The sequence below is a fragment of the Enterococcus montenegrensis genome, from assembly GCF_029983095.1.
GTDB classification, from domain to species: Bacteria; Bacillota; Bacilli; order Lactobacillales; family Enterococcaceae; genus Enterococcus_C; species Enterococcus_C montenegrensis.
Map to the genome: position 1 here is coordinate 173,015 of NZ_CP120467.1, position 115,343 is coordinate 288,357.

General features: G+C 38.2%; 109 protein-coding genes and 1 other annotated feature (2 of these 110 running past the window's edge). Of the genes, 82 read left to right on the plus strand and 27 right to left on the minus strand.

Translation table 11 applies throughout. The features are described 5' to 3' along the window. Together recQ and P3T75_RS00780 are read left to right on the plus strand one after the other, a co-directional pair. Positions 1–86, plus strand: partial view of a DNA helicase RecQ gene (recQ, locus tag P3T75_RS00775; RefSeq protein WP_282461968.1) — the final stretch only. Its footprint begins 1,660 nt before the window's first position; the window shows 86 of its 1,746 coding nt (coding positions 1,661–1,746); its start codon lies beyond the left edge, outside the window; the stop codon is at positions 84–86. Positions 87–466: 380 nt separating this feature from the next. Beyond that, positions 467–2,596 (plus strand): HelD family protein, encoded by a 2,130-nt coding sequence (locus P3T75_RS00780; RefSeq protein WP_282461969.1) that lies wholly within the window; start codon positions 467–469, stop codon positions 2,594–2,596. Between the two features lie 478 nt (positions 2,597–3,074). Here P3T75_RS00780 and P3T75_RS00785 read toward each other — a convergent pair whose 3' ends face one another. Then, complete coding sequence (locus tag P3T75_RS00785) at positions 3,075–3,485, minus strand: Ohr family peroxiredoxin (protein ID WP_206903261.1); 411 nt, start codon at positions 3,483–3,485, stop codon at positions 3,075–3,077. A 184-nt stretch (positions 3,486–3,669) separates the two neighbouring features. Here P3T75_RS00785 and P3T75_RS00790 point away from each other — a divergent pair, with 184 nt between their 5' ends. From P3T75_RS00790 to P3T75_RS00845, 12 genes are all read left to right on the plus strand, one after another. Further along, positions 3,670–4,134, plus strand: a complete 465-nt coding sequence (locus P3T75_RS00790; RefSeq protein ID WP_282461970.1) for a MarR family winged helix-turn-helix transcriptional regulator — start codon at positions 3,670–3,672, stop codon at positions 4,132–4,134. Continuing rightward, positions 4,118–4,636 carry a GNAT family N-acetyltransferase gene (locus P3T75_RS00795; RefSeq protein ID WP_282461971.1) on the plus strand — a complete coding sequence of 173 codons (519 nt, stop codon included), beginning with the start codon at positions 4,118–4,120 and terminating at the stop codon, positions 4,634–4,636. Before P3T75_RS00790 ends, P3T75_RS00795 begins: the two co-directional genes overlap by 17 nt. Before the next feature lie 20 nt (positions 4,637–4,656). Beyond that, positions 4,657–5,367, plus strand: a complete 711-nt coding sequence (locus P3T75_RS00800; RefSeq protein WP_282461972.1) for a B3/B4 domain-containing protein — start codon at positions 4,657–4,659, stop codon at positions 5,365–5,367. 221 nt (positions 5,368–5,588) lie between these two features. Beyond that, positions 5,589–5,898: a binding site (T-box leader), on the plus strand. A 65-nt stretch (positions 5,899–5,963) separates the two neighbouring features. After that, entirely contained in the window at positions 5,964–7,520 is a 1,557-nt protein-coding gene (gene hisG, locus P3T75_RS00805) for an ATP phosphoribosyltransferase (protein ID WP_206903265.1), read from the plus strand. Beyond that, on the plus strand, positions 7,513–8,790 hold the full coding sequence (hisD, locus tag P3T75_RS00810) for a histidinol dehydrogenase (RefSeq protein ID WP_282461973.1): 1,278 nt from the start codon (positions 7,513–7,515) through the stop codon (positions 8,788–8,790). Before hisG ends, hisD begins: the two co-directional genes overlap by 8 nt. Beyond that, a complete protein-coding gene (hisC, locus tag P3T75_RS00815; protein WP_282461974.1) occupies positions 8,787–9,839 on the plus strand; it encodes a histidinol-phosphate transaminase in 1,053 nt (350 codons plus the stop codon). The genes hisD and hisC overlap by 4 nt, the downstream gene beginning before the upstream one ends. A 40-nt stretch (positions 9,840–9,879) precedes the next feature. Further along, positions 9,880–10,470: an imidazoleglycerol-phosphate dehydratase HisB gene (gene hisB / locus P3T75_RS00820; RefSeq protein ID WP_282461975.1), complete on the plus strand. Its 591-nt coding sequence runs from the start codon at positions 9,880–9,882 to the stop codon at positions 10,468–10,470. Between the two features lie 271 nt (positions 10,471–10,741). Further along, the gene (gene hisH, locus P3T75_RS00825) at positions 10,742–11,365 is read left to right on the plus strand and encodes an imidazole glycerol phosphate synthase subunit HisH (protein WP_282461976.1); all 624 of its coding nucleotides are present in this window, start codon (positions 10,742–10,744) and stop codon (positions 11,363–11,365) included. Next, entirely contained in the window at positions 11,362–12,081 is a 720-nt protein-coding gene (hisA, locus tag P3T75_RS00830) for a 1-(5-phosphoribosyl)-5-[(5-phosphoribosylamino)methylideneamino]imidazole-4-carboxamide isomerase (RefSeq protein WP_206903270.1), read from the plus strand. Before hisH ends, hisA begins: the two co-directional genes overlap by 4 nt. Further along, positions 12,078–12,833 carry an imidazole glycerol phosphate synthase subunit HisF gene (hisF, locus tag P3T75_RS00835; RefSeq protein ID WP_206903271.1) on the plus strand — a complete coding sequence of 252 codons (756 nt, stop codon included), beginning with the start codon at positions 12,078–12,080 and terminating at the stop codon, positions 12,831–12,833. The genes hisA and hisF overlap by 4 nt, the downstream gene beginning before the upstream one ends. 14 nt (positions 12,834–12,847) lie before the next feature. Further along, complete coding sequence (gene hisIE, locus P3T75_RS00840) at positions 12,848–13,492, plus strand: bifunctional phosphoribosyl-AMP cyclohydrolase/phosphoribosyl-ATP diphosphatase HisIE (RefSeq protein ID WP_206903272.1); 645 nt, start codon at positions 12,848–12,850, stop codon at positions 13,490–13,492. A gap of 12 nt (positions 13,493–13,504) precedes the next feature. Next, positions 13,505–14,326, plus strand: coding sequence for a histidinol-phosphatase HisJ family protein (locus tag P3T75_RS00845; protein ID WP_206903273.1), 822 nt, complete (start codon positions 13,505–13,507; stop codon positions 14,324–14,326). A 77-nt stretch (positions 14,327–14,403) separates the two neighbouring features. Here P3T75_RS00845 and P3T75_RS00850 read toward each other — a convergent pair whose 3' ends face one another. From P3T75_RS00850 to P3T75_RS00860, 3 genes are all read right to left on the minus strand, one after another. After that, positions 14,404–15,207, minus strand: coding sequence for an ABC transporter ATP-binding protein (locus tag P3T75_RS00850; protein WP_206903274.1), 804 nt, complete (start codon positions 15,205–15,207; stop codon positions 14,404–14,406). Beyond that, positions 15,204–16,115 carry an ABC transporter permease gene (locus tag P3T75_RS00855; protein WP_206903275.1) on the minus strand — a complete coding sequence of 304 codons (912 nt, stop codon included), beginning with the start codon at positions 16,113–16,115 and terminating at the stop codon, positions 15,204–15,206. Before P3T75_RS00855 ends, P3T75_RS00850 begins: the two co-directional genes overlap by 4 nt. A 118-nt stretch (positions 16,116–16,233) precedes the next feature. Continuing rightward, positions 16,234–17,202, minus strand: a complete 969-nt coding sequence (locus tag P3T75_RS00860; protein ID WP_206903276.1) for an ABC transporter substrate-binding protein — start codon at positions 17,200–17,202, stop codon at positions 16,234–16,236. A gap of 657 nt (positions 17,203–17,859) precedes the next feature. Here P3T75_RS00860 and P3T75_RS00865 point away from each other — a divergent pair. From P3T75_RS00865 to P3T75_RS00935, 15 genes are all read left to right on the plus strand, one after another. Continuing rightward, positions 17,860–18,933, plus strand: a complete 1,074-nt coding sequence (locus P3T75_RS00865; RefSeq protein ID WP_230711124.1) for an ABC transporter ATP-binding protein — start codon at positions 17,860–17,862, stop codon at positions 18,931–18,933. After that, entirely contained in the window at positions 18,933–19,817 is an 885-nt protein-coding gene (locus P3T75_RS00870; RefSeq protein WP_206903278.1) for a carbohydrate ABC transporter permease, read from the plus strand. Before P3T75_RS00865 ends, P3T75_RS00870 begins: the two co-directional genes overlap by 1 nt. A 1-nt stretch (position 19,818) precedes the next feature. Further along, positions 19,819–20,637, plus strand: a complete 819-nt coding sequence (locus tag P3T75_RS00875) for a carbohydrate ABC transporter permease (protein WP_206903279.1) — start codon at positions 19,819–19,821, stop codon at positions 20,635–20,637. Beyond that, positions 20,621–21,922 (plus strand): MBL fold metallo-hydrolase, encoded by a 1,302-nt coding sequence (locus P3T75_RS00880; protein WP_282461977.1) that lies wholly within the window; start codon positions 20,621–20,623, stop codon positions 21,920–21,922. The genes P3T75_RS00875 and P3T75_RS00880 overlap by 17 nt, the downstream gene beginning before the upstream one ends. A 3-nt stretch (positions 21,923–21,925) precedes the next feature. Beyond that, a complete protein-coding gene (locus tag P3T75_RS00885) occupies positions 21,926–23,212 on the plus strand; it encodes an extracellular solute-binding protein (protein ID WP_282461978.1) in 1,287 nt (428 codons plus the stop codon). 400 nt (positions 23,213–23,612) lie between these two features. Beyond that, positions 23,613–25,160, plus strand: coding sequence for a bifunctional metallophosphatase/5'-nucleotidase (locus tag P3T75_RS00890; protein ID WP_282461979.1), 1,548 nt, complete (start codon positions 23,613–23,615; stop codon positions 25,158–25,160). 453 nt (positions 25,161–25,613) lie between these two features. Then, positions 25,614–26,711: a lactate oxidase gene (locus tag P3T75_RS00895; protein WP_206903283.1), complete on the plus strand. Its 1,098-nt coding sequence runs from the start codon at positions 25,614–25,616 to the stop codon at positions 26,709–26,711. Between the two features lie 426 nt (positions 26,712–27,137). Then, positions 27,138–28,988, plus strand: coding sequence for a C40 family peptidase (locus P3T75_RS00900; RefSeq protein ID WP_282461980.1), 1,851 nt, complete (start codon positions 27,138–27,140; stop codon positions 28,986–28,988). Between the two features lie 697 nt (positions 28,989–29,685). Continuing rightward, positions 29,686–36,111 carry a Cna B-type domain-containing protein gene (locus P3T75_RS00905; protein ID WP_282461981.1) on the plus strand — a complete coding sequence of 2,142 codons (6,426 nt, stop codon included), beginning with the start codon at positions 29,686–29,688 and terminating at the stop codon, positions 36,109–36,111. A gap of 235 nt (positions 36,112–36,346) precedes the next feature. Next, positions 36,347–36,967, plus strand: coding sequence for a PepSY domain-containing protein (locus tag P3T75_RS00910; RefSeq protein ID WP_206903286.1), 621 nt, complete (start codon positions 36,347–36,349; stop codon positions 36,965–36,967). A gap of 276 nt (positions 36,968–37,243) precedes the next feature. Continuing rightward, complete coding sequence (locus P3T75_RS00915; protein WP_230711204.1) at positions 37,244–37,468, plus strand: hypothetical protein; 225 nt, start codon at positions 37,244–37,246, stop codon at positions 37,466–37,468. Next, positions 37,455–37,973: a GNAT family N-acetyltransferase gene (locus tag P3T75_RS00920; RefSeq protein ID WP_282461982.1), complete on the plus strand. Its 519-nt coding sequence runs from the start codon at positions 37,455–37,457 to the stop codon at positions 37,971–37,973. Before P3T75_RS00915 ends, P3T75_RS00920 begins: the two co-directional genes overlap by 14 nt. Positions 37,974–37,985: 12 nt before the next feature. After that, positions 37,986–38,576 carry a TMEM175 family protein gene (locus P3T75_RS00925; RefSeq protein WP_206903288.1) on the plus strand — a complete coding sequence of 197 codons (591 nt, stop codon included), beginning with the start codon at positions 37,986–37,988 and terminating at the stop codon, positions 38,574–38,576. 4 nt (positions 38,577–38,580) lie between these two features. Further along, positions 38,581–38,877, plus strand: coding sequence for a hypothetical protein (locus tag P3T75_RS00930; RefSeq protein ID WP_206903289.1), 297 nt, complete (start codon positions 38,581–38,583; stop codon positions 38,875–38,877). 320 nt (positions 38,878–39,197) lie between these two features. Further along, positions 39,198–40,562, plus strand: a complete 1,365-nt coding sequence (locus P3T75_RS00935) for an MFS transporter (RefSeq protein WP_282461983.1) — start codon at positions 39,198–39,200, stop codon at positions 40,560–40,562. Positions 40,563–40,970: 408 nt separating this feature from the next. On the opposite strand, the gene P3T75_RS00940 is transcribed toward P3T75_RS00935, so the two are convergent. Further along, positions 40,971–41,960 (minus strand): acyltransferase family protein, encoded by a 990-nt coding sequence (locus P3T75_RS00940; protein ID WP_282461984.1) that lies wholly within the window; start codon positions 41,958–41,960, stop codon positions 40,971–40,973. Between the two features lie 63 nt (positions 41,961–42,023). On the opposite strand from P3T75_RS00940, the gene P3T75_RS00945 reads away from it, so the two are divergent. Then, positions 42,024–42,905 (plus strand): alpha/beta hydrolase fold domain-containing protein, encoded by an 882-nt coding sequence (locus tag P3T75_RS00945; RefSeq protein ID WP_282461985.1) that lies wholly within the window; start codon positions 42,024–42,026, stop codon positions 42,903–42,905. 173 nt (positions 42,906–43,078) lie between these two features. On the opposite strand, the gene P3T75_RS00950 is transcribed toward P3T75_RS00945, so the two are convergent. After that, entirely contained in the window at positions 43,079–43,681 is a 603-nt protein-coding gene (locus P3T75_RS00950; RefSeq protein ID WP_282461986.1) for a TetR/AcrR family transcriptional regulator, read from the minus strand. A 97-nt stretch (positions 43,682–43,778) separates the two neighbouring features. Here P3T75_RS00950 and P3T75_RS00955 point away from each other — a divergent pair, with 97 nt between their 5' ends. Together P3T75_RS00955 and P3T75_RS00960 are read left to right on the plus strand one after the other, a co-directional pair. Continuing rightward, positions 43,779–44,384, plus strand: coding sequence for an ECF transporter S component (locus tag P3T75_RS00955; protein ID WP_206903294.1), 606 nt, complete (start codon positions 43,779–43,781; stop codon positions 44,382–44,384). Between the two features lie 230 nt (positions 44,385–44,614). Beyond that, a complete protein-coding gene (locus P3T75_RS00960; protein ID WP_206903295.1) occupies positions 44,615–45,250 on the plus strand; it encodes a LemA family protein in 636 nt (211 codons plus the stop codon). Between the two features lie 130 nt (positions 45,251–45,380). Here P3T75_RS00960 and P3T75_RS00965 read toward each other — a convergent pair whose 3' ends face one another. The 3 genes from P3T75_RS00965 to P3T75_RS00975 form a co-directional block, all read right to left on the minus strand. After that, the gene (locus P3T75_RS00965; protein ID WP_206903296.1) at positions 45,381–46,997 is read right to left on the minus strand and encodes an FAD-dependent oxidoreductase; all 1,617 of its coding nucleotides are present in this window, start codon (positions 46,995–46,997) and stop codon (positions 45,381–45,383) included. Positions 46,998–47,208: 211 nt separating this feature from the next. After that, complete coding sequence (locus P3T75_RS00970; RefSeq protein ID WP_282461987.1) at positions 47,209–47,703, minus strand: GNAT family N-acetyltransferase; 495 nt, start codon at positions 47,701–47,703, stop codon at positions 47,209–47,211. Positions 47,704–47,882: 179 nt separating this feature from the next. After that, a complete protein-coding gene (locus tag P3T75_RS00975; protein ID WP_230711112.1) occupies positions 47,883–48,347 on the minus strand; it encodes a YhcH/YjgK/YiaL family protein in 465 nt (154 codons plus the stop codon). A gap of 250 nt (positions 48,348–48,597) precedes the next feature. On the opposite strand from P3T75_RS00975, the gene P3T75_RS00980 reads away from it, so the two are divergent. From P3T75_RS00980 to P3T75_RS01010, 7 genes are all read left to right on the plus strand, one after another. Then, a complete protein-coding gene (locus P3T75_RS00980; protein WP_230711111.1) occupies positions 48,598–49,467 on the plus strand; it encodes an N-acetylneuraminate lyase in 870 nt (289 codons plus the stop codon). 21 nt (positions 49,468–49,488) lie between these two features. Next, entirely contained in the window at positions 49,489–50,181 is a 693-nt protein-coding gene (locus P3T75_RS00985; RefSeq protein WP_230711110.1) for an N-acetylmannosamine-6-phosphate 2-epimerase, read from the plus strand. Positions 50,182–50,297: 116 nt separating this feature from the next. Further along, the gene (locus P3T75_RS00990) at positions 50,298–51,155 is read left to right on the plus strand and encodes a carbohydrate ABC transporter permease (protein ID WP_230711203.1); all 858 of its coding nucleotides are present in this window, start codon (positions 50,298–50,300) and stop codon (positions 51,153–51,155) included. A 12-nt stretch (positions 51,156–51,167) separates the two neighbouring features. Then, positions 51,168–52,004, plus strand: a complete 837-nt coding sequence (locus P3T75_RS00995; protein ID WP_230711109.1) for a carbohydrate ABC transporter permease — start codon at positions 51,168–51,170, stop codon at positions 52,002–52,004. A gap of 29 nt (positions 52,005–52,033) precedes the next feature. After that, on the plus strand, positions 52,034–53,374 hold the full coding sequence (locus P3T75_RS01000; protein WP_282461988.1) for an ABC transporter substrate-binding protein: 1,341 nt from the start codon (positions 52,034–52,036) through the stop codon (positions 53,372–53,374). A 66-nt stretch (positions 53,375–53,440) separates the two neighbouring features. Continuing rightward, on the plus strand, positions 53,441–54,322 hold the full coding sequence (locus P3T75_RS01005) for an ROK family protein (protein ID WP_230711107.1): 882 nt from the start codon (positions 53,441–53,443) through the stop codon (positions 54,320–54,322). Positions 54,323–54,358: 36 nt separating this feature from the next. Next, positions 54,359–55,207: a MurR/RpiR family transcriptional regulator gene (locus P3T75_RS01010; RefSeq protein ID WP_230711106.1), complete on the plus strand. Its 849-nt coding sequence runs from the start codon at positions 54,359–54,361 to the stop codon at positions 55,205–55,207. A gap of 50 nt (positions 55,208–55,257) precedes the next feature. Here P3T75_RS01010 and P3T75_RS01015 read toward each other — a convergent pair whose 3' ends face one another. Continuing rightward, positions 55,258–56,088, minus strand: coding sequence for a LysR family transcriptional regulator (locus P3T75_RS01015; protein ID WP_282461989.1), 831 nt, complete (start codon positions 56,086–56,088; stop codon positions 55,258–55,260). 164 nt (positions 56,089–56,252) lie between these two features. On the opposite strand from P3T75_RS01015, the gene P3T75_RS01020 reads away from it, so the two are divergent. Then, positions 56,253–56,807 carry a chromate transporter gene (locus P3T75_RS01020; RefSeq protein WP_206903300.1) on the plus strand — a complete coding sequence of 185 codons (555 nt, stop codon included), beginning with the start codon at positions 56,253–56,255 and terminating at the stop codon, positions 56,805–56,807. Further along, entirely contained in the window at positions 56,808–57,362 is a 555-nt protein-coding gene (locus P3T75_RS01025; RefSeq protein ID WP_230711104.1) for a chromate transporter, read from the plus strand. A gap of 146 nt (positions 57,363–57,508) precedes the next feature. Here the strand turns inward: P3T75_RS01025 and P3T75_RS01030 are convergent, their stop codons facing one another. The 3 genes from P3T75_RS01030 to rsxC are packed head-to-tail and all read right to left on the minus strand — an operon-like array spanning position 57,509 to position 60,413. Then, positions 57,509–58,084: a hypothetical protein gene (locus P3T75_RS01030; protein ID WP_282461990.1), complete on the minus strand. Its 576-nt coding sequence runs from the start codon at positions 58,082–58,084 to the stop codon at positions 57,509–57,511. A 12-nt stretch (positions 58,085–58,096) separates the two neighbouring features. Next, positions 58,097–59,098: an RnfABCDGE type electron transport complex subunit D gene (locus P3T75_RS01035; RefSeq protein ID WP_282461991.1), complete on the minus strand. Its 1,002-nt coding sequence runs from the start codon at positions 59,096–59,098 to the stop codon at positions 58,097–58,099. Next, positions 59,085–60,413, minus strand: coding sequence for an electron transport complex subunit RsxC (gene rsxC, locus P3T75_RS01040; protein ID WP_282461992.1), 1,329 nt, complete (start codon positions 60,411–60,413; stop codon positions 59,085–59,087). Before rsxC ends, P3T75_RS01035 begins: the two co-directional genes overlap by 14 nt. 316 nt (positions 60,414–60,729) lie before the next feature. Between rsxC and P3T75_RS01045 the strand changes: the two genes are divergently transcribed. Further along, entirely contained in the window at positions 60,730–62,193 is a 1,464-nt protein-coding gene (locus P3T75_RS01045) for an aldehyde dehydrogenase family protein (protein WP_282461993.1), read from the plus strand. Between the two features lie 99 nt (positions 62,194–62,292). Here P3T75_RS01045 and P3T75_RS01050 read toward each other — a convergent pair whose 3' ends face one another. Then, complete coding sequence (locus P3T75_RS01050; RefSeq protein ID WP_282461994.1) at positions 62,293–63,186, minus strand: diacylglycerol/lipid kinase family protein; 894 nt, start codon at positions 63,184–63,186, stop codon at positions 62,293–62,295. Between the two features lie 515 nt (positions 63,187–63,701). Here P3T75_RS01050 and P3T75_RS01055 point away from each other — a divergent pair. The 5 genes from P3T75_RS01055 (at position 63,702) to P3T75_RS01075 (ending at position 66,865) form a co-directional block, all read left to right on the plus strand. Continuing rightward, positions 63,702–64,169 (plus strand): TspO/MBR family protein, encoded by a 468-nt coding sequence (locus P3T75_RS01055; RefSeq protein ID WP_282461995.1) that lies wholly within the window; start codon positions 63,702–63,704, stop codon positions 64,167–64,169. Between the two features lie 187 nt (positions 64,170–64,356). Continuing rightward, positions 64,357–64,671, plus strand: a complete 315-nt coding sequence (locus P3T75_RS01060) for a rhodanese-like domain-containing protein (protein WP_282461996.1) — start codon at positions 64,357–64,359, stop codon at positions 64,669–64,671. Continuing rightward, a complete protein-coding gene (locus P3T75_RS01065; protein WP_282461997.1) occupies positions 64,671–66,323 on the plus strand; it encodes an FAD-dependent oxidoreductase in 1,653 nt (550 codons plus the stop codon). The genes P3T75_RS01060 and P3T75_RS01065 overlap by 1 nt, the downstream gene beginning before the upstream one ends. Continuing rightward, positions 66,316–66,618 (plus strand): rhodanese-like domain-containing protein, encoded by a 303-nt coding sequence (locus P3T75_RS01070; RefSeq protein WP_282461998.1) that lies wholly within the window; start codon positions 66,316–66,318, stop codon positions 66,616–66,618. The genes P3T75_RS01065 and P3T75_RS01070 overlap by 8 nt, the downstream gene beginning before the upstream one ends. Next, the gene (locus tag P3T75_RS01075) at positions 66,605–66,865 is read left to right on the plus strand and encodes a metal-sensitive transcriptional regulator (RefSeq protein ID WP_206903312.1); all 261 of its coding nucleotides are present in this window, start codon (positions 66,605–66,607) and stop codon (positions 66,863–66,865) included. Before P3T75_RS01070 ends, P3T75_RS01075 begins: the two co-directional genes overlap by 14 nt. Before the next feature lie 188 nt (positions 66,866–67,053). On the opposite strand, the gene P3T75_RS01080 is transcribed toward P3T75_RS01075, so the two are convergent. Next, positions 67,054–68,076 (minus strand): LLM class flavin-dependent oxidoreductase, encoded by a 1,023-nt coding sequence (locus P3T75_RS01080; protein ID WP_206903313.1) that lies wholly within the window; start codon positions 68,074–68,076, stop codon positions 67,054–67,056. Between the two features lie 534 nt (positions 68,077–68,610). Here P3T75_RS01080 and P3T75_RS01085 point away from each other — a divergent pair. The 13 genes from P3T75_RS01085 (at position 68,611) to P3T75_RS01145 (ending at position 78,961) form a co-directional block, all read left to right on the plus strand. Then, complete coding sequence (locus tag P3T75_RS01085; RefSeq protein ID WP_282461999.1) at positions 68,611–68,871, plus strand: hypothetical protein; 261 nt, start codon at positions 68,611–68,613, stop codon at positions 68,869–68,871. A 348-nt stretch (positions 68,872–69,219) separates the two neighbouring features. After that, positions 69,220–69,822 carry a WxL domain-containing protein gene (locus tag P3T75_RS01090; protein WP_282462549.1) on the plus strand — a complete coding sequence of 201 codons (603 nt, stop codon included), beginning with the start codon at positions 69,220–69,222 and terminating at the stop codon, positions 69,820–69,822. Positions 69,823–69,841: 19 nt separating this feature from the next. Further along, positions 69,842–70,591: a WxL domain-containing protein gene (locus tag P3T75_RS01095; protein ID WP_282462000.1), complete on the plus strand. Its 750-nt coding sequence runs from the start codon at positions 69,842–69,844 to the stop codon at positions 70,589–70,591. Between the two features lie 90 nt (positions 70,592–70,681). Next, positions 70,682–71,773, plus strand: coding sequence for a DUF916 and DUF3324 domain-containing protein (locus tag P3T75_RS01100; protein WP_230711093.1), 1,092 nt, complete (start codon positions 70,682–70,684; stop codon positions 71,771–71,773). Positions 71,774–71,785: 12 nt separating this feature from the next. Then, positions 71,786–72,445, plus strand: coding sequence for a hypothetical protein (locus P3T75_RS01105; protein WP_206903321.1), 660 nt, complete (start codon positions 71,786–71,788; stop codon positions 72,443–72,445). A gap of 10 nt (positions 72,446–72,455) precedes the next feature. Then, positions 72,456–73,061, plus strand: a complete 606-nt coding sequence (lepB, locus tag P3T75_RS01110; protein WP_282462001.1) for a signal peptidase I — start codon at positions 72,456–72,458, stop codon at positions 73,059–73,061. A 12-nt stretch (positions 73,062–73,073) separates the two neighbouring features. Next, complete coding sequence (gene lepB, locus P3T75_RS01115) at positions 73,074–73,745, plus strand: signal peptidase I (RefSeq protein ID WP_282462002.1); 672 nt, start codon at positions 73,074–73,076, stop codon at positions 73,743–73,745. A gap of 163 nt (positions 73,746–73,908) precedes the next feature. Further along, positions 73,909–74,340 carry a MarR family transcriptional regulator gene (locus P3T75_RS01120; protein WP_282462003.1) on the plus strand — a complete coding sequence of 144 codons (432 nt, stop codon included), beginning with the start codon at positions 73,909–73,911 and terminating at the stop codon, positions 74,338–74,340. Next, positions 74,333–75,199 carry an NmrA family NAD(P)-binding protein gene (locus tag P3T75_RS01125; protein ID WP_282462004.1) on the plus strand — a complete coding sequence of 289 codons (867 nt, stop codon included), beginning with the start codon at positions 74,333–74,335 and terminating at the stop codon, positions 75,197–75,199. Before P3T75_RS01120 ends, P3T75_RS01125 begins: the two co-directional genes overlap by 8 nt. Before the next feature lie 505 nt (positions 75,200–75,704). Next, complete coding sequence (abc-f, locus tag P3T75_RS01130; RefSeq protein ID WP_282462005.1) at positions 75,705–77,174, plus strand: ribosomal protection-like ABC-F family protein; 1,470 nt, start codon at positions 75,705–75,707, stop codon at positions 77,172–77,174. A gap of 287 nt (positions 77,175–77,461) precedes the next feature. Next, the gene (locus tag P3T75_RS01135; protein ID WP_282462006.1) at positions 77,462–77,704 is read left to right on the plus strand and encodes a hypothetical protein; all 243 of its coding nucleotides are present in this window, start codon (positions 77,462–77,464) and stop codon (positions 77,702–77,704) included. Between the two features lie 210 nt (positions 77,705–77,914). Next, positions 77,915–78,355, plus strand: a complete 441-nt coding sequence (locus tag P3T75_RS01140; protein ID WP_282462007.1) for a hypothetical protein — start codon at positions 77,915–77,917, stop codon at positions 78,353–78,355. A gap of 213 nt (positions 78,356–78,568) precedes the next feature. Beyond that, positions 78,569–78,961, plus strand: coding sequence for a hypothetical protein (locus P3T75_RS01145; protein WP_282462008.1), 393 nt, complete (start codon positions 78,569–78,571; stop codon positions 78,959–78,961). Between the two features lie 706 nt (positions 78,962–79,667). Here P3T75_RS01145 and P3T75_RS01150 read toward each other — a convergent pair. From P3T75_RS01150 to P3T75_RS01165, 4 genes are read right to left on the minus strand one after another with little or no spacing between them, the layout of a single operon-like run. Beyond that, positions 79,668–80,885 (minus strand): tyrosine-type recombinase/integrase, encoded by a 1,218-nt coding sequence (locus P3T75_RS01150; protein WP_010745208.1) that lies wholly within the window; start codon positions 80,883–80,885, stop codon positions 79,668–79,670. Further along, on the minus strand, positions 80,878–81,084 hold the full coding sequence (locus P3T75_RS01155; protein ID WP_010745209.1) for a DUF3173 domain-containing protein: 207 nt from the start codon (positions 81,082–81,084) through the stop codon (positions 80,878–80,880). The genes P3T75_RS01150 and P3T75_RS01155 overlap by 8 nt, the downstream gene beginning before the upstream one ends. A gap of 14 nt (positions 81,085–81,098) precedes the next feature. Further along, complete coding sequence (locus tag P3T75_RS01160) at positions 81,099–82,130, minus strand: replication initiation factor domain-containing protein (protein ID WP_010745210.1); 1,032 nt, start codon at positions 82,128–82,130, stop codon at positions 81,099–81,101. Beyond that, the gene (locus tag P3T75_RS01165) at positions 82,105–82,617 is read right to left on the minus strand and encodes a hypothetical protein (RefSeq protein WP_010745211.1); all 513 of its coding nucleotides are present in this window, start codon (positions 82,615–82,617) and stop codon (positions 82,105–82,107) included. The genes P3T75_RS01160 and P3T75_RS01165 overlap by 26 nt, the downstream gene beginning before the upstream one ends. A gap of 1,552 nt (positions 82,618–84,169) precedes the next feature. Between P3T75_RS01165 and P3T75_RS13580 the strand changes: the two genes are divergently transcribed. After that, positions 84,170–85,654 carry an LPXTG cell wall anchor domain-containing protein gene (locus P3T75_RS13580; protein WP_282462009.1) on the plus strand — a complete coding sequence of 495 codons (1,485 nt, stop codon included), beginning with the start codon at positions 84,170–84,172 and terminating at the stop codon, positions 85,652–85,654. A 236-nt stretch (positions 85,655–85,890) separates the two neighbouring features. Here P3T75_RS13580 and P3T75_RS01175 read toward each other — a convergent pair whose 3' ends face one another. The 3 genes from P3T75_RS01175 to coaA all read right to left on the minus strand — a co-directional run bounded on the left by P3T75_RS01175 (position 85,891) and on the right by coaA (position 89,385). Beyond that, the gene (locus tag P3T75_RS01175; RefSeq protein ID WP_328517241.1) at positions 85,891–86,211 is read right to left on the minus strand and encodes a transposase; all 321 of its coding nucleotides are present in this window, start codon (positions 86,209–86,211) and stop codon (positions 85,891–85,893) included. Between the two features lie 602 nt (positions 86,212–86,813). After that, a complete protein-coding gene (gene guaA / locus P3T75_RS01180; RefSeq protein WP_282462010.1) occupies positions 86,814–88,379 on the minus strand; it encodes a glutamine-hydrolyzing GMP synthase in 1,566 nt (521 codons plus the stop codon). Positions 88,380–88,461: 82 nt separating this feature from the next. Beyond that, on the minus strand, positions 88,462–89,385 hold the full coding sequence (gene coaA / locus P3T75_RS01185) for a type I pantothenate kinase (protein WP_230711082.1): 924 nt from the start codon (positions 89,383–89,385) through the stop codon (positions 88,462–88,464). A 237-nt stretch (positions 89,386–89,622) separates the two neighbouring features. Here coaA and P3T75_RS01190 point away from each other — a divergent pair, with 237 nt between their 5' ends. From P3T75_RS01190 to P3T75_RS01270, 17 genes are all read left to right on the plus strand, one after another. Further along, positions 89,623–90,195, plus strand: a complete 573-nt coding sequence (locus P3T75_RS01190) for an SGNH/GDSL hydrolase family protein (protein ID WP_282462011.1) — start codon at positions 89,623–89,625, stop codon at positions 90,193–90,195. A 4-nt stretch (positions 90,196–90,199) separates the two neighbouring features. Next, entirely contained in the window at positions 90,200–90,805 is a 606-nt protein-coding gene (locus P3T75_RS01195; RefSeq protein ID WP_282462012.1) for a class I SAM-dependent methyltransferase, read from the plus strand. A 190-nt stretch (positions 90,806–90,995) separates the two neighbouring features. Further along, positions 90,996–91,274, plus strand: coding sequence for a hypothetical protein (locus P3T75_RS01200; protein WP_282462013.1), 279 nt, complete (start codon positions 90,996–90,998; stop codon positions 91,272–91,274). 24 nt (positions 91,275–91,298) lie between these two features. Then, positions 91,299–92,222, plus strand: a complete 924-nt coding sequence (locus P3T75_RS01205) for a LacI family DNA-binding transcriptional regulator (protein WP_282462014.1) — start codon at positions 91,299–91,301, stop codon at positions 92,220–92,222. A gap of 180 nt (positions 92,223–92,402) precedes the next feature. Then, positions 92,403–93,422: a LacI family DNA-binding transcriptional regulator gene (locus P3T75_RS01210; protein ID WP_230711079.1), complete on the plus strand. Its 1,020-nt coding sequence runs from the start codon at positions 92,403–92,405 to the stop codon at positions 93,420–93,422. Positions 93,423–93,546: 124 nt separating this feature from the next. Then, entirely contained in the window at positions 93,547–94,848 is a 1,302-nt protein-coding gene (locus tag P3T75_RS01215) for a pyrimidine-nucleoside phosphorylase (protein WP_282462015.1), read from the plus strand. A 140-nt stretch (positions 94,849–94,988) separates the two neighbouring features. Beyond that, complete coding sequence (deoC, locus tag P3T75_RS01220; RefSeq protein WP_230711077.1) at positions 94,989–95,651, plus strand: deoxyribose-phosphate aldolase; 663 nt, start codon at positions 94,989–94,991, stop codon at positions 95,649–95,651. An 89-nt stretch (positions 95,652–95,740) separates the two neighbouring features. Further along, positions 95,741–96,139, plus strand: a complete 399-nt coding sequence (locus P3T75_RS01225) for a cytidine deaminase (RefSeq protein WP_206903357.1) — start codon at positions 95,741–95,743, stop codon at positions 96,137–96,139. A 78-nt stretch (positions 96,140–96,217) separates the two neighbouring features. After that, on the plus strand, positions 96,218–97,336 hold the full coding sequence (locus P3T75_RS01230; RefSeq protein WP_282462016.1) for a BMP family lipoprotein: 1,119 nt from the start codon (positions 96,218–96,220) through the stop codon (positions 97,334–97,336). Between the two features lie 252 nt (positions 97,337–97,588). Next, positions 97,589–99,151, plus strand: coding sequence for an ABC transporter ATP-binding protein (locus P3T75_RS01235; protein ID WP_206903648.1), 1,563 nt, complete (start codon positions 97,589–97,591; stop codon positions 99,149–99,151). Beyond that, complete coding sequence (locus P3T75_RS01240; protein WP_282462550.1) at positions 99,144–100,295, plus strand: ABC transporter permease; 1,152 nt, start codon at positions 99,144–99,146, stop codon at positions 100,293–100,295. Before P3T75_RS01235 ends, P3T75_RS01240 begins: the two co-directional genes overlap by 8 nt. Continuing rightward, entirely contained in the window at positions 100,295–101,248 is a 954-nt protein-coding gene (locus P3T75_RS01245; RefSeq protein WP_230711076.1) for an ABC transporter permease, read from the plus strand. The genes P3T75_RS01240 and P3T75_RS01245 overlap by 1 nt, the downstream gene beginning before the upstream one ends. Positions 101,249–101,390: 142 nt before the next feature. After that, entirely contained in the window at positions 101,391–102,557 is a 1,167-nt protein-coding gene (deoB, locus tag P3T75_RS01250; RefSeq protein WP_282462017.1) for a phosphopentomutase, read from the plus strand. A 116-nt stretch (positions 102,558–102,673) separates the two neighbouring features. Next, positions 102,674–103,492: a purine-nucleoside phosphorylase gene (locus P3T75_RS01255; protein WP_282462018.1), complete on the plus strand. Its 819-nt coding sequence runs from the start codon at positions 102,674–102,676 to the stop codon at positions 103,490–103,492. A gap of 66 nt (positions 103,493–103,558) precedes the next feature. Further along, positions 103,559–104,266, plus strand: coding sequence for a purine-nucleoside phosphorylase (deoD, locus tag P3T75_RS01260; RefSeq protein ID WP_282462019.1), 708 nt, complete (start codon positions 103,559–103,561; stop codon positions 104,264–104,266). A 204-nt stretch (positions 104,267–104,470) separates the two neighbouring features. Then, positions 104,471–105,655, plus strand: coding sequence for an iron-containing alcohol dehydrogenase (locus P3T75_RS01265; RefSeq protein WP_282462020.1), 1,185 nt, complete (start codon positions 104,471–104,473; stop codon positions 105,653–105,655). 16 nt (positions 105,656–105,671) lie between these two features. After that, positions 105,672–105,902 carry a hypothetical protein gene (locus P3T75_RS01270; RefSeq protein ID WP_206903365.1) on the plus strand — a complete coding sequence of 77 codons (231 nt, stop codon included), beginning with the start codon at positions 105,672–105,674 and terminating at the stop codon, positions 105,900–105,902. Between the two features lie 225 nt (positions 105,903–106,127). Here P3T75_RS01270 and P3T75_RS01275 read toward each other — a convergent pair whose 3' ends face one another. From P3T75_RS01275 to rpiA, 3 genes are all read right to left on the minus strand, one after another. Then, positions 106,128–106,814, minus strand: coding sequence for a 2,3-diphosphoglycerate-dependent phosphoglycerate mutase (locus P3T75_RS01275; protein ID WP_173103883.1), 687 nt, complete (start codon positions 106,812–106,814; stop codon positions 106,128–106,130). 136 nt (positions 106,815–106,950) lie between these two features. Beyond that, entirely contained in the window at positions 106,951–107,535 is a 585-nt protein-coding gene (locus P3T75_RS01280) for a recombinase family protein (RefSeq protein WP_206903366.1), read from the minus strand. Positions 107,536–107,765: 230 nt separating this feature from the next. After that, on the minus strand, positions 107,766–108,449 hold the full coding sequence (gene rpiA, locus P3T75_RS01285) for a ribose-5-phosphate isomerase RpiA (RefSeq protein WP_230711072.1): 684 nt from the start codon (positions 108,447–108,449) through the stop codon (positions 107,766–107,768). Between the two features lie 431 nt (positions 108,450–108,880). Here rpiA and rpsL point away from each other — a divergent pair, with 431 nt between their 5' ends. From rpsL to tuf, 4 genes are all read left to right on the plus strand, one after another. Continuing rightward, on the plus strand, positions 108,881–109,294 hold the full coding sequence (rpsL, locus tag P3T75_RS01290) for a 30S ribosomal protein S12 (RefSeq protein ID WP_003127956.1): 414 nt from the start codon (positions 108,881–108,883) through the stop codon (positions 109,292–109,294). Between the two features lie 63 nt (positions 109,295–109,357). Further along, positions 109,358–109,828 carry a 30S ribosomal protein S7 gene (gene rpsG / locus P3T75_RS01295; protein ID WP_071864205.1) on the plus strand — a complete coding sequence of 157 codons (471 nt, stop codon included), beginning with the start codon at positions 109,358–109,360 and terminating at the stop codon, positions 109,826–109,828. Between the two features lie 103 nt (positions 109,829–109,931). Then, positions 109,932–112,016: an elongation factor G gene (gene fusA, locus P3T75_RS01300; RefSeq protein WP_206903368.1), complete on the plus strand. Its 2,085-nt coding sequence runs from the start codon at positions 109,932–109,934 to the stop codon at positions 112,014–112,016. Positions 112,017–112,168: 152 nt separating this feature from the next. After that, positions 112,169–113,356, plus strand: coding sequence for an elongation factor Tu (gene tuf / locus P3T75_RS01305; protein ID WP_206903369.1), 1,188 nt, complete (start codon positions 112,169–112,171; stop codon positions 113,354–113,356). Positions 113,357–113,738: 382 nt separating this feature from the next. Here the strand turns inward: tuf and P3T75_RS01310 are convergent, their stop codons facing one another. Further along, positions 113,739–114,461, minus strand: a complete 723-nt coding sequence (locus P3T75_RS01310; RefSeq protein ID WP_282462021.1) for an NADPH-dependent oxidoreductase — start codon at positions 114,459–114,461, stop codon at positions 113,739–113,741. A 32-nt stretch (positions 114,462–114,493) separates the two neighbouring features. Then, positions 114,494–115,343 carry the 3' portion of an aminotransferase-like domain-containing protein gene (locus P3T75_RS01315; RefSeq protein WP_282462022.1) on the minus strand. 584 nt of this gene lie beyond the right edge of the window, so the window shows 850 of its 1,434 coding nt (coding positions 585–1,434); the start codon falls outside the window, past its right edge; it ends in the stop codon at positions 114,494–114,496.

The following is a 115,343-nucleotide window of genomic DNA, read 5'->3' on the forward strand; positions in this document are numbered from 1 at the left end:
CATTAGAGATGTTGCAAATTAAAGGGGTGGGAGAAAATAAATTGGCGAAATATGGCGAAGCCTTTTTGGAAGTATTACAAAAATAAGCTCTGTTTATAACGAAGTAACCAAATTTGATTTAAAACTCTGGTAGCAACATTTTGAAAGTAAACAAAAAAGTTCCCATTTTGACTTTTTAGTTCCTATCTTTAAAAATGTCACCTACAGGAGTTTTTTTGTTCAAAAATCTTAATTTGTGTAGTAATGAAGGAATATAGAAATATTTTGTGCTTATTTTTGAGAGCGGATCATTGATAGGAATTTTTTTTAACGAAGTTTAGCTGTAAAAAATTTAGTACTTTATGAAAAGTAACAGCATAAAGATTGCGATAATAGAAGTAGGGGTGTAGAATAGTTTTCCGCTTACAAATAGCGACACAAATGCAAATTTAGGAGTGGTGTTCGCATCGACACACAAGCAGAAGAAATGTATTTGAAAAAAGTTTATCACGCTTTGCAACAAGAACAAGAAAAATTGACTGAAACTTTAGCACAAGGGCAAAGTGCTGGGATTGCTGCTTTACAAGAGATGGCCCAGGATGTGCGGTTAAATTTTGATAATTTTGCTGATAATCTGGATACCTATGCCCAATTGGAAATGAAAAATCGCGAAATTGACCAACTGAACTTAAAGCAAGAAACCGCAGCAAATCGCCTCGCGCAAGTGGAGCGTTTATTGCCCCAAGCCTATTTTGGTAAAGTTGTGGTGGATTATTTCGACAATGAAAAAAGCCAGCCTTTTTATATTGGCATCAATGGTTTTAGTTCGGAGAATGAAAATTTAGTTTATGATTGGCGTTCTCCAATTGCTGAGTTATTTTATAATAACGTTTTGGGAAAATCCCACTATTTGGCTAATGGCGCAGAAATTTTTGTTTCCATCGATTTGCGGCGGCAGTTTGTCATTGCCTATGATCAGTTAAAGCATTATTTTGATACCAATATCGCTATTGAAGACGACGTTTTACTTGCGGCACTAGAAAATAGTGCCACTGAGCAGATGCAAGCTATTACAGCCACGATTCAGCAAGAACAAAATGTTATTATTCGTGATCTGGCTGCTGAAATTATTTTGGTGAACGGTGTTGCAGGAAGTGGAAAAACTTCTGCGATTATGCAGCGGATCGCCTATTTACTTTATTCTTTCCGCCAACAAATTAGCGCCGATGACGTGTTGATTTTATCCCCCAATGATAAATTTATTCAATATTTAGCTAACGTCTTGCCGGCCTTAGGTGAGAAAAATCCTCGGAATTTGACGTGGCGTAAGTTACTGGTGTGGCAGTTAGATAAAGAGTTGGAAACAGAAAGTGATTACTTTGAGCGGATTACGAAAAATGACGTTTCTGACCAAACAGAAATTCTCCGTAGTCGAAAATTTGCTGAATTTGTTGCCAGTGGCAGTTCTATTTTGCAACAGGGGAATTATTTTCAAGCAATCACACTAAAGAAAAAAGTGATTATTAAAGCAGAGTTATTAGCCGAAATGTTTGCTACGACGCCACCAGAGGCAAGTTTTGGTGAGCGACTTCAAGGGGTAGCAGCCAAATTAAATAGTTATTGGCAGCGACGTTTGTTAAAGCAAGCGCAGAAAAAAGCGTGGCAAGATCGTCTCTTAGCCTTATCGGAAACGCAACAACAAAAATATTTTGGACACCTATTGCAAGATGAGTCACCTAAAACACTACAAAAATATACACATAAGCTGTTGCAACAAAAATTTGCTGCTGTCACGGCACAAATTGCCGACTTTTCGTGGCTCCAACCAGAAAAAATGTTGGCAGATTTATATCAAGCCTACACCAATGAAACCTATTTGGCCGCAAAAGTAATGACTGTCGATGAAGCGACGATTGCGTTATTCATCCAACACCGTTTTATCCAAGCCAGCTCGCTTAGCCGGATGCAATATGTTTTAGTAGATGAAGTGCAAGATTATACACCGGCGCAAATTTTTCTACTAAGCCAATTGTTTAAAGCCAGCCGTTTTACTTTAGTGGGAGATAGCAACCAAGCAATTTTTAATACAAATACGGACTTTGCGACGATTGCGGCGATCTTTGAAACTTCTAAAAGACAAGTTACCCGCTATGATTTATTAAATAGCTATCGGTCCAGTGGTGCAATTACAGCCGTCTTCCAGCAATTAGCAGCCCAAGAAAACTTTACTATTGTGCCTGTGCGTCCCAAGGGTAAAGCAGTGACAGTAAAACACCTCGTCGAACTTTCAGATTTAAGAAACATAATAAATGAAATGAAGCCTGTGACGATTATTACGAAAACACAAAAAGAGGCCGATGATTTAACTAAATGGTGGCAAGGTCAAAATGCTGCTTTAAAAAAAGAAGCTAAGGCAAGAGCAGAAGTCACCATTTTACCAATCAGTTTGGCTAAAGGCTTGGAATTTGATCGCGTAATTTTGTACAATACCACAAAAGAAAATTATGCTAACGATCGCGAACGTAAAATGCTATATACGGCAGCCTCCAGAGGAATGCAGGAGCTTACGATTACGTATTTTGACGGATTAACACCATACCTTAAATTTCTAGCCTAAAAAAATCCGCTGTAAAAACACGTTTAAGTGCTTTGACAGCGGATTTTAAATTTTTTTGAAATTCTATCCTGTCTTGTTACTTGCGAGCTTTCCGGTTCATTCAGCTTTTCTTAGATCTAGCTTCACAAACTAGCCCGCCAATAAATAAGCCGAAATTTTTAAAAATTTGAGTAGCAATTTTCAAAAATCCCGTACTTATTTTTTGCGGACTGCCCAAGTTTGTTCAGCTTTTCTATGTGTCCAACTTCATGCACCAACTCTCTGCGGTAACAAGCCAAAATCTTGAGAAATTTGAGGAACAATTTCTCAAAATTTCGTCTTATTGCAAGAGAGTTGAACGAGTTCATTCAGCTTTTCTATGATCTAGCTTCATGCACCAGCTCTCTGCGGTAACAAGCCAAAATCTTGAGAAATTTGGAAAACAATTTATCAAGATCCTGTCTTGTTACTTGCGAGCTTTCCGGTGCATTCAGCTTTTCTATGCTTCGGCGTCAAATTTTACTGTGACGTTGCCGTTGATGGCTTTTGTATAGGGGCAAATATTTTCGGTTTCTGCCATATATTTTATGGTGTCTTCTTTACTTAAGCCTTCAATTTTGCCAATTAGAAGGACTTCTAAATGCAAGGTGGTAAAATCTGGCAAGTCGCCAAGCAAGCTGACTTCGGCACGGATCTCACGTTTTTTATCACCTAAACCATCACGTTCTAGTGGAAATTGCATTGCGCCGTTAAAACATGCGGAAAGACCAGCGGCAAATAATTCTTCAGGGTTGGTATAACCTTCTTTTTTTACACCTGTTGTTAAGACATCCAAAGACCCTGTGACAGATTTACTTTCTCCTTCGCGACCACCTGTGTTAATCACTGTTGAAGTTGACATTTTTTTCATCTGTTTTCCTTCCTTTCAAAAAATAATGCTTTAAACATTTGCAACGATAAGGCGTTTTCACCTTCAAATTAACCGTATCACGATTGTAAATAAAAACAAAATGAAGTGCTTGTGCTTTTTTTGTTGCAAATACAATAAAAATATTTTATGATAAATTTATCATTAAACTGAAATGAGGAAAAATATGACGGATATTTTACGTGATTTAGGTAAAATTGCGCGAGCACTAGATTCTATCGCGAATATTGAGTTTAAAGAATTTGCTTTAACCCGCGGGCAATATCTTTATTTGGTTCGGATTTATGAAAATCCCGGAATCATTCAAGAAAAACTAGCCGAGATGATTAAAGTCGATCGTACCACAGCAGCCCGGGCCATTGGGAAATTGGAAAAAAATGGTCTAATTGAAAAGCAGCCGCAATCTGACAATAAAAAAAATAAATCACTTTTTGTGACCAATAAAGGAGCAAAATTGGCACCAGTTATTCAGGCGGAAAACCAATATTCCAATAAAGTTGCACTAAAAGGATTTAGTGAACCAGAAATGCAGCAATTGGCGGCCTATTTGTCACGGGTAGAAGAAAATATCGCTTCAGAGTGGGAATTAGTGAAAAAAGGTGTGACACGACAGTATGACAGTAAAAATTAAAGCAGTAAAACAGGCAGAGCTTGAAACGTTAAAAGAAATCAGCGAGACAACGTTTAAAGAAACCTTTGCAAAAGACAATACGCCAGCAGATCTCGCTATTTTTTTGCAGCAAAATTATAATTTGAAACAACTCCAACAAGAGCTGGACAATGGCGATTCCTTTTTTTATTTTATTTATCAAGACGCGCAATTAGCTGGTTATTTAAAGCTAAATATCGGCGAGGCGCAAAGTGAAAAAAGTAGCAGCGAAAGCCTAGAAATTGCGCGTATTTATATTTTGGCGGCTTTTAAACGGCAAGGTTTAGGCCATGAGCTAATGCAATTTGCAGAAAAGGTAGCAAAAGAAAAACAGAAAAAAGAAATCTGGTTAGGTGTCTGGGAATACAATCCAGTGGCAATTGCTTTTTATAAGAAAATGGGGTTTGTCAAAAAAGGAGAACACGTTTTTACGATTGGCACAGATGATCAAACAGACTGGGTCATGACAAAATATTTGATTTAAAAAATTTTGGAGGGAAATAGATGAAAAAAATTATTGTAGATGAAAACTTTTGGGAGCTCTTTCCTGAAGCTGAAATTTTTATCGTAACGGCAAAAGAAATTAATAATCAGGTTAATGAAGAAGATGATCCGTATTTTTCTGATTTATTAGCAAGAGGCAAACACGATGCGCAAAAATTTTTGACGGCAGACTCTTTTAGTCAAAATGAAGTCATTCAAGAATGGCGCCAGGCGTTTAGCCAATTTAAAACTAAAAAAGGTGCCCGTTCGTCAATTGAAGCTTTATTAAAACGGGCGAGCCAAGATCGTACATTTAATCCCATTAATCCTTTAGTGGACTTGTATAACAGCGTCTCATTGAAATACGCCGTTCCTTGTGGAGGAGAAGATATCGCCTCACTTTCAGGGGATTTGCATTTGGGTAAAGCCAAAGGGGGCGAAAGTTTCAAACCGCTGGGAGCTAACGAAGATGCCCCGGCGCTCCCTGAAGAAATCATTTATTATGATGAAGTTGGTGCTGTTTGTCGCTGTTTTAACTGGCGAGAAGCCCAACGCACGATGCTACAGGAAAATACAACGGACGCAATTTTGGTCATTGAAGCGATCAATGCGCAACAAGCTATGCGGGCTAAGATGGCGGCGGCCGAATTAAGCCAGCTGATAGAGGGCTATTTTAAAGTTAAAACAACCACCGCAACGTTAACTAAAAAAACACCGGAACAACAAATTTAATAAAAAAACTGTAAAGAATGAAAGTGGCAGGTAATTGTATTGCCAGCAAGTAATTTCTTTGCAGTTTTTTCTTTTTTTAAAAATAAAAAGGATAACTATCGTATTATTTGCAAATTTTTATCAAGCTAGCTAAAATTTTTAGTGAGAAGTGATAATATTCACAAAAAAGTGTTTGACTTTTCTGACAATTCAACTTAGAATATAACACAACCAATTTTATATTTTTGACGGTGAAAAGAAGAGTAGTAAAAAAATACTGTAAAGAGAGCCTTTGGTTGGTGAAAAAAGGACAGTTACTTTTTGCGAAACACATCTTGGAGTTGCATGTTTGAAAAAAGTAAAAGATGCCGGGTTAGCCCGTTACAGCTGCGGTCATTGTTGGATGACTAGACAAAAAGGCTGACGACTAAAAGTGCCAAGATACGCACATTTATGAAAGCAATAAAATGCACCGTTTGTTAGCTTGATCGCTTGAGGTCTATCTTTGGATAGATAAATTGAGGTGGAACCACGCATTTTAGCGTCCTCTGACTTTGTCAGGGGGCGCTTTTTTTCAACTATTAAAGTATAAAATTTTTGCCAGGGGAGGGAATTTAATGGAGATTCCAGTAAATATTTTGCGCCAAGAAGAATTAGCAGCTTTAAAGTTGCGGGCTTTATATGAAAAAGCAAACTTTAACTTGTTTTGCTTAAATAGTTTTGAAGAATACAACTTTTATTTGGAGAAGAAAGATTTTTTAGCAGATGACGATGTGATTAAATTTAATGCTGCTGACGGGAGATTGTTGGCTTTAAACCCCGATGTCACGCTATCGATTGTCAAAAATACACCAGCAAATGAAAGCAGGCGCCTATATTACAATGAAAATATTTATCGCCATAATCGCCACACGAATGAATATCAACAAATGAATCAAGCCGGCATCGAGATTATTGGCGACGTGTGCCGTAAAGCCGAATTAGAAGTGATTCAACTGGCGATTGCATCTTTAGAAGTAATTGGTCAAGCAAAATTGGAATTTTCCCACAGTGGTTTAGTAGCTGCAATTTTGGCTTTATTTCCTGATAACCTTCAAGGGGATGTTTTCAGCAGTATTAAAAGTAAAAATGGCGAAGATTTGAAAGTATTGGCGCAAACGGCCAATTTAAAAAAAGATATGACGCAAAATTTATTAGCACTTTTGCGTTTGAGTGGTGAAATCAATGAGTGTTTGAAAATAGCTTTGGAACTAACTAAAGGCTTGCCGCAAGCGCACCAAGCGTTATTAGAGCTAGAGGAGTTAGCGGCAGCATTACTAAAAGAAGAAGTTACGCCCCGTTTGTTATTTGATTTATCGACAGTCAACGATACCAATTATTATAGCGGGATTATTTTTCAAGGCTTTGTCCCGCAAGTGCCACAGGCGATTTTATTTGGCGGGCGTTATGATGGCTTGCTGCAATCTTTAGGTAAAACACAAGCTGCGATAGGTTTTGGCATTCATTTAAATGCCATTGGCAATAAACAAGATAGTCTAAAAAGTGAACAAGACGTCATCAATATTGCGCTGCCAAAAGGGCGAATGGGAGAAAAGATCTATCAAATGTTCCACGATGCCGGTTTGTGTCAGGAAAATTTGTTAGATGAAAGTCGGAAGCTGATTTTTACCGATGAAAAAAAACAGCTTCGCTTTTTCTTAGTGAAGCCCAGTGATGTGGCTAGTTATGTTGAACACGGTGCTGCGGATATCGGGATTGTTGGTCGGGATATTTTATTGGAAACAAAGGCGAATGTTTTAGACGTTTTGCGTTTTGCGATTGGGCAATGTGATATCGCCATTGCCGGCCCTAAAAATTTTCAAAAAGATACGAGTCGTCCGCTAAAAGTGGCGACCAAATATTCCAATATCGCGCGAACTTATTTTAGTAGCTTAAGCCAGCCAGTGGAATTGATCTATTTAAATGGTTCGATCGAGTTAGCACCTTTAGTGGGATTAGCAGATGTGATTGTGGACATTGTCGAAACCGGCACCACCTTAAAAGAAAACGGCTTGGCTGTTTTGGAGAAGATTACGGATTCATCGGCCCATTTAGTTGTAAATAAAACATCTTGGCGCTTTAAACAAAGGCAGATTAAAGAAATCATTCAGAAAGTGGGGGCAAAAAATGATTAAAATTTTACCAGAGTCAGAAGTAGATTTAGCGCAAATTACCACGAGCACATCTGGAAATACCGCTGAATATACGCAAGTGGTACAAACAATTATTGAAGACATACAAGAAAATGGAGATGCGGCATTAACGGAATATACTAAAAAATTTGATGGCGCAGTCATTTCTGATTTTAAAGTAACCAAAGCAGAAATAAAAGCGGCTATGACAGCGTGTGACCCCGCCTTTTTAACTGTTTTAAAAAAAGCACAACAAAATATTGCCGCCTTTCACGAAAAACAAATAGAAAATGGGTTTATGCTCGAAAAAGAAGGTGCTGTGATGGGGCAGCGGGTGATTCCCTTAGCTAAAGTGGGTGTCTACGTGCCAGGGGGGACGGCTGCTTATCCCAGCACCGTTTTGATGAATGTCATCCCGGCTAAAATCGCCGGTGTCAAAAAAATTGTGCTGGTGACGCCACCGCAAAAAGACGGAACGATTGCTCCGGCAATTTTAGCCGCTGCTAAAATTTGTGGCGTTGATGAAATTTATAAAGTCGGCGGTGCCCAAGCTGTTGCAGCTCTAGCCTACGGGACCAAGACCATCCCGGCAGTAGATAAAATTACAGGGCCGGGGAATATTTATGTCGCAACTGCTAAACGCCTCGTATACGGCCAAGTCGACATTGATATGATTGCCGGTCCGAGCGATGTTTTAATTGTGGCAGATGAAAGCGCGAAGCCGAATTTTCTAGCGGCTGATTTATTAGCCCAAGCCGAACATGACGTAAATGCGCAAGCCATTTTAGTCACTACCAGTAATGAAATTGCCCACGCCACAGCAAAAGAGATCAAAAAACAAACGGCAACTGCACCGCGTAAAGAAATTATTACCGCGTCTTTGGCAAATAAAGGTTGCATTATCGTAGTGTCAGATTTAGCGGCTGCTTTAGCGATTGCCAATGAAGTGGCACCAGAACACTTAGAATTGTGCATTAAAGAACCTTTTGCAGCTTTAGGTGCTATCACGAATGCGGGGAGTGTTTTTTTGGGCAACAATACACCCGAAGTTTTAGGTGATTACTTAGCAGGCCCCAATCACACGCTACCAACTGAAGGAACCGCGCGTTTTTATTCTCCGTTATCGGTAGCAGATTTTCAAAAGCGTTCCAGTTATTTATATTACGGAGAATCTGCCTTACAAGCAGTCTGTGACGATGTGATTTTATTTGCTGAAACGGAAATGTTATTTGCCCACGCAAATTCTATGAAAGTACGAGGGGGTAGTCGATGAATTATTTTGCAGCAAAACTTGCAACACTTGCGCCTTATGTTCCCGGTGAACAGCCACAAGTTGAAGTGATTAAGCTAAACACGAATGAGAGTCCGTATCCGCCGGCCCCAGCTGTTAGTGAGGCAATCGCAGATGCGGCAAAAACTTTAGCCCGCTATCCCGATCCTGATTGCCAAAAACTGCGGCAAGTCCTAGCGCAGCATTTTGCCGTTACACCAGCAGAAATTTTTGTCGGCAATGGCAGTGATGAAGTTTTGGCCTTTTGTTTTCAAGGATTAATGAATGCAGGCGTGGCTTATCCTAATTTGACTTACGGTTTTTATCCAGTTTTTAGCCAACTGTATGATATTGCGGCAAAAGAAATTCCTTTAGCACCGGATTTCAAATTGAATTTAGCGGATTACAAAGATGAAACAGGAACCGTAATTTTTGCAAATCCCAATGCACCCACAAGTCTGGGTTTACCAGCAAAAGAAATTGCCGCTTTTGTGGCAGAAAAGCCAGAACGGCTCGTGATTGTCGATGAGGCTTACGTGGAATTTGGTGGTGAATCTATGATTTCTTATGTGAAAGAATACGAAAATCTTTTAGTTGTCGGCACTTTTTCCAAGTCGTGGCAATTAGCAGGAGCCAGATTAGGCTATGCTGTGGGGCAACCAGCCCTGATTGCCGCCTTGAATAAATTGAAGTTTAGTTTTAATCCATACAGTATTAATACCATGACCGCCGCCGCTGGCATTGCCGCGTTAGCTGATAGTGCATACCACGCTAACTGTTTAACGCAAATTATCAGCGAACGAAAAAAAACGGCCGCCGCATTAAAAAAACTAGGCTTTACCGTATTGGCTAGTCAAACCAACTTTTTATTTGTCACCCATCCTAAAATTAGTGGTGAAGTGATTTATGAAAAATTAAAAGCACAGCAGATTTTTGTCCGCTGGTTTAATCAGCCCCAAATTAAAGACTATATCCGCATCACGATCGGCACACCACAGCAGATGCAGCAATGCCAAGTGGCAATTGCCCAAATTATAAAAGCAGAAGTTTAAGTTCAAATAAAAATGCAGGATACAAAAGGAGGCCAAAAAAATGCGTCGTGCAGAAATTATCCGCAATACGAGTGAAACAAAAATTAAGTTGAAGCTAAATATCGATGGCACCGGTCAGCAAGTAATTAAAACAAAAATTGGTTTTTTAGATCATATGTTGGAATTATTTACCCGTCATGGTCGCTTTGATATTGAACTGGAATGTGATGGCGACATAGAAGTTGACGGGCATCACACAACAGAGGATATCGCCATTGTTTTAGGACGAGCTTTTTCAGAAGCTTTGGGCGATCGACGAGGAATCAAACGCTATGGCAGTATGATTTTGCCTATGGATGAGACGCTGGTGATGGCCGCACTAGATATTTCCGGACGAGGCATTGCTTGTTTGAACGTGCATATTCCCGCTAGCCAAATTGGGGGCTTTGATACGGAATTAGTGGAGGAATTTTTTATCGCCTTTGCTAGAGAGCTGGGAGGTGCCATTCACTTGCAACAATTAGCAGGAAAAAATAGTCACCATATTGTGGAAGCTTGCTTCAAAGGTTTTGGGCGCGCATTAGCAGAGGCCTGTGGGATCAATGAAGTAGCACCAGATGAGATTCCTTCAACAAAAGGTACAATTTTGTAGGCAATAAAGCGAGTTGTCGTAAGTTCAAACAGTTCGGCATTAAAAAAGTCAATTCAGGTGACCAAAACCGTCACATAAATTGCCTATGTATAATGCTCACTGTTACCCCGAACTTGAGACAACATCTAATAAAGCGAGTTGTCGTAAGTTCAAACAGTTCGGCATTAAAAAAGTCAATTCAGGTGACTAAAACCGTCACATAAATTGCCTATGTATAATGCTCACTGTTACCCCGAACTTGAGACAACATCTAAAGGGGGGAGAAGTTTTCGTGATTGCGATTATTGATTATGGTGTGGGGAATTTGTTTAGTTTGCAGAGCTCGTTGCATTTTATTGGCGCGGATGTGATCGTCACACGTGATGTGGCAAAAATTCAACAGGCAGATAAAATTTTATTGCCGGGAGTGGGGGCTTTTGGCGATGCAATGGGGAAATTACAGAACAGTGGTTTGGCAGACGTAGTGAAAACTGAGACACAAAATGGAAAGCCATTGTTAGGAATCTGCTTAGGGATGCAGCTGCTTTTTTCTGAAAGTCATGAGTTTGGTGTTCACAAGGGTCTGGATTTAATTTCTGGCAGGGTGGTCTCTTTGAAGTCGGCCTTTGACAAGCAGCAAATTGAATTAAAAGTACCACAAATTGGTTGGAATAAATTAGTTCTAAAGCAAGATTCACCGCTATTAAAATATGTAGCACAAGGGGATTTCGTTTATTACGTCCATAGTTATTATGCCAGTCAGTGTGACAAAAGTGTGGCGGCTTTTAGCGATTATGGGGTGAAAATCCCAGGGTTGGTACAAAAGGGGAATGTTTTTGGTACCCAATTTCATCCTGAAAAAAGTGGTGAAGTGGGCTTGAATATTTTACGGGCATTTACGGAGGTGAAGGGATGATTATTTTACCGGCAATTGATTTATACGACCGCAAAGTTGTACGACTTTATCAAGGAGATTACGACCAGCAGGAAGTTTTTGGCGATGATCCCCTTGAATTTGCCAAAAGTTTTGCCACAGCGGGTGCAAAATATTTACATTTGGTCGATTTAAATGGGGCCAAAGAAGGCACGAAAAAGCAATTTGATTTAGTAGCAGAAATTGTACAGCAAACGGATTTATTTGTTGAATTAGGCGGCGGTATCCGTAGCGAAGCAGATATTGAAGATTGTTTGACAGTCGGCGTAAAGCGGGTTATCTTAGGAACGATTGCACAAAAAAAACCAGAATTTGCAAAAGCCATGATCGCCAAATACGGTGAAAAAATTGCGGTTGGTGTCGATGCCAGAGAGGGAATGGTGGCTGTTAACGGTTGGCTTGAAACCACCCAAACAGACGCTTACACGTTTTGCCAAGAATTAGTGGCGGCAGGTTGTCAGACGATTATTTATACAGACATTGCTAAAGACGGTACTGGCGCGGGGATGGATATTGCTGCCTATCAGAAATTAAATCAGTTGGGCTGTAATATCGTAGCTTCTGGTGGTGTGGCAACAATAGAAGATATCAAAGGACTTGTTCAAGTAGACACATATGGCACGATTGTCGGAAAAGCTTTGTACAGTGGACAACTGGATTTAGCGGCGTGTCTTTTTGCCGCGGAGGTGAAAAAATGATTGCCAAACGAATTATTCCTTGCCTTGACGTGCGAGATGGACGCGTAGTAAAGGGTGTTAATTTTGCAGGAATTAAAGATGTGGCGTCGCCGGTAGAGCTGGCAAAAAAATACGATCAAGCAGGCGCAGATGAGCTAGTTTTTTATGACATTACTGCTTCAGCGGAAAATCGCGGCTTGTTTACTGATATTTTGCAAGCGGTGGCCAAACAAGTTTTTATTCCTCTAACGGTTGGCGGGGGCATTAATACAGTTGATGATTTTGATCGGGTATTAAAATGCGGCGCCGATAAAGTTAGCGTTAATTCAGGGGCAATCAAAAATCCGCAACTGATTGCTGACGGGGCACAACGTTACGGTTCCCAATGCGTCGTTTTATCAGTGGATGTAAAAAAAGTTGCGGACAAGTGGCACGTTTTTACCAAAGGCGGCAGAGAAGATACCGGGATTAATGCTTTGACGTGGATTAAACAAGGAGAAAAATTAGGCGCTGGCGAATTGGTCATTAATTCGATGGATACCGATGGCGTGAAAACAGGCTTTGATTTGAACTTGTTGCAGGCAGTGGCCGATATTTCCCAATTGCCGATTGTAGCTTCTGGTGGTGCAGGTAGTAAGGTTGATTTTTATCAACTATTTCAAAATCCGCGAATTGATGCGGGACTAGCAGCTTCTATTTTTCATTATGATGAGATTCCAATTCCAGTGTTAAAGCAATATTTACTAGAGAAAAATATTCCAATCCGCAACTGAGAGGGGACAACCAAATGGAAGTAAAAAACTTGAACTTTGACGAAAATGGCTTGATTCCTTGTGTGGTACAAGACTTTTATACAAAAGAGATACTGACGCTAGCGTATATGAATGAAGAAAGTTTACAAGCCACATTGAAAGATCGGCAAATGACTTTTTTCTCCCGCAGTCGGCAAGAATTATGGCGCAAAGGAGAAACAAGTGGTAATAGACAAACATTGATTTGTTTAAAAGCAGACTGTGACCAAGATGCGTTAATAGCAGAAGTAATTAAGGCAGGACCGGCTTGCCATACGGGGGCAGAAAGTTGTTTTAATGAACTTTTGTTTAAAGACAGTACCCAAATAAATATTTCGATTCCAGAGCTTTACGAATTGGTTTTAGGGCGTAAAGAGGCACCGCAGGAAAAAAGTTATACCAGCTATTTATTTGCCAAAGGAAATGAAAAGATTTTGAAAAAAATCGGTGAGGAAGCGACAGAGGTGGTTATTGGCGCGATGAAAGAAAGCAAGGAAGAGACAACGTATGAAATTTCTGACTTGATTTATCATTTACTCGTTTTAATGGCCAATAACAACATTACGCCAGCTGAAATTATGGCCGAACTTTCCCGTCGTCAAGTGGTGGATCAAAAGACCAAGCAAGAGACGATGAAATAAGGGGGTGCGGCAATGTTTTATTCAAACGCCCATACTCACAGCGATTGGTGTGACGGAGAAAATACCTTAGCGGAAATGGCGCAAGCAGCTGAAAAGCTAGGCTTTACCGATTTAGGTTTCACCAGTCATTCACCAGCTCCTTTTGATCTTACCTGCTTAGGTGTGAAAGACGAAAGTGCCTATCAAAAAGCCGTACGCAGTTTAGCTGAAAAAAGTTTGCTACAGATTAGTTGCGGATTGGAGTGGGATTATTTTAGTAAGACACCGATTAGTGGCTATGATTATTTTGTCGGTTCTGTCCACTATTTGCCCCCGCGAGCAGGTGTGTATCGCAGTGTGGATGATACGCCGAAAAATTTTGCTAAAACTTTACAGGAGTGGTATGACGGTGATTTTTTAGCTTTGGCGCAAGATTATTACGATTTAGTTGTAACACATATTACACAAAACCAGCCCAAAATCGTTGGTCATTTTGATTTGGTTACAAAATTTAATAATACGTTACAGTATCTAACCGCTAAAAATCAAGATGCCTATGAACAACTTGCTTTAACTGCTTTAAAAAAAGTTGTTGCAGTCATTCAAAAATATGATGGTTTGGTGGAAGTCAATACTGGCGGCATGAGTCGAGGGTGGACAAAGCAGGCGTATCCGGCCAAATTTTTGTTGAATTATTTAGCCAGTGAAGAAGTGCCAATCATAATCACCAGTGATACACATCAAGTAGACACTTTAGCATATGCCTTTGAGGAAACGAAAAAGATTCTACAGTCAGTTGGCTTTAGCAGCAGTTGGCAGTTAAAGGAGCGAAAATTTGTCCCTGTAGCCTTTTAATAAAAAGCAAAAAACCCTCCAGCAAAGTTAGTATTTTTTGCTGGAGGTTTTTTTTGACAGAAAATCTCGTATCTTTTTTAAACTAGTAATAACTGATCGTCTTTTAAATTTTCACCGCTATTTTGATGAAACAGCGTCATCAAATCAGGTACTGTCAATTGACTTTTCTTTTTGCCGGCAATATCCACGACAATTTTGCCTTGATGGAGCATGATTAAACGATTGCCGTAACGAATGGCGTCTTTCATGTCATGGGTCACCATGAAAGCCGTCAGTTTTTCTTCCTTAATTAAACGCTCTGTCAGATCCATAACTGTCGCTGAAGTTTTCGGATCAAGGGCAGCCGTGTGTTCATCTAACAAAATTAATTCGGGACGTTGTAAGGTCGCCATGAGCAGCGTAATCGCTTGGCGCTGACCGCCAGATAATAAACCAATTTCTGCATTTAAACGTGCTTCTAAACCTAAATGTAGCGTAGCTAATTTTTCTTTGAAAAATTCTTTTTGCTTTTGTTTGACGCCCATTGAAAAGCCGCGGGAATGGCCACGTTTCATGGCTAAAGCCAAATTTTCCTCCACTGTTAAACGAACGGCAGTCCCCATTTTTGGATCTTGAAAAACCCGACTAATATCTTTGGCCCGTTTCGTAACAGACTGGCGGGTAATATCAGTCCCATTTAACATAATTTTTCCAGTTTCAGTTGGAATTGTGCCTGCAATGCTATTTAAAAGCGTGGACTTACCTGCGCCGTTTCCGCCGATAATGGTAATAAAGTCGCCTTTGTTCATGGTTAAGTTGATGCCTTTTAAAACGTGATTTTCATTAATTGTGCCTCGTTCAAAAGTTTGCTGTAAATTTTGGATTGCTAAGACTTCACTCATGCTTTTTGGCCTCCTTTACCAGCTTTTGGCAGGAATTTTTGGCGGAATTGTGGCATTGCCAGACAAATAACTAAAACGATAGCCGAGGCAATTTTTGCATCCCCTGGTTCGACGTTAAATTCAAAAACAACCCCTAAAATTAACCGGTAAATAATCGCGCCTAAAACAATTGTTAGCATGCGCACCAATAAGGTTTTATTGTGGAATAAAACTTCTGCGATGATAATGGAAGCCAAACCGATAACGATCGTTCCCACGCCAGAATTCAAGTCGGCAAAGCCATTATTTTGCGCTAACAAAGCGCCAGAAAGTGCAACACAGCCGTTTGAAAGCATGTATCCAATCATTTTCATATTGTCGGTATTGATTCCGTTTGCCTCACTCATGGCCAAATTATCACCGGTCGCACGAATAGCCAACCCGATTTCGGTGCGGAAAAATAAAAATAAAATGAAGACAACTAGCAACGTAAAAGCAGCACCGGCAATAATGACGGCATTAACTTTTTCAATGCCTAAAGCTTGCAACCCAGAAAAAACGGTTTTTTCCCCTAACAATGAGATATTGGGTGCACCCATTACGCGATTGGTAACGGAATAAAGCCCCGTCATGGTAATAATCCCCGCTAAAAGAGCAGGAATTTTTAATTTGGTGTGTAAAATCCCTGAAACTAAGCCTGCTAAAACACCGCCTAAAAATCCTAATAGACTAGCTGCAAAAGGATGGATACCATTGGTGATGCTAATTGCTGTAATACCCGCGCCTAAGGGAAAACTTCCCTCGGCTGTTAAATCGGCAATATCTAAAATGCGGTACGTTAAAAAGACGCCGATACCTAACAGTGCCCACAATACTCCTTGAGATGTGGCAGACTGTACTAAGATAAAAATCGTGTCTAAAATATTCATACACTTTCCTCAAATCCTAATTATTTTTATCCAAAAATTTAGATTCTGATAAAGGGCATCAGAATGCAAATTTCTGATATTTTTCCAAAGAGCTAACCGGCCCTTTCAGCTTTTCTAGTTACTCTGGGGTTTTGATGGATGCTGGGTCGATGCCGATGGCTTTGGCCATATCGTCGTTGATTACAAGTTCTAATTTTTTTGCTGTTTCAACTGGCGTAGTGCTTGGCTTTTCATCGCCTTTGAGAATTTTTGCTGCCATTTGCCCGGCTTGTTTGCCTAGTGATTTATAATCAATGCCAAAAGTTGCCAATGCGCCGCCGTCTACTTGTTCTACGGAACCTGCGATAATTGGTGTTTTCGTTTGTTTTGCGACTTCGCCGACAACTGCTGCAGCAGAGGCAAAGGTGTTATCAGTTGGAACGTAAATGGCATCGACGTCTTTTGCCAAGCTAGTTGTGACTTGCTGTACGTCATTTGTAGTGTTGGCGGTCATAACTTTTACTTTCACGCCGGCATCTTTTAAAGCCGCGCTTGCCAGATCTGCTTGGATTTTTGAGTTGGTTTCGCCGGCGTTGTACATTAAGCCAACAGTTTTCGCTTCTGGGACGATACTTAAGAGTAATTGAATTTGTTTTTTGATTGGCACCATGTCAGAAGTACCGGTAACATTTCCTCCTGGTTTTTTATCACTGGCTACTAACTTTGCCTCTTTTAAATCGGTCACAGCTGTTACGACGATGGGGATATCACTGGTCTCGTTAGCCAGAGATTGTGCCGCTGGGGTAGCGATTCCTAACAGAAGATCAGGTTTATCTTTGAGTAATTTTTCACTCATACTTTTTAAGTTGTCCTGATTATTTTGGGCATTTTGATAAGCTAAGGTCAAATTATCGCCTTCTTTGTATCCACCGGCAGCCAGGCCTTCTTTAAACCCATCATAAGCCGCATCCAGCGAACCGTGTTCCACCAATTGTAAAACACCGACAGTTACGCCATCTTTTTCGCTAGCCTTCTTTTCTGTTCCACATGCCGCTAAAGTTAAGGTTGCAATGGTTAACAAACACAAGCCTAATTTTTTCATTTTCATATTTTTTCCTCCTATAATATCTGATTTTTGCTAAAAGATCGGTCACTGTAAAAAAGTTGTGAGTAAAAAAAAGCCATCTAGACACGTGGGTCTAAATGGGCGGGAAAACTTCTTCATAATTTTTCGCGACCATTTAGTTAAAATGGCCTGCTAAAAAGCTCTAGCCATCATAGATAAAAGCAAGTTGTGCCTGCTGTCTCTATGATGTTCACAGTGACAGCACTATCTAAAATAGCTAAAGTAGAAAGTATTTACATGATTTAATTTGCTGTTCATAAAAATCCCTCCACTTTTTGAATTAGTATCAGTATAAGGGAACATAATTAGCAAAGTCAATAATATTTTTGAAATTTTCTGAATATTTTTGCGAAATAAATTTCGCAGATTTTTTTAAACCAACATCAAAATAAAATTTTTTTGTTTTTTGAAGAGTATGAAATAATAACTAAAATTTTCCGATTTTTTTCAAATTGCTGAAAACAAAATAAGGACGGAAATCCTTGTGAAAAACGTGCTTAGCGCTACTTAACTCATTTTCCAGGAAAAAGAAAAATGAGAAAAAAATAAAAGAATCTCTCATCGAACTCTATAAACTTACTGTTATGAAAAATGCTAGAATTAGCATTGCAGGTAAAAATAAAAAAGGGAGGATTTCCCATGATTGAAGTTATCGATCTTAAAAAAGTATTCGATAATGGTTTTGAAGCGTTAAAGTCTGTAAATTTCACCATTGAAAAAGGTGATCTGGTTTGTTTGTTAGGTCCAAGTGGCTGTGGCAAATCGACAATTTTAAATTTGATCGCAGGTTTATTAAGTCCTACTGACGGTGATATCCGCTTTGCGGGTAGCTCTGTAGTAAAAACAGAACCTAAAGATCGTAATATCGGTTTTGTTTTCCAAAACTATGCCCTCTATCCCCATATGACTGTCTTTGAAAATGTGATGTTTCCATTAACGGTTGGGGATAAAAAAATGCCTAAAAATGAAGCGATGAAGATTGCGGAAAAATACATGGCGTTAACCAACATTGAAGAGTTGAAGGATAAAAAACCTGGTACACTTTCTGGAGGACAACAACAACGGGTAGCCATTACCCGGGCTTTAGTACAAAATCCAGAAGTTCTATTATTAGATGAGCCATTGTCTAACTTAGATGCCCGCTTACGTTTGAAAATTCGCGAAGAAATTCGTCGCTTGGTTAAAGAAGTCGGGATTACAACGATTTTTGTTACCCACGACCAAGAAGAAGCACTATCGATTTCTGACAAGATTATTTTGTTAAATGAAGGTGTCATTCAGCAAAATGATGACCCCCAAAATCTTTACCTAGAACCAAATAATTTGTTTGTAGCTAAATTTATTGGTAATCCAATTATCAATATTTTGCCCGTCGAAGTAAAAAATGGCATGATGCACCACGATGCTTTTAGTGTGCCAGTTGATCGTTTTATGGCGGCCCGTTTTAAAGAAGAAATGCCAGATGGCGACTACTTTATCGGAATTCGTCCAGAAGATGTATTGCCAGTAGATGGCGCCGGTGCTTTTCAAACAGTTATTGCCGGTGTTGAATTAATTGGCCGGGAACGTATTTTAAACTTTGATATTGATTCCCATCACTTAAAATCGATTGTCAGCATCGAAGAAGATATTCAAGAAGGAGCGCAGCTGACCTTTGATTTTGCTTATCAAAAAGCCTTTATCTTTAAAGCAGATGGGACGCGGATCTACTAATGTTTAAAAAAAATCATTATAATCCTGAAAATCAGCCGAAAGCATGGCTCTTCCTTCTGCCTTCGCTAATCGTCATTATGATTTTCAGCATTTATCCATTGTTCCGTTCGCTCTTTATGAGTTTTCAAAAAGGGACGCTAATTAATCAAGAATATGCTGGGATTGAAAATTATCAAAAAGTTTTATCTGATCCGGTATTTTTTAAAGCTTTAAAAAATACCGCATTATATGCCTTTACCGTTGTTCCAATCGCATTAATTATCGGTCTTGCGATTGCCTGGATTATTTTTGAAAAAGTGAAACACAAAAGTTTCTTTGAAACGCTGTTTTTCATGCCTTATGTCACCAGTACGATTGCGATCGGGATTGTTTTTCGTTACTTTTTTAACGGCTCCTATGGGATTATCAATTTTCTTTTGAGTAAAGTTGGTATTCCAGCTATTAATTGGTTAGATGATGTGGACATGAGTATGACCACATTGATTATCTTTGGTATTTGGACTAGCTTGGCGTTTAACATCATTATTTTATTAGCTGGATTACGGAATATTGATCCAGAACATTATAAAATTGCGAAGATGTTTGGGGCCAAAGATGGTGAAATTTTCCGTCGGATTACATTGCCGCAATTGGTTCCAACTATTGCCTTTTTGCTAACGGTTAATATTATTGGCGCTTTTAAAGTGTATACCCAAGTTTATGCATTGTTTGCCGGGCAGCCCGGGATTGCCAAAAGCGCGACGACCGCCGTTTATTATATTTACGATAAGTTCCACATTGCCGGTCGACCTGGCATTGCCATGGCAGCGACTGTCATTTTATTCTTAGTTATTTTGTTCTGTACGTTTATCCAACGTCAAATCATGAAGAAAGTGGGGGAGTAGCGTGAAAAAAGTCGTAACCATTGTGGCGTTAGTCTTTTTAGTAGTGCTAGGCATTATCACTTTGTTCCCATTTGTTTACATGGTTTTAGCAGGGCTTATGACCTATAGCGAGGCTACGAGTATTCCGCCGACCATTATCCCAGAAAAATTTCAGTGGGCTAACTATGCAGCGGTCTTTTCAAAAGCACCTTTTTTACAATATTTTATTAACACAGTTTTTGTCTCTTTGGTGACAACCATTGCGACCTTGATTACTTCGGTTTTGGCTTCCTTTGCATTAACTAGTTTGGAATTTAAGTTTAAAGGTTTAGTTGTGGGGATTATGGTGTCCTTACTGATGGTACCTTATGAATCGATCATCTTTACCAACTACAATACGATTGCCAAAATGGGGCTATTAAACAGTTATGCCGCTTTAATTATTCCTTTTTTAACAAGTATTTTTTACATTTATTATTTGAATAGTTACTTAAAAGGAATTTCAAGCACCTTTTATAAAGCAGCAAAAATTGATGGTGCTTCTGATTTAGAATATATTTGGCGTATTTTAGTTCCAATGTCTCGTCCAGCGTTAGTGACTGTCGGGATTTTAACATTTATTTCCAGCTGGAATTCTTTTTTATGGCCATTACTTGTGACCAACGAGAAAAAATATCGCTTGTTAAATAATGGACTTGCAGCCTTTACGACCGAAAGTGGGAGCGATGTGCATTTGCAAATGGCAGCTGCAACATTGACCGTAATTCCCATCTTAATTATTTATTTGATTTTTAGAAAAGAAATTATTCGAGGAGTGGCAAAAAATGGTATCAAAGGGTAAAACCACCATCACTTTTCATAGTGGTATTTTAACCATCGGCGGTACTATTATTGAGGTCAGCTATGAAGATGCGCATATTTTCTTTGATTTTGGTACGGAATACCGACCCGAATTGGGCTTAAAAGACGATAGTCTGGCAACACTTTTGAAAAATCGTTTAGTACCAGAATTAAAAGGTGTCTATGATCCGCGGTTAAATTATACGTACCACGGCGAAGATGAGCAAAAATATAATGAGACGGCAGTCTTTTTATCCCATGCTCATTTGGATCATTCTAAAATGATTAATTATTTAGACCCTGCAATTCCCTTATACACCTTAAAAGAAACAGCAAAGATTTTACAAAGTTTAAATCGTAATGGGGACTTTTTAATCCCGTCACCTTTTGAAAAAGCTAACTTTACCCGTGAAATGACTGGTCTTATGGCCCATGATGTGGTGGAAGTAGGCCAAATTAAAGTAGAATTGGTGCCAGTGGATCACGATGCCTATGGCGCTTGCGCATTATTAATTCATACGCCCGATGCTTTTATTACTTATACTGGTGATTTACGGTTACATGGCTATGATCGTCAATTTACGCTGGACTTTTGTCAAAAAGCTCGGCATACCGATTTACTAATGATGGAAGGCGTCAGCATTAGTTTTGATGAAAGAGACAATGAAGATATCAAAGTTTTCAGCGAAGAAGATTTAATCGCGCAACTTGTGACACAAATTGCAGCAAATAAAAAGCGCCAATTGACCTTTAATGGTTATCCTGCCAATGTGAAACGCTTTGAACAAATTATTAAACAGTCTCCGCGCACAGTTGTTTTAGAAGCCAATATGGCAGCTTTGATGCAGGATGTTTTTGATATGAACGTCCCATATTATTATCCGTTAAATTCTGATACTACTATTTCTAGCCTAGATTCAAAACTAGAAATTTCTTATGAAGAACTACTAGCAGATGACCACAAATATTTGTGGCAAGCCGTAGCTAACTTCGAAAAATTACAAAGCGGCGGTCTGTATTTCCACATGGACGCGCAGCCTTTGGGGGATTTTGATCCCAAATATCAAGTCTTCTTGGATTTACTCGCCTTGAAGAAAGTGGAATTTGTCCGACTGGCTTGTTCAGGACATGCGTTTCCACAAGACCTCGATGCCATTGTTTCAATGATCGAGCCTAAAATTTTGGTTCCAATCCATACGTTAAAACCAGAAAAACTGGAAAATCCGTATGGCAAAAGAATACTTCCCACCCGTGGGGAAAAAATCACTGAGTTCAAAGGAGAGTAAGAAATGAAGTTCAAAAAATTGGGTACAGCAGTATTGGCAACTGCCGCAGTTTTTGCATTAGCAGCCTGTGGCAACGGTTCAAAAGAAAGTTCTAAAGGCGACAGCGACAAAATCGTAACGTCAATCGACAAAGACACAACGGTTACATTTTGGCATGCAATGAATGGCGCACAAGAAGAAGCTTTAACAAAAATTACCAAGGATTTCATGAAAGAAAATCCAAAAATCAAAATTGAATTGCAAAACCAATCACAATACTCAGACTTACAAGCAAAAATCAACTCAACACTACCTTCACCAGATGATTTACCAACAATCAGCCAAGCGTATCCAGGCTGGTTATGGAACGCTGCACAAGATGATATGTTAGTGGATTTGAAACCTTACATGGATGACAAAACCATCGGCTGGGGCGACCAAGAAGCAATTCGCAAACCTTTATTAGAAGGTGCGCAAATCGAAGGCAAACAATACGGTATTCCATTTAACAAATCAACAGAAGCTTTGGTTTACAATGCTGACTTGTTGAAAAAATATGATGTTGCAGTTCCCAAAACTTTAGCTGAATTAAAAGAAGCATCTAAAACAATTTACGAAAAATCAAATCATGAAGTAGTTGGTGCTGGTTTTGACTCATTAAACAACTACTATGTTATCGGGATGGAAAACAAAGGGGAAGACTTCACCAAAGACTTAAAATTTGATTCTAAAAAATCAAAAGAAGTGATTGATTATTATTTAGATGGCGTGAAAGATGGTTACTTCCGTATCGCAGGTTCAGACAAATATTTATCTGGCCCATTTGCAAACGGTAAAGTTGCAATGTTTATCGGTTCAATCGCCGGTGAAGGTTATGTGAAAAAAGATACTGAAGGTAAATTTGAATATGGCGTTGCACCACGTCCAGAAAAAATTAACTTGCAACAAGGTACGGATGTTTACATGTTCAACAGTGCAACTGCGGAACAAAAATCGGCTGCTTTCATGTATTTGAAATACTTGTCTTCACCAGAAGTACAATTATACTGGGCTGAACAAACCGGCTACATGCCAATCTTGCAATCTGTCTTGGAAAGTGATGAATACAAAAAATCACCAAACACGAAAGTACCTGCAATCTTAGAGGATGCAACCAAAGACTTGTTCTCGATTCCAGTGAAAGAAAATGCTGACCCTGCTTACAATGAAGTTCGGGCAATCATGGAAAATATCTTGTCTAACCCAGACAAAGATACCAACAAATTAATCAAAGATTCTGTGCCACAATTACAAGATGCGTGGAATCAATAATTTATAGTAAAAAGCTCCGCTGACTTGTTTGGTTAGCGGAGTTTTTTTGTCTTATATCCTAGAGTTGGAGGGTTCCTTTAGCTTTTTTTCGCTAAAATCTAGTGTTTTAATTTCTAAGAGAACAATTGGTCTTCAAGTAAAAATTTTTGTATTTTATGGTATGATGACAAAGGAAAAACTTTAAAAATTTCAGTGATTGTATAGGCTACAAAGGTTTGATAAAGAAGCAAATTTACTGATTTACTGATGCTCGCTAAGGATCAATTTTTTTGTGAATGTCTGAATACTAAACAAACTCTTCGTGCTAATTACTGACAATAAGGCGTAATTTAGCTGAATTGTAGCTTATTGTGAGAAAGTTTGTAAATCTTTTATAAAAAATGTGGGAAAGGAAGAAAAAATGAAATTAACTATTTTAGCCACAAGCGATATGCACGGCTACATTCAACCAACCAACTATGCGGAAAAAGGAGCAGACTTACCTTTTGGTACGGCCAAAGTTGCGACTAAAATGCAAGAACTAACAGCAAAAGCAGATGGACCGGTCGTTAAAATTGAAAATGGTGACTTTATTCAAGGTTCACCGTTAAGTTATTACGCAGCCAAACAAAAGCAAGACCCAGCAGAAATTACGAAAGTCATTAATCATATGGGCTATGATGTGGGGTTGTTGGGAAATCATGAGTTTAACTATGGACTACCTTATTTAGAAAAAGCAATTAAAAGCTATAATCACCCAATTTTAGCGGCAAATGTTTTAGACAAAGATGGCAAACCTTATTTTGGCGATCCCTATGTTATTTTAGAAAAAGCAGGCATCAAAATTGCGATTTTGGGTGTGGTGACACAATATATTCCCCATTGGGAGCAACCAGCAACTGTTAAGGATTTAACTTTTAAAAGTTTAGTGGCAACCGCTAAAGAATACGTGCCCAAATTGCGCGAGCTAGCTGATGTTGTTATTGTTTCTTATCATGGTGGTTTTGAAAAAGATTTAGTGACAGGTGAAGCGACCGAAATGTTGACTGGAGAAAATGAAGGATACGAATTGTTGCAAACTGTCAGTGGCATTGACGCTTTTGTAACAGGCCACCAACACAGAGAAATTGCTACGGTGGTTAACGGTGTGCCGGTCATTCAACCAGGATTTCGGGGAAATTACATTGGTAAAATTACGTTAGATTTAAATAAAACCGGTGACAAGTGGCAAGTAAGCAATCCTGCTGCTGAAATTGTGGCGACAAAAGATGCAAAGGCGGATGGAGAAGTTGTTGGCTTAATTCAAGAATTGGATCACGAGTTGGAAAATTGGTTGGATCAGCCTGTGGGTAAAGTTCAAGGGGATATGCACATCACTGATCCAATGGGAGCGCGAATTAGTGAACATCCGTATATTGAATTTATTAATCGCGTTCAAATGTGGGCCAGTGGGGCTAAAATTTCGGGTACAGCCTTGTTTAACAATGAAGGAAAAGGCTTTGGTGAAGTTATCACGATGCGAGATGTCATCACCAATTATATTTATCCGAATACATTAGCTGTTCTAAAAATTACCGGTGCAGATTTAAAAGCAGCTTTAGAACAAACGGCAAATTATTTAGTGTTAGAAGATGGCCAAATCGTCTTTAACCCGAAATTTATTGATCCAAAGCCACAATATTATAACTACGATATGTATGAAGGTATTGATTATGCTATTGATTTGAGTAAACCTTATGGTGAAAAAATCACGAAATTACAATTAGCCGGTGCAGATATTTTACCTGATGACAAATTGGAAGTTGTCATGAACCAATACCGCGCAGTTGGCGGGGGCAACTATGCTATGTTTAGCGCAGATAAAATCGTTAAAGAAATTCCGCGGGATATGACAGAAGTAATTGCCGAATACTTGCAAGCCCATCCTGTTTTAAAAGCAGAAGTAAACCATAACTTTAGTGTGAAATGATCACAGCATAAAAGTCTCACGTTTTTGTTTTTCCCACCTGTTTAACAGGTGGGAAAATATTAAATGTGGGGCTTTTTGTGTAAAGAAAGTATATTTTTTACACAAAAAGTATTGCGTGACTGCTTAGTGCTTAGTATTACGAACTAACTTGTGGCGACAATAAGTCAAAATTTTAAGAAATTTGAGAAACAATTTATTAAAATTCCGTCTTAATAATTGGAAGTTAAACGAGTTCGCAAAGCTTTTCCTAGCTGTCAAGCTTTACGAACTAACTCTCGGCGACAATAAGCCAAACGCTTGAGAAATTTGAAGAGCAATTTATCAAGCGTTCATCTTATTGCTTGAGAGCTGTGCAAGTTCGCAAAGCTTTTCCTTTCCAAGTATAAATAGTTGCTTACTTTTAATAAGAGAGTTAAGATAAACACGTAATTTACAAGAGAGAAGGAAAGTCTTATGTATCATACAAGTAATGAAGAACATCCTATTGATATCGTGAATATTGCCTCATTGGAAGGCCGCGTGAAAGAACGCATGGAAGTTGGCGCTTTTGGTTACATTCGTGGCGGTTCTGAAGACGAATGGACGATGAAAGAAAACACTGCTTCTTTTATGAATAAAAAAATTATGCCGCGTATTTTACAAGGTATTGATCATGCAGACTTATCAACAAAATTGTGGGATATCGACTTGAAGACACCAATTATTCAAGCGCCTTCTGCAGCCCAAGGTTTGGCTCATGAAAAAGGTGAAGCGGATACCGCAAAAGGGGTTGCTGCTGCGGGTTCTATTTTTTCAATTAGTACGTACGCGAACACAACCATTGAAGATGCAGCTGCTGCAGCTCCTGATGCACCACAATTTTTCCAATTGTATATGAGTAAAGATGACGGCTTCAATGAATTTATTTTAGACAAAGCTGTTAAAGCCGGTGCTAAAGCAATTATTTTAACTGCCGACTCAACGTTGGGTGGTTATCGTGAAGAAGATATTATCAACCAATTCCAATTTCCACTACCAATGCCTAATCTAGCTGCTTATTCTGAACAAAGTGCAAGTGGTAACGGTGAAGGTAAAGGGATTGCCGAAATTTATGCGGCTGCAAAACAAGGTTTAGTTCCAGAAGATATCAAAAAAATTAAAGATTTAACACACTTACCTGTTTTTGTTAAAGGAATTCAATCACCTGAAGATGCAGATTTAGCGATTAAAGCCGGTGCAGATGGTATCTGGGTCTCCAATCATGGTGGTCGTCAATTAGACGGCGGTCCTGCTTCTTTTGAAGTTTTACCTGCTATAGCAGAAGTTGTCGACAAACGTGTGCCAATTGTATTTGACTCTGGTGTACGTCGTGGGGAACATATCTTTAAAGCTTTAGCTAGTGGTGCTGATCTAGTGGCTATCGGTCGTCCCGTTATTTATGGTTTGAATTTAGGTGGGGCTGAAGGCGTGAAATCTGTCTTTGATCACTTAAATAAAGAATTATCAATCACGATGCAATTGGCTGGTACGAAAACAATTGCAGATGTAAAGAAAACAAAATTAATTGATTAATTTTGATACGTGGCTGTAATGAAAATATTTAACTTTAAGAAATAAGTGCATTCTCAAAAAAGGTTCTTATATTTTGTTTTGATCGCAATTACTTTAAGCAATTACAAGTAAGCCAAATTTTATCGCTTAAAAAGCTAGGACAAGTTATTTGTTCTAGCTTTTTTTGTTGCAGTAATGGGCAGCAAAATGAGAAAATGGAAAGCTAAAAAAATAGTCAAAGAGGTAAGTAGCTGTTTTAAAATAACTGTTGCTATATAACGAGCTTGTTGTATTAAATTGATTTATTCAGATACGGTAGGCGTTGTTTTCTGCTAATTTTTATTACGAGTGTCATTTTTCGAACAAAAAAAGAAAATCGCATTGTTTGAAGTCTCTTGAAAGAACATGCTAAAATAAAAGGGAGTAAAATGAGAAAGGGATGAGAAAATGAAGTGGAGTATGGGATTGCTTTTAACTTTACTAGGTTTTCAAATGGCAATTGTACCGCCGGAAACTGTCGATTCATCACAGGTTGAAACAAAAAAAGAGACGGTTACAACGAATGTTTCAGCCAGTACTACTGAAAGTTCAGCCTCAAAGGAAAGTGAAGAGATAAGTGATGCAACTGCAAGTAGTAATGTGATTGAACCAGATGGAACAGAAACAACAGATGCCAATAATTTGCCCCGTGCCCAACGGAAATTACCAGAAATTAAAAGCTCTGCTCCTCTGCAATCACCTTTAATTGCTGCACAAAAGGCACAAATTAACGCGTTACCAGCAGTAAATGAAGCACAGCTCAATCGCAATCTTTATGCGCGGAGTAGCACGACAATGACGACAGAGCAGCAAAAAATTGTGACCGAAGTCAAGCGTCACTTAAATAAACCCTATCGTTGGGGAGCAGCCGGTCCCAATGATTTTGATTGCTCTGGGTTAGTTCAATACGCTTATTTGAAAAGTTTAAATATCCCCTTACAGCGGGTGACTTACCAACAAGAAAAGCAAGGTACAGAAGTTGCGCGAAGTAGTGCAAAAGGGCAAAATTTAAATTTGAAAGCAGGGGATTTACTATTTTATGGTCCCCGGAATGCCACGACCCATGTGGCGTTATACATTGGAGACGGACTTGCGATTCATGCCCCTTATCCGGGTCAGCGTGTCTCTGCTTTTGCCATTCAATATTTTTATCCAGATTTTGCTCGTCGCATAATCAAAGATGAACTGCCCGTTATTAAAAACGGAACGAGTATTACGATAAAAAGTGGTGCGTTGAGTTATTCAGATGGCAGTTGGATTCAAAGTGCTGATCGCAATCGGGCCTATACAATTACCGGGTATAAAAAAATTACTGAAAAATGGGGCAGCCGCAAAATATATGCCGTTAAAGAATCCAAAAAATGGCTGTATGAGTTAGATGTTCAACCGCAAACGAGTAGCTATGGATTACTAGGCAACGGCACCATTTTTAGTCTAAAAAGTACGGCGGGTTCGTATCAAAGTGGCGGTAAAATTACAGCAAATGACAAAAAGAGTGCTTTTGTGATCGACAGTGTTCGCTATATCCCCAAAAAATTTGGTAGCATTCGCGCCTATCGTGCCAAAGGGAGTAATCGTTGGTATTACGAATGTGACGTGACACGTCAGGTTAGCAGCTATTCACAACTTGGAATAGGCACAGTGTTTAGCTTGAAAAAGACGGCGGGTTCGTATCAAAGTGGCGGCAAAATTACGGCAAATGACAAAAAGAGTGCTTTTGTGATCGACAGCGTCCGCTATATCCCCAAAAAATTTGGTAGCATTCGTGCCTATCGTGCCAAAGGGAGTAATCGTTGGTATTACGAATGTGACGTGACACGTCAGACCAGCAGCTTTAAAGAGTTAAAAGTCGGGACTAAAGTTGTGACGACTAGCCGCGCTACGCATTATCAAACAGGTGGCAAAATTACAAGTGGGGATAAGAATAAAGTCCACCAAATTGAAAGAATGCGTTTGATTCCCAAAAGAGGCATTCATATGCGGATTTATAAGATGAAAGGCTCAAACCGCTGGTATTACGAAGGGGATGTGGCTTTACAAACGAGTAGTTTTAAAGCGCTAAAAAAAGGACAACGGTTAAATGTTAAAACCTCAGCGCGCTCTTATCAAAGCGGCGGTTGGATCTTGAAAAGCGACTATAAAAAAACTTTTACCATCAAAAATGTACGAGATATTCGCAAAAAATATGGCAGCATTCGCGCCTATCAAGTTAACGGTAGTAACAAATGGTATTACGAAGCAGATGTTAAAGGGAAGTAAATCTGGTGAAAATTAAAGAAAGACAGAAACAAAAGTAGGATGACTTTTGCTTCTGTCTTTTTTTGCTCTAGTGGTAATGCTAACCAATAAAACAGGAATTTTGCTAGCTTTTAAAGTCGATCAGCTAGTTGACGAGCTTTAGTTTTATTTGTGAAATTTTTATTTATTGTTGTTCTTTTTAATGGAAAAAGTCAGTCAAAGTTAATAAAAATATTTCTTTATTTTGATTGGGATAACAAACGCTATTCATAGCGGAGAAAATTATTTTTGTTGATAAATTGCAATATTCTAGATGATAATAATTTTTTAACGATAATAATTATCGTTATTTTGTATAGAAATGATTATTTTTGAAAAATAAAGAATTGCTAAAAAACAAACTTTTTATTAAAAAAATGGGAGTGATTTTATTCACAATTAAATAAAAATATGGTAGATTTTTATATAACAACCATTATATAAGATTTGTTTTTTATAAAATGAGTAAAATAAGCAGTTCTTATTATGATGGATAAGCAAGGGAGACGGGAGGCGAGGATTCCAACAAATTTAAAAACAAGCAAGACAATTATATTTTGACCGCAAATCAAAAAGTGATTTGCGTTATTTTCGTTTTTACTGAATTTTTAGCAGCAGAAGAAAACGAAATATTGTGGGGGAATAACATTTTTTTGGGAAAATAAGGGAGGATGCAATTATGGAAAGAAAACAAAAAAGATTTAACTGGATAACATTTTTGACAATCTTGTTGACGCTTTTTCCGTTTGGGGAGGCACTTTTTAGTGGCGGAGCAGTTTTAGCGGCAACAGCAACAGATAAAACTACGCATACTGTTTTTCAAAATGAAGCAGGTAATGCCCGAATCACCTATAGTGTGGATGAAAAAAATAAGGAAATACAGTGGTTGATAGATTACAACAAGGCTGCTAGTGAATTACCCCGCGCTATTGGTTTTTCGCTTAAAAGTGGCAACGAAGAAGTGACACCAACGGCAATTCAAAGTAATGCAGGTGACATCTTTACTTATGCCGCTGGTTTTTTACAGACCGCCGCTGAAAAAACAGCACAATTAGGCCATCAAGTTGCTTTTACTACGCCATATCGACATCAACTGACGATTACACCGCAAATTTTGGCTTATGATTTAAAAGGTGGAAAAACAGATTTATTAGCACAAACCACACCGCTAACGGTAACACTGCCAGCTCTATCTGCCAAAAAAGAAACGCAGTCAACCAGTAAACCTGCAGAAAAAGGCAATGAAAACAATAGCCCAAGGAGTAACGCCAAAAATCAGGTGCTACAACGCGCTACAGCGCGTACAAAAGAAAAAGGCAATGAAGCCAATCTGGTGGACTTAGATACAGGAAATTTTTTAGGGGATAATCAAACAATTTTATTGAATGCTACTTTAAAAGACGATCAAAATCAGGAAATTAAAGATGGCGATAGCATTGTGATTGGTCAGAATATTCTTTTGGAATATAACTGGCAATTACCTGAAGGTCTGCGTAAAGAAATGCTGGGTTATACAGCTAATGCAGGGGACAATGACTTTCAAGGGGATTATTTTACTTTTAAATTACCAGAAAATTTCCACATTCATCCTACAACAGCTGATCAAACAATTTCAGGCGAGTTAAAAGATGGGCAGGGGATTTGTTTTGGTCGTTTTAATATTCAAGCAGATGGAACGGTAACTCTTCATTTTTCCGATAATATTGAAGGACGCAACGATATTTCCGGTACTTTTTATGTCGCTGGTACTGTCAGTGACGTAAAAGGAAATACAACGGGAAATGTAGAGGTAAAAGTTCCCTTTGTCCAAGAAGATAGCGATACGACAGTTCATATTGAAGAACCTGACTACAAAGCTTTGGAAAAAACTGTTGGTAAAGTAAGCTATGGCAGTAGTGAAAAGGCCAATGTAACGTGGACAATTATCGGCAATAAATATGGCACAGAAATGACAGCCGGTAAAATTACAGATACATTACCTGAACATCTGACGTGGACTAAAATTACGGTTTATGAATACGACGTAGCCGATGTGAAGCCTGATGGAACATTAAATGGTACCGGCAAAGATGTTACCAAGTCGGTTGTCATTGGCAGTGACAAAACCAAAGTCGCTGTGGACTTACCAACGCCGACAAGTAAAGTTTATAAAGTTGTGGTAGCAACAGAAATTGATTTAACAAAACTTTCTTTGGATAAAGTAGTGAGCACTGATGGAAAAAAAGTGACTTATACTAGCCCAGATATTAAAAATGAAGCACACTTAACTGCAAAAGAAGGTTTAGATTTGACGGCAGTGGCCTCTACTACTGTCGTGGGCAGTGCTACTGTGACGAAAAGTTATGTGGAACAATATGGCGAGATTATTAACTGGAATATTGTTTACAAGCAAAAAGATGCCAGTTTGCCAGCAGTCGATATTTATGAATTACCGGATGGAAATCAAGATTTTTGTACCAAAGATGGAACACCAATTACAACGGCAAAGCAACTGCAAGATTATTTGCAAGAAATAACAGTACCCAAAACACAAGTTACCGTCAGACAAGATGCCGGCAAATATGTTATTACGATTCCAAAAGGAACAAAAGGACAAGTGAGCATTCCGATTTACACCAAATTAAAAACAGGTACTACGGCAACTTCAGTAGCCAATACTGCTTCTTTTACTGATAATAGCGGCAGTAAAGGCACACATCATTTAACCAGTGGGGTGGTAAAAGAAGTCAATGGTAAGGCTGTTGACTTTACAAATAAAACCATTCCTTGGGCAATTACGATTAATAAAAAACGCAGTGGTAAAAATGATGCAATCAAATTGGATAAATGGTCAATCACCGATACATTGCAAAATGACATGTATATTCCAGCTAGCACTGCGGCAGATTTAAAAGGAAAAATTACCGTTACCCGTTATGACAAGAATAATAAGTTAGTAGGGTCATTTACTAATTTTACCGTTACCATCGATGAAAAAAATGCCAATGGTGTTACTAAATTTACCGTTAGTTCTACGCTAGAAAAAGCTTCTGACGATTACTTTATAATTCGATTTAAATCAAATTATGAAACATTAGCCGATACGATGGTGAATCAGGTTGTTTATAACTATTCAAGTAACGGCGTAGAAGACCAACAAAATGGAGAAGGTAAATATGAACATAAAAGCTACTACAATATTGATTTAGATAAAGCCGGCACGTACCGCTATGATAAGAATACTAAAAAACACTATGTAAATTGGGGCGTGACGATTAACGCACAAGGGCACTATTATGGTGAAGATGCACAGGTCGTCGATGTCTTAAACCCCGGGCAAACATATGTGGAAAATAGTTTTAAAGTCTATATTAAAAAAGGGGATAACTTTGAAGAAGTTACAGAAAATCCACCTTTGAAGCTGCAAAATGATAATGGAAAGTTAACGATTACCGGTTTTAAAGCTGGCGAGCAGACAATTTATAAAGTTACGTTTGATGTAGTAGTAAAAGATTTAGAAAATGAAAGCAATATCCCCTCTGGAATCGTGAAAAACACAGTGCAATATAGCGATCGTAATAATGCAGAAATTAAAAAAGACGCACAGCTTAGTCTAGACAATAACAAAGCCTACGTTACCAAAGAAAAAAATGCGGCAGGGGTCGTGACAAATGATCCGGATTACCCGGGTAAAAAGATTACAGCCTATCAGGTCACAGTAAATCCAGCGGGCTTCATCTTGTACAACGTGAATGTTGCGGATGAACCAAATGAATTTTTAAATCTTATTCCAGCAAGTTTTAAAATTATGGACGATAACTACGAGTTGAAATTAAATCAAGACTACACGGGGAGCGTTACACCGCGAGGTTATATTATTACACTGACAGGTCCATATGAAAAATTGGAAAAAACATTACAAATCACCTATAAGGCAGAGGTCAATCCAATTGGACAACCGGGAAAAGAAATCCAATTGAAAAATACTGTCAAAGTAACAGGTGATAATATTACGCAAAAAGAAATCACAGATACAACAGAAGATAAATTCAAAATTTCAGATGCTGGTGGGACCGCACAAGGTGTTACCCATAAAATCACGTTGCACAAAGAAGATCAGCATAGCCAAGTAGCGCTGGAAAATGTTCGTTTTGATTTGTATCGCAAAGGATCTGACGAAGCAATTGATACCAAGCAGACAGATACTTCAGGAAATTTAACATTTGAAGGACTAACTTATGGAGAATATATCATAAAAGAAGGCCAAGCATTAAGTGGTTATTATATCAGTCCAGAATTAAAAGCAGGAATAAGCGTAGTAATCAAAGAAAATGGTAATTCTCAAGCGCAAACCATTTCTTTGAGCTACACAAATGAGCAAGTCGGAAATTTAAAACTGATAAAAAGTGATGCTGGAACAAAAGATAAGAAATTAGCAGGTGCCGTTTTTGCCTTGTATCATGCAGATGAAAAAGGCAATGCCACAACCCAAGTTACAGAAGATGCGCATGGTAAAAAACTAGGTGCAACGGATACCCATTATTTCACCACGCAAAATGACGGTACTATTTTGGTCGAAAATCTACTTCCGGGTAAGTATATTTTTAAAGAAATTACAGCGCCAACAGGCTATGAATTACCGCAAGATTTGTATAGCACAGTGGTGCAAGTAAAAGCTGACGCAACGCAAACAGCAACTGTAACCAAGACAAATGAAGTTTTAAAAGGTACGATTCAGTTGAAAAAAGTTGCTGAAAAAACGTTAACAGCATTGCAAGGAGCGGAATTCACCTTAACGAGTGAGCCCCTTCAGGCACCTGTGGTTAAAACGAGTGAAGCAGATGGTAGCTTTAGTTTTGATTTAGCGTATGGCTACACTTATACAATTACGGAGACAAAAAATCCCAATGGTTATAAAGGCGATTTTGTCTTAACGCAGATCGCTTTAAATGAACAAGGAAAAGTGACAGTGGCAGGTAAAGAATTAACAGAGGCAGTTTACTCTGTGACCAATAAATTAATCACGACTGAAATTGCCGGTACTAAAACATGGAATTTAAAAGGCAATGATGAAGCGGGCGTCATGCCAAATGAAATTACAATTCAATTGGAACGAAAACAAGCAAACACACCGGATGCAAATTATCAAATTGTTGATGAAGTTAAGACAAATGCGACAAAAGGGTGGCACTATCAATTTAGTAATTTACCAGTTTATGATGTTGATGCCGCTGCTGGTGTGAAATTTAGCTATCGGATAAAAGAAGCTCCCTTAGCTGGTTTTGACAGCCAAGTTACAGGAACTTCACTTACCAATACTTTAAAGACTCAAAATATCAGTGGTGAGAAAACTTGGGATGATTTGGCTAAAAAATATGCGGTCATACCAACTTCTATTACGGTGAATTTAGAGGTCAGTTGCGATAATGGAAAGAACTGGCAAGCTTTCAGACGCAACCAAGCTCCTGTTAAGGCAGTCGTGACAGCGCCGAAGTGGGCCTATAGTTTTACCGATTTACCGTTGTATGATGAACAAGAAAATCGCCTAACTTATCGGGTGAAAGAAGATGTTCCTACTGGTTTTGTAAGTCATGCCAATGAATACAATTTGCACAATGAAATGGAAACGACAGAAGTTAGCGTTGATAAAATTTGGCTTGATCAAAGTGATCACTATGGCATGCGCCCAGATGGACTAGACTTTACGTTAAAAGTCAAAGTTGAAAAACAGTGGGTAGATTTTGAAGATGTTTTTAAAGTTGACAAAAAAATCACCTTGCATAGCAGTGATAGCGATAATATTTGGCGTGGCACATTTACCGATCTGCCAAAATACGATGCCACTGGAAGTTTGATACAATACGGCGTAGCCGAAAATTTAGTGGGGATTAAAGAAGCCTATACCCCGCAAGATGAAGAAGCTGGAGCCGACCATTACGTAAAAGAAGTTGCCGAAAATGGAAGGGTAACGTTTACCAATTGTCTGCGGGAAATCTCAGTGAGTGTGACCAAGCAATGGCAAGATTTTGACAATCAATTTGAAAGTAGACCCGAAATTGTAACCTTTGAATTGCAGTCTTGGCCAGAAGGAACACCAGAAGCATTAGCCCAAGTTGTAAAAACGCCGACAAACAAGACAGGTCGTTATCAATTAAGCGGTCCAGATTATGGGACGGTGACAGTCAGTGGGTTGCCAAAAGCCGATCATACGCAAAAAACGTTGCATTATAAATTTGTGGAAGTAAAGACTACCGCTAACTATGAAGCTGTAACGAATTTTTCTGCCGATGGCAGTCAAGTGATTACAAATCAGCTAATTACCACCAGCGTTGCAGGAAAGAAAACGTGGCAAGATGCCAATGATGCGGCAAAAGCTCGTCCAACCCAAATTAAAGTCCAACTTTTGCAAAATGGTCAAGCTCTGAGTGGTGCAGCTTACAGGAAAATTGTGACCGCTGCTAATGATTGGCGTTATGAATTTAGCGATCTGCCGAAATTTGATCCAAATGGCAAAGCTTATGTTTATTCCGTCAAAGAATTGGATATCCCGACCGGTTATGAAGCCATTGTCAAAGACATGGACATTACAAATTACTTGCAGAAGGTGACCTACAATGTCCAAAAAGTTTGGGTCGATAATAACGCAAGTAGTCGACCAGATAAAATTTCTGTCGCGTTAACTGCCAATGACCAAGTAGTGGCGACTGCTGTTTTGTCTGCTGATAATTCGTGGCAGTATACGTGGAAACAAATGCCGCAAATTGACGAAAATAATCAGGTGATCAACTATCAAGTTGTGGAAGTTGAGGTGCCAAATGGCTATGGTGTAACCTATGCACAACAAGGAAATGATTTTGTGGTAACCAACACGTTGTTGACTACGCCGGTTGTACCTACTACACCAGTAATACCAACAACGCCTACGACACCAACTAATACACCAACTACTTCACTGCGGGCAAGATTGCCGCAAACAGCGGGCACACTATCTGATACAACAAGCACAACGACGCGCCGCCGTTTACCAAATACCGGAAGCAAAAATACTGCTTTACCATTTTATGGTTTACTAGTATTGCTTAGTGTTGCTGCTTGTGGCTGGTTTGTTTACCGTAGAAAAATATGATCATGTAGTTAAAAAACAGTACCTACTAGGATGTAAACAGTAATTTTACTGCTTACTTGGTAGGGCTGTTTTTTTTTATAAGCTGCTAGTTGTCAGCTAGTCTGACTGCAAGGGAGCCTAAAATATTTTTTTAAATATTAAAAATAACGCACAATAGCTCCTGGCAGTAGCATTTCTTGTCAAAAACAGGTAACATGAATTTAATGAGAGTATACTTTGACAAGGGGGAAGGGATATGAAAAAACTTATTTTAACCACAGTTGTATTGAGCGGGTTAATTTTAGCTGGCTGTCAAAACAATAATGACAAAAATAATAACAATGCAAGTAGCGAAAGTACGACGGTAACCTCAAGTGTAGCAACAAGTGAAAATCAAACTTCAAGTAGCAAAGTAGAATCAACGGTTACTGATAAAAATGGAATTATCATGCCGAAAAATGAATTGTTTGAAGAAACGTTAACTAAATTTAAATCTGCCCATACAGAAGCGATTATTACCAACTTTAAATGGGAGGCGCAAGGGCCAACCGGTCAAGTTGAGATTGAAGGCGAAGACAGTAGCCAAGAATACAACATGATTTTTGATCATAGTGGCAAACTAATCGGCGATACCAGCAAAGTTAACGATGATAAAAACTGGCAAGAAGATGAAGTGAAAACCGATGCGGTGCTGACTTTGACAGATGCAATCAAAAAAGCACAAGAGCAAGCGGATGGATCAATTACTTCTGCTGAATTGGAAAAAGATGATGGTGTGACCAAATGGGAACTAAAGATATTACACACCAATCAAGAAATTGAAATTACACTGGATGCACAAGGTGGCAAGGTTTTAAGTAAAGAAATAGATGATTAAAACCTAAGACTGTGACTATTTGTTGCAGTCTTTTTTTTATTTTGAGAAAAGTACAAAATTTTTTACAGTAAGAATAACGGGACCTAATCAAAAATACGAAAAAATTCGCGCGATTTTTCCAAAGAATAAGCTGTGGCATAATTTTTTTGTGCCAGAGACCTTTCGTCAATTTTTTCTAGGTGTAAAATCTTTGGAAAACAGCATTTAGACTAAATTGTCATGATTTTTGCAAATATTTGTTATAATACGTAAAAAAGGGGGAGTCCGTTGGCAGAAATGCGAAAAAAACGCCTGATGCAAGTAGAAAATCAAGTAGTATTGCCTTTAAGTCAGGAGTTTTTAACCAAAAATAATTTACAGGCTGACAGTATTGTGAATGTCGATGAAGCACTATTAGCACAAGCTTTGACGGAACTTTCCAAAGAAGATATTTTAGAAGATGTCTTAGCAAAAGTGATGAACCAATATGCAGATGAAGAGGAAAAAAATGATGGAAATTAGACAAGCGCAACCAGGAGACTATCCGGCTATTTACCAGCATGTACAACAAGCTTTTAAAACAGCGCAAGTATCCGATGGGACAGAGCAAGATTTTGTTGAAGCTCTGCGTAAAAAGACAACATTCATTCCTGAATTGGAATTTGTAGCAGTTGAAGAAGGTAAAATCATTGGGCATGTTATGTTAAGTGAACAAGAGGTAAAGACTGAAGATACCCATACGCGCAACTTTTTACTGTTAGCACCATTAAGCGTCGACTTTAATTACCGCAATCAAAAAATTGGGGGAGCTTTGATGGAAACGGCATTTAAAAAAGCTGTTGCGCTAGAACGTCATGCTGTTTTTTTAGTGGGAAATCCAGATTACTACAGTCGCTATGGTTTTTCTCAAATTCAAACTTTTGGCTTGAAAAACAAAAGCACGATACCTGATCAATTCATTTTAGGACAAGAATTGGTTCATGGTGTTTTGGCTGATATCAATGGAGAATTGGAAATTAAAGAATAAGGAGTGGTTACAATGCCCAAAACACGAATTGAGGCATTTACCGATGCGGTTATTGCGATTGTAATGACCATTTTGGTTTTAGAATTACATGAACCAAACGGCAGTACCTGGCGTGCTTTTGCTGGGGTGGAACATCAATTTGCGATTTATTTAATTAGCTTTGTTTCTTTAGCAGTTTATTGGAATAATCATCATCATTTATTTAATATCGTCAAAAAAGTTGATGGCTGGGTCTTGTGGGCGAATAATTTATTTATCCTCATGATGACGCTATTCCCATTTGCGACAGCTTGGATTGGGGACTATCCGACTGAGTTAGCGCCGCAATTGTTGTATGGCTTGGTTATTTTCGGCACGGATCTGGCGTATTGCCTGCTAGGCTTTGCCTTAGTGCGGGTGAATGGTAAAAATTCAGAAGTCGGAAAACTTTTTGCCCATTATCCAAAGATCAAAATCACATTGGTCATGAACATCATCGCCTTATTAGCGGGCTGGTTAATTCATCCTGTCAGCGTTTTAGTGGTAAATGCGTTGATGTTGGTGATGTGGTTTATTCCTGAAAAGAAAATTGAAGAGTTGAGTCATTTAAACGAAAGAAAGTGATGAGATGTTTGAAACCTTTGCACAGTTAAATTTGCATGTCACGGAGATGCCAGTGGAGCTGGAAGATAATTCTCCTGTTTATCGGGGGTTTCTAAGAGAACTGCCCCAAATTGTCGGTGAAGGACATTCACGGCAAGAATTGTACCGGCAATTGGCTGAAGGGTATGCAGCATATCGGCAAAGTTTGGTTGAAGAAAGTCGCGAAGAAGCGCAAACCACGTCATTATTAAGCGCCGAACAACTGTTAAAATATTATGACGGGGAAACTTTTGACGGTTTTTCTATCGATACGAAGGCGTAACGCTAGTAAAAATTTAAAATATACGCACTAGCTTTATCCAGCAGCTTTTTTACCCTAAAAAGTAAGCTGTCCTCTTGACCCGGCTAGAAAAAGTCAGTACAATGACTTTTGTGAATATTTTCAAATCGTACAGATAACACGTTTTTGACGTGTCGAGAGAGAGGCGGTTTCTATTTCGGTAGAAACTGCTTCTCTTTTTTTGGGCTTAAGGGTGACTTTTTGTAAAGCTAGCAGCGCATAAATGCTCTGCGTGTAAATTTGAAAGCCAACCTTCCTCAGACAGCTCAAGTTTTTGTACTTATTGGAGAATTAGGAGGAATTTGATGGAGAAAAAAATTCACTTATTATTAGCTGTTTTGGCAACTGGGATGATGTCTTTTGCCGGCGTTTTAATTGAAACGGCGATGAATGTCACCTTTCCAACTTTAATTAGCGAGTTTGGGATTACGACGGGTCAAGTACAATGGGTAACGACGATTTATTTGTTGATTATTGCAATTATTGTGCCCTTTTCAACTTATTTATTGAAAAACTTTCAAATCCGCACGTTATTTTTGGCGTCCAATCTTTTATTTATTGCAGGACTTTTGATTGATTTTTGGTCGCCAAGTTTTCTAGTATTACTGGCTGGGCGCCTATTACAAGGTATTAGTACGGGGATTGCGTTACCGCTAATGTTTCATATTATTTTAACCTATACGCCAATTGAGAAGCGCGGTGCAATGATTGGCATTGGAAATTTAACTACGTCCATTGCACCTGCAATTGGGCCGACTTATGGCGGTGTCTTAACTTCAGCTTTAAGCTGGCATTATATTTTCTTATTTTTAGTGCCGGTCTTATTGCTTTCTCTAATTTTAGGATTGTATGCGATTCCGGCAATGGCAATCAAAAAAGGCGGCAAGTTGGATCTTTTCAGCATGGCAGGAATTATTTTGATGTTCACGGGCTTTTTATTGTTCTTAAATCAACTGGGCTCATTATTCAGTATCATTCCGCTTATCGTGGGATTTTTAGGCTTAGCTTTGTTTTATAACCGAGCTACAACGGTTAAAGAGCCGTTAATTCGTTTAACTGTTTTAAAAAATAAAGGCTTTCGTTTATTTTTATTAGGCTTTTTGGTTTGTCAATTTCTACTGTTGGGAATTTCTTTTGTCTTACCCAATTTTGTACAAATTGTAATGGGCAAAGATGCTTTTGTAGCTGGACTTGTGATGTTGCCAGGAGCTGCTGTGGGGGCTGTTTTAGCACCTATTTCTGGACGAGTATTGGATAATTATGGGGCTAAAAAGCCAATTCTATTTGGTTTAACCTTGGTGACAATTGGCTGGTTGGCCTTGACGCTTTTGTTATGCACACCAATTTTACTGGGCTTTGTGGCAGCTCATGTATTTTATATGATTGGCATTGGTTTTTCTTATAGCAATATGATGACAACTGGCATGAGCCAAATTGAAACAGAAATGTTTGCAGATGGGAATGCGATTTTCAACACACTGCAACAATTTTCCGGTGCTGTTGCCACCGCAATTGTGGCAACGATTATTAATTTAGCGCAAAAAAGTCAATCAGATTACCAAGCTGGGACTATTTTAGGTTCGCAGCTATCATTGATTTTTCTATTTGTTTTAGTTGTTTTCGTCTTTATCGGCTGTCTACGCTACTTTAAAGCTACGGCGAAATAAAAAAACTGGGCACAAACTCGTCGACCAAAATTTTGGTGCAGCTTGTGTCCAGTTTTTATTTTTTTAAGACGATAAGTCAAAATTTCAAGAAATTTGAAAAGCAATTTATTGCAATTCTGCCTTATTGCTGGCGAGTAAAGTGCGTACAAAAAGCTTTTCTATCTGTCTGGCTTTTTGAACTAACTCGCTGTGACAATAAGTCAAAATTTCAAGAAATTTGAAAAACAATTTATTGTAATTCTGCCTTATTGCTGGCGAGTAAAACGCGTACAAAAGGCCTTTCTATCTGTCTGGCTTTTTGAACTAACTCGCTGTGACAATAAGTCAAAATTTCAAGAAATTTGAAAAACAATTTATCGCAATTCTGCCTTATTGCTGGCGAGTAAAGCGAGTACCAAAAGCCTTTCTTTATTCAGGCATAATCAATTGATCGATTTTTTTTAAGACGACAGCTAGGGCGTGGGTAACTTTTGAACGGGATAGAATATAAACCGTTAAAAGAGCGCCGCCAACTAAAAGTAAGCCATGTAACAAAGGATTCTGAATAAATTCGCCTAATTGAACGACCGGAGCAATCAGATAAATGTGCAGCAGATAAATTGCCAAAGTATTTTGGCCCCAAACCGTATAAAAATGCCGCTTTTCGGTTGCCATTACTAAAAAAGCAAAAACAAAAGCAAAGCCTAACGCATAAAGACACATGTCAGCTAGGATATTTTGCCAGAGGGGGATTTCAAATAAGTCATAAGCACGATCGCCCCATAAAATTTCTGGAGGCAGTTGGGCTTTTACCCAAATAAAAGCAGTCACCAATCCTAAAATTACTACTAGTAATCCTAACACGCGTGAAAAAGGGAAACGCCGTAGTTTTTCAATCATTTTCCGGTCGGTATAATAACCGGCCAAAAAGAATGGGAGAAAACCTAGCGTACGAGCCATGGCCATGTAAGTACCAAACTCTGTTAATAAACCGGAAAAAATACCGACGATAAAACTAAAAAGTAAAACATGGCGCACTTTGATTAAATCAGGTAAGAGCAGTCGCCAAATGAACATGCAATACAAGTACCACAGCGTCCAGCCGGGATTTAAAATAGTAATCGTTTCAATTTTACCCATTAATAACAAGATGATACTTAAAATAAAGTTCAAAATAAGATAGGGAATCAAAAAAGTTTTGACCGCGCTTTTGCGCCCCTTTTTTACCCGTTTGGAAAAATAACCGGAGATAAAAATGAAAACCGGCATATGGAACAAGTAAATAAAAACGTAGAAGAACTCTGCTGTTTGGTTGTTTAACCGAAAGTATTCCAAAGCGTGACCTAAAATCACCAAAAAAATTAAGACACCTCTTAAATTATCAAAAAGCAGTTCTCGTTGTTTTGAAATAATGGACACCTCCTAGTCCGTCAGTTATGCTAGAGATAACACTATTGTACCACTTTTTCAAGGAGGGATGAGATGCGTTATTCGGCAAAATTTGTCAAACAGGTTTTTAAAGTAATTCAAATGAAAAAATTAGTGGGGATGTCCATGGTGGCACCGCCAAAGCGCCGCAATATCAATATCCGACAGTTAGAAAACAGCGACTTGCCGCAAAAGCGCAGTGAAATTAGTGGTCGTGAGCTGATTACATTATTTCCACCCCATGTGACCAATAAGCATGTGCTTTATTTACACGGTGGCGGCTATGCATTAGAAGCATCGCCTTTTCATAAACAAATTCAAGAACGTTTTGTTACACGCTTTAATTTAAAAGTAAGCTATTTTGACTATCCGCTGGCACCAGAAGCGACAGCTGTCCAAACCCTAGCGGCAACAAAGGAAGCTTTTTATCATCTGCGTTACTTATATCCAGATGATGCGTTTTATATCTTTGGAGATTCTGCTGGGGGCGGTTTATCAATGAGTTTAGCGCAGCATTTACGGGATGAAGCAGCTGCAAAACGGCCGCAAAAATTAGCGCTGGCTTCCCCTTGGTTAGATGTTTCCGTGAGCGATCCCCGCTCTAGTGCACTAGAAGAAAAAGATGTCTTGTTGGAAAAAGATCTGCTAACTAAAGCAGGGGCGACGTATGCGGGGAATTTAGCTGTCGATGATCCGTTAGTCTCACCGATTTACGGGACGTTTGAAAACTTAGGGGAGCTTTTAGTCATTAGTGGAACAGATGAAATATTGTATCCTGATGTTTTGCGCTTAAAAGAAAAAGTTGCAAATGTTGCTGGGACAACGTTAAGTTTAGTCATCGTTCCAGAGATGATACATGATTTTGTGGTTTATCCTTTGAAAGAATCGTTGCAGTATGTTGATGAAATGGGCGAGTTTTTTGCAGAAGATAAATGAAAAAAGCTAGCCAGACGACCTTTAACTCTTAAAATAAAAACTGCCGCAAGGAATTTTACAGTTTTCCTTGCGGCAGTTTTAACTTTGTTCTCTATGAAAAAGCCATTTTTGCAAATTTAGCGCTTATGGTTTAGGGCAGAAGGATTTCCTTTAGCCTTTTTTTAATAGTTTGATCAGGCTCTTTTTGGCAGCATTTTTTTCATTAAGTCAAATTGAGCAGCCAATTGTTCGTGGGTAATTCCGCCGGTAAGTGCCATGACGCTCATCCCTTCAATGACGAACATGAAATTTTCAGCAATGGCAGGAATCTTTTCATCTTGTAAAACACCCTGTGCGACCCCTAATTCTAAAATTGCCAAGATGGTATTTTTCGTTGCGGCAAGTTGTTCTTGCTGAAATTTATGATCAGCAGCCGTTTTGTGGGTGAAATAATACTCGTACATCGAGCGGAGTAGACTGTTTTCCATTTGATTTAAAAGGCGATCTTCGTGGCTTTCAAAATAGTCATTTAGTAACTCTTCAAAAGGCGGATTTTTAGTAATCGCGTACCGAATATCATCAAATTTACGATTAGAGCGCTGTTTAATAACTTCCATAAAAATTTGATCAACCGAATCAAAGTATAAATAAATACCGCCCCGACTGATACCAGTTGCTTCGATAATATCCTTCATCGTCACATCAATTAAGCCTTTTTGGCGAAAAACTTCTCGGGCACTATTTAAAATGGCTTCTCGTTTTTGCCGTTTACGTTCGGCGTTGGATAAATTTTTCATTTTCTCACCTCAAAATTAGTGACACGCGTGTCATTTTCTTGTATAATCACTTCAATGACACTAGTGTCATTATAATTGAATTAAAAGGAGAACTCAAATGAATACGAAAAGTAAAAGTTATCGCATTGCCATTCGTGCTATTTTGACTGCTATTATTATTTTACAAGCAATGGTGCCATTTTTAGGTTTTATTCCATTGGGGATTACGAGCTTGACGATTATTCATATTACAGTCATTGTCGCAGCAATCGTTTTGGGAACCAAAGACGGGATGTTTATTGGTTTAGTGTGGGGAATTTGCACGATTATCCGGGCCTTTACTTCACCGACGACCCCTATTGATACAATGGTCTTTACCAACCCGATTGTTTCAGTTTTACCTCGGATTCTTGTTGGTTTGGTGGCGGGGGTTTTATTCCATTGGTGGTATAAGAAAAAAGGAAATTTATATGTCGCCTCTATTTTAGCTGCTATTGGGGGCACGTTAACCAATACGATTTTAGTCTTAACTTTTATGGGGACGCTTTACACAGGACCGGTTGCCTCAGCTTATGGCGTTGATCCCTCAGGTTTATTAAAAGTTTTGGCGACAATCGTTGCAACAAATGGTATCAGCGAAGTGATTGGTGCGGTTATTTTAACTCCGATTTTGGTCAAAGCGATTTTTACAGCAACGCATTTAAAACCAGCGTATCATTCATAATTAATACGAAGAAAACAGCAGGATGATTGTAGTCCTGCTGTTTTTTTCTATCAGGAAAGTAAAAAAATTCAAGTACCTAAAACATAAGTTGCAAAAAAATGTGACGCTATTTTGTTAAAATCACTGCTTTTTAGAAAGTTATCAATGAAATTACCGGATTTTAGGGCTGATGCTAGGATTCATGTATAAAAATTGCTATCATGAAGAAAAGCAGTCGAAAAGGAGTCGAGATGAAAAAGAAAAGTGTATTATTATTTTTACTAAAGTTGTTTGGGTTGAGTTTTGTGGGCTGGTTATTCTGGTTGTTTATATTTGCTATCTTCACTCCAGAAGAAGCACAAGAAGTTTCTGAAGTGTTAAGTAAACTTGGCTTAGTTTTAGGTTTGTGTACAGGCTTACTTATTTCCATTGGGTTAAATTACAACCAGGCAACGAAGAAGCGACAAAAAATTAAAGCGGCTAAAAGTAATATTTTAATCGTAGAAGAGCGGGAAGATTCTTTATTGGACAAGGCCAATAAAGTGGTTGAAAGATATTTGGCACATGAAAAAGAAATTCTGATAAATAAAGAGGAGCCGACTACTTTTACAGTAACGGGAGCATTGCAGTTTCAAAACTTTATTGAAAACCACCCTCAAACAAAAGCAAACGCGCATATATCGGAATTACTCAACCAAATTAAAGATTGCGAGAATACACTTGCGAATTTCAAAATTAGGTATAATTCGGATGTGGAAAGCTACAATTCCCTTATAAATAGTATCCCCCTGTCAGTATTAAAGGGTGTATTCCATTTTGAAGAAATCGCGTATTATGAGCGCGACCTTGAGTCAGTAACGTTAACCGATGAAATGTTAGATTTCTAGAAAACTTACGCTTGCATCTGCGCTATTGAAATAATGTCCTTTTTTAAGGAGAAACCTATAATTTTGTTAATAAAAAGCACGAAAAGTCTAAACAGCTTTTCGTGCTTTTTACGTATATTGACTTGATCAACTAGTTTTCTTCGATCATTGTTGCTTTGATACCAAAACCTGCTAAAATGCGGGCTGCAGTATAGGTGTTTAAGCCTTTGCGGAAAGTTAAGTAAACTTTTTTGTCCGTTGGAATTTCAGCGATACGTTCCCGCAACTGACTTAAAGGAATATTAGCTGTTGCTTCTACGCTACCACTTTTGGCTTTGCCGGGTTCTCTCACATCTAGAAAATAAGCATTGGCTAAATCTTCTTTGGAAATCGCTGCTACTTGGATCGTTTCGGCCACTTTGGTCACTTGGTTAATGCCGACATAACCGGCAATATTCACGACGTCACGAGAAGAAGAGTAAGGTGGTGAATAAGGGATTTCAAGATCTGGCAAATCAAAGACAGACAAGTTTCCGGTAATGGCAACAGATAGTTGACCAATCCGTTTGTCGACACCTTTTTTACCAACTGCTTGAGCGCCTAAAATTTTTCCAGTTTGTCCGTCAAAGATTAATTTCAAGTTTAATCGTTCCGCACCAGGATAGAAATAGGCGTGGTCAAATGGTGTGATAAAAATTGATTTGTAATTTGTGATACCGGCAGCTTTTAGCATATGTTCAGTTAAACCAGTATAGCTAGCAGTATAATCAAAAATTTTCGCTACACCACTACCAAGGTAACCACGATAATGAAGATCGGCACCATTGATGATGTCAGCTAATAAATGGCCTTGGCGATTAGCTGCACTAGAAAGCATACTTGGTGTTGGTAACCCAGTTACGATACTTGTTGTTTCGATAATATCGCCAATGGCATAAATGTCTTCAACATTTGTTTGCAAGCGATTATCAACTTTTACTTGCCCAGTTTTTGATAAAGCGATACCAGCGGAGGCAGCTAATTCATTGTTTGGTGCCACGCCGGTTGCAAAGATGATCATATCTGTTTTTAGGGTATCGCCATTTGATAGGTGAACAGTGTGGCCATGATCACTGATTTCTGTGACCGTCGTATTTAAAACGACATTTAAGCCATGTTCAATTAAATGATCATAAATTAAATCAGCAATTTCCGTATCATAGGGGAAAGCAACCTGTGGTAATTGATCAATTAACGTTACATCTAATCCACGTTCTTTAAAGTTTTCGGCTAATTCCAAGCCCATTACGCCGGCACCTAAAACTGTCACACTTTTTGGATTTTCGTTATTCAAAAATTCCATGATTTTATCAGCATGGGTTACATTTCGCAAAATGAAACCATTTTTAGCTTCGTCGGCACCTTTAATTGGCGGAAGTGTAGGACGAGCGCCTGATGCCAAAATCAAACGATCATAATTGTCGATTTTTTGGGTATTATCAGCCAAATTTTTCACAACAACAGTTTTGTTAACCGGGTCGATGCTCGTAACTTCATGTTCAATTAAAACATCGATATTATTTTTTTCTTTTAATTGTGCGGGTGTCCGTTCAATCAAGCTATCGCGATCTTTAATAACACCGCCTAAATAATAAGGTAACGCACAACTAGCAAACGAAATATTTTCACCACGTTCATATAAAACGATTTCATGAGTTTCATTTAAACGACGTAAACGAGTGGCAAAAGAAGGTCCGCCAGCTACGCCGCCAACAACGATAATTTTCACAAGAAAACAGCTCCTTTTTTCTGACTTACTTGTATAGTAACTGTTTTTTAAAAGGGTGGCAAAGAAAAACACTTACCAAAAATAAGCGTCAAAAGCTTGCTGCAATGCACTTTATGCGCATAAAAAACCACCAAATTTCAAAAGAAAAATGGTGGTTTTTGCACAAAATCAAACGAGCTTGAAAAGCTAACATCGTGAAGTTTGTTACGAATTATAATTTGCGTTTAAAAGCATAGACAGGCATTAAGACACCAGCCACAGTCCCGATTTTTTCTTCTTGGAAAGTATAACCTTGTCGTTGCCAAAATTTTTGTGCCCGCGGATTATTTTTCAAAATACCCAACCGAATTTCGGTGCCCCCTGCTGCTTTTATTTGTGCCATAATTTGGTCATGCACGTGTTTTCCAATTTCTTGATCCCGCATTTTGGGCGTAAGCAGCAATAGGCCAATCATCCAAGCTTTTGGCGTGGGATGATCTTTCACAAGATCAAGAACACCGATTAAACGATTTTGATTGTTAAAAATGCCGTAAAGTGTTTTATCTTCTACTTTTTTTTGAGGGGGCAAAGATGTGAGTAAATCTTGTGCTTCTTTGGCTGGATTTGATTGTCCAGTAGCCAGCGTCATATAATCACTAGCTTCTTGACAAAGTGTAGTAATAGCTGGTAAATCTTGGTTGGTTAAAATTTTTAATTTGTAATCCATGGATTATTAAACTCCTTTGGTATAGAAAAAAATAAATAATTCACTTGGAATTATGAAATAAACAATAAGCTTTATTCTAACATGGAATTCAAAAATTATAAATAACGAAGAATTTGGAAAGAGAAAATTTGAATAGGAAAAACGGTTGACAATATTAATAAATGTCAACCGCTTTTTTGTTATCTAAGTTTAATTTTAAAAACCATTTTTTCGACAGTTTCGCTTTTAATGTCAGTTTTTACACCAGTTTTGTGGGCTTCATCTGTCCAAAGTAATAACATATTTTCCTTATCGGTCCCGCTGTTTAAGGTAATGAAATGATTACTCGCTCCTTGTAACAAATAATAATCATTTTCCTCATGGTATTCACTAGCAGTTAGTTCTTGTGAGTCCTTTAGGTAAATTCGTTCGGTTCCTTGTAACATCAAGTGAAAATCGATTTCTTTTCGATGTGCTTCCCAGCTTCTATTTGTAAAAGTATCTGTTTCATATTTTAGATATCGTACTAATACTTGTTCGTTTAATTTTTTCTCTGTGAATTTCCATGGTTCTCTTTGCCATCTAGTAACAAACGCATGAATTATTTTGAGTTGCGCTTGTATTTCGCCAAGTTGATCAAGTTCTTTGATGTTCGTTATTAACAAAAAAATCCCTCCATAAAATTAGAATTTTCTAATCTCAAATCGGATTAGAAATCGTTTACAATGTAACCCAAGAAAATGATTTTATCAATACTTTTATTGTGTAAAATTATTTTCATTAGAAAATCAGCGTGGAATTTAGCCACGAAAACATAGATAATAACTGTTATAGAAAAATATTTTCATCAAAAAATAATACAAGAAAATAATTATCGTGATATATTGAATTTATCAAATAAATGGAGGCGCTATCATGGCACAATTAATAACAGCATTATTGGTACCTTTTGATGCAGAAGGTAAATTAATGGAAGACAGCTTAAGACAAGTAGTTGAGTACAATATCACTGAAAATAAAGTAGATGGACTATATGTTGGTGGCAGCACTGGAGAAAATTTCATGTTGGATATCACAACTAAAAAAAACATCTTCAAAATTGTAAAGGAAGTTGCTGCAGACAGAATTGAATTGATCGCTCAAGTTGGGTCGCTAAATATTTATGAGGCAAAAGAGCTAGCTGCTTATGTTGTCAATGAATTAGGTTATCGAAAAATTTCTTCAGTGACACCTTTTTACTATAAATTTGATTTTGAAGAAATTAAAAATTACTACTTTGAAATTGTAAGAGACGTTGAGGCTGAACTAATTGTTTATTCTATTCCAGCACTGACAGGAGTTAATTTCAGTGAAGATCAATTTGGTGAGCTTTTTGAAAATCCAAAGATTACAGGAGTGAAATACACAGCAGGGGATTTTTACTTAATGGAACGTTTGCGTAGCCGCTTCCCAGATAAGTTGATGTATTCAGGTTTTGATGAAATGCTTTTACCAGCAGCAGCTGTAGGAATTGATGGTGCAATTGGATCCACATTTAATGTAAATGCCAAACGTGCACGTCAGATTTTGGAGGCTGTCGAACAAAATGATTTTGCAACAGCGCGTAAAGTACAAGCGGAAACAAACGATTTAATTCAAAAAATATTAGATAACGGATTGTACAATACACTGAAATTAATGCTAACTGAAAAAGGTGTTGAGATGGGCTATTGTCATTTACCAATGAAACGCTATACAGAAGCCCAAGTTGAGGTGGCTAAAGAACTTGTGAAAGACTATATGTAATTTGTTTTGGGGGAATAAGCAATGAAGAATGATTTTCTATCTGAAGTTAAAGGCAATTTAATTGTATCTTGTCAGGCTTTACCAGAGGAACCGCTCCATAGTCCGTTTATTATGAGTCGTATGGCAAAAGCGGCGTTAGAATCGGGGGCAAAAGCAATTCGAGCGAATACAATTGCCGACATTCAATGTATTAAAGATGCTAATGAAACATCTGTAATTGGCATTATCAAAAAAGAGTACGGTGACAATCCTGTGTTCATTTCGCCGACTTTAAGGGAAGTTCGTGCTCTTTGCAGTATTGGCTGTGAAGTTGTAGCAATGGATGGTACATTGCGAACACGACCAAATGATGAAAAATTAGCAGATATCGTAGCGACAATTAAGGAAGAGTATCCTGCAATCTTATTGATGGCGGATTGTTCAAATTTAGAGGATGCCAAGTATTGCCAAGAGTTGGACTTTGATATTATTGCTACTACGCTTCATGGTTATACAGCAGAAACGAAGGGACAAGATATCGCTGATAACGATTTTGCTTTGATAGATGAGATGACAAAAGTGATTCATAAACCGATTATCGTGGAAGGTAACATTGATACACCACAAAAATTGGCGGCAGTTATGAAAAAAGGCGTCTGGTCGGTTGTAGTAGGTAGTGCGATTACCCGGCCACAGCTGATTACAAAAAAATTTGTTACTGCACTTGAAAGTTAAATTTAGAATTCGACGTATTTTACGCCGAATTCTAGTTGAAAGGGGATAAGAAATTGGAAAAAGCACAACGCTTAGATGTCGGAAAAAAAACGAAGACAAAGAAAAAGTTTCGCGGTATTGATAATCCATATTCCGGCTATGCCTTTATTGCACCGCAAATTCTATTGATGTTGATTTTTATTGTGTATCCAGTTTTAAAAGGCTTTAAAATGAGTCTCTATGAAGTATATGGTATGGATAAATATTTTGTCGGTTTGCAAAACTTCATTGATTTGTTTCAAGATCCAATCTTTGTGAAGTCGATTTTTAATACGATTTTCTTTGTCGTTGCGATTGTCGTGGCTACAATTGTTTTTGCTTTATTTGTAGCGACCACGGTTTACGATAAGAATCCTAAATACGTATCATTTATTCGAGGGAGTTATTATTTACCAGTAATTGTTTCAATGGTGGTTATGAGTATTATTTGGAATTTCTTGCTTAATCCTTCCAATGGTCTGATTAGTTATGCCTTAAACAATATCGGTATCGAAAATGTTAACTTACTAGGAGATAGCCGAACAGTAATGCCGGTAATTATTTTTGTTACCTTTGTGGGAAATGTAGGTCAAGCTATTATTTTGTATATTGCTGCTATGATTGGACTACCAGCAGATTTATTTGAAGCTGCACAGTTGGACGGTGCTACTAGATGGCAAAGAATTCGTCATATTTTAGTACCTTTAATGCGGCCAACAACTATTTACTTAACAATAATCAATATTATTGCAGTGTTGAAGATTTTCGTCGTTATTCAATTATTAACTGGAGGTGGACCTAATAATGCTTCTGTGACAATGATGTATTACTTGTACCAAAACGCCTTCATTTACAACAATACCGGTGCAGCTTCAGCAATTGGTGTTTTAATGTTTATTATCGCAATGCTGTTTAGTTTACCGCAGTTAAAGACATTTCTAAAATCAGAAAAATAAGGAGGTCATCTCGTGTTAGCCAAATTAAAACGAATGGAAAAATTTGATCTAATTACCAATATTATCGTTTTTTTCCTAGCGCTATGCTTCTTGCTGCCACTTTTTTGGTTGTTAACCAATACCTTTAAAACTTCGCCAGAAATATATAAAATGCCACCGGACATATTACCTAAAAAGTGGTTTACCGGCAACTTAACCGAATTATTTCAAGGTCAACCGGCTTTTCAATGGATTTGGAATAGTTTTATTGTCTCATTTCTAACAAGTTTATTCAGTGTATTAATTTCTGCTTTAGCAGCTTATGGTTTTGCAAAATTACATTTTAAAGGTCGGACAGTACTTTTTATTATGGTAATTGCTTCAATCATGGTGCCTAAAGAAACATTTATTGTTCCATTGTTTGATGTGATTATTGGCTTAAACTGGATTGATACCTATCAGTCGATGATCGTGCCCAACTTAGCGACTGGTTTTGGTACGTTTATGTTATATTCCTTTTTTAAAGATATCCCGGAATCTTTACGAGAATCTGCTAAATTAGATGGGGCTAACGAATGGACAATTTTCAGTAAACTTATGCTCCCCATTGTAAAACCGGGAATTGGTGCACTTTTTATTTTGAATTTTGTTACGGCATGGAATGACTATTTATGGCAATTACTGATGGCTCGCAGCAAAGAAATGAAAACGCTAACGATTGGTGTAGCCAGTTTACAGCAAGATATTAACCCTAATATTGGACTTCGAGTAGCAGGGGCTGCAGTAGCAGCTTTACCAATGCTTATTATCTTTATCTTATTTCAACGATACTTTACGAAAGGAGCCACTGCAGGCGCGGTTAAAGAGTAACAGTGCTTGTGACGGAGAAGATTATTATCATGAAAAAAATGTTTTTAAGCTTGATAGCAGGAATCGCTCTTTTTAGTATGGCTGGTTGTAGTTCCGCTAATGCCAAAGCGCAAAATGAAATTGATGTGTGGTTAACACCGCAGTGGAAAGGTACTTATAGCGCAGATGAAAAAAATGCGGATTACGATAGTTTCTTGAAGACAGCTGCCAAGATGTATGAAAAGTCACATCCTAATGTCAAAATCAACGTCCAAGTAGTACCTGGGGATGATCGGGATAGCAAAATGAGTGTGGCTACGCAAACAAATACGTTGCCAGATGTCTTTTTTGACTCTACCTTTGTGTTATCCACTTTTGCACATCAAGGTCTATTGGAACCTTTTAACGCTGTAATTGATAAAAATAATGAAGCTGATATTTCTGATGCGATTTGGAATAATGTTCAAATTGACGGGAAAACATATTTTTATCCGTTTGCTCAAAATCCTGGCACATTAGCTTATAATGCAGACATGTTTAAAGCTGCTGGTTTAGAAAAGTATATTGGTGGTGAACATGAAATTGCAACATGGACAACCGATGAGTTCTATCAAATTTTGACAAAATTGAAAGAAATCAATAGTAAAGTTGCCCCATTGGGATTCTTTTGTAAGAATAATCAAGGAGATACATGGAATATGATGTATCTACGAATGTTTGGCAATCAATTCTTTGATGAAAAAGGTGAGCTGGTTGTAAATGAGGAGTCCGGTGTAAAAGCGCTAAGCTTTTTAGAGAAACTAAAAGAAGAAAAATTAATTGCGGCTGGCCCAGAGTCTCTAGTAAGTAATGATGTAAATGCGATGTTCCAAAATCAGCAAGTGGCCGTCAGTTTTACTAACGCAATGTTATTTAATGGGATGTTAGGTGCGATGAAGGATAGTACGGTAGAAAGGTTTGATACTAGACTGGCCAATGTGCCAGGAAAGAGTACGCCGGTTTCATTTACCTACGTACTTGGTTCAGGTGTCTTTAATACAAATGGAGAAAAACGAAAGGAATTGGCACAGGATTTTGTTAAGTTCTATTCAGAAAATAAAGAATTGGTAGAAGCAAGTACCAATTTCTTGCCAGTCCGTAATAGTGTCGCGGATGAACATAAAAAGGATTTACCTTATCTAGATGCATACTTAGCAAACGATAAGTATGTAGTGAATTTTTCTAATAATAGTCCAGGCTATGCTGAAATCCGCAATGCTTTATATCCAGAATTGCAAGCAGTAATGACTGGTGACAAAACACCACAGGTTGCTCTAGATAATTTTGTGAAAACAGGCAATAAAGTTATTGATCGCGGTTTACGGCGATCAAAAGCACTGGAAAATAAATAATTTATAAGCCGGTAAGTCTACTGACTTACCGGCTTATATTACTTTTTTATGAAAGGAATTTTCTAAATGACAAATTATTTCTGTATCGATATCGGAGGTACGAGTATTAAAAGCGGTGTCTATAATGAAAAAGGAGAGGCAATTTTCTTAAATAAAGCAACGCCTTGTCAAAATACTGAATCAAAAAATATGATTTTGGACACCGTTCTTGACTTAACAGAACGTATATCAGTAGAATATAGCATAGCCGGTGTGGCAATTTCCAGTTCTGGTGTGATTGATCCTGATAAAGGCGAAGTGGCATATGCTGGTTATACTATTCCAAATTTTCAAGGAACAAACTTCAAAAGGGCAATTAAAGATAAATTTAATTTACCTTGTGAAGTTGAAAACGATGTTAATTGTGTCTTGTTAGCTGAGGCGTGGCAAGGACAATTATTGGAACAAAAAAACATTGTTTGCTTAGCAGTCGGAACTGGTGTAGGCGGTGCTGTTTATCAAAATGGTGAGCTTGTGCGAGGAACGAGTTTTTGTGCCGGAGAAGTTGGCTATTTAAATGTGGATGGCCATAAATTTCAAGATTTAGCCTCAACAAATGCTTTAACTAAGCGAGCGCAACAAGTTCTAACAGAAGAATTGAATGGACATCAAATTATGGCGTTAGCAAAATCAGGAAATGAACAAATCTTGCAAGTTTTAGATGATTGGTTAGAGGATTTGGCGAAAGGTATTAGTACCATCATGTATCTGCTTAATCCCGAACAGATTATTTTAGGCGGAGGAATTATGGAACAGATAGACTTTATCCAACCGCGTCTAGAAGCGAAAATTACTGAACAGTTAATTTCGCCAATTTTTGGGGAAAGTCTGTTGTATTTTGCTAAACTAGGGAATAAAGCCGGAATGGTAGGCGCATTGTATCACTTTTTAGCAAGACAAATTAACTAGATGGTTTACTGACAACTAGAAAAGGGGGCCGGTAGCATGGATATCTTACAAACGATTCAACAAAAATATAATGAATTATCCGATAAAGAAAAGGCTATTGCCAATTATGTTTTACAAAATGATAGTAGTCTACAAAATATGAATATTACGAGTCTTTCCCAAGTAACTGGTGCCTCAACTTCAACAATTACACGTTTTTGTCGTAAAATGGGGGCAGTTTCTTATGTCGATATGAAAATGAAAATCAACTCCATTTCCAATCAATTTGAAGTGAAACAAGATGACTATTTTGATCAGATTTATTATTACTATAATAAAATTATCGATCGAACTAACAAAAGTCTTGATAAAAAATTGATTTATGAAGCAATTAAGAAAATTAAAACAGCAAAGCGAATTTATATTTATGGATTAGGGAGTTCCGGTTTTACTGCAGAGGAATTGAATCTACGGTTTTTAAAAATGGGAATGACCGCTCGTTGTTTAACAAATACTCATTTAATGTTAATTGGGAGTCGATCATTGACGGAAGATGATCTAGTTATTGCAATTTCTTCATCAGGCGCTACAGATGAAATTGTAGAGACTTTAGATATTTGTAAAGAACAAGGTGCTGGAATTATTTCCATTACTTCTTTTGCAGATAGTTATATTTCTGAAATCAGTGATATTTCACTCGTCGTTTTTAGCAGTAATTTTGCTGATGAGAAGAAATTCGTGAACACGCAATTTGCTATTATCTATTTACTGGACATCATTACAACAATTTTGATGAGTGGTGAAGAAGAGTATGAAAGAAATTATGAAGAAGTAGATGAGATGATGACAAAACGCAACCGTCATGATAAACACAATATTACTTCTAAAAGTCATTCTATTAAATAAATAAGCGAGAGAATCAGACTAGATTCTCTCGTTTATTTTTATGCTCATCCTCACAATAACTCCCACAATTTTTCTAACGCAGGCAGATAATTATCACTAGCAGGGCGTAACGCCGTAATTTCATTATGGAGTTTTATTTTAGAGACGGAGATTTCTACCAGTTCCTTTTTTTCTAGTTGGTTAGCCACTAAAGAGTATGGCAATAAGCTAATGCCCATTTTCTTCTTGCTGGCGGCAATTAAGCTAGCCGAGTCAGTACTTTCCCACAGAGGATAGCACCGTAGTCCTTTTAGCGTTAGGAAGGCTTCGAAGGTTTCTCTTACAGCTGAGCCGCGCTCTCTTAGCAGCAAGGGCTGATTTAAAAGTTCCGGCAAAGTCAGCTTGCCAGTTGCCGTGGGTAAAAAATTTGGTGCCGCCACAAAAACGAGGGGGTAGTTCGCAATTACTTTTTGCTGATACTTTTCACTGGGAACCCACCCTTCTAAAATGGCTAAATCGACTTTTCCTGCCGCTAATTTCTTAAAGCAATCATCAGCAGGAGAAATATGCACAGTGATTTTTTGCTGCGGTAGTTGTTTTTTGAACTGCTGCAATACTTCAGGCAAGGTGATTTCACCATATGTAATGCAGGAAGCCAGCCGCAAAGGTGCGCTTTGTTCCAAATTTTGTAGTTGTATTTCGACTTGCTGAAATTTTTCGACCAACGGCGTAACAGCAGTCAGTAGCGTATTACCGGCCGCGGTCAGTTCGATTTTACGATGGAGGCGTTCAAATAAAGGGATGCCTGCTTCTGCCTCTAAATCTTTCATGGTATGGGAAATGGCAGATTGGGTCATAAAAAGTTTTGTAGCCGCCCGGGTAAAACTTTTTTCTTTTGCCACAGTATAAAAAATTAAACATTGACGATATTGCATCAAATTCACCTCATTTTGCATGAATTTTACTCATGTTATTATGCAAATAATAGCATTTCACACATGTGAAAACAAACCCTATACTTAAATAATGATAGGTAAAAATGACTGAAATTTTATGAGGTGAAAAAATGGAGAAGTTGAAATTTTACGCATGGATCTGCCGCGTTAATTTATACATTAGCGCCTTTACCTTTGGTGGCGGTTATGTTGTGGTACCCATGATTCGTAAATTTTATGTAGATGAAAAAAAATATTTTTCCCAAGACGACTTGATGGAAATGGCGGCGATTGCTCAATCTTCACCAGGTGCAATTGCGATTAATTTAAGTGTGTTAGCAGGAAAAAAAGCAGGCGGCTATGCAGGAGCGATTTTAAGTGCTGTTTGTGGCATTATTCCTCCTATTGTGATTCTCGCAGTGATTTCCAGTTTTTATGTTGCCTTCAGTCAAAATCTAATGGTAATGGCCGTCTTGCGGGGAATGCAAGCTTGTGTGGCCGCGATGATCGTGGATTTGCTCATTGATATGGTGCAGTTAATTGTGCAGGAAAAACAGCTACTACTAACCATATTAATTCCTTTTAGTTTTATCGCCAATGCCTTTTTTCAAGTCAATGTCTTAGTGATTTTAGGCATTACGGCGGTCTTGTGTTTCGCAACAGTCTACAAAAAGGGGGAGTTTTAAATGTTGGAACTTTTTTGGCGCTTTTTAACCATTGGCTTTTTAAGCATCGGTGGTGGTTATGCGATTATTCCGTTAATCCAAGAACAAATTGTGACTGAACTTCATTGGCTGTCAGAAAAAGTTTTTACCGATATTATTACGATCTCGCAAATGACGCCAGGACCTTTGGCTGTGAATACTTCAACATTTGTGGGCATGCAGCTCTTTGGTATCCCAGGGGCTGTCGTGGCCACGGTCGGCTGTATTGCCGGCGGAGTGGTTATTTCCTTAGCCTTGGCAGCCTTTTTTCAAAAAAAGCGAAAATCAAAACCTGTTCAAAGCTTACTTGCTGGTTTAAAGGCAGCTTCGGTTGGATTAATCATGTCAGCGGGGTTAACGATTTTATTGCTAACACTTTTTAATAATAGTGATTTGGCGCGTTTTAATTGGGCCAAATTGGATTGGATTGCCTTAATCTTAATGGCAATTTCACTTTTTATTATGCGAAAAACTAAAATCAACCCCATCGTACTAATGATCGCTGCCGGCATCATCGGCGGCCTTGTTTATAAGTAGAAAAGTTTTACAGAGTCGCACAACTCCCAAGTGGTAAGGGCTCATTTTAATAAATTGCACCTCAAATTTTTTTAAATTAGAGCTTAATGCCGTAGGGAGTTCGTGCGGCTTTTCTTATATTTGGTAGTCTACCTGCAGTGAAACGATTAAAACAATTCACCAAAGAAAACGCCTTTGAAAAAGGAAAGACTCAAAAAGATCAGCATTAAAACGGTAAACTGAATCGGCACACCTTGTAAAAGTCGTGGAATGGGTGCAATTTTAAGCCGCTCTAAAATACCCGCAGAAAACATACTGACAACTAAAAAGAACAATAAGCTAAGTAAGTAGGTGTACCAAAAATCAGAAGAGCGGTCTATTTGATCTACAGGTACGAGCGCCAAATTTAAAATCAGCGGTAAAATCACAAGACAAGATTGTAACGTAGTACCTAATTTTTTCTTTGTAAACATGAGGATAACACCACTTATTAAAAAGCTCATCAAACCGACTAAAAACGGGAGCATCACTACTTCATTACTGCCATTTATTCCGACTAAGTGGTAGTAGAGCCAAAATAAACTAGCGCCGCCCAAAGCAGCAATTACAATTAAACAGGTGAGTTGAATTTGTTTTAAAAACGGAGTAGTTTCTTTTTTACCGACTTTTGCTGGGGTTTGATTAACGACAAGTTGAAGTACTAAAATAACGAAAAAACAGGTTAAACGCAAAGGTAAAGTCATTGCTTTTGCCTCCTATCTTCTTAATTTTAACCCAAAAGGCATTCCAGTTTGTTCGCCTAAAACTCGGCGACGCAATAAGCGGTCAATAAGTGGTGTAGCACAATTCATAGTTAAAATTGCATAGCTGACTCCTTCGCTTGTCGCACCCCAAAAACGAAAGACAATAATCAAACAACCAATGCCAAAAGCATAGAGGCATTCGCCAAATTTTAAAGCAGGACTAGAAGCGTAATCGGTAGCCATAAAAATGGCACCTAATAATAATCCGCCGCCAAACAGGTGCCCGGTCACTGTTTGCCACGGTGCCAAACTACCGTCGCCAGCAAAAAGCCAAGCGCCGATAGCAACAGTGATTAAAATAATGAGGGGAATGTGGAGTTGAATAATTTTTTTACGCCATAAAACCAAGCCCGCCACTAAAATCAGCAGACTACTGGTTTCGCCAATTCTTCCGCCAGTCACCCCTAAGAAATTTTGCCACAATTGGGCTGGACTTAATGTTTCTGTTTTCATCTGTGCTAGTGGTGTCGCTTTGGTAAGAACATCTGGAGAGAAATTGGCAAATGGTGGGTTGGGCCAGCTGATTTTAAACATATCTTGGAAAAATAAGCCGACTAATAGTGCACGACCGCCCAATGCAGGATTTAAAAAATTATAGCCTAAGCCACCAAAAAACTCTTTTACAACAATAATGGCAAAAACAGCGCCAATCACAGGGAAATACCAAGGGGCAGAAGGGGGCAAGTTCATGGTCATTAATACAGCTGTCACAATAGCGCTCAAATCCCAAGTTAAATCTTTTTTCAAAAATTTAAACCAGATGATCTCACACAATTGGGCCGTAACAATTGCGATTAAAAACAACAGATAAATGCGCCAACCAAAGAAATAACCAGCAGTAAGCACAATTGGCAGTAAAGTAATTAAGACCCATTTCATAATTTCTCTGGTGGTGGTATCTCCGTGTAAATGAGGGGAGTCGGCCATCTTTAACGAAATTTTATTTGTTGGCATCTGCTAGCGCCTCCTTTTCTTGCTTAATTTCACCACTAGCCTGCGTAATATTGGCTGCTAAATTGCGTCTAGCCGGACAAACATACGTACAACAACCACAGTTAATACAAGCTGTGGCCAATAATTGATCACAGGTAAATAAATCGCCACTTCGATAAGCTAGATCAATATTTTGCGGTTCTAAGTGAACAGGACAAACCTCTACGCAACGATTGCAACGAATGCACGGGGATTCAGGGTATTTACCATCGTGAGCTTCGTTAAAAACAATGATGCCGTTACTACCTTTTGTTAAAGGGAGCGCTAAATCTGTGACGCTTTTTCCCATCATGGGTCCACCGTGAATAACGCGAGAAGGTGTTCCGATAAAACCGCCACAATAGTCAATTAAGTCTTTCACTTGTGTACCAAGTGGGAAACAAATTACTTGTGGCATTTTAACATCGCCGCAAATAGTAACGTAACGATGGGTCAAGGCTTTTCTTTCATCGACACTTTCTGAAATCGCAAAAGCCGTGGCCACGTTAATCGTAAAGGCACCCGTTTCAACCGAACGACCATCAAGAGGAGACTCAGCAGCGATTAAAGTTTCCAAGAGCTGTCCCTCACCGCCTTGAGGATATTTCACTGGCAGCGGGATGACGTGGCAATTGGGGATTTTTACAGCAGCTTTTTTCATCGCTGTAATAGCTTTTGGTTTATCTTTTTCGATGCCGACTAAAATCGTTTTAGCACCTAAAATTTCTCTGGCAATTTCACCGCCGCGCAAAATTTTTCGGCTTTCTTTTTGCATTAAAAAATCGTCAGACGCGATAAACGGTTCACATTCAGCGCCATTCAAAATGATCGTTTGGACATCGATATGACTAGCGGGATTTAATTTGACGTGAGTTGGAAATGTTGCCCCACCAAGACCGACAATACCGGCTGCCCGGACCGCTTTTTCAAAAGAAAAATCAGGAGAAATTAAACTTTCGGCAGTATTTTTAGACGGATCTCGTTTGATTACTACGGCTGTTTGTGTTTTGCCACCAAGTGCAGGTACTTCGCAAACAGCGATGACTTTTCCAGTAACAGAAGTATGGACATGACCACTAATATCGGCAGAACTTTTGGCGATAATCTCTCCTTTTGTGACAAAGTCGCCGACCTTTTTGATTAATTTATTGGGAGATCCGATATGTTGATCAAAGGGGATAACGACTTTTTCAGGCTCAAAGTAGGCGACGTTGTTTTGCTTTACTTGAAATAATTCTTTTAATTTATTCGTACTGGCGTCAAAAAAGAAACCACCAGAAAATTGCTTTATTTTCATGCTTGTCCCTCCTTTTGAAAACGCTATATATTTATCGTAACATAAGGAAAAAAATCACAAAAGAAATATGGGAAAAACCAAAATGGTGAAAAAAGCGCAAAGCCGCCTTAATAAAATCTTAAAAAATAAAAAAGTACTGCTGAAATTCGGGTAGGGCAAGTTTTAGATAAAAGTTATTTCAACTAAAAAAAGAAAGCGGATACATATTGTTTGAAGTGTGTTTCCTTTATTCTTTATACTGAAATTAGCGAGGTAAATGTAAAGTGTTACGATTTACCTGACCTTAAGTAAAACAAGTTAAATAGGAGGAGATTCGGTGAAAAAACCTGCAGAATTACTGGATGACAAGTATTTGTTGTACATTGATGGAAATTGGACCCAAGGTGTTAAAGGAGAAACGTTAACTTCTAAAAACCCCAGTGATGGTACTACTTTAGCAACTTTTATTAGCGCAGAAGAAGAAGATGTGGATAATGCGGTAAAAGCTGCAACAGCAGCATTTGCTACTTGGAGTGTGACCAGTGTTGAAGAACGTAGTAAAATTTTGCTAGAAATTGCAGACGTCTTGGAAGCAAATGCAGAAAAATTGGCGTGGATTGAAACTTACGATAACGGGAAACCATTGCGGGAAACTAAAAATGCGGATATTCCGTTGGTTGTCGATCATTTCCGTTATTTTGCCGCACTTGTTCGTTCAGAAGAAGGTACGATCAAAGAGCTAGATGAGCATACACTGACGATGGTTTTAAAAGAACCAATTGGCGTTGTCGGACAAATCGTGCCTTGGAATTTCCCTTTATTAATGGCAGCGTGGAAAATTGCGCCGGCATTGGCTGCAGGAAATACAATTGTCATTCATCCTTCGTCGTCGACACCCCTTAGCTTATTAGAAGCAACAAAATTAATAGGGCCACTGTTGCCAAAAGGGGTATTAAATGTGATTACAGGCAAAGGTTCAGAGTCAGGGAATTATATGTTGACTCATCCTGGTTTTGCCAAAATTGCTTTTACGGGTTCGACTGAAGTAGGCTATCAGGTCGCAAAAGGAGCTGCTAAAAATTTAATTCCAGCTACGCTTGAATTAGGTGGAAAATCAGCCCATATCATTTTCAGTGATGCGAATCAAAAAAGGGCTTTAGAGTTTGCTAAAAAAGGTATTTTAACCAATCAAGGCCAAGTTTGTTCTGCTGGGAGCCGTTTATTAGTACAAGCCGATATTTACGATGATTTCATCGCTAAGTTAGCAGAAAGCTTTGAAGCAGTAAAAGTGGGCTTGCCTTGGCAAGAAGATACGGTGATGGGATCACAAATTAATGAAGGACAAGTCGAAACGATTTTAGATTATATTGACATTGGCCAAAAAGAAGGGGCTCGCGTCGTCACAGGTGGAGATCGTTATACGGATGGTCCTTTGTCTCAGGGGGCATTTGTTAAACCAACAATTTTAGCCGATGTTACAAATGATATGCGCGTCGCCCAAGAAGAAATTTTTGGTCCGGTAATTGTAGTGATTAAATTTGAAACGGAAAAAGAAGCCATTGCGATTGCGAATGATTCAGATTACGGATTAGCTGGGGGCGTCTTTACTGAAAACATCAACAAAGCTTTCCGTGTAGCGCGAGCTGTTCGCACAGGTACGATGTGGGTCAATACCTATGGAGAACTGCCGGCAGGTACTCCTTTTGGCGGTTATAAAAAATCGGGGATTGGACGAGAAACCTATAAAACAATTCTCGATGCCTACTCTCAAACCAAAAATATTTATATGCATATTGAATAAGTTAGATTTTTAGTTGATAGTGTGAAAAAACGACCTGCTTTCTATTAAAGAAAGCAGGTCGTTTTTGCCTGTTTTGATTTTTAGCGTAAACTTTTTTGACTAATCTTTTTTTCCAGCTGTGTAAATTGGCAAAAAGCCGTCTAAAAATTCGATTGTTAAAGGTAAGGCCGGTCCCTTATCGCCGTCGATACGACTATAAATGGACTTTTGTTCCAAAGATTTGACAGTAATTTTTTTTGGTTTCAAATAAGTTAAAGTATTATTTTCTTTTTGACGCAAGTTACCAGTCAGTACAAAAAATAGCAACTGAAATAATTTTCCTAGACGCATATTGTGCAAGATACTAACATGAAACGCGTGGGGACTGGAAGCAACGTAATCGATACCTCCAACTAAGTGCGTGGTGGTGAGTAAGAAAATCCAGACTTTCATTTTTTTATCGAAATTTTCGGCTTGAATGTGAACATGATAAGAAGCTTTTTGACTAATCTGCTTTAGACCTTTTAAAGGATAAATCAGTAAGCCAAATTTTCGCTTTTCACTTTGACGAACTTGGTTGGAGATATCTGCTAACGTACCGAAAGTCAAGGAGCTAACGATCGCTTTTTGACCGTCTTGGCAAGAACCGATCCCGACATGTTGTAGCTTTTGCGCTAAAATTAAAGAAATTGCCTGATCCAAATCTGTAGGGATTTCCCAACGAGTAGCAAAATTATTGACTGTCCCACCGGGAATAATCCCCAGCGGAATCGTTTTGTTTGCTTGTAAGAAAGCCGTGGCTACTAGGTTTAACGTTCCGTCACCACCAATTGAAATCAGCGCATCGTAATCTGTTAACGAGTTGCGAATTTTTTTGACGGCTTCTTCTGGATTGGGTGCAGTCAAAGCTTCAGATGTATGACCTGCTTTCTTTAATTTTGTGGCAATTTTTTTTGCGGTTGCTTCATTATCGCCACGTCCTGCAGTTGGATTATAAAAAATAGCATAATGCATTGCTACCACCTCTTCTTAAGAGTAACACTTTTTAGCTGGAAATAAGGAATAAAAGCGCCTAAATTTACTTTTTAATCAGCTGATTAAAATTCTAAAGTATTGAAGCCAGCACGCCTATTGGCGAGTTTCTTTCACTTCATTTTTATTTGGGGCGACAAAATCGCATAGGCGTGCTACCGCCAATTCTTTTGTATCTAAGCATTCCACGATGGCCACATTCTGATATTCCTTCACAAAAATAACTTCATGGACACCTTCTAAACCGACTATTTTAGCTTGGCATGTTTTTTTTCATTCATGTTTGTCATTAGGCAACAGTCCTTCATTTTTAGGTAGAATAACCCATTTAGATAAAATAATCGAATGATTCGTCTTATAAGTGGCAAAATTACGAATTATTTATTTGAAATTTGAGCAGATTGATTTTTTGTCGTGGAAAAAAAGCGTATGATGAATAAAAGTAGCTATTTTAAAGTTAGCTTTTGACTATAAAAAGGAGGCAAGAAAGCGAGAAGATGAAGAGAATTGGACAGTGGTTGTTGTGTGTAATCGGCGTTGAAGCCGTTGGGATTTTATCAGGATTGCTAGCGGGGGACATTGCGGCTACCTATGCAAAATTGGACACACCGCCGTTTTCACCACCGGGAAATATTATTGGAATTATTTGGACAGTTTTGTATGGCCTAATTGGAACGGCGCTATTTTTCATTTTAGAGGCGAAGACAAGTAAGAAAGTGAAAAATCACGCCTTATTTTTATTTTTCCTACAGCTACTATTAAACTTTATTTGGAGTATTGTGTTCTTTGGCGCAACGAATTTTTGGGTGGGCGTAGTCATTGTTTTATTGCTATTAGCAGTAGTTTTGGCTTGCCTCATTTACTTTTATACAATTCAAAAGCTGGCGACATTTTTATTTACCCCTTATTTTATCTGGTGTGTGTATGCCGCATACTTGGCTATCGGCTTGGCTATCAAAAATTAAAAAAATGAGGAGAAAACTACTGGATTTAGCAGTAGTTTTTTTTGTCCGTAAACTTTCAGTATACCTACTATGGGTATACTGGAATTTCGTTGGAGTGTTATTTTCCTAAGAAAATCTGGCACTTGGTTTGACAAAGAGCCTTTTCTACTATTAAATATACCTATTAGGGTATGTAAGGAGCGAAGCGATGTTTTCTTTTTTTTCAAAGATAAAAAATATTACAACAATGGAATTAGCAACAAAATTAGCCGATAACATTGTATTGTTAGATGTTCGGACGCCGTCTGAATACCGGCAGGGGCATATTGCAAAAGCAAAAAATGTTCCGCTAAATAAAATTACGGCCTACAAAGAAAAAACAGACCAAAGAATTTACGTGATCTGCCAGTCGGGCATGCGTAGTAAACAAGCAGCAAAACAATTAAAACAAAAAGGCTATGACGTAATCAATGTTAAAGGCGGCATGAATCAGTGGTCTGGTAAAGTTAGAGGAGGAAAATAATGAAGGTAATTATTGTAGGGGGAGTTGCTGGTGGTATGTCAGCAGCAACAAGACTTCGCCGCTTGGATGAAACAGCAGAAATTATTATTTTGGAAAAAGGCCCCTTTGTGTCTTTTGCCAACTGTGGCCTGCCCTATTATGTTTCAGGTGAAATAACAGAAAAAGAGGCGTTGCTTGTGCAAACGCCCGAAAGTCTGAAAGCCCGCTTTAATCTGGATGTTCGCCCATTTAATGAAGCAATAGCAGTCGATGCCGTAAAAAAAGAAGTAACAATTCAAAATCAAAATGAAATCTATCGTGAAAATTATGACGTTTTAGTTTTATCGCCGGGGGCAAAACCCTTTATCCCACCAATTACAGGACTAAAGGAGGCAAAAAATACATTCACACTCCGCAATGTACCAGATTTGGACAAAATTATGCAGGCGTTAACACCTGAAGTAAAACGGGCAACGGTTATTGGTGCGGGTTTTATCGGTTTGGAGATGGCGGAAAATCTACAAAAAGCCGGATTAGCAGTGACAATTGTGGAAAAGGCACCACATGTTTTGCCACCATTCGATCAAGAGATGGCAAGTTTTATTCAAAAAGAATTGGTGGAAAATGGGGTTAAAGTGATTACAGGTCAATCAGCAGTAGCATTCCAACAAGCCGGAGAAAAAATTATTCTTGAAGATGGCAGTAGTTTGACAACTGACATCACAATTTTATCTGTGGGGGTTCAACCAGATACGACGCTGGCTAAAGAAGCCGGCATTCAATTAGGTATGAAAGGCGGCATTATTGTTGATGAAAATTATCAAACGAATTTAGCGGGAATTTTTGCAGTGGGAGACGCCGTTGTGACAAAACAACAAATCACCCACGCAGATACGTTAATTTCGTTGGCCTCACCGGCTAATCGGCAAGGGCGCCAAGTTGCCGATGTAATTTTTGGTTTGCCTCGCAAAAATAAAGGAAGTATTGGAACCGCAATTGTCCGCGTCTTTCATTTAAGTGCGGCAGCAACTGGACTTAGTGAAACAGGCGCCCTACAAGCAGGATTAGATTATGAGGTTATTCATATTAGCGGGAAAGATCATGCCGGCTATTATCCTGATGCGACTGAATTAACTTTGAAATTAATTTTTAATCCTAAAACGGGCGCTATTTACGGGGCTCAAGGTGTGGGAGCCAAAGGTGTCGACAAACGCATCGATATTTTGGCGACGGCAATTAAAGGCGGGCAGACTATTTTTGACTTACCAGAATTAGAGTTCACCTATGCGCCACCTTTTGGCTCGGCCAAAGATCCAGTCAACATGTTGGGTTATAGCGCTTTGAACATCGTAGAAGGCTTCAGTCAAAATATTCAATGGCATGAACTTACTGAGGAAATGAAAAAAGGCAAGCTATTATTAGATGTCCGGAATAAAGCAGAATTAACTAAAAATGGAAAGTTTTCACAAGCTGTGAATATTCCTTTAGATACATTACGGGATAATTTAGCACAACTGGATAAAGAAAAAGCCTACATTGTAACGTGTCACAGTGGGTTACGCAGCTATATCGCCGAGCGAATTTTAAAGCAAAATGGCTTTGATGTGGTAAATTTAGATGGCGCTTTTGCTTTGTATAAAATGGTCAAACCAGAGGAGATTGAATATGAATAAAACAATTACAAATGATGAATTTGCTAAATTATGGCAAGATGTAGCCCTTGTGGATGTGCGAGAAGACGATGAATTTGTTGCCGGACATATTCCTGGCGCCCAAAATATTCCGTTAAGCCAATTAGAAAGCCGCTTTAAAGAATTAGACAAAGACACCCATTATTATGTTATCTGTCATTCTGGCAGACGTTCGGGACTAGCATGCGATTTTTTAAGTCAAAAAGGCTATCATGTGACGAATGTTTTAGGCGGAATGGTGGAATGGAGAGGGGAAATAACCGATGGCCACATGTGATAAAAACATATTAAATCGTTTAAAGCGCACGGAAGGTCAAATTCGCGGCATTCAAAAGATGATTGAAGATGAAAAAGAATGTGTGGATGTGATTACCCAATTAAGTGCTGTCCGTTCTAGTATTGACCGCGTCATGGGCATTATCGTGGCAGAAAACCTAAAAAATTGTTTGGAAAACCCAACAACGAATGCAACAATTCAGCAACAAAAAATTGATCAGGCCATTCAAATGATTATTAAAAAATAGAAAAAAGGGACGAACCTACCGCTGTATGAAGATTGCCTTCAATAAATACAGCTTGTAGGTTCGTCGCTTTTTAAATGAGCTTTTAGAAATACTAGGTCCCACTAGGCCTGACTATAAAAGTACGAAGAAAACCTTTCGAGTGGTCTAGTTTTTAAAACTTTCCGAGCGTTCTAGTTTTAAATCTTTTCTTAACGCCAGCCTAATTCTGGGGCCACATCTTTAATGATTGTTTCCAAAATATGCATGTTATATTCAACGCCTAGCGTATTTGGAATTGTGATTAGGACAGTATCGGCTTCTTTGATTGCTTCGTCTTCAGCTAATTCTTTTACTAATTTGTCTGGTTCACCAGCAAATGTCCGACCAAAAATGGTTGGATTGCGGTGGTAAGCCAAATAGCCAACGGAGTCTTGTTGCGGTTGTCCGTCTTGGCCGAATAATTGACGATCCAAGTCCGTTGTAATTGGTTGGATTGAGCGAGTAACGAGGGTACGTGGTTCAAAATCGTGACCAGCTTCTTTCCAAGCTTGTTTAAATGCACGTAATTGATTAGCTTGTTGTACATGGAAAGGCTCGTTACTTTCATAATTTACCAAAGTAGAAGATTGCAAGTTCATTCCGTGTTTCGCTGCCCAAATCGCAGTTTCTTTTGAACCAGCACCCCACCAAATACGTTGACGCAAACCTTCTGAATAAGGTTCAATCCGCAATTTACCAGGTCCTTGTGGGAACATCGGTTGAGGATTTGGTTCGGCAAAATAATTGCCCTCTAATAAATCAAGAAATTCTAATGTCCGTTCCCGCGTAATTTCTTTAATTTCATCTTCGCTATAGTCATAGCCAAAATATTTCCAACCATCTAAAACTTGTTCTGGTGAACCACGGCCCACGCCAAGTTGCACGCGTCCTTGGGTAATAATATCTGTTAAGCCAGCATTTTCAGCCATCATATACGGATTTTCATACCGCATATCAATTAGACCGGTTCCAATTTCAATCTTGCTTGTTTTAGCACCAATTGCTGAAAGAAGTGGAAATGGTGAACCAATTTGAGGTGCAAAGTGATGAACGCGATAGTATGCACCGTCAATGCCGATTTTTTCGGCTTCAACAGCTAATTCAATCGATTGCAAATAAGCATCTTTAGCGGTCTTAACCAATGACCCCCGGTCCATCCAATGACCAAAACTCAAAAAACCAATTTTTTTCATGATGGATATCCTCCTTTATTTCTTTTATCAGCATAACCTTGCTGATAAATTACCATGAGTTTACTACGATTTTTTTTAAAAGACGAATAATTGTGCCGGAAAGAAAAATACTGCGAATATTGATCGAATTTCATATTTATTTTTTTAGAAAATGCAACATTGAGTGTAGTAATGTTTACGCAAAAAATAGTTTTTCCAATCAATCTTTTTTTTATCTTTGTCGGAAAGATTTGATTGGGGACTATAGCGCAATAGTCCCCGATATATTTTGCGAGTTTAAATAAATGCAGGAATTAAAGCGATGCTTTTTATAAAATTATCATTTTTTTTTGTAAATCTATGAATTTTTGAAAAAAGGAGGGCCTGTTTTTTTTATTTTATTGATTTATTTTATTAATTTTGAGAAATGGGTTTCAAGAATTTTTATATACTAAAAATGTGGCCTAAAAAAATTAGGTGTAGGTAAAACTGGCTTAGGTCGTTGGTTTTACTAAATAAACAGACGGAATATAAAAAGGAAGAGGGGGAACGAACATGTTTGGTAAGAAGAAAAAGGATGATTTGCTGGCTGAATTGGAGGAATTAGGATTTCAGAGTGACGGTGATGACGAAGTGGTTTCAGAATTAGAAGCAAAGAATACTGCACTCAGCAAAGAAATAGAAGCGTTGAAAGTAAAAAACGAAATAATAGAAAAAGAAAAGTTGACTTTAACAAATGAAAAAGAAAAATTACAAACTACTATTGAGAATATGGAGAACGAGTTAGCTTCTGTTCAGGCAATCCCAGCTGATTAGCGATGATGTTCCCCCAACTGGAACAGGCAAGCCAACACTAGTACCACTTGATAAGCCAGAATATATTACGGAAGCAGATTTAAAAACCTTCTTATCAGAGTACAGCGATAATGTTTCGGCTAACGAAGATATTACGGCTGCCTTAGTTGATCCTGATGGTATTGCAGATTTAGTTGCAACAGTTGGCGAGAAAACGATACAGATTACTTTAACAGATGAAGCGGAGAATACAAGTGAGCCAATTGATGTTCCAATTCATGTCGTTAAAGGAGAAGTGAGCGGTGATGTCGCAATAACAGGATAGCAGATCCAGAAAATCCAACCATACCGATAAAACCGGAAAATCCTATTCCACCTAATTCCAATCCCTTGCGTTTAGATTATGTTCCAAGTTTAAATTTTGCAACGCAAAAAAGTGATGGAAAAGATCAAATGTATGCCGCAAATGCCATGATGTTTGAAGATGAGACGACACCTCGGGCGCAATTCATTCAAGTGACTGACAGAAGGGGAACAAATTCTGGTTGGACTGTAAGCGTGAGACAAGAAAAGCAATTTGCAACAGATGAAAAAGTTGAATTGGATGGTGCGATGCTTTCTTTTGATTACTCTTGGGCAAATGGCTCTGATGAAAGTCGAACGCCAATTGTAAAAAAAGACATTATTGAAATGAAAATTGGTGAGACACAAGAAATAGCGAACGCTAAAAAAGGTACGGGGGATGGAACTTGGTTTATCTCGTTTGGCGCTTCCCAGCATAACTCAGCTGGTGTGGCGAATACTTTGGAGCCAAGAAGAGATAGCAACAACCAGGTGACTATTGATACTAGATATAATAAACCGTTATTTTTTAACTCCGCTGTTCAATTATCGGTACCTGGACGAACCGAAAAAGTTATAGGTAAGCCTTACAAAACGGAACTGACTTGGATTTTATCTGAGTTACCATAAAAAATTGGAGGAAAAGAAGATGAAAAACATTACAAAATTAACTACAGCAGCATTATTGGGAACAATGGCATTAGGCGTGGTAGCTCCAGCAGCACATGCAGCAACAGATGTAGTCGGGAAAGGACATATTGAATTTAAACAAGAGAAACCGGAAAATCCAGATCCAACACCAGGGGGGGAAGATGGTCCAGAAATTACGGAACCAACACCTAATCCAGATCCCAACCCATTGAAAATCGTTTCTGTAACAGAAATGGATTTTGATATCAATGAAGTACCAGTGGGAAATGCTGAACAAACTTATGGAGCATTACCATTTGAAGCGACTCCTGCAGATGGAAGTGAAAAATTTAATACAGCGCACTTTGTTCGATATATGGATGTTCGTGCCGATGGTCCTGAAAATCATCATACAGTTAGTGCACAGTTGACAAAACAATTTACGCACACAAATGATACCAGCACACTTGAATCAGCAACATTAAAGTATAAAAATATTACTTTAGAGGCAGGAAATGGTACGGCTGATGTGAATGCACCAGTTAGTGCAGTTGTAGCGCCTGAAGCGGTAGTTGAAGAGGACAAGCAAACTCCAGTGATTTCAAATACTGAAACTGGTAAAGGCCGGGGTGTCTTCGATATTATTTTTGATAAAAAGGATGACTACACTACGTATGATGGCGTCACATTAGTTGTACCAGCAGCGGTTAATATGCTAACAGGAGTCTATACTGGTGAAGTTACGTGGACAATTGCTGACGCACGATAATTAAGAAACATAGTTTGATCTATCAGGCGACTGCTTTGTGTGGTCAGTATGAAAGCAGTCGTCTGATTAATGACTAAAGGGGTGTGTACCATGAATAAAAAGGCCTGGGTGGGAATAATCTTAGTCTACATAATGGGATTATTTCTTGGAAATACAATAGTTAGCTATGCTGCTGATAGTGCTGAGGCTCAAGGTGGTTTTTCATATGAGGTTGTTCGACCGGAAAATCAAATTGATAAAGGTGTCGGCTACTTTGATCTGAAAATGGAGCCGGAACAAAAACAGACTGTCAAAATAAAACTGCATAATACTGGAGATAAAGAAATTACTATTTTAGTGGGTGCCTATGGAGGAAAGACTAATAGTAGTGGTGTAATCGAGTACAGCAACAATGCTATTGAAAATGACAAGTCGTTGAAGTATCCTTTTGAATCCGTCGTAAAAGTACCCAAAGAAGTTAAGTTAGCTGCAAATTCTTCACAAGATTTAAATATTGACATTACTATGCCAAAATCTGAATTTGATGGTTACATTGCTGGAGGTATTTTACTACAGGAAAAAGATGCAGAAGGTACAAAATCACAAAGTCAACAAGGGATGGTTGTTAACAAGTTTGCCTATCTAACTGGGATGCTATTGAGTGAAAAAAATCCAAATACAAATAAAGAAGAAATGAAATTAAATCGCGTTTATGCGACGTCAAAAAATCATCGTAATGTAATTAGTATAAATTATTCAAATATCCAGCCGATTTTTGTAGATGATATGACAACAGATGTTCAAATCATGAAGGGAGATTCAAATGAAGTCGTATATGACGCTAAAAAATCACAAATGCGGATGGCGCCAAATACGATGATTGATTTTCCTGTTAGCTTGGAAGGCTCGGAGATGATACCTGGAGATTATCGTGCTAAAATATTAGTAACGACAGAAAAAGGCGGACGCTGGGAGTGGGAACAAAAATTTACCATTACTGATGAAGAAGCAGATAAATATAATGCACGGGATTTGACTTTGGTTCAAGATCCAGGCCTTAATTGGCGACTGATAGCAATGATTGTCGGTGGTTTACTAGTATTACTACTTATCATCTATTTCATTGTTCGCAAAATTAACAAAGAACGTGAAAAGAAGAAATTAATCGAGCGAAAGCTAGCTGCAAAAAATAAAAAAAGATAGGAGCGAGGAGTGATGGAACTACTAGACTGGCTTTTTATAATCCTCCTCTCCCTTGCAATTTTTGCAATTATCTTTATGTTTATTTCGATTGCTGCTTGGGTAACCAACCAGCAGAAATTAAATAAAGTCAGCGCAATGAAGCCCAGCAAAAAACAACGTCGGGCTTGGTTGCGCTATTGCGTTGATTTGATGGATAAGGTAAGTAAAAATCGAAATAATGTGATTTTTGCTGTGATTTTTTCAATAGTATTCGCAGGTGGAAGCTATTATATCCGCTATTACCAATCCACAAGTTTAACGGCAACTGATTCTGAAAATGTTGTTCAAGGCTACTTCATTGTTCAAGAATTGGAAAAACAGTTAAAAGAACTATCAACCACCAGTAACGAAAAAAAAGCGCAAAGCACAATCTACGATTTATCTTCTCGTTTAGTTAGTTATGGTTCGAATGTTCCGGAACCTCGTTTAGGAAAAGATGAAAAATTGGTATTGAAACAGTTGTATACACGAATGAAGCAGTTGGGTATCAATTTAGCCGGACTTTCCATCAAACAGCTAAAAAATAAGGAAGTTAATTCCGGCTATTTAAACGACATTAAGCGAACGCAAGCTGCTCAAGAACAAGTTTTTAATCACTTTAAAGTAGATAAATCAGCCCTCCAACAAGAATAGGAGGGAACTGATGAAAAAAAGATTAAATCAACAACAATTACAACTACTTGCACAAAGCATCCGGAAAAAAAGGCGCAGGCGCTACCTTCAAGATTTATTTGTTACCTTTGGAATTTTTGTTACAGTGGTTATGGGAGTATTCTTTATTTTTTTTCAAATACAGACAGTGAATGACTTCAGCATGTTGCCAAATTTGCAAGCGGGAGACAGGTTGATCTTAGGAAAGTATAAGGAGATTGAGCGGTTTGATATCGTTGCTTTTCAAATTCCAGGAAGAAAACAACAATCGATTCGACGTGTTATTGGTTTACCAGGAGAAGAACTTCGCTATCATGAAGATATTTTATACGTAGGTACGCGGGAAATACCCGAACGCTTTTTAAGTGATGATTTAGTTGCAGCAAAAGATAAAGCGTATCAGCTGACACCAGATTTTACTACCAGTGATATTAGAGGTGTAAAGAATCAACGAATTCCCGCTGATTATTATTTAGTTTTGGCGGATAATCGTAGTTTTGGTGTTGATAGTCGGGATTACGGATTAGTACCAAAGGAAAATATTCTTGGTGTTGGCGTAGCAATATTTTTACCAGTTTCCCGTATGACGCAATTGTAGGAGTTGAAAGTTATGACAGAAAAAAAACAAGAAAACCCTCGAATTGTGTCGCAAGTGGCTTCAAAAAAAAAGATGCGAAAAAAATTGACCTCAGAGCAAATAGAGCTAATTTTGCAGCGTCGGCGAAAAGAACAAATACGAAAATACTGGGATCTATTCTTACTGTTAATGACAATAGTAGTGTGTGTTCTTTTCTTAATAAATGTTAAAGCGCATCAAATTGTTGGTGAGTCTATGATTCCAACGCTTCATAATGGAGACCGAATTTTAATAAAAAAAACACAAGAAGTCCAACGCTATGACATTGTGACGTTTACACCAGACGGCAATGACTCACAAGGCAAGACTTATATTAAGCGTGTGATTGGTGTTCCAGGTGATAAATTTGTTATTCAGGGCTCAACTTTGTATTTATTTAACCAAAAAAATATTGATACAGAGTACGATGCTCTTCGATATTCAGTTAACTTGCCGGATAGTACGCAGATTTTTGAATTAGATAAAAAACTTGCTGACAATTTACGGAATCAGACACAGATTCCTAAAAATGCTTATTTTGTATTGGGGGATAATCGCAAAAACTCTGAAGATAGCCGTATTATTGGATTTGTACAAAAAAACGCAATCGAAGGAGTTATGAAATTACGTTTTTATCCATTCGATAAAATTGGCTGGGTACAATGAACAATATTTTAATAGTACGATAATTTAAAATACAGAACTTTTAAGACTAGGCTAATGGGCTTAGTCTTTTTTTATATTGAGATTAATGTTGAAATAGTACATCAAGTGTATTATAATCACATCTAGTAAATTAGATGTACTAAATTAGTGAGGAGAAATAGTGATGGATAATTTTATACACGCTTCAGAAGAAATAGCGCTTTTTTGTCGCATGAATGTTAACGTGAAAAAAAATTTACCAATTCGTTCTAGTGAGATGGGAATGTTGATCTATTTAGTTAAAACAGAAGGAGAGAAGACACCCAATGCAGTGGCAAAGTTTTTTAATGTGACAAAAGCGATGGCCACTAATATGACGACTTCTTTATTAAAACAAGAATATATTGCAAAAGAACAGTCGATGATAGATAAGCGCAGTTTTAGCTTAATTCCAACGAAAAAAGCTGTTGAATTAGTGGAGAGCGCATATACAGAATACTTTAAAACAATGACATTGTTGCAAGAAAAAATGGGAAAAGAAAAGTTTGCAGAATTTATTGACTTGTTAGAATGTGCTAACGAAATTTTAGTGGAGGAAAAAAAGAATCATGAGTAGAATTTTAGTAACCGGAGCTTCGGGAAATGTCGGCAAGTACGTCGTAGAATATGCACTAAAAAATGGCCAGCAAGTGACAGCTGCCGGGACACATCCGGACACGTTAACAAAAATGTTTGGCAATAATGAAAATGTCTGTGTTGTCCCCTTTGATTTTATGGATGAAAAGACCTATGCAAAAGCGTTGCAAGATGTACAAGCAGTCTTTATCATGCGTCCGCCTCATTTAGGCAATCCCGCTGACTTGTATCCTTTTATTGATGCATTAAAAAACAGCGGCAAAATCAAATTAATTAGCTTTTTATCATTGATCGGGATTGAACATAATCCTGTGCCTCCTCATTATAAAATTGAAAAATATATTGAAAAATCTGGCGTCCCGTATTGCCATATTCGCCCTAGTTTTTTCATGCAAAATCTAAGTGGTGTACACGCTTTTGAAATTAAACATTTCAATAAAATTGTTGTACCAGTTAAAAAAGCATTAACTAGTTTTATTGATGCTGAAGATATTGGTGAATTGATAGCAAAAGTTTTGACTAACCCAGCGAAGCATCAAAATACAGCGTATGCCATCACAGGTAGTGAAGCGATCGACTACGATCAAGTTGCAGACACATTAAGTGAAGTTTTACAGCGCAAAATTTCTTACGCTAATCCTGCGCCACGTTTGGCTAAAAAATATTGGATTACCATTCGCGGACTAGACAAAGAATATGCGACAGTGATGGGGATGCTTTATATGATGACACGCTTAGGAACAGCTAAGAAAGTCACGGATACATTTAATGTCATCATGGGTAAAAATCCTCGCAGCTTTGCAACGTTTGTCAAAAAAAATGCTGCCGCTTGGCAATAAAGAAAACTTAATGATCACTAGGGAATTAAATAACTAAAAAACTTATATGAAAAAATCGGATAAGTTTTTTTATATTTGAAATTGTAATGAAGAATCAACATGATCAAATAAGTTGTACGGATAAATTATTTACAATTCAAAACTGTCACTTTTCTTTTTATATGGCAGGCTTTTATTTCGATAATTGGATAGTTTAACATACAAGTAAATCAAATCATTAGGTAAATGGTATTAATGAAAAAAGGTCTTAATTCTCTTTACTTTCTAGTCAGGATACAGTAGTATTACAGTACTGAATAAAACAAAGAGGAGATTGTATATTATGACTGCATCCATGAAATTGCGTATTGAACTTTTGAATAGCTAATTAAATAAATTCAAAAGTCTTGGAAAGAGCGATTTCAAGGGATTAGTGTGTACTTTTCCTGAATATAGAAATCAAAGGATAGTCCTAGACTATCCTTTTTGTGTACTCTTTTTCCCGAGAAGAAAGAGAAGGAAATTAATGGAAAACTTAGCACTTAAACTAACGAATATCCGAAAAAATTTGGGTACAAAAGAAGTAGTAAATATACAAGAATTGACAGTTTATGAAAATAATCGCATTGGTATTATTGGTGATAATGGGACGGGAAAATCTACTCTGTTGAAGATAATACAAGGCGAAATAGTACCAGAAACCGGTTCTATTCAACGGGAAGTATCTTTTAGTTATTTTTCACAAATACCAAGAGGAACAAAGGTCATTGATTCTGAGAGAATGGATTGGGAGCTTGTTAGTCGCTTTAAAGTTCCCAAAAATGAAATCAACACATTAAGTGGTGGTGAAGAGGCCAAATATCGCTTAGCTCAGACCCTATCTACCTATCAAATGGGTCTGTTACTAGATGAGCCAACCACTCATTTAGATCGTAATGGGGTTGACTATTTAATTGAAGAGTTAAGATATTATTATGGCACACTTATTTTTGTTAGTCACGATCGCTATTTTCTAAATCAATTAGCAACTAAAATTTGGGAGATTAGGGATGGTCAAGTTACCGAGTATATTGGTAATTATGATGCCTATAAACAGCAAAAAGAAAGCGAGAAATTAGAGCGGCAAAGGGCGGCTAATAACTATACTAAAGAAAAAAAGAAGTTGGAAGCTGCAATTTTTCAAAAAAAGAAGCAGGCAGCCAATTCTGAAAAAGTATCTGCCAAGAAAAAAAAGCAGAATGTTCGACCTGACCGTCTATCTTCTTCAAAGCAAAAAGATACTGTTCAAAAGGGGCTTCAAAAATCGTTTAAGTCAATGGAATCTCGTTTAGCCCAGCTAGATGAGCCTATCCAACCCGAGAGCAAAAAGCACATTCTATTTCCAAAAGTTAAATCAGTTGAAATTCATAACAAATTTCCTATACGTGGAGAGCAAGTATCTTTAAAAAAGGGAGAGAAGAGTTTGTTGGAGAAGTGTGATTTTCAGTTTTCCTTGGAAAAGAAAATTGCTATTGTTGGGGACAACGGGACTGGAAAAACAACCCTATTAAATCATATTGTATCAAATGGAGAAGGCATTATTCTTTCTCCCAAGGTCACCTTTTCAGTGTATCGACAGATGGATTATAAATTTAGTGAATCAGAGAGTATTTTGTACTATTTAATGGAGCGTACTGAATATTCAGAAGCAGTTGTTCGAAGTATATTAAGTAATTTAGGATTCTCTCAAACAGATATTGGAAAACCATTGACTTCTCTAAGTGGGGGTGAATCAACACGGATTTCATTAGCTACAGTTTTTACTATACCCTCCAATGTCTTGATTTTAGATGAGCCAACTAATTTTATAGATTTGACAACGATTGAAGCATTGGAAGAATTAATAAAGGCATATGCCGGAACGGTCCTGTTTACTTCTCACGATTCTCATTTTGTTGAGAAATTGGCAGATGAAGTATATATATTAAATAATAAGCAATTAATATTAAAAAATTAATGTTTTTTTCCTTACTGTCCGATTTTTTCGACAAATGGATTGAGTTCAAACTGAAAAAAATATAGGAAGAGTTTACAGAAAATGACCTGACTCCCAGAAGTTAGACCAAAAATCTAACTTCTGGGAGTCAGTATATTCAGCGTGATCTTTTTTATTTAAAGGAAGATTCATACTAGCATAAGTGATAGAAAAACAAAGTGGAGAAAACATTTGCTTCTATGTAAAAAGAAGGGGGAACTAATTACTATGAAGAAAAAATGATTTTATTTTCGACGCTCATTTTGTTATTGATTTATCCATATCAAGTACTTGCATCAAACATGGAAAATAATACTGCAAGAAAATTACTTAATCAGGCGGAGTTAGTTGCAAGCATAACTAATCTGAACGAACAAGAAAAAGAAGTAATTAAATTACAAGAAATGTTAGAAAATTATGATGTAGATATCTCCAAATCGTATTGGACACCAGAAAAAAACGAAGCGTTGACACGTGGTTATGGACAGTGGCATGATTTAAGGAAAGGTTAAAGGACTAAACGATTACAAAAAGGCTCAAAAAGATTTAAAAAATATGAATGCAGCTCGTTCAAAAATTAAATATGAAGAAAGCGACTGATATTGTAATTGCAATTGGAATATTTATTGCTGTAGTTGGTTTTGCAATTTTTGCTGCTTCAGCAGTAGCTAGTTGGGGCGCGTTTTTCTTAGTATTCATATAGATAAGGAGAATGTTGGTAAATGGAATATTTTGTTAATGATGAACACTGGGATATTGAGGGTTATTATAAAAATTTAGAACAGTTATCAAAACGTTTGGGTACTTCATATCAATTCCTAAAAGATAATTCTTTTCACGACTATCGATTAGTAAAGATGGAAGTAAAAGAATTAGAAAATTTAGTAATAGAAGTTAATCTGTGTTTACGTAATCCTTATGAAAATATTGACTATATTATTAGATGGAAAAATATCAAAAAATTTTCTTTTCAGTATGATTACTCAAAGTACAAATTTTCCAATTTGGATGATTATGTTACGGATGATGGATATGGGACTGTTGCAGAAGATGAGATCACCGCTTATGATGAAAAATATTTACAACATGAACTTCTTTTTACTTCGAGAATGAAATTACATTTAGTGGGTGAAAGTATTGAGATAATCGGGTATAACTACTAACGTACTAGAGTTTAATATGACTATGATTGTGTAAAAGTTTAGAGATATAGGTGATCCTTTTTTTGCTCGGGTAAGGCTATTTGTTAGTTTAAATTTAGCCTAACTTATCTAATAAATCCGACAAGTTTTGGCACTATGTTTATATTTATATATATATCTAATAATAATCTCAAAATTTTATGTTGGGGAGGCTCATAAAAAAGGATGAAAATAATGAAGAATAAAGGTATGATATTAAGTCTGATACTCAATGTTTTGTTGATAGGTACAACGATTACATTCTTTGTCAAGGCGAATGACACTAAGGTAATGTTAAATACGAAAATCCTGAGTTCTCATACTTATATACCAAAGCGTGATTCCAAAAAGTGGGATAGTAGTAATCCTAAAGGGTACTATCTGTTCACTAAAGATGATCAAAGTATTGAAGTAACCACTTTTCAAGAAAAAATAATTCTAAGCTCAAAGTATAAGTTTATTGGTAATGGTGTATACGAGCTTTCTGATTCTAAGGGATATATTATTGCAAAGGATAAAGGACTAGATATTTATTTAAAAGAGGGTAATCCCTTAGTATTTGAATCTTATATTATTTTTGATAAATAAGTTATGCGTATAAATTATTTCTAACAGGTATAGTTAATTTCAACATTTTATAATATTTCAAAAAAGTGTCATGAAAATCATTTCCATTATGATATAGAAAATTATAAACCATAAAAGAAAAGCCCTTGTTAGTTAATATACAAGGGCTTTTGGTAGAGAACTATCTTATTTTCAATGAATATCAAGCATTTTAGCTATTGAATAGTATCGCTTTATAATGATTTTTCTTACATACTATGTTAGCTCTTTATTTCCGCTCAATGCTTTACGCATATGTAATCAATAGTATTGAATCAGCTTGCAAGTAATTGAAACCCTTGCTTTCAGATAAATTGAAGATCAATAAGATTTTTCGTATTTTAATCTCTTTAAATCGTTGTTATTAAAGCATCCTAAAGATATTTGAAAAAATGCTTAGGCTAACCAGGTCTTAAAAAGTAGTGAACATAAGAAAAATCCCTTGTCAAACGTTAATCTGACAAGGGATTTTTGGTAGGGAAAATGGTAGGGAACCATATCATTTTTAATGAAAATCAAGCACTTTAGCAACCGAAGAATGTTGATTTATAGGCATTCCCCATCCATATGATGTTGGCTCTTTATTCCCACTCCAATGTCACAGGTGAGCTTAAAACACTGTTAAATCAGTGTTTATAGCACTTTGTATATTTCTTGGCGGGGATTCTGGCGGGAAACTAGATTATTCTTATTTTTTTATGGTTTGATTCCCGTTAAAAGCAATCTTTGTCTTTTTAGCAGTTTGAATCTTGATACTACCGGCCATTTCCTTTGCGATACTTTCATCTGCACCCGACCACATATGTGAATAATGCTTTAGTGTGATTTCTGGGCTTGAATGACCCATTCGTTTGGAAAGTACTAGTACTGAAACATTGAACTCATTGATTAGAAATGAAGCATGAGAATGCCGTAATCCCTTTGCTTGGATTTTGTGAACACCGGCAAAGTTTGCATAACGCTCAATGATTCTACCAATAGTGGATTTAATCATTGGAAGTCCATCATACGAGAAGACAAAATCATGGATTCCTACTTGGCTTTGACGCTTTTTCCAAGCTGCTAGAATTGCAAGAGTATCATCATCTAAGACAATTGTGCGCTTACCATCATCTGTCTTCGTGTAATCATTACGATCCCAGTCTGTGCGACTTCGTGTAACTAGCATATGGTGGACTCTAAGACGTTTGTTCCTAAAATCAATGTCATCCCACCACAAAGCCGTGCCTTCATTTACACGTACTCCTGTCATGTAATACACCCACAGCATGACAAAACACAAATGTTCGTAAAAATCATCGATGCAAATAGTTGCAATCACTTTTTCGAATTCATCTTTTGTCCAATAAGCAACATTGCATTTTCCTTTGGGGATAGCCTTCACACGTTTTGAAATATTACTCTCAAGATATTGCATAGTCACAGCCATATCTAAGCTTTTTCTGAACATACCGAAAATCAGACTAGCATAACTTTGAGAATAACCCGCACCACCAGAATTCTTTTCGGTTAGTAGCCAGGTTCGATAGGATTGTACATCTTCTACATTGATTTCGCGTAAAGGTTTGTCTGAAAAGCGGTCACGGATATTTTCTAAGGTCTTTTTTCGGACTGAAAAAGTACTTTCTTCTACATCTGTTTTGTATGCCGGGATATAGACCTTATCCATGAATTCACCATAGGTTAGATGGTAGTTTGCATATTTTTGGACTTGATGATATTCTCTCTTTATTCTAATCAATTCTTTGTAGGCTGCGTGAGCAGACGTGAACTTTTTTCCAGATTGGTCCGTTCTGCCTTTTTTGCGCAGTCTTTTTCCTGTTATACGATCGGTGCCTAGCTCTGTTTCATAGTAAAACTGATTTTCTTTATCTACATAAACTCCTGCATATTTCGTTTTAGCCATTGCTGTTTTCCTCCGACTCTAGTTCACAACCTAGAATGGATTCAACAACTTCTTTTGGCACGCGACCAACGCGCTTGTTCATATAGAATGGATATCCTCGTTGTACCATGATTTCTTTTGATTGTCTAATGATATTTTGTGCCGTATGTTTTGGATATCCCTGTTCCATTAGTTCATTTTTATCAATGAACGCTGCCATCAATTTCACCTCACTTAGTAAGAATCCTCATTTTCCAATTCCAATATTTTTTGTTCGATAAAGGTCTGATCTGTTTCCGTGAATTTTTCTTTTCCTGTGGCTAGTAGTTCTCTCAAATAGACCTCTGCTTGTTCTGGGCCATAGGCTTGCAGAAAAGCTTCATAAATCATGGCGAGCGATTTCGAAGTGGCATTTTCTAACCATGCTTTCTTCTTGGAAAAGGTTGGCTTTTCACGAATTACACGTAAGGGGATTTTGGGAATACCCCCCACAAATTTATCCCACCATTTCATGTTCGACCAACGAGCTTTGTTGTGATAATTGACGGGTCCTTTGGGTTTGGTCTTGAAGCTGTAATGGGAAGCAAAAATGCCACGGATTACCGTGTTTAGTGGCGTTCCCTTTGCAATCTTTTCTACGGCTTGCCGAGCCTTATGATCGGTTAATTCCAATTCCCAGCGGACCCATTCGTTGACTTGGGCGATTTCACCCGTTTTATCGCGGATTTCTTGCTTTTTATCATAAATCCGCAGTAGTTGAGGTTGAGCGCCAATATAGAGGGTATGACCAGTCAGAACACCTTTCTGTAATTGCCCGCTGTTCACTTCTCGAAAGTAGCGAATTTGAGAGCTAAGTTGGCCATTCTTCACGTATTTTTGAAGCATAGCCACAGGAGGAGAGGAGCCATCAAATAAATCCATTGCCAAGTCGACACGAGTAACGGTTCCTTTGGCTTTTAGAATGGTGACTAAGAACTTCTGCCAATGCCAACCTTCCACACTAGACATATATTCTTCATATTGGCGACAACCTTGACCAGATAAGTTTACTAACAGATTGTTGTGGTGGTCACTTTGGTGAATGATAATATCTGCAAAGGAATAGTGAGAATCATAAGTGGGAAAAGGACTCCCTTTCTTTTCCGAAGTGAAGTCTGAAAGGGAAATTCCCAATAGGTCCGCAACTTTTTCCATTGAAGCATCCGGTAATGAAAAGCGTAGAAAATCAATCAGACATTCATTACTTTGCCGGAGTATTTGGTTCATTCACTTCTCCTAGTTGATAGGAATCGGCGCTGATTTTCAACGCTGCAAATTGCCACGTATCAATCATCGGCTGACCTTCTCCCACAAATGACTTTTTCTGAATTTTTCGGGGATAGATATTTAAGCCATTAAAGCGAATGGGAATTAATTCGCCGTCCTCATAGTTATCTAAAATTGGTAATTCTTCTTGATGCTCAACCACAATCGTTATCGGGGAGCCCAGTTCTGTTCCGCCGTTATTTAGAACCAGTTCGACAAAAGCCCGATCATAGACTTTGAAGGTGAGTGTCATTAACCCGGTTTCCACACGTTCGCCAACGTGGTTTTGTTCACGTTCCATCCGCATTTGAATATCGCTTTTGGCTACAACAAAACGTTGAGGGAGTTTGAATTGTTTGAGGTCGAAACGTAGACTAGCCAGATTGATTGTTTCTGAATCATTGAGTGAGATACTAGTTTCTTTTTGAATCATTAATTTTTTTGACATGTGTATTTCTCCTTTGGTTTTAATTTAGTTTTTTATTTCAGTTGGTTGAAACAAAATAGAGTAGGGGCGCGAATTAAGCACACGTTTTTTCCATCCTTTCACTAATAAGAACAATTTGAATTGTCACAATGTCCCTAAAATGTGGAAATTCTCATAATTTTCTTTGTGGGTGATTACCCTTCTATTACTACTACAATCCGAGTAGAGGAATTTTTCGAAACCACAGGTAATTAATTTAACTTGTAAGAGATTCTTAAACTATTTGAATCTCAATCAACTCATTTCGGAAAAGTTTCATTTTTGAGAAAACACAAAAAAGACGTGTAAACGAACTCGGCTCTTCCGCTGAAAGCCGGTTCGTTCACACGTCTTTTGGTTTACTATTTAGTTAATTTTGACAAAAAACAAATCTTTAAAGAGTGCTCGTGAAGCCTTTCGTAGCAACCCTCAAAGGGATTTTCAATGAGTTTGGTACCCCCGTGTTACTAACGCGATAGTATTTTGTCTAAAGAAGTGACTAAATGATAACAATTTTTGTATATTTAAGGTACTCAATTGTTCAGTTGTTCTATTCTAATCTGAAGTTATTTTAACTATAATTGAGTTAAGCACTGTGGACTAGTATGATATCCACCAGAATTTACTGGATTACTGTTTTGTTTAGACTCTGGCCGTCTAATGGGTAATAAGTTTGTTAGTGTATGATATACGTTCATGATGCTTGAGTGATCACAAGGTTACACAGGAAAAGAGTAAGTGAAACATAGTGTAATTTTAAGCAAAGAGGAGTGCAGATCGATGATATATTTTGGAATTGATGTCACAAAGTATAAACACAGATTGGTTGCAATTGATACTGAAGGAACGATTTTCATTCGTCACCTTCAGATTAAAAATAATTGTGATGTTTTTACAAAGCATCAGATGACACTAGCTAATCTACAAAAAACGATAGGGAAGAGTTACAGATTGCATTAGGAGGTTACTCTGTTCGGTAGCTTAGAAAGAGCCCGTGCATCTGGCCCCATTGTTCATCGGTAAGTTCGTATCGTCGAGTTGGTGTTATCGAAACTTTCATTCCATTTTTTTCAGAGAATATCATATTTTGATAGAGTTTTCAGCCGTATCCTAAAGAAAATCATGCAAAATTTAAAAGAAAAAATAGTATCGAAAGAAACACCTATCCTAGGATTATGGAAATAATAAGTATGAAATTCTGAATAAATTTAACTATCGAAATTTGGTGGTACGCTTATCTTTCCTGATAATTTCAACAATAACTTATCACAATTGATTACGGCAAAAGAAGCAAGTCAAACATTAGTGAAAAATAATGAGTATTTTATTAATATTTATAAAAGGCTTTCTTACAGGTTGAAATGAATAGATTACGTCTATACAAGCAAAATATAATTCATAACTAAAAAATCATTAGAAATGTTTCAAGAGAAAAAGAGGGTTAACTAAATGCGTTTTATTTAGAACTAGAAGGAAGCTAGAATTGATGTACAGGTTTATGATATAATGAAGAAAATTTGAAAGGATGGATAAAATGAAAGTTAAAAGAGTTCAGTGTTTCAGTGCGGTTCTTTTAATATCACTTATGTCAGGTAATTTATTTTCTTCACAAGTTTTTGCTTCAGAAACGGCAACTTCAGAAACGGCAACTTCAGAAACGGCAACTTCAGAAACGGCAACTTCAGAAACGGCAACTTCAGAAACGGCAACTTCAGAAACGGCAACTTCAGAAACGGCAACTTCAGAAACGGCAACTTCAGAAACGGCAACTTTAGAAACGGCAACTTCAGAAACGGCAACTTCAGAAGCAGCAACTTCTAATGAAATAAGTCAGAAGTCGTATGCTGAAAAAAAATATGAGAATGTTCAGATGAATTCAGAACCTACTAATGATAGCAATATCAATAAAGATACGGATAATGATGGGAAATTAACATACTTCAAAGAGGTTAATGGATATGTTCCTAAAATTGATGAGATTATCGAAAAAAATGTTCCAAGAGGTAATGGTGAATGTATAGGTGATAAAATAACGAAGTCTTATACTGATGAAGTTGATTTAAATGCAAAAAGTGTTATGGATACTAACTTAGATGATTATTCTAACAATGGATATCTTGAAAAAGTCAAAAATCCTAACAACCACTCTAGTACTGATAGCTCTAATACTGATGAAGATTTGTATGGACCAGGTAATTTAGAAGTTCAGCATTGGCAAAACGGTCCTAACGACGCTACTAAAACTCAAAATTGGAGAGTTGTATTTGCAACAGACTATGCAATTAATAATGCTGTATTAACTGTAACTTTGCCATATGATAATGTCTCAGTGACAAATGTAACGGACTGGGTTATTAATCGATACTATCCGGCTGTAACAAATAATAACAATATATATACTAATTACTTAGTTCCACTAGACATTTCTTTTAATGGTAATGTTGCTACAATTAATTTTGGAAATATAGTAGGTTACAGTGCTTTTGGTATGATTTTTAGTAAAACATTTGATGTTCCGCAGGATTTTAGTAAAGACTTAAAAGTAACATCGGCAAGAGTAATAGGAACTTGGAAGTCAGATGAATTGAATGCTGATTCAAAATATATAAAATCTTCTAAAACAGAACCTTCAATAATTTGGCAAAACGAAGTATGTCCTATTCCAATTGATCCGGAAACACCGGAAACACCGGAAACACCGGAAATACCGGAAATACCGGAAACACCGGAAACACCGGAAATACCGGAAACACCGGAAACACCGGAAATACCGGAAACACCGGAAACACCAAGTAAAATGAACGTAGCAGAAAATCAAACTAGAATAACCTCATTAAGTAATAAAGTGAACAATAATTTAATAGAAAAAAATACTGTAAAAGCTACTAAATCTCATAATGGTGATACTCTTCCTAAGACAGGAGAAAGTAAGTCAACTATTTTTAGTGTTATTGGAGGGATTATTTTATTAGGTTTTGGTTCAGTAACCATTTTACGAAAAAAATATAGTTTAAAATAACTGCTGATTAGATTGTTCTACACACAATGTTTCAAAAAAAGTTATATAAATTTAAATAGCCTCAAAAGTTAAATTTACAGTTCAACTTTTGAGGCTATTTAGGGTGTGTCTAGAAACTTATTGTTGAGTCAATTTAAAAATAGCTTCCGCATAAACAAAAGACAAAAGTGATTTTGCCAACTTATCATATCGTGTAGCGATACGACGAAAATGTTTGATCTTGTTGTAAAAACATTCTACAAGGTGACGTTCCTTTTAAAGATTCCAATCGATATCCCAAGGTTCCTTAGGGTTCTCTTTAGGTGAATACCCTTCGTGGCGTATGCTTTGTCGACTAGAATGTTGATCCTCGAAAGATCAAAGTTTTTCAATAGCTTGATTGCTGAAACTGCATCATGAGTTTGTCCTTCAGTTAAAAGAAAGACAAGAGGGTTTTCTAGTCCATCCACCAAATTATGGATTTTGGTTGTTTTGCCACCGTGGTAATATCTATGCGTTGTTTTACTCCGCTTAGTACGGCGTTTTTTAGCACCGGCACTATGTTGATGCGCTTTTATTTAAGATGAATCGATACTAATGTTTTAAAATCCTAGCTCGATCTGAAGAACTTGAAAGATAGTCAATAGTACTCCGCTGTCACGCCAATTACAAAAGTGAGTATAGATCGTTTTTCAAGAACCCTAGCGCTCCTTCGGCACTGTACCACTCAGAGCGATTCAAAGAAGTACATTGAAGGCTGTGTGGTTATCTAACTTAGGAGGTTACCCTGTTCGGTAACTTAGAAAGAGCCTGTGCATCTGGTCCCATTGTTCATCGGTAAGTTCGTATTATCGAGTTGGTGTTATCGAGACTTTCACTCCATTTGTTTTTTAGAGGATATAATATTTTGATAGAGTTTTCAGCCACATCCTAATTAATATTCAAGTGGTTATGTGAATGTTTTTGTGTAATAAAAAATGTGTCAAAGGCTAAAATATGTTTTTTAGCTTGATTTTTTTGACAGGAACCTCCACCAAAGAAAGCCTAAATTAAAAATCCCGTCAGAGTTCTCTGGCGGGATTTTGGCGGGGAACCTAATCAAAATAGATCTTTTTTATCCATTCTAAGTGAACTAAAAAGCTGTTAAATCAACATTTTGCAACCAAGTGAGGTTACTACTTTATTCCCACTCTACAGTTGCAGGTGGCTTAGAGGTAATATCGTACACGATTCGGTTTACGTGGTCTACTTCGTTGACGATACGGACAGAGATTTTTTGTAAGACATCCCAAGGGATACGAGCAAAGTCTGCTGTCATGCCGTCGATTGAAGTAACAGCACGAATACCGACAGTGTAATCATACGTACGGCCATCTCCCATTACGCCAACTGAGCGAATACCAGGTAAGACAGTGAAGTATTGCCAAATGTCACGGTCAAGGCCGGCTGCGGCGATTTCTTCTCGTAAGATAGCATCTGATTCCCGCACGACTTCTAATTTTTCTTCGGTTAATTCACCTAAGACACGAATGCCAAGACCAGGGCCTGGGAATGGTTGACGCCAAACGATAGCGTCAGGCATGCCAAGCTGTGTTCCTAATTCCCGCACTTCGTCTTTGAATAACGTGTTTAATGGTTCGATTAATTTAAATTGCATATCTTCTGGTAGACCGCCAACATTGTGGTGAGACTTAATGGTTTGTGCTGTTTCAGTACCAGATTCAATGACGTCAGTGTAAAGAGTACCTTGAGCTAAAAATGAGATACCTTCTTCACCGGCAAGTTTTGTTGCTTCGTCATCAAAGACATAGACGAATTCGTTACCGATAATTTTACGTTTTTGTTCAGGGTCAGAAACACCTTTTAATTTGTCTAAGAAACGGTCGCGAGCATCAACTTTAATGATGTTTAAGCCAAATTTACCGCCAAGGCTTTCCATTACTTGTTTGCCTTCATCTTTACGTAAAAGACCGTGGTCAACGAAGATACACGTTAGTTGGTCCCCAATGGCTTTTTGTAATAAGACGCCAACAACAGAAGAGTCAACGCCGCCGGATAATCCAAGTAATACTTTTTTATCACCGACAGTTTCACGGATCTGCGCAATTTGCATTTCGATGAAGTTATCCATTGACCAGTCGCCTTTACATTGGCAGACATCCATTGCAAAGTGACGCAATAATTCATTGCCGTATTCAGAGTGACGAACTTCAGCATGGAATTGGATACCGTAAATTTTGTCTTCTTTATTTTGGATAGAAGCGATTGGGCAATCTTTACTTGTTGCTACAACTTCAAAACCTGCTGGTGTTTGTGTTACCAAATCACCGTGGCTCATCCAAACGTTTTGTTTTTTAGGTGTACCGACAAAAAGTTCTGCGTCATCGGCAGTTACTTCTAGTTCGGCTTTACCGTATTCTTTGTTTAACGCGGGCTCAACCTTACCACTTAATTTATAAGTGATTAGCTGCATGCCGTAACAAATACCTAGAACTGGGATTCCCAATTTCAAAATCTCTTCATCAATGCCAAAGGCGCCTTCATCATAAACGCTGTTTGGTCCGCCGGAAAGAATAATTCCCTTTGGATTAATGGCTTTGACTTCTTCTGCGGTGATTTTGTGGCTCATCAATTCAGAAAAGACACCAAATTCACGAATGCGGCGTGTAATCAATTGGTTGTACTGGCTACCATAGTCCAAAACGATAATCTTTTCGACTGTCGGCAGGTGGTCAACATTTGTCACAGTTAAATCCCTCGATTCTTCAGATTATTTATTGTAAAGAAGTAAGCTTCTTACAAGCAGTTTAACAGGCATGAAAATAAAATCAATATTTTCGCAAATAGATTTCATCAATTAAATGATGGTTTGTTTTATGGAGAATTATATCTGCTCTGCTTCTAGTAGGCAAGATGTACTCTTCTAAATTCTTCAAATTCACATTTTGCCAGACGCTTTCAGCCATTTTAACCGCTTTTTTGCGATCGCCAATGGCAAATTGATAATAATAATTGGTTGGATCTAAAAAGGCGGTATCCAGTAATTGCTCAAAACGTTCCAAATACCATTGTTCAATTAATTCGGGCTTAGCATCGACAAAAAGTGAGAAATCAAAAAAGTCGCTAACGTAAATTTGTTGGTTTTGTGGCAGTTGCAACGTATTAATCCCTTCGACAATTAAAATATCTGGTTGTTCAATCAATTCAAATTCATCGGGGATAATATCGTAAACATTATGGGAATAAACAGGTACTTGAATGGAATTCTTGCCAGATTTTACTTCATTTAAAAACTGGATCAAACGTTCCATGTCGTAACTTTCGGGAAAACCTTTGCGATCCATAATCCCTTTTTGGGCTAATACTTGGTTTGGGTATAAAAAGCCATCGGTTGTAATTAGTTGGACATTACGTCTAGGAAATAGCCGCGAAAGTAATGTTTGGACCAGGCGAGCAGTGGTTGATTTTCCCACCGCCACTGAACCTGCAATTCCGATAATAAAAGGTGGTGTTTTGACATAACGATGTAAGAAGAGACCTTTACTTAAGTTGAGTGATTCTGCTTCTTTCATATATAAATGAATCAAATGACACAACGGAATGTAAACATCCTCGACATCTTGCATCGATAGGCGGTCATTTAGACTCTTGATGCCATCCAATTCTTCTTGGGTTAAGGGCATATTGTTACTATTGTAAAATCCCTGCCATTCTTGACGGGAAATTTTGTAGTAATTCATTTTTTCCTCCATGAGCGACTCCTTTTGGCTATTTTTCAGAAAAAGCCAACAACATTTCCATAGCGGATATGACAATATGCGCTAGGACTTCGCGAACATTTTAACACATAATGGTCGCTATTATCAGTAAAAACACAAATAAATGCAGTTTAACGGTCTTTCTGCTAGTATAAAGATGGATGATATTTCAGGGCAAGCTGTAAAATAGGTTTACGTTGAATTTAAAAAAATTTTAAAGGAGCGAGGAACATGAAAAAAATTGTAATAATGGGCGATAGTATCGCAGCCGGTTTTTTTGAAGGGCAAGTCACAGACTTATTAAATGAATATGTGACAGATACACTAACAGGGATGGGCTTTCCAGATTATACGGTCGTTAATTTGGGAGAACGTGGTGCGTCAAGTACTACAGCTTTGGAACAATTACCTAAAGCAGAAGCTGAAAATCCTGATTTTGTCGCAATTAATGTTGGCATTAATGATGCTATCAACAATCGTGAGAACGTGAAAGAATACGGCGAAAACTTGAAAAAAATGATTACGGCTTTTCCAGCTGAAAAAGTCATTTTAGTTGGCCCAAGCTGGGTAGATCTGACGATTAAAACTGCCGGAAATAAAGAAACACTCGTGAAATATATTGCAATGGCAAAAGATATCGCACAAGAAACTGGTGTGAACTACATTGATATGTATCATCATATGGAAGTTTACCCAGACCCAGCTGAATTTTTACAAAGTGATGGTTTACATCCATCAAAATTCGGGTATCATCTATTAGGAGCGCTAATTGCGCGGGATATTAAAAATAAACTATTAGGATGAAATTATGAGTGATCATTATTATACCAATCAACCCAATGCAGCCCACGACTTTGCTGAATTTGATTTTGAACTAAAAGGGCGCAGATTGCGCTTTGTGACCGATAGCGGCGTTTTTTCCCGCAATACAATCGATTATGGTTCGAGAGTTTTAATTGAAACCTTTACTGCTAATAATTTGCCCGCCGGAGCATTGCTTGATGTCGGCTGCGGCTATGGCCCGATTGGGTTGGCGATAGCGGCGACAAGCGATCGCTTTGTTGAAATGGTGGATGTTAACGAGCGGGCAATTGACTTAGCATGTGGCAATGCGAGCCGCAATCAAATTGAAAATGTCGACATTCATACAAGTGACATTTATGCAGACGTAAAAAAGACAAGCTATGCTGCAATTTTAAGTAACCCGCCAATTCGTGCCGGTAAAAAAGTTGTTCATGCTATCTTAAGCGATGCCTATTCCTTACTTATGCCAGGCGGCACATTGACTGTGGTCATTCAAAAAAAACAAGGTGCTCCTAGCGCCGAGAAAAAAATGCAAGCAGTCTTTGGCAACTGTGAAATTTTAACAAAAGACAAAGGCTACTATATTTTGCAAAGTGTAAAAGAAGATTAATGAATAAAAAGCAACTTTTCCCAGGGAAATTTAAATGGGAAGAGTTGTTTTTTTGCTGTAAAAAAAAATAAACTTTTTCCTTGCTCTGAAACGAGTTTCATACATTATGCTCTAGATGTAGTTGGAAGAAAGCAAAGAAAGTGCTTTTTTATAATGTTAAATATGAAACAAAAAATAGGGGGAATGAAAGATGTTTACGTATGTGAAATTAACTAAAAATGGTTGTACCCAGCTTTATTATGTGCAAGTGGAAGTCTCAGCGGGAAAACTTAATTTACATGATGTCAGCGGCCTACAAGCACGCCAAATTTTATCTGAGGAGATTTGTGATTTAGATTGGCAAGTTTTTGATGAATATTATGGCGGACGACGTTTTTCATTTGGCAAAGATGAGATGAGTTGCCAAGTTTATGAAGCGGGGCTTGCTGTGATAGACTATTTATATAATCAATTACAAGTAGCTGTATAACAGGTAAGAGACGAGGTGGGAAAAGTGGCAAACATCCGCGATATTGCAAAGCTAACGGGTTATTCGGTGACGACCATTTCACGGGTGATCAACAATCATCCCTATGTGGCAGAAGATAAGCGACAAAAAGTTTTGCAGGTAATGGCAGAGCTGGATTATAAACCGAATCGGACTGCGCAAAATTTAAGTAAAGGCCGGACGCGTAATGTGGGGGTCATTGTCCCTTTTGTAGATCATCCTTTTTATAATCAGTTATTAAAAGGCATTATGCGGGCCGCTTTTGCCCACCAATATAAAATTACATTACTGCCAACTAATTATGATAAAAAGCTAGAAAAAAGTTACTTGGAAGAGTTAGCTGCTAAAAGTTTTGACGGGTTAATCGTGACAACCAGAGCCAATCACATGGATGTTTTTTTACCTTACCTTAAAAAAAATAATATTGTTTTTTGTGAGGCTTCTGGCTTAAAAGAAATCAGTTATGTTGCCATTGATTTGGCTAAATCATTAAAAGAAAGCATCCTCTACTTAAAAGAGCAGGGGGTGAGGCGTTTAGGGTTAACTTTAGGCCGCAGTAAACGGATAAGTGGTAATTCTATTTTAACCATTGAACAAAGCCAAAAATACTTTCCTAATTTTTCAGCAGACAACATTTTTTGGGACTGTATTCATGCTGAAGACGGCATTCAAGCGGCAGAATTTTTTAAAGAGCAAGCAGTGGATGGAATTATCACCAATGGCGATGAAGTCGCTGCGATGATTTTAGCGCAATACCCTTCAGATGCACAGCCTTTGGTCATTGGTCGGGAAAATTTATTGGTGAGCCAACTCCTTCATTTTTCAACCGTTGATCATCAATTAAAGCAATGTGGCAAAGCAGCCTTCCAACTTTTTTATGATGAAAAAAAAGCGCAAATAACAATTCCACATCAGTTGATAATTCGATAAAAAAGACCTCTGTAGTTTTTGCTATAGAGGTCTTTTTAGCTGCTGAAAATTTTGGGAAAAGTTTTGTATTACTTTATTTCCATGAGGTAAAAAGACATCAGAAAATTTGTCGCAAGAATAATTCACCCGCTATTTTTTTAAAGTAGATTTTGGTACACTAGGGCTTGTGGGGGGATTAAAATGAAGATGACCATTAAACAAATTGCGGAAATGGCAGGGGTATCTGTGACAACGGTTTCGCAAATTTTAAATAATAAAGGGACGCGCTTTAGTAATGAAACCAGGCAACGAGTCTGGGATATCGTAAATAAATATCACTATAAGCCTGATTTTTTTGCGTCTAATTTGATTAATCGTCGCTCAAAAACAATTGGGATGATTATTCCAGATGTGACAGATTTTTTCTTCTCAAAAGTAGTCGAAGGGGCAGAACGTTATGTTAATCCGCTTGGCTATATGATTATTTTGTGTAACTCCCAGCAAAGCCAAGAAAAAGAGATTACGTATTTAGAAGAACTTAGTCACCGTTCAGTAGACGGGGTTTTATTTGCAACGCCACATTTACTGCCAAGTGGCTATGAAATTGGGAGTCCAATTTATCACAACATGCCGACGATTTTAATTGATCGCGGGATTAACCAACGCAGCAATGGCCGTTTAATTGTCAAAGATTACGAAGGTGCTTATCAAGCCGTAAGTTATCTTATCGCACAAGGACACCAAAACATCGGTATGCTAAAAGAAAGTACCGGCTATTACCAATTGCAAGAGAGGTTTAATGGGTATCGCCATTGCTTAAAAGATCACGGTATCGCCTATAAAGGACGCTATGTGGTAGAAAATGAGTTAACAGTAGCTGGTGGTTACCAGGCTGCTAAGGAACTATTGCGACAAAAAGAATTAACAGCTATTTTTTGTAGCAATGATTCGATGGCAATCGGATGTTACCAGGCAATTTATGAATTAGGAAAAAAAGTGCCAGAAGATATTTCGGTGATTGGATTTGATGGCTTGAATTTGACGGAATACGTGACACCACCGTTAACTACCGTTTTGCAACCAGCTTTTGATATTGGTTTTTACGCCGCTAAATTTTTAGTCGACGCAATCGAGTTTCCCAAACGACGAATTCCGAATAAAGTATTTGATACTAAATTAATTATTCGTGAGAGTGTGATGACCTTGACAAGTGAGGAGTAATACAGTATATTACTCCTGTAAGCGCTTTAACAAGTTGAGGTTTATTAGGTAAACTGTTTTACTAAAGTGGTTTACCAATTGAATTATTGTTGTATAATAACACTGGACTTAAGGAGGAAAAGGCATGCGAATGGTCGATTTAATCGAAAAGAAGCGTGATGGTCAATTGTTATCTAAAGAAGAAATTGACTTTATTATTACAGAATACACAAAAGGTGATATTCCAGATTATCAAATGAGCGCTTTGTTGATGGCGATTTATTTTACAGATATGACAGATGAAGAAATTACGAACTTAACTTTAGCGATGGCACATTCTGGAGAAGTTATCGATTTATCTTCAATTGAAGGAATCAAAGTAGATAAACATTCTACCGGTGGGGTGGGAGATACTACTACTTTGGTGCTCGCACCACTGGTGGCAAGTGTGGGAGTTCCTGTTGCAAAAATGTCTGGTCGTGGTTTGGGCTTTACTGGCGGGACGTTAGATAAATTAGAGGCCATCCCAGGTTTTAAAATTGAAATTTCAGACGAAGAATTTATTAAAATCGTAAACGAAAGTAAAGTGGCTGTGATTGGTCAATCAGGTGATTTGGCGCCAGCGGATAAAAAACTTTACGCTTTGCGGGACGTCACTGCAACCGTCAGCTCGATTCCGTTAATTGCCAGCTCAATTATGAGTAAAAAAATTGCTTCTGGTGCGGATGCCATTGTTTTAGATGTTACGACTGGTGATGGTGCTTTTATGCGGGATATAAAAGACGCACGGCGCTTGGCCCACACGATGGTGCGCATCGGCAATTTAGCCAATCGTCAAGTAATGGCGGTTGTTTCGGATATGTCACAACCTTTAGGTGAGGCAATTGGAAATAGCTTAGAAGTCGTTGAAGCGATTGAAACGCTAAAAGGCGCTGGACCGGCTGATTTAGTAGAAATGTGTTATGCATTGGGCAGCCAAATGGTCGTGTTAGCCAAACAAGCTCAGACGCTACAAGAAGCGCGGGAAATGTTAGAAGAAGCCCTGACTTCTGGTAAAGCACTAACAAAATTCAAAGAGATGATTAAAAAACAAGGCGGAGATGAAACCGTCGTAGATGAGCCAGAACGTTTACTAACTGCCCAATATGAAATAAAATTGCCAGCTAGAAAAAGTGGTGTTGTCACAAAATTAGTAGCCAATGAAATCGGTATTGCAGCAATGCTTTTAGGGGCAGGTCGTAAGACAAAAGAAGATGAAATCGATTATGCTGTCGGTTTAAAATTGCACAAAAAAATTGGTGATAAAGTTGCAGAAGGTGAGGCACTACTGACCATTTACAGCAATACAGAAGATGTTGCCGCTGTAGAAGCGTTACTTTATCAAAATATTGAAATTGGTGCGACGGCCACTGAACCTCCGCTAATTCACGACATCATCACGAAATGATTGCCTTTTCAAGAATCATTTTTTGAATTGCGAGATACATGGTAAAATAGTCATAATAAAAGTTTTTAATTAAAAATTTGATTTATTTTATAGTTCAAAGAAAATTTAGCAATTAAAATATTTAGGGAGTTGTACAAAACATGGAATTAAATCGCATGATCGATCATACAATTTTAAAAGCAGACGCAACACAAGAAGATGTGTTACGTATTATTGAAGAAGCAAAACAATACCATTTTTATTCTGTCTGCATCAACCCAACTTGGGTAAGTTTTGCGGCAGAACAGTTAAAAGGTGAACCAACAGCTGTTTGTACGGTGATTGGCTTTCCTTTAGGGGCAAACACATCAGAAGTTAAAGCCTATGAAACAACAGATGCCATCAATAATGGTGCAGATGAAGTGGATATGGTAATCAATATTGGTGCGCTAAAATCTGCCCAATTTAAAAAAGTTCAACAAGATATTGAAGCGGTGGTAAAGGCAGCGAAAGATAAAGCCTTAGTTAAAGTGATTATTGAAACAGCGCTACTAAATAACGAAGAAATCGTAAAAGCTTGTGAATTAGCTAAAGCAGCAGGAGCAGATTTTGTGAAAACTTCAACTGGTTTTTCAACTGGGGGGGCTGTGGTAGAAGATGTACGCTTGATGCGTCAAACAGTCGGACCAGAAATGGGTGTGAAGGCTTCTGGGGGCATTCATAATGAACAAGAAGCAATGGCAATGGTAGAAGCGGGTGCTAACCGGCTGGGTACTTCGGCTAGTGTAGCAATCGTGACTGGCTCCCAAGGCGGCGGCTACTAAAATTTGGACAAATGAAACAAGATATTTCGATTGAATTTACTAAACGTCAATTACGATTACAATAGGTAAATTTGAGGTCAGGTGGAAAAATGAAAGCAAAAACAGAATGGATTAACGTGGCAACCGAAGCTTTAGATAAAGCCTACGTGCCTTACTCACATTTTCCGGTGGGTGCGTGTTTGGTCACCAAAGCAGGAAAAATTTATCAAGGTTTGAATATTGAAAATGCTTCTTATGGGCTAGCAAACTGCGCCGAACGGACTGCCTTTTTTAAAGCCGTATCAGAAGGCGAAAGAGAATTTAGTCATTTAGTAGTAGCAGGACATACACCAGAACCAATTTCACCATGTGGCGCTTGTCGGCAGGTGATGGCAGAATTCTGTTCACCAGAGATGCCCGTGACGTTAGTTGGCGATCATGGTGTGACAAAAGAAACCACAGTAGGAGAATTATTACCATATTCTTTTACCGATAAAGATTTTGACTAGTAACAACTGGTCGCTAAAACATGTTCATTCAGTCAATAGACTGTTGAAAAAAACTTACTTTTAGGGGGCTTTACAGAAATGAAAAAAGCAAAATTATTTGGTCTGGCAACAGTTGCGTTAGCATCCATTATGTTGTTAGGTGCCTGCGGTGGCGGCGGAAGTAACAGAGACAGCACTGGTGGCGGTTCAGATAAGGGCACAGATGCAAAACATAGTGCTGCAATCGTAACTGACATCGGCGGAATCGATGACCGTTCTTTCAACCAATCAGCTTGGGAAGGTTTACAAGCTTGGGGTAAAGAACACAATTTGAAAAAAGGTGTGGGTGGTTTTAACTACTTCCAATCAAACGACGCATCTCAATACACAACAAACATTGACAATGCCGTTTCAAATGGTTTTAAAACAGTCTTTGGTGTAGGGTATTTATTAACTGATTCAATCGGACAAGCAGCAGATCAAAACCCTGATAATAATTTCGTTATTATTGATAGTGTTATTGATGGCAAAAAGAACGTTGTTTCTGCAACATTTAAAGACAACGAAGCTTCATATTTAGCAGGTTATGCTGCAGCCTATACGACAAAAACAAATAAAGTCGGCTTCATCGGTGGTGAAGAAGGCGCTGTAATCGATCGTTTCGATGCTGGTTTTACGCAAGGGGTTAAAGATGCAGCGAAAAAATTAAACAAAGAAATTACAATCGAAAACGAATATGCTGCTTCATTTAACGATGCCGCTAAAGGTAAAGCTTTAGCAGCAGCAATGTACCGTGACGGCGTAGACGTAATTTTCCACGCTTCTGGCGGTACTGGTGCTGGTGTCTTCTCTGAAGCAAAAGAATTAAACAAAAAATCTACTGAAGCAGAATTAAAAGACAAAAAAGTTTGGGTTTTAGGTGTGGATAGTGATCAAGAAGCAGAAGGTAAATTCCAAACTTCTGATGGTAAAGACGATAACTGTACATTAGCTTCTACACTTAAAGGTGTAGGTGCTGCGGTACAAGATATTTCTAACCGTGCTTTAGAAGACAAATTCCCTGGTGGCGAACACTTGGTATATGGTCTTAAAGACGGTGGCGTTGACTTGACTGAAGGTTTCTTATCAGACGATGCAAAAGCAGCAATTAAAGAAGTTAAAACTGAAGTTGCTGACGGCAAAATCGAAGTACCAGAAGTACCAAAAGACGTTAAATAATTTATTTTTCAGGTCTTGTCTGTTTGACGGGCAAGACCTGATTTTTCAATTGATTTCTTTAAAGGTGAGTTTGGCTTTTACGTACATGAGGTAAAAAAATTTCAAATCCAGCTTTAAGGAAAGCAATTTCCTAGCGGCAGCGCCGCAAAAATTTTTGCATTTATAGATAACGTATTCAATTTTACAAGTTGCGCAAGACGAAAAGTAAGGATGTGAAAAAATTTGGCACAAGAAGAGAAATATGTCATTGAGATGCGGCATATCACCAAAGCTTTCGGCGATTTCAAAGCCAATGACGATATCAATCTACGGGTCAAACCAGGCGAAATTCACGCTCTCTTAGGCGAAAATGGTGCCGGTAAGTCAACATTGATGAATGTTTTGTCAGGATTATTAGAACCAACTTCTGGTGATATTTTCATGAATGGACAAAAAGTAAATATTACCAGTCCGACGGCTGCCAACAAATTAGGTATCGGAATGGTGCACCAGCATTTTATGTTAGTGGATGCTTTTACTGTGACAGAAAATATCATTTTAGGTAGTGAACCAACAAAAGCTGGCGTGATTGACCGCAAAAAAGCGCGAGCAGAAATTATGCGCGTTTCAGAGCAATATGGTTTGGCTGTTGATCCAGACGCTTATGTCAGAGATATTTCTGTGGGGATGCAACAACGGGTGGAAATTTTAAAAACGTTGTATCGTGGTGCCGAAGTATTGATCTTTGATGAACCAACAGCGGTATTAACGCCACAAGAGATTGATGAATTAATCACCATTATGCATGGCTTAGTCAAAGAGGGTAAATCGATTATTCTAATCACCCATAAGTTAGATGAAATTAAAAAAGTGGCGGACCAGTGTACTGTTATTCGTCGTGGTAAAGGAATTGGTACCGTAACAGTTAAAGATGTTACCAGTCAAGAATTAGCTGATATGATGGTAGGCCGCGCAGTTTCCTTTAAAACACCGAAGAAAGATGCCAATCCACAAGAAGTTATCTTGTCGGTTGAAAATCTAGTGGTCAAAGAAAGCCGCGGTTTAGAGGCTGTGAAAAACTTAAGCTTGCAAGTTAGAGCAGGTGAGGTTTTAGGGATTGCTGGTATTGATGGAAACGGTCAATCAGAATTGATTCAAGCGCTAACGGGTTTACGCAAAGTTGAAAGTGGCAAAGTCTTTTTAGACGGCGATGATATCACTAATAAAAAACCGCGCCAAATCGTGGAAAAAGGCGTAGGTCACGTACCTGAAGACCGTCACAAATATGGCTTGGTATTAGAGATGACATTAGCTGAAAATATGGCGTTGCAAACGTATTACCAAGAGCCTTTAAGTAAAAACGGCTTTTTGAATTATGGTGAAATCAATGAAAAAGCGCGAGATTTAATCAAAGAATACGATGTGCGAACGACAAATGAATTGGTTCCAGCCAAAGCATTGTCTGGTGGTAATCAACAAAAAGCCATTATCGCCCGCGAAATTGATCGAAATCCAGACTTGTTAATTGTTGCTAACCCAACGCGCGGTTTGGATGTTGGTGCGATTGAATTTATTCACAAACGCTTAATTGAACAACGGGATAAATTTAAGGCTGTTTTATTAGTTAGCTTTGAACTAGAAGAAATTCTAAATGTTTCCGACCGAATTGTTGTGCTGCACGCTGGGGAAATTGTCGGGGAAGTTACACCGCAAGAAACGAGCGAAAAAGAACTTGGTTTATTAATGGCGGGCTATTCTTTAGAAGAAGCACGGGCAGAATTAGCCAAAGAAAGCACACAAGCGCAAACGGAGGAAGTAGGTGAGGCAGTTGAATAATCGTTCTGAAAAAATCAGAAATCTCCTCGTACCGGTTATTGCGGTTTTACTTGGGTTTATCATAGGTGGCATTATTATGGCGGCCTTTGGTTTTAATCCGATTGCCGGTTATAGTCAAATGTTGAAGACCGCCTTTTTAAATCCGCAAACAGGTGCGATTAACCCGCGGAATATTGGGGAAATTTTTGTAACGGCGGGTCCGTTAATCTTCACAGCATTAGGGTTTTCGGTGGCAAATTCAGCCGGCTTTTTCAATATCGGTCTTTCGGGTCAGGCTTTATGTGGCTGGGTTGCTAGTATTTGGATTGCTTTGGCCCTGCCTGATGCGCCCAAAATCGTAGTTTTACCTTTAGCAATTATTGTTGGGGCTTTAGCTGGTGCAATCGCAGCGGCAATTCCTGGTATTTTACGCGCCTTCTTTGGTACAAGTGAAGTAATTGTAACCATTATGATGAACTATATTTTGCTTTATACAAGTACCCATATTGTCAACAATGTGATGGACGAAAAATTGATGAGTAACAAAGGGGTCACAAAAATGATTGGTGCAAACGGTTCGTTACGAACGGACTTTTTAACCAATATTTCCAATCATTCTCGGTTAAACATGGGGATTTTCTTAGCTTTGATTTTCTTGGTGTTGGTTTATTTCTTAATGAAGAAAACGACATTAGGTTATGAAATTCGCTCGGTGGGTTTGAACCCATTTGCGTCTGAATATGCCGGCATGAGTAGTAAACGGACGATCATTGTTTCAATGGTCATTTCTGGTTGTTTAGCTGGTCTTGGTGGTGTGGTTCAAGGTTTAGGTACATTCCAAAACTTCTTTATTCAAGGAACCTCTCTATCCATTGGTTTTGACGGAATGGCGGTTTCGTTACTAGGAAGCGGCAGTTCAGTAGGGATTTTATTGTCAGCATTACTGTTTAGTGTCTTGAAACTTGGCGGACAAGGGATGCAAGTTGCAGGTATTCCATCAGAATTGGTGGATGTGGATATTGCCATTATCATCTTCTTTGTCGGCATTAGCTTTGTTATTCGCTTTGCATTAGCAAAATTCTTTGGGCCTAAAAAAGAAGTTGCTGTCGTAACGGAAGTGGAAGCTAGTCCAAGCGACCAGGATGAAGAAGGAGGGAAAATCTAATGAGTATTGATTTAATTGCCTCAATTTTAACCCAAACCTTGATTTATTCCGCTCCTTTAATCTTAACTGCATTAGGTGGGGTTTTCTCTGAACGCAGCGGGATTGTAAACGTTGGGTTGGAAGGTATTATGGTAATGGGGGCCTTCACCTCTATTGTCTTTAACTTGGAAATGTACGATCAATTTGGCGCAATGACACCGTGGCTGGGAATTTTAGTCGGAGGGTTAGCAGGGATTGTCTTTTCATTATTACACGCAGTGGCAACGATTAACTTTCGCGCCGACCATATTATCTCTGGTACTGTTATGAACTTAATGGCGCCAGCTTTGGCAGTCTTTTTAGTCAAAGCTATCTATGGTAAAGGACAAACGGATAATATCAGCGGAACACTTGGTTATTATAGTTTTCCAGTCTTAAAAGACATTCCAGTTATTGGAACAATTTTCTTTAAAGATACGTTTTTACCGGCATATGTTGCCATTTTGATTGCTGTTTTAGCTTGGTTTATTATTTTTAAAACAAAATTTGGTTTACGTTTGCGTTCAGTGGGTGAACATCCTCAAGCTGCAGATACGCTAGGAATTAACGTGTATTTAATGCGTTATTCGGGAGTGTTGATTTCTGGCTTTTTAGGCGGGATGGGGGGCGCGGTTTTTGCGCAATCTATTTCTGGTCGTTTTGCCATTACGACAATTGCTGGACAAGGTTTCATTTCCATGGCGGCAATGATCTTTGGAAAATGGAATCCGCTGGGTGCGATGGGAGCGGCGTTATTCTTCGGCTTTGCCCAAAACATCAGTATTGCCGGTGCTAAATTGCCGATTATTTCATCAATTCCAGATGTCTATTTGCAGGCAGCACCGTATGTTCTAACAATTTTAGTGTTGGTAATCTTCTTAGGAAAAGCATCAGGTCCCAAGGCCAACGGTACCAATTATATTAAATCAAAATAGTTTGTTTAAGGGTGGGACTAAGGGACATTGTTGCTTTGTCCTGCTCTTTTTCTATGGATTCAAAAAGTTGTTTATAACTGCCAAATAGGGTGACTTCTAGTAAGATAGAGGTAGCTTAAAATTATAGAAAGTAGGGAATAAAATGTTTAAACGTGTACATTTAATCGTCATGGATTCAGTGGGTATCGGTCAAGCGCCGGATGCCGAAAAATTTGGTGATGTTGGAGCAGATACACTAGGCCACATTGCAAAAGAAGCTGGGTTAACTATCCCGCACTTGGAACAATTAGGTTTAGGGAGCATTCGCCCTCTAACAGGTGTTAAAGATAAAAAAGATCATCAAGGTTATGCCACTAAATTAGAAGAAATCTCTGTGGGCAAAGACACAATGACTGGTCACTGGGAAATTATGGGATTAAATATTAAAAAACCATTCCGCGTTTTCCCAAATGGTTTTCCCGATGAATTATTAAAACAAATTGAAGATTTTTCTGGGCGTAAAGTCGTCTGCAACAAACCTTATTCCGGCACAGAAGTAATTAACGACTATGGTGAACACCAAATGAAAACTGGGGATTTAATCGTGTATACTTCTGCAGATCCAGTTTTACAAATTGCAGCCCACGAGGAAATTATTCCTTTAGAAGAGTTGTATCGTATTTGCCAATTTACTCGCGATATTACAAAAGATGAACCTTATATGATCGGCCGCATTATTGCACGTCCTTATGTAGGTGAACCTGGTAATTTTACCCGCACAAGTAATCGTCACGACTACGCCTTAGATCCGTTTGGTAAAACGGTCTTAGATTCATTAAAAGATAACGGCAAAGATGTCATTGCTGTGGGTAAAATCAACGATATCTTTAACGGCCAAGGTGTTACAGAAGCAATTCGCACAAAGAGTAATATGGACGGTGTGGATAAATTATTAGAAGTAATGAAAAAAGACTTTACCGGTTTAAGTTTTACAAACTTGGTAGACTTTGATGCGTTGTATGGTCACCGCCGCGATGTCGTGGGGTATGCACATGCCATTGAAGATTTTGATTTGCGGATTCCAGAATTATTGGACAATATGGCCGATGATGATTTGTTGTTAATTACTGCCGATCATGGTAACGATCCAACTTTCCCTGGTACAGATCATACCCGTGAATATGTGCCATTACTTGCTTATAGCAAAAAAATGACCGGAAAAGGCGCATTGCCACAAGGTTTTTATGCTGATATTTCGGCAACTATTGCAGAAAACTTTGCTGTACCGGCAACAGAAAACGGCCAAAGCTTCTTAGCTGCTTTAAAATAAAATTTTTAAGACAAACTGACAGTGGGAAATAGTATTATTTTTTGCTGCTGTCAGTATTGCTTTTGTTAAGTTTTAAAACATTACACAACAGGTTAATGCAATCATGGGAGGTCTTTATGACAGAGATTTTAGCACAATTACAAGAAACGACAGATTTTATCAAAGAACAAGGTGTAAAAGCAGTTGAATTTGGCTTGATTTTAGGTTCTGGCTTAGGAGAATTAGCTGAAGAAATTCAAAATCCAGTGGTGATTTCCTATAATGAAATTCCTCATTTTCCAATTTCAACAGTCGTGGGACATGCTGGTCAGTTGGTTTATGGCGATTTGGCAGGAAAAAAAGTTTTAGCGATGCAAGGACGTTTTCATTATTATGAAGGCAACTCGATGCAAACAGTCACTTATCCAGTCCGCGTGATGAAAGCACTTGGCGCACATTCTGTGGTTGTGACCAATGCGTGTGGTGGTGTGAACGAAACATTTGCACCCGGTGATTTGATGTTAATTACAGATCATATCAATTTCATGGGGGCAAATCCTTTAGTTGGTCCTAATGAAGAAAGTATGGGACCGCGATTCCCAGATATGAGCCAAGCCTATAGCATAGAATATATGACAGTGGCAAAAGAAGTCGCAAAAGCGGCGGGCTTACATTTAAAAGAGGGTGTTTACATGGGCTTTTCTGGTCCAACTTATGAAACACCAGCTGAAATTCGGTTTGCTCGCACAATTGGCGCAGATGCAGTCGGAATGTCAACCGTGCCAGAAGTTATCGTAGCGGCTCATAGTGGCTTAAAAGTATTAGGTATTTCTTGTATCACTAATTTAGCTGCGGGCATGCAAAAAAATCTAAACCATGCAGAAGTGGTGGAAACAACAGAGCGTGTGAAGGCAGAATTTAAAGCGTTAGTGAAAGAAACACTAGCAAAATTATAAAAAAACTGTCAGAATAATTTTAGCAATAAATAATTATCACCAACGAAAAAGGAAAGGAAGTTATTCATGAGCGTTCATATTGAAGCACAGACCGGTGAAATCGCCGATAAAATTTTATTACCAGGAGATCCATTACGGGCAAAATATATTGCCGAAACTTTTTTAGAAGACCCGATTTGTTACAATAACGTGCGGGGAATGTTAGGTTATACCGGTATTTATAAAGGTGAGCGGGTATCCGTGCAAGGAACTGGCATGGGGATGCCTTCTGCTAGTATTTATGCCCATGAGTTGATTAACTCCTATGGTGTCAAAAAATTAATTCGCGTTGGGACTTGTGGTGCGCTATCAGAAGATGTGCATGTGCGGGATTTGATTATTGCCCAAGCGGCTACGACTAGCTCCTCAATTGTGCAAAAGAATTTTCAATCTTTCCATTATGCACCAATCGCTGATTTTGAATTATTGAAAAATTCTTATGATATTGCAAAAGCAAAAGGTTTTACCACCCATGTTGGGAATATTTTATCAGAAGATACATTTTATAAAGATGATTTGGCTGAAACTTTTGCTTTAGCTGATGTAGGGATTTTAGGCGTGGAAATGGAAGCAGCTGCTCTTTATTATCTAGCAGCGAAATTTCACGTGCAAGCACTTGCTATTTGTACAGTTAGTGATCATATGATTACCGGTGAAGAAACCACCGCAGAAGAACGTCAAATCACATTTAACGATATGATTGAAGTTGGTTTGGAAACGGCAATTAAAGAATAAGTCAAAAGAGGCTAGTTTGAAAAAGATGAATTGTAACGACCTTAAAAAGTTAGAGGAAAAAATCTAATCTTCTAAGGTTGTCAAAAAATTGTCTTTCAAGCAGCCTCTTTTTCTTGTGTAATGCAAGATTTAAGATACCGCTTTCTTTTATAGTAGCTTAGGGGTAAAGTAAGAATGTAGATTAATTTCAAAGGAGTGACAAGTATGAATAATTTTACTTTTAATGTTGCAACAGATATCCGCTTTGGTAAAGATCGGTTGCATGAATTGACCGCAGTGATAGAAAATTTTGGCCAAAGGGTATTACTTGTATATGGTGGTGGCAGTATTAAGAAAAACGGTTTGTATGACCGTGTCTTAAAGGAACTGGCGGACTTTAAAATTGTTGAACTGGCAGGAGTAGAACCAAATCCGCGCATTGAAACTGTGGCAAGAGGCGCAAAATTATGTGCTGAAAATGAAATTGACGTGATTTTAGCAGTAGGTGGCGGGTCGACAATTGATTGTGCCAAAGCCGTCGCAGCTGTCCATGGTAGTCCTGATGAAGAGCCATGGGCGGTAATTGAAAAAAGAAATTACGCTGGAGCTGCATTACCAATCGTCACGATTTTGACGTTGGCCGCAACTGGTAGCGAGATGAACCGCGGTGCTGTGATTACCAATTGGCAGACCAACCAAAAATTAGGGATGGGAGGAGAAAATTTATTACCTAAAGTCTCCTTTTTAGATCCGCAAAATACGTTTAGTGTAGGGAAATACCAAACCGCAGCCGGTTCAGCAGATATTATGAGCCACTTATTTGAAAACTACTTTAATACAACGCCTGCAACAGACGTGCAAGACGGTATCAGTGAAGGTTTGATGCGGACAGTAACGAAAAATTGCCCAATTGCTTTAGCTACTCCAACAGACTATGATGCACGGGCAAATCTGATGTGGGCCAGCACCTTGGCATTAAACGGCTTAACTGGTAGTGGGAAAGGCGGTAGTTGGTCCTGTCATGCAATGGAACATGAATTGAGTGCCTTTTATGACATTACCCATGGAATTGGGCTAGCCATTTTAACTCCCCGTTGGATGCATCATGTGTTAAATGAAGAGACTGCAGTGAAGTTTGCCCAATATGGCCGCAATGTTTGGCAAATTAATGAAACGGTACCGATGATGGCAGCCCGCATGGCGATTCAAAAAACATATGATTATTTCAAAGCCTGTGGCATTCCGATGACATTGCCAGAAGTTGGTATTGAAGATGATCGCAAATTTGAAGTGATGGCCAAGCAAGCAGTGGCTTATAGCAAAATTGCAACCGATGCTTTTGTACCCTTACAAGTGGAAGATGTTGTGAAAATTTACCAAGACAGTTTGGTTGAACAAAACTATTTATAAAAGGAGCTGTTGTGAAATGTTAAAAGAGCAAGAGCTGTTTTTACAGTTCATTAAAGAGCGGGTAGTTGCAGGTCAAGAAGAACCAGCAACAGAAATTTTAGTAGCGGCTTTTGCCAAATTAGCAACCGATGAGTTTACGGTAAAAGAGTTTGCTGCTGTCAGTGAAAAATTAGTTCCGCTGATTGCACCGCAGTACCAACCAGAAGTACAAGCAGCAATGGCCCGTTTTGCTAAAATGCTAAAGTGATTTTGAAAAGTAGAATAGACAGCTGGCATTACTGCGCATTTTGTCCTAACAAGTAAGTGAAAAAAGCGATGTCAGCAGTATTTATTTTAAGAAATAAGCTAAAAATAAAAATTGCAGGTTGGGTACCTGTCTGATTGGTATTTAAAAATACCAGTTATCTGCAAAAAAAGAGGCTGCAACAAAAGTACCGATGCACTTTTGTTGCAGCCTCTTTATATAAATGGCTTATAAGTAGTATTTTTTAGCTACTGATAAATCGTCGTTTAATTCATAAACTAAAGGTTGGCCAGTTGGAATTTCAAGATCCATGATATCATCATCAGAGATGCCTTCAATGTGTTTAGCCAAAGCGCGTAATGAGTTGCCGTGTGCAGCTACTAAGACAGTTTTGTCGTCTTTTAATGCTGGCGCGATTTCATCTTGCCAGAATGGTAAAGCACGTTCTAAAGTAACTTTTAAGTTTTCTCCACCAGGAACGTCCCGTGGATCTAACATAGCGTAACGACGGTCATTTGCTGCAGAACCAGGATCTGTTGCATCCAATAATGGAGGTAATGTGTCGTATGAACGACGCCAGATGTGAACTTGTTCGTCACCGTATTTTTCAGCGGTTTCTTTTTTGTTCAAACCTTGTAATGCACCGTAATGACGTTCGTTTAAGCGCCATGATTTAACTTGTGGCACCCATAATTGGTCAGATTCTTCTAAGATATAGTTACAAGTTTTGATAGCGCGTTTTAATACAGAAGTATAAGCGATATCGAATTCGATGCCGGCTTCTTTAATTTTGCGGCCGCCTTCTTTTGCTTCTTCAACACCTTCTGGAGCTAGGTCTACGTCAACCCAACCAGTAAATTGGTTCAATGCATTCCATTCGCTCAAACCGTGACGAGAAAATACTAATTTTGGCATGAATAACTCTCCTTTGTCATTTGGTTTCTGAAATTTTCAATTCCTTCCACATTGTACACTGTTTTAGTGCATTTTGCCACTAAAAAAAGGCACAGCACCTTGCTCTTTTGAAAAAGACAAGTCGCTGTGCAGCAATTTAATTCGTAATTTTTTCCAATTCTTCAGGGGCTAAATTAATGTATTTATAGCAGGTTCCCACTGATACACCACACTTAGAAGAAATGAATTGAATTGTTTCTTTTTTATCGTAATAAAGCTGGCGAATTTTTTTCACCGTTTTCCCATCGATTTTGGGACGACCGCCAATTTTACCTTTTTGGCGGGCTTTGTTTAGACCGACAAGGGTACGCTCTTTAATCAGCGCACATTCCATTTGTGCTAAGCCTTCCATTAAATTGAAGTAGATGTCACCCATCTGGCTTCTGGTATCAATGCTTTCAGTCAAACTGACTAAATGCAAGTTGCGATTTTTAAATAAGCTGGTTAATTCGGTCAGTTGACGCGTAGAACGGCCCAAACGGTGCAAGTCGCTTACGACTAAGGCGTCACCTGGTTGCATTTGTGCAATCACAGTATCTAAATCGGCGTGATTTTCCTCGTGGTATTTTTGTTCAAAAGTATCTAAAAATACTGGGCCACAGCCATATTCCGTCAAAGACTTCACTTGGGAATCTAAATCATTGTCGTTGATTGTGGTGCGGGCATAGCCAAAAATTGTCATGATAAATCCTCACAGTCTTCATTTTCATTAAGAAAAATGTAGCATAAACTCCGTCAAAATGGTACCGTTTCTTGCAAAAAAACGCAAAAAAGCTTCTGAGAAGAGGAAAGTTCAAAAGTAGATCTTTATAAGGTAAAAGCTTTTTTTAATAGTTACATGTTTTTTTGTTTGGTCAAAAAAAGGTTGGGATAAACATTACCTGTCGTTTATCCCAACCTTGAAATGTTTAATTAAGAAAAAGCGGGGTTGTGTAACGTTTTAGGGCCGTCTTTTTCACCGACAATTACCAACTGCGTCATATCTAAAAACAAGCCATGTTCCACTACACCAGTCATGTGGATTAATTCTTCAGCCAGTGCGTGAGGATCGGCGATTGTCTCTAAATGCAAATCAATAATATAATTGCCGCTATCCGTGTGCAAAAACTCGCCATCGCTCGTTTTACGGAAAGTGGGGTTGTAGCCTTGTTTGGCTAAAATGTTGAAAATTTGTTGGCTGCCAAAAGGAATCACTTCAACTGGTAGGGGAAACTTACCCAATTTTTCGACCATTTTAGAGCTGTCAACAATCCAAATCACTTTATCAGAATACGTGGCAACGATTTTTTCATATAAGAGAGCGGCACCGCCACCTTTAATTCCTAAAAAATTAGGATCAACTTCATCGGCACCGTCAATGGTAATATCAATGTGATCGACTTCATCAATTGAGGCCAATGGAATCCCTAGTTCTCTGGCTTGAATTAAAGTTTGGGTAGAAGTGGTCACACCGGTAATTTGTAAATTCTCTTCTTTAATCATCCGACCCACTTCTGCCACCATGTGATAAGCAGTTGAACCCGTTCCAAGTCCGACTGTCATACCGCTTTTAATATGCTTGCAGGCTTCTTTGCCAACCATTTCTTTTAAGTCCATCGTAATTTTTACCCCTTTACAAACTAATTTGACTTCATTTTAAAGCTTTTTTACGGGAAATGATAGCTTTCTGGCGTTTCTTTTACGGTTAAAAAAACTATAAAGCAACTTTATTCAAAATGGGCTTCATAAAAAATTTTACTTCTATAAGATAAATACAAAGAAGGCGTCATGGGAATGAGAAAAATCGGCTGCTTAAAAATTTTTCAAGAAGTTTGCAAAAGCTTTGCGTTTTTTATTGACACCTATTTTCAATCATGCTATTCTAACAAAGGTGCTTTGTCTACAGGTCTCTTAAAACAGACGTGCTGACTGTAAGAAAAGTACAACTGACGATTATGCACAAGGCTGCATTATTTTTTATCGCTGAAAAAGAACCACCTGGATGTGTGGAGCTAGAAAGGCGAATCAAGGAAGGAGGAAAACAAGGGATGCCTACAATTAACCAATTAGTACGTAAACCTCGTAAATCCAAGGTTGAAAAATCAAATTCACCAGCATTGAACAAAGGATATAACAGTTTCAAAAAAGCTCAAACGAATGTGAACTCTCCGCAAAAACGTGGGGTTGCCACTCGTGTGGGTACAATGACACCGAAAAAACCGAACTCAGCTTTGCGTAAATATGCCCGTGTTCGTTTGTCTAACTTGATCGAAGTAACAGCTTATATCCCAGGTATCGGCCATAACTTACAAGAACACAGCGTTGTTTTATTACGTGGTGGACGTGTAAAAGACTTACCAGGGGTACGTTACCATATCGTTCGTGGTGCATTAGATACAGCTGGCGTTAACGACCGTAAACAATCTCGTTCTAAATACGGTACAAAACGTCCTAAAGCTTAATCTAGTTTACAGACTATTATATAGAACACAATACAAAATGACTACGTAAAGGAGGAGTTACGGATGCCTCGTAAAGGTCCAGTTGCAAAACGCGATGTTTTACCAGATCCTATGTATAACTCAAAATTAGTAACCCGTTTGATTAACCGTGTTATGGTTGATGGCAAACGCGGGATTGCTGCAAATATTATCTATAATGCTTTTGACATTATTAAAGAATCTACTGGTAACGATCCATTAGAAGTCTTTGAACAAGCAATGAAAAATATCATGCCTGTCTTAGAAGTTAAAGCTCGCCGTGTCGGTGGTTCTAACTACCAAGTCCCAGTTGAAGTTCGTCCTGAACGTCGTACAACTTTAGGCTTACGTTGGGTTGTTAACTACGCACGTTTGCGTGGAGAACACACAATGGAAGAACGTCTTGCAAAAGAAATCATGGATGCAGCAAACAACACTGGTGCTTCTGTGAAAAAACGCGAAGACACACACAAAATGGCCGAAGCCAACCGTGCTTTTGCCCACTATCGTTGGTAAGATCTTTTTTGCTCTTGCAAAAAAGACAATTCGATTGTTACACCAAGTAAGCGGGCAAAAGATTTCTTTTGCCGCTTTTTAAAGAGAGGAGCACAAGCAAGAAATGGCTAGAGAATTTTCGTTAGAAAAAACTCGTAATATTGGTATCATGGCTCACGTCGATGCAGGTAAAACTACTACGACTGAACGTATCCTTTATTATACAGGTAAAATCCATAAAATTGGTGAAACCCACGAAGGCGCTTCACAAATGGACTGGATGGAACAAGAACAAGAACGTGGTATCACTATCACTTCTGCTGCGACAACTGCTCAGTGGAAAGGTTACCGTGTCAACATCATCGACACACCAGGACACGTGGACTTCACAATTGAAGTACAACGTTCATTGCGTGTATTAGATGGTGCGGTTACTGTCCTTGACTCTCAATCAGGGGTTGAACCACAAACTGAAACTGTTTGGCGCCAAGCAACAGAATACCGCGTACCTCGTGTTGTATTCTGTAACAAAATGGACAAAATCGGTGCAGACTTCTTGTACTCAGTTTCTACATTACACGATCGTTTGGGTGCTAACGCTCATCCAATCCAATTACCAATTGGTGCAGAAGAAGATTTCACCGGTATCATTGACCTTGTGACAATGAAAGCTGAAATCTACACAAACGACTTAGGTACTGAAATTCAAGAAACTGAAATTCCTGAAGAATACCTAGAACAAGCGCAAGAATGGCGCGAAAAATTAGTGGAAGCAGTAGCTGAAACTGATGAAGATTTAATGATGAAATATTTAGACGGCGAAGAAATTACTGAAGCTGAATTAAAAGCTGGTATCCGTCAAGCAACAATCAACGTTGACTTCTTCCCTGTAATGGCTGGTTCAGCCTTCAAAAACAAAGGGGTTCAATTAATGTTGGATGCTGTTCTTGACTACTTGCCTTCACCATTAGATGTTGAAGCAATTAAAGGGATCGATCCGAAGACTGACGAAGAAACAACTCGTCCAGCTGACGACGAAGCTCCATTTGCCTCATTAGCATTTAAAGTTATGACTGACCCATTCGTAGGTCGCCTAACTTTCTTCCGTGTTTATTCTGGTGTCTTAGAAAGTGGTTCATACGTATTGAACGCTTCAAAAGACAAAAAAGAACGTATCGGACGTATCTTGCAAATGCACGCCAACACGCGTAACGAAATCGACCGCGTTTATTCCGGTGATATCGCTGCTGCCGTTGGTTTGAAAGATACAACAACAGGGGACACTCTTTGTGCCTTAGATTCTCCAGTAATCTTAGAATCAATCGAATTCCCTGACCCAGTTATCCAAGTTGCTGTTGAACCTAAATCAAAAGCTGACCAAGATAAAATGGGTATTGCATTACAAAAACTTGCAGAAGAAGATCCATCATTCCGTGTTGAAACAAACGTTGAAACTGGTGAAACTGTTATCTCAGGGATGGGTGAATTGCACTTAGACGTCTTAGTTGACCGTATGCGTCGTGAATTTAAAGTCGAAGCAAACGTTGGTGCTCCTCAAGTTTCTTATCGTGAAACTTTCCGTGCTGCTACTGAAGCAGAAGGTAAGTTTGTACGTCAGTCTGGTGGTAAAGGTCAATACGGTCACGTATGGATTGAATTTACGCCAAACGAAGAAGGTGCCGGTTTCGAATTCGAAAACGCCATCGTTGGTGGTGTGGTTCCACGTGAATACATTCCAGCTGTTGAAAAAGGTTTAGTAGATGCAATGGACAACGGTGTCTTAGCTGGCTATCCATTAGTTGATATTAAAGCAAAACTTTACGACGGTTCTTACCATGATGTCGATTCAAGTGAAACTGCCTTCCGTGTTGCTGCTTCAATGGCATTGCGGGCTGCTGCTAAAAAAGCAAAACCTGCAATCTTAGAACCAATGATGAAAGTTACAATTACTGTTCCAGAAGATTACTTAGGTGATATTATGGGTCACGTAACTGCTCGTCGTGGTCGCGTTGAAGGTATGGAAGCACACGGTAACTCCCAAATCGTTAATGCTATCGTTCCGTTAGCAGAAATGTTTGGTTACGCAACTACATTGCGTTCATCTACACAAGGTCGCGGTACTTTCATGATGGTATTTGACCACTATGAAGATGTACCAAAATCTATTCAAGAAGAAATCATTAAGAAAAACGGCGGCAAAGCTGAATAATTTTTGATGATTAGGATTTTTTTAAAAGAGCTATATTTTTTAAAAAAATTCGTGTACAATAATTAACGATGATAAGGGCAAACTGTCGCTTGCGGCAGTTTACCTATCAAAAAATAAAAACTATTACGTATTTTTAGGAGGAACATTTTAAAATGGCAAAAGAAAAATTTGACCGTTCTAAACCCCATGTAAACATCGGTACTATCGGACACGTTGACCATGGTAAAACTACTCTTACAGCTGCAATTACAACTGTATTATCTAAAAAAGGTCTAGCACAAGCTTCTGCTTACGATCAAATTGATGGTGCACCTGAAGAACGCGAACGCGGTATCACAATTTCAACTGCTCACGTTGAGTATGAAACTGAAAACCGTCACTACGCTCACGTTGACTGCCCAGGACACGCGGACTACGTTAAAAACATGATCACTGGTGCTGCTCAAATGGACGGCGCGATCTTAGTAGTATCTGCTGCTGATGGTCCTATGCCTCAAACTCGTGAACACATCCTATTGTCACGTAACGTTGGTGTTCCTTACATCGTCGTATTCTTGAACAAAATGGACATGGTTGACGACGAAGAATTATTAGAATTAGTTGAAATGGAAGTTCGTGACTTATTGTCAGAATACGACTTCCCAGGCGACGACACTCCAGTTATCGCAGGTTCAGCTTTGAAAGCCTTAGAAGGCGACGCTTCATACGAAGAAAAAATCTTAGAATTAATGGCTGCAGTTGATGAATATATCCCAACTCCAGTTCGTGATACTGACAAACCATTCATGATGCCAGTCGAAGACGTATTCTCAATCACTGGTCGTGGTACTGTTGCAACTGGTCGTGTTGAACGTGGACAAGTTCGCGTTGGTGACGAAGTTGAAATCGTAGGTATCGCTGAAGAAACTGCTAAAACTACTGTAACAGGTGTTGAAATGTTCCGTAAATTGTTGGATTACGCTGAAGCTGGCGACAACATTGGTGCATTATTACGTGGTGTGGCTCGTGAAGACATCCAACGTGGTCAAGTATTGGCTAAACCAGGTTCAATCACTCCACATACAAAATTTGCGGCAGAAGTTTACGTTTTAACTAAAGAAGAAGGCGGACGTCACACTCCATTCTTCACAAACTACCGCCCACAATTTTACTTCCGTACAACTGACGTAACAGGCGTTGTTGAATTACCAGAAGGTACTGAAATGGTTATGCCTGGCGATAACGTTACTATGGACGTTGAATTAATCCACCCAATCGCGATCGAAGACGGTACTCGTTTCTCAATCCGTGAAGGCGGACGTACTGTTGGTTCAGGCGTTGTTACAACAATCGAAAAATAATTCTTGAACTTTAGAAGCAAAATCTTCGGATTTTGCTTCTTTTTTTGACTATAAGAAAAAATAAAAATTTCCTATAGCGGCTTTTTACTGCTAGATTTAAACCGTGCTTTAAAAAATAGATATCTAAGACCATAAGGTGAGAGCTAGCAGGATTCCTGCCACTTTTTTTATTATTTACATAGGAGTATCCAGCAATTCACAGCAGCCTTTTTAGTAAAGAGTCTGTTTTTTGCTGCAGTTTATTTCGTAAGCTATCCTTAAAACGAGTACAATAGGCGAAATAAAAGTAAAAACCCTACAATTTGAAAACAAGCCCTTTGCGTGGCGTCCTCTTCAAATTGTAGGATTTTTGTGTGAAAGAAATGACGTGTGGTGTTGATTTTTAAAGTAAATGTTGTTTTTTTAAATAGTCGTTTAAATGAACGTTCCGCGGTTCTTTGTAGTAGTCGGCGAATTTTTTAGTCCAAAGTTTTGTTTCACGGGCCTCGCCGAATTTTTTCATCGTCTGGTCGTAATCTTCGATTAATTGATAGTCATATGCTTGATAAGTGTCGTAATGAATGACGGCTTTTTCTGGTAGGCGAGGTTTTACCTGCATTTCAACAGTGGGTTTTCCAATGCTAAGACCAGCGATTGGGTAAACGTAAGGTGGTAGATTGAAAAGTTCACTGACTTGGTCGATTTGATTACGTACACTGCCGACAATCACGCTGCCAAGACCCAATGCTTCTACTGCAGTGACCGCATTTTGCAATGCTAAACTGGCATCTGTCGTTGCAATAATCAAGGGATTCAGACTATCTGTTACGGCATAATCCACGCCTTGTTTTAAAGCAACTAATTGTGTGCGCTGTAAGTCGGCCACAAATAATAAAAAGACAGAGCTGTGGAGCATGTGGGGATTACTAGGATTTAATTCAACTAGTTTTTCCCGCAATTTTTTATTTTTTACCACAATGATCGAGTAGGCTTGGCCATTCATCCAAGACGGTGCTTGGCGACTGGCAGCTAAAATTTCTTGTAGCTGTTCCTCTTTTAGCTCGTAGTTTTCGTCAAAGTTGCGATAGCTACGGTGATTTTTCAATAATGTGATAACGTCCTTCATTTTTTGCCTCCTAAAATTAGAAATTGTTTGTGTTATGCCTTTGTTGAAGGTGTCTTACGTAAAAGCTTGCGAGTAATTCGTTCCATTTTTTCTGCCAGCGTCGTTACCAGCTCCGGCGTTAGCTGGGTATAATTTATTCGCATAGACATTGTATCATTACTAAAGAAAAAAGAAGGGGCGACCAATAAATTTTCCTCGAAAAATAGTTGCCAATCTTTGCGGTTCAAATTTTGGTGTTGCCACGTAAACCAATAATAAAGGCCGCCTTTAATTTTTGTGAATTCCCAATCTGTTTTAAAGGGGGCAAAAGTTTCGCACAATAGCTGGCTGCGTTGTTCAAGTTCTTTGATGAGTTGGGCGTGTTGGGTATCGTATTCAGGACTACTTAAGGCAATGTTGGCCAATATTTGGGTGAATAAGTTGGTTTCGCTATCCAATGACTTTTTCGTATTAGCGAGGGAAGAGATCAAATTTTTAGGAGCCAACAGCCAGCCAATTTTAATACTGGAACCAAAAATTTTTGACAAAGAACCAAGGTAGAGCACTTGTTCGGGCGCAATTTCCTTTAATTTAGGAATTGGGGTCGTGAAATCTAACTCGCCAAAGATGTCGTCTTCAATAATGGGAACGTAATACTTGCGACAGATTTCAATGATTTTTAGCCGACGTTCATAAGAAAGACAGCGGCTAGTTGGATTTTGAAAAGTAGGGTTTAAATAGAGTAGTTTTACTTTTTTTGCTAAAATCTGCTTTTCTAATTCACTGGGCATAATTCCTTCGTGATCGGTGGCAATGCCTTCTAGCCGCAATCCCAGCGACTGAAAAAGAGGTAGTGCAAATAAAAATGACGGATCTTCTGTGGCAATCACATCACCAGGTTGT

Bases quoted from the DNA above. Each gene is read 5' to 3' on its own strand.
- tuf (WP_206903369.1), top strand. From the start codon at position 112,169: ATGGCAAAAGAAAAATTTGACCGTTCTAAACCCCATGTAAACATCGGT.
- P3T75_RS00790 (WP_282461970.1), top strand. From the start codon at position 3,670: ATGACGGATATTTTACGTGATTTAGGTAAAATTGCGCGAGCACTAGAT.
- P3T75_RS01005 (WP_230711107.1), top strand. From the start codon at position 53,441: ATGACAAATTATTTCTGTATCGATATCGGAGGTACGAGTATTAAAAGC.
- P3T75_RS01085 (WP_282461999.1), top strand. From the start codon at position 68,611: ATGTTTGGTAAGAAGAAAAAGGATGATTTGCTGGCTGAATTGGAGGAA.
- P3T75_RS00850 (WP_206903274.1), bottom strand. From the start codon at position 15,207: ATGAGTGAAGTCTTAGCAATCCAAAATTTACAGCAAACTTTTGAACGA.
- P3T75_RS01095 (WP_282462000.1), top strand. From the start codon at position 69,842: ATGAAAAACATTACAAAATTAACTACAGCAGCATTATTGGGAACAATG.
- P3T75_RS01025 (WP_230711104.1), top strand. From the start codon at position 56,808: ATGTTGGAACTTTTTTGGCGCTTTTTAACCATTGGCTTTTTAAGCATC.
- deoC (WP_230711077.1), top strand. From the start codon at position 94,989: ATGGAATTAAATCGCATGATCGATCATACAATTTTAAAAGCAGACGCA.
- P3T75_RS00920 (WP_282461982.1), top strand. From the start codon at position 37,455: ATGATGGAAATTAGACAAGCGCAACCAGGAGACTATCCGGCTATTTAC.
- P3T75_RS00980 (WP_230711111.1), top strand. From the start codon at position 48,598: ATGGCACAATTAATAACAGCATTATTGGTACCTTTTGATGCAGAAGGT.
- P3T75_RS01000 (WP_282461988.1), top strand. From the start codon at position 52,034: ATGAAAAAAATGTTTTTAAGCTTGATAGCAGGAATCGCTCTTTTTAGT.
- P3T75_RS00870 (WP_206903278.1), top strand. From the start codon at position 18,933: ATGTTTAAAAAAAATCATTATAATCCTGAAAATCAGCCGAAAGCATGG.
- lepB (WP_282462001.1), top strand. From the start codon at position 72,456: ATGAAAAAAAGATTAAATCAACAACAATTACAACTACTTGCACAAAGC.
- P3T75_RS00945 (WP_282461985.1), top strand. From the start codon at position 42,024: ATGCGTTATTCGGCAAAATTTGTCAAACAGGTTTTTAAAGTAATTCAA.
- hisA (WP_206903270.1), top strand. From the start codon at position 11,362: ATGATTATTTTACCGGCAATTGATTTATACGACCGCAAAGTTGTACGA.
- P3T75_RS01050 (WP_282461994.1), bottom strand. From the start codon at position 63,186: ATGCATTATGCTATTTTTTATAATCCAACTGCAGGACGTGGCGATAAT.
- P3T75_RS00880 (WP_282461977.1), top strand. From the start codon at position 20,621: ATGGTATCAAAGGGTAAAACCACCATCACTTTTCATAGTGGTATTTTA.
- P3T75_RS00795 (WP_282461971.1), top strand. From the start codon at position 4,118: ATGACAGTAAAAATTAAAGCAGTAAAACAGGCAGAGCTTGAAACGTTA.
- P3T75_RS00905 (WP_282461981.1), top strand. From the start codon at position 29,686: ATGGAAAGAAAACAAAAAAGATTTAACTGGATAACATTTTTGACAATC.
- P3T75_RS00985 (WP_230711110.1), top strand. From the start codon at position 49,489: ATGAAGAATGATTTTCTATCTGAAGTTAAAGGCAATTTAATTGTATCT.
- P3T75_RS01255 (WP_282462018.1), top strand. From the start codon at position 102,674: ATGACAGAGATTTTAGCACAATTACAAGAAACGACAGATTTTATCAAA.
- P3T75_RS00930 (WP_206903289.1), top strand. From the start codon at position 38,581: ATGTTTGAAACCTTTGCACAGTTAAATTTGCATGTCACGGAGATGCCA.
- P3T75_RS01035 (WP_282461991.1), bottom strand. From the start codon at position 59,098: ATGCCAACAAATAAAATTTCGTTAAAGATGGCCGACTCCCCTCATTTA.
- P3T75_RS01310 (WP_282462021.1), bottom strand. From the start codon at position 114,461: ATGAAGGACGTTATCACATTATTGAAAAATCACCGTAGCTATCGCAAC.
- P3T75_RS00890 (WP_282461979.1), top strand. From the start codon at position 23,613: ATGAAATTAACTATTTTAGCCACAAGCGATATGCACGGCTACATTCAA.
- rpsL (WP_003127956.1), top strand. From the start codon at position 108,881: ATGCCTACAATTAACCAATTAGTACGTAAACCTCGTAAATCCAAGGTT.
- P3T75_RS00910 (WP_206903286.1), top strand. From the start codon at position 36,347: ATGAAAAAACTTATTTTAACCACAGTTGTATTGAGCGGGTTAATTTTA.
- rsxC (WP_282461992.1), bottom strand. From the start codon at position 60,413: ATGAAAATAAAGCAATTTTCTGGTGGTTTCTTTTTTGACGCCAGTACG.
- hisG (WP_206903265.1), top strand. From the start codon at position 5,964: ATGGAGATTCCAGTAAATATTTTGCGCCAAGAAGAATTAGCAGCTTTA.
- P3T75_RS00865 (WP_230711124.1), top strand. From the start codon at position 17,860: ATGATTGAAGTTATCGATCTTAAAAAAGTATTCGATAATGGTTTTGAA.
- P3T75_RS00915 (WP_230711204.1), top strand. From the start codon at position 37,244: ATGCGAAAAAAACGCCTGATGCAAGTAGAAAATCAAGTAGTATTGCCT.
- P3T75_RS01200 (WP_282462013.1), top strand. From the start codon at position 90,996: ATGTTTACGTATGTGAAATTAACTAAAAATGGTTGTACCCAGCTTTAT.
- P3T75_RS01100 (WP_230711093.1), top strand. From the start codon at position 70,682: ATGAATAAAAAGGCCTGGGTGGGAATAATCTTAGTCTACATAATGGGA.
- rpsG (WP_071864205.1), top strand. From the start codon at position 109,358: ATGCCTCGTAAAGGTCCAGTTGCAAAACGCGATGTTTTACCAGATCCT.
- P3T75_RS01195 (WP_282462012.1), top strand. From the start codon at position 90,200: ATGAGTGATCATTATTATACCAATCAACCCAATGCAGCCCACGACTTT.
- P3T75_RS01165 (WP_010745211.1), bottom strand. From the start codon at position 82,617: ATGTCAAAAAAATTAATGATTCAAAAAGAAACTAGTATCTCACTCAAT.
- P3T75_RS01075 (WP_206903312.1), top strand. From the start codon at position 66,605: ATGGCCACATGTGATAAAAACATATTAAATCGTTTAAAGCGCACGGAA.
- P3T75_RS00860 (WP_206903276.1), bottom strand. From the start codon at position 17,202: ATGAAAATGAAAAAATTAGGCTTGTGTTTGTTAACCATTGCAACCTTA.
- P3T75_RS01150 (WP_010745208.1), bottom strand. From the start codon at position 80,885: ATGGCTAAAACGAAATATGCAGGAGTTTATGTAGATAAAGAAAATCAG.
- P3T75_RS01010 (WP_230711106.1), top strand. From the start codon at position 54,359: ATGGATATCTTACAAACGATTCAACAAAAATATAATGAATTATCCGAT.
- P3T75_RS00960 (WP_206903295.1), top strand. From the start codon at position 44,615: ATGAAAAAGAAAAGTGTATTATTATTTTTACTAAAGTTGTTTGGGTTG.
- P3T75_RS01280 (WP_206903366.1), bottom strand. From the start codon at position 107,535: ATGACAATTTTTGGCTATGCCCGCACCACAATCAACGACAATGATTTA.
- P3T75_RS01145 (WP_282462008.1), top strand. From the start codon at position 78,569: ATGAAGAATAAAGGTATGATATTAAGTCTGATACTCAATGTTTTGTTG.
- P3T75_RS01140 (WP_282462007.1), top strand. From the start codon at position 77,915: ATGGAATATTTTGTTAATGATGAACACTGGGATATTGAGGGTTATTAT.
- coaA (WP_230711082.1), bottom strand. From the start codon at position 89,385: ATGGAGGAAAAAATGAATTACTACAAAATTTCCCGTCAAGAATGGCAG.
- P3T75_RS01230 (WP_282462016.1), top strand. From the start codon at position 96,218: ATGAAAAAAGCAAAATTATTTGGTCTGGCAACAGTTGCGTTAGCATCC.
- P3T75_RS00925 (WP_206903288.1), top strand. From the start codon at position 37,986: ATGCCCAAAACACGAATTGAGGCATTTACCGATGCGGTTATTGCGATT.
- abc-f (WP_282462005.1), top strand. From the start codon at position 75,705: ATGGAAAACTTAGCACTTAAACTAACGAATATCCGAAAAAATTTGGGT.
- hisB (WP_282461975.1), top strand. From the start codon at position 9,880: ATGCGTCGTGCAGAAATTATCCGCAATACGAGTGAAACAAAAATTAAG.
- deoD (WP_282462019.1), top strand. From the start codon at position 103,559: ATGAGCGTTCATATTGAAGCACAGACCGGTGAAATCGCCGATAAAATT.
- P3T75_RS01070 (WP_282461998.1), top strand. From the start codon at position 66,316: ATGAATAAAACAATTACAAATGATGAATTTGCTAAATTATGGCAAGAT.
- P3T75_RS01265 (WP_282462020.1), top strand. From the start codon at position 104,471: ATGAATAATTTTACTTTTAATGTTGCAACAGATATCCGCTTTGGTAAA.
- P3T75_RS00855 (WP_206903275.1), bottom strand. From the start codon at position 16,115: ATGAATATTTTAGACACGATTTTTATCTTAGTACAGTCTGCCACATCT.
- P3T75_RS00900 (WP_282461980.1), top strand. From the start codon at position 27,138: ATGAAGTGGAGTATGGGATTGCTTTTAACTTTACTAGGTTTTCAAATG.
- hisC (WP_282461974.1), top strand. From the start codon at position 8,787: ATGAATTATTTTGCAGCAAAACTTGCAACACTTGCGCCTTATGTTCCC.
- fusA (WP_206903368.1), top strand. From the start codon at position 109,932: ATGGCTAGAGAATTTTCGTTAGAAAAAACTCGTAATATTGGTATCATG.
- lepB (WP_282462002.1), top strand. From the start codon at position 73,074: ATGACAGAAAAAAAACAAGAAAACCCTCGAATTGTGTCGCAAGTGGCT.
- deoB (WP_282462017.1), top strand. From the start codon at position 101,391: ATGTTTAAACGTGTACATTTAATCGTCATGGATTCAGTGGGTATCGGT.
- P3T75_RS01215 (WP_282462015.1), top strand. From the start codon at position 93,547: ATGCGAATGGTCGATTTAATCGAAAAGAAGCGTGATGGTCAATTGTTA.
- P3T75_RS01055 (WP_282461995.1), top strand. From the start codon at position 63,702: ATGAAGAGAATTGGACAGTGGTTGTTGTGTGTAATCGGCGTTGAAGCC.
- P3T75_RS01105 (WP_206903321.1), top strand. From the start codon at position 71,786: ATGGAACTACTAGACTGGCTTTTTATAATCCTCCTCTCCCTTGCAATT.
- P3T75_RS00955 (WP_206903294.1), top strand. From the start codon at position 43,779: ATGAATACGAAAAGTAAAAGTTATCGCATTGCCATTCGTGCTATTTTG.
- P3T75_RS01190 (WP_282462011.1), top strand. From the start codon at position 89,623: ATGAAAAAAATTGTAATAATGGGCGATAGTATCGCAGCCGGTTTTTTT.
- P3T75_RS00950 (WP_282461986.1), bottom strand. From the start codon at position 43,681: ATGAAAAATTTATCCAACGCCGAACGTAAACGGCAAAAACGAGAAGCC.
- P3T75_RS01155 (WP_010745209.1), bottom strand. From the start codon at position 81,084: ATGGCAGCGTTCATTGATAAAAATGAACTAATGGAACAGGGATATCCA.
- P3T75_RS01270 (WP_206903365.1), top strand. From the start codon at position 105,672: ATGTTAAAAGAGCAAGAGCTGTTTTTACAGTTCATTAAAGAGCGGGTA.
- P3T75_RS01235 (WP_206903648.1), top strand. From the start codon at position 97,589: ATGCGGCATATCACCAAAGCTTTCGGCGATTTCAAAGCCAATGACGAT.
- rpiA (WP_230711072.1), bottom strand. From the start codon at position 108,449: ATGGACTTAAAAGAAATGGTTGGCAAAGAAGCCTGCAAGCATATTAAA.
- P3T75_RS01225 (WP_206903357.1), top strand. From the start codon at position 95,741: ATGAAAGCAAAAACAGAATGGATTAACGTGGCAACCGAAGCTTTAGAT.
- P3T75_RS01020 (WP_206903300.1), top strand. From the start codon at position 56,253: ATGGAGAAGTTGAAATTTTACGCATGGATCTGCCGCGTTAATTTATAC.
- P3T75_RS00885 (WP_282461978.1), top strand. From the start codon at position 21,926: ATGAAGTTCAAAAAATTGGGTACAGCAGTATTGGCAACTGCCGCAGTT.
- P3T75_RS01210 (WP_230711079.1), top strand. From the start codon at position 92,403: ATGAAGATGACCATTAAACAAATTGCGGAAATGGCAGGGGTATCTGTG.
- P3T75_RS01065 (WP_282461997.1), top strand. From the start codon at position 64,671: ATGAAGGTAATTATTGTAGGGGGAGTTGCTGGTGGTATGTCAGCAGCA.
- P3T75_RS01125 (WP_282462004.1), top strand. From the start codon at position 74,333: ATGAGTAGAATTTTAGTAACCGGAGCTTCGGGAAATGTCGGCAAGTAC.
- hisIE (WP_206903272.1), top strand. From the start codon at position 12,848: ATGGAAGTAAAAAACTTGAACTTTGACGAAAATGGCTTGATTCCTTGT.
- P3T75_RS01275 (WP_173103883.1), bottom strand. From the start codon at position 106,814: ATGCCAAAATTAGTATTTTCTCGTCACGGTTTGAGCGAATGGAATGCA.
- P3T75_RS01060 (WP_282461996.1), top strand. From the start codon at position 64,357: ATGTTTTCTTTTTTTTCAAAGATAAAAAATATTACAACAATGGAATTA.
- P3T75_RS13580 (WP_282462009.1), top strand. From the start codon at position 84,170: ATGAAAGTTAAAAGAGTTCAGTGTTTCAGTGCGGTTCTTTTAATATCA.
- P3T75_RS00895 (WP_206903283.1), top strand. From the start codon at position 25,614: ATGTATCATACAAGTAATGAAGAACATCCTATTGATATCGTGAATATT.
- hisD (WP_282461973.1), top strand. From the start codon at position 7,513: ATGATTAAAATTTTACCAGAGTCAGAAGTAGATTTAGCGCAAATTACC.
- P3T75_RS00845 (WP_206903273.1), top strand. From the start codon at position 13,505: ATGTTTTATTCAAACGCCCATACTCACAGCGATTGGTGTGACGGAGAA.
- P3T75_RS01245 (WP_230711076.1), top strand. From the start codon at position 100,295: ATGAGTATTGATTTAATTGCCTCAATTTTAACCCAAACCTTGATTTAT.
- hisF (WP_206903271.1), top strand. From the start codon at position 12,078: ATGATTGCCAAACGAATTATTCCTTGCCTTGACGTGCGAGATGGACGC.
- P3T75_RS01160 (WP_010745210.1), bottom strand. From the start codon at position 82,130: ATGAACCAAATACTCCGGCAAAGTAATGAATGTCTGATTGATTTTCTA.
- P3T75_RS00785 (WP_206903261.1), bottom strand. From the start codon at position 3,485: ATGAAAAAAATGTCAACTTCAACAGTGATTAACACAGGTGGTCGCGAA.
- P3T75_RS01080 (WP_206903313.1), bottom strand. From the start codon at position 68,076: ATGAAAAAAATTGGTTTTTTGAGTTTTGGTCATTGGATGGACCGGGGG.
- P3T75_RS00800 (WP_282461972.1), top strand. From the start codon at position 4,657: ATGAAAAAAATTATTGTAGATGAAAACTTTTGGGAGCTCTTTCCTGAA.
- P3T75_RS01120 (WP_282462003.1), top strand. From the start codon at position 73,909: ATGGATAATTTTATACACGCTTCAGAAGAAATAGCGCTTTTTTGTCGC.
- P3T75_RS00780 (WP_282461969.1), top strand. From the start codon at position 467: ATGTATTTGAAAAAAGTTTATCACGCTTTGCAACAAGAACAAGAAAAA.
- P3T75_RS00970 (WP_282461987.1), bottom strand. From the start codon at position 47,703: ATGGATTACAAATTAAAAATTTTAACCAACCAAGATTTACCAGCTATT.
- P3T75_RS01030 (WP_282461990.1), bottom strand. From the start codon at position 58,084: ATGACTTTACCTTTGCGTTTAACCTGTTTTTTCGTTATTTTAGTACTT.